Source organism: Roseateles sp. P5_E1 (genome assembly GCF_054049335.1).
In genome coordinates this window covers 53336-164913 of the sequence record NZ_JBFUMN010000004.1, presented here as the reverse complement: position 1 = coordinate 164913, position 111578 = coordinate 53336, and the positions used below count along the sequence as shown (strand labels likewise).

Sequence of the window (111578 nt, the reverse complement as noted above, 5' to 3'; positions counted from 1 at the left end):
TTCGGCGGCATCGGGGCCGCTCAACTCGATCAATCTCATGAGGGTCTCCTTGGCGCCGGGCCGGCCCTCATGACATGGATCGGTCATGGCTGAGGGGCAGGCGGCGCGCTGTGGTCAGGGGCTGTCGTCGGGGAAGCGGTCGCGCAGCAGGCGTCGCAATTCGAGGCGGGCTTGCTGGCGCTGGGCATGGGCGTCGTGCGCGCTTCGGTGGGCGCCGGCCTGGCGTTGCATGGCCGGTGCCACCAGCGGATTGCGCGGTTTGAGCGCTTTGATCTGCAGGGGACGCGGGGAGGTGAATTGGGGCATGGCGTGCTCCGGTTGGGGCCGCACGTGGGCGGCGGGCAATGCGGCGGCTCGGCCCGGGGTGGCGCCTGCGTTTGCATGGATGAGTTGGGGCCCGGGGCTTGCGCTCGAGGCAAGCGGGCCGGGCGGTCAGAGGGCTTGGTTGTGCGACCTCGCTGTGACGGGAGAACTGCAACACGCCACAACTTGCGCAAATGATAAACAAACGTTGCTCTTGCGCAAGCGGTTTTTATCCAACACCCCTAACGTGAGTAGTACCGGCCGTCCAGTGATGGATGCGCGGAAGGATCAGCGCTTCTTGGCCTTCAGCGGCGCGACGCGCGCCTGCAGCTTGCGCCACTCGTCGAGCTCGGCCTGCGGACTGGGCGCGGCCGCCTTCACCGGCACGGGTGCCGGTGTGGTCGAGGGCGTCAGCACCTCGCCGAGCAGATCCAGCAGCCGCGTGCGGGCACGCTGCGGGTGGCGGCGGTAGTAGGTCAGCACCAGCCCGATGATGAAGCGCTCGTCGTCATCTCGGGGCATGCTGGGCGAGTCGCTTGCCGCAGGCGCTGCTACAGCAGGCATGGCCGGTGCCTCGGCGGCCATTGCACCGTGCTCGATGTCCATCCAACCCGGCGCCTTGTGACAGAGCTGCTCGAACTGCCGCGCCAGGCGCTCGCCGATCTGGCGCGAGCGGCCCTTGATCTGGCTCCAGTAGCTGGGCTGAATCTGCAGCCTCTCGGCGAAACGCCTTTCCAGGCCACGCAGGGTGGCGGCATCGGCATTCTTGACGGTGGCGCTGACGAACTCTTCGAACAGCCGCATCGCGTTGTCCAATCGGATCTGCGCGACGTCGCGGGGGGCGCTGGGCATGGGCCGCAATGATAAATGGATCTTCACCTTCACTTCTGCGCGATCCCGGGTCGTAGGACGGTTCCGACCCAGCTGAGCCGGCAACTCCTACTGAATGCCCGCCAGGCTGCACCCATATTGAGGTTTTAGGCCGTCAAAGGAGATTGGCATGCATACCGCAGACAGCACTCTCATCGCGCTGGAGAAGAAGTTCTGGCAGTCGATGGTGGACGAAGACACCGACACCGCAGTGGCGCTGCTGGACGAACCGGCGCTGATGGTGAGTTCCCACGGCGCCATGCAGTTCGATCGCAAGCAGTACAAGCACATGGCGGAAGAAGGCCCGATGGTCATCAGATCGTTCGAGTTCAGCGACATGCAGGTCATGCACCCGAATGACGACACCGCCGTGCTGACCTATCGAGTCAAGCAGGCCATCGCGCCTCGCGGCAAGTCGGAGGAGACGGAGCAGGAGATGGCCGACTCGTCCGTCTGGCTGCGCAAGGATGGCGAATGGTTGTGTGTCATGCACACGGAGACCGAGGTGGACGCCAAGGCCAAGCCGGCCAGGAAGACCACCGCCAAGGCCAAGCACTGAAGCTCAGTCCCCTTCGTCGTGCGCCTTGTAAGCGCCGACGAGGGCGGCCTGCGTGTTCGGCGGCACCGGCTCGTAGTGCGACAGCAGCAGCGTGTAGCGCCCTTCGCCTGCCGTCATCGCGTTCAGCCGCGTCTGGTAGCTGGCCAGTTCGGCCAGCGGTGCCAGGCCCTGCACGATGAGGCTGCCCGGTACGGCGGAGCGCGTGCCGTTGACTTGGCCGCGGCGTGAGGCGAGGTCGCCGGTGATGTCGCCGATGCCGTGCTCGGGCGCGGTGATCTCGACCTGCACGATGGGTTCCAGGATCAGCGGCCGGGCCTCGCGCACGGCCTCGATCAGCGCGCGGCGGCCGGCAGTGACGAAGGCGATTTCCTTGCTGTCCACCGAATGGTGCTTGCCGTCGTAGACGACCACGCGCAGGTCCACCAGCGGATAGCCGGCAATGACGCCACTGGCCAACGCCGAGCGCACGCCTTTCTCGACGGCCGGCATGAACTGGCCCGGAATGGTGCCACCCTTCACCGCGTCGACGAACTCGAAGCCGGCGCCGCGCTCCAGCGGCTCGACGCGCAGATAGACCTCGCCGAACTGGCCCGCGCCGCCGCTCTGCTTTTTGTGGCGGTAGTGGCCTTCGGCCGGCGCCGAGATCGTCTCGCGGTAGGCGATGCGCGGCGGCTCGGTGAGGACTTCGCTCTTGTAGAGCTCGCGCAGTCGCTCCAGCAGAAGGCGCAGATGCAGTTCACCCAGGCCGTAGACCAGCGTCTGGTGCGTTTCACCGGCCTGTTCGATGCGCAGGCAGGGGTCTTCCTCCACCAGCCGGGCCAGCACCTCCCAGAGCTTCTGCTCATCGCCGCGGCGCGCGGGGCTGATGGCCAGGCCGTGCACCGGGGTGGGGAAATCCAGCGGCTTCAGGTAGATGTGCTCGTCCTCTTGCGCGTCATGCAGCACGGCGTCAAAGGCGAGGTCTTCCACCTTGGCAATGGCGCAGAGGTCACCCGGCAAAGCCTCGTCAATGTCGACATGCTTGGCGCCCTGCAACATGAAGAGGTGTGCGACGCGGATGGGCTTGCGCGCATGGCCGACGAAGAGCAGGCCGCCCTTGGCGACGCGGCCCTGATGCACGCGCATGACGCCCATCTTGCCGAGGTAGGGGTCGGCGACGATCTTGAAGATATGGGCCAGCACATGGCCGGCTGGATCGGGCCGGGCGGGGTAGGGCGTGGGCTCCGTGCCCTTGCCTTCCAGAAAAGGGGGCGGGTTGCCCTCGGCCGGGTTCGGCATCAAGGCTTCGATCGCCGACAGCAGCTCGCCAATGCCGGCGCCGGTCTTGGCTGAGCAGAAGCAGACCGGGATCAGATGCCCTTCGCGCAACGCCTGCTCCAGCGGCGCATGCAGCTCGCGCGGGTCGACGTCGCCATCGGTCAGATAGCGGTCGACAAAGGCCGCGTCCACCTCCACGACCTGTTCCACCAGCGCGCGGTGCGCTTCGGCCACGGACGAAAAATCGGCGTCCCCGGACGCCGCGAAGAAACAGTCGGCGACGCGCTTGGCGCCGCTGGCCGGCAAGTTCAGTGGCAGGCACTCCTTGCCAAACACCTCGCGAATCTGGGCGAGCAGCCCGGGCAGGTCGGTGTCGGGGCAGTCGATCTTGTTGACGACGATGAGGCGTGTCAGCCCGCGCTCGGCGGCGGCGGCCAGCAAGCGCTGGGCCATCAGCTCGATGCCGTTCTGGGCGTTGATGACGACGATGGCGGTGTCCGCCGCCTCCAGTGCCGGCAGGGCCTGGCCGACGAAATCCGGCGCACCAGGCGTGTCGATGGCGTGCACGCGGATGCCGCCATGGGTGAAGTGGGCGAGGCTGGATTGCAGCGAATGGCCCAGGCGCCGCTCCAAAGGATCATGGTCGCTCACCGTGCTGCCGCGCTCGATGCTGCCGGCCTGCGGGATGGCGCCGGCATGGGCCAGCAATGCGTCCAGCAACAGCGTCTTGCCGGCCGCCGCCGGCCCCACCAGCGCGACCGTTCGGATGGTGCTCACTCGCGAATCCAGGCTCGTCTCGCTCATCGGAATCTCCTCAGTGGCGTTGGCAGAGTAGAAGAACGCGGCCAACCCGGCAAGGGCAGAATCGTTTGCATGCAAGCCCGATTGACCGCCCTCATACTCTTCCCCCTGCTCGCCGCCACGGCCCAGGCCCAGTCTGCGCCGGCCGACGAGCTGAAGGCCATGCTGGCCGAAGTCAGCCCGGCCCGCATCGAGTCGCGTATCCGCCGGCTGGTGGCCTTTGGCACGCGCCATACGCTGTCCGACATCGCCTCCGACACCCGCGGCATCGGTGCCGCGCGCCGCTGGATCACGGCGGAGCTATCCAACTGCTCCAGGCTCGCCGGCGGGCGGCTGCAGGTGGAGGAGCAGAGCTTCATCGAACCGGCCGGCAACCGCGTGCCGCAGGCGACCGAGCTGGTGAATGTCGTCGCCACGCTGCCGGGCCGCGGTGCGTCGAAGAGCCGCGTCCTCGTCGTCAGCGGCCACTACGACTCGCGCAACAGCGACGTCATGGATTCCCTGGGCGAGGCGCCCGGCGCCAACGACGACGCCTCCGGCACGGCTGCGGTCATGGAGCTCGCCTGCGTGATGGCTGGGCGCCAGTTCGACGCGACCCTCGTCTTCATGGCAGTGCCGGGTGAGGAGCAGGGCCTGCTGGGCGCGGCGCAATGGGCGCGCGAGGCACGTGCTGCGGGCACCAACGTCGAGGCCATGATCACCAACGACATCGTCGGCAGCTCGCGCGGCGACGCGGGCCAGGCCGACCCCAAACGCCTGCGCCTGTTCGCCGACGGCCTCGACCCGCTGGTGCGCCTGCTGACCGCCGCCAACGCCAACCGCCCCGCCAGCGACGCCGACGCCAGGTCCGTTGCTGCCATGCAGGCCGAGCTGCTGCCGTTGCTGCAGGCCGGTGGCAACGAGGACCTGCCGACCCACCAGCTCGGCCGCCACCTCAAGGCGGCCGCCGAGGCTGCCATGCCTGGCTTCACGGTCCAGCTCATCCAACGCCGCGACCGCTATCTGCGCGGCGGTGACCACATCCCCTTCCTGGAGCGTGGCTATGCGGCGGTGCGCTTCTCCGAACCCTTTGAGAACTTCGCCCACCAGCACCAGAACCCCAGGACCGAAAACGGTGTCGTGTTCGGTGACCTGCCCGAGTTCGTTGACTTCGCCTACGTGGCCGATGTGGCGCGCGCCAACCTCGCCGGCCTGGCCACGCTGGCCTGGGCGCCGGCGCCGCCCAAGGGCGTGAAGCTGGACGCCCGCGAGCTGACCAACGATTCGACGCTGGAGTGGCAGGCCAGCGACGACCCGGAGGTGGCCGGCTACCGCATCGTCTGGCGTGACACCGACTCGGCCGCCTGGCAGCAGTTCAAGGACGTGGGCCGGGCCACGCGCTCGACGCTGCCGGTGTCCAAGGACAACGTCGTCTTCGGCGTGCAGTCAGTCTCGAAGAAAGGTTATGCCAGTCTGGCGAGCTACCCACTACCGCGGCGCTGACGAACGCTGACGCCCGGTCGCCAAAGGCAACCCTTGCTTACTGCGGCGGGCGTGGCGATGGACGAATATTCAGCCGCCACCACCGCGAGGGCTGATGCATTGAGCATGACCGCCTTGCCCGTGTCGCCCCTGGCCGTCCACTGTCGAGCCGCGGCGATGAGGCGGTGATGGCTCGGGCGCGACAGCCGGTTCACCGGCTGCCGCGCCCGTTCTTTTAGGGCCTGTTAACACTACGGCAATGGGTCGCGAAGGCCCGCCGCCAGGGCCAATCAAGGCGCGGCACGCCGCCCGCACTCATGTGCGGGCCAGTGGCGCAACGCCGAGTGGCCCCTGGCGGCGGGCCTTCCCTTCGGGTTGTGGCCAGAAATGCCGCGCGCGGCGTTGCAAATGCTCGCCGGGTGTCCAACCCGACTCCGCTTTGCGCCTTGCTCGCGCCCTTTCTGGCCACAACGCGACCCGTTGCCGTAGTGTTAACAGGCCCTGGCTCAGCAGGGCAGCCCCGAGGTCTGCGCCGAGCAGGACTGGCTGTCCAACTGCAACACCAGGCCATCAGGCATGCGGCCCATGATGCGCAGCAGTTTGTAGCTGTTGACATTGAGTGCCGTGTTGCCCACGGTTGCGCTTAGCGAGGCGCCGGTGGCGAAGGCGCCCTTGGCTGTGACGCCAAGTTCCAGGTCGGCCAGTTTGCTGTTGCAAGCCGTGTCGGTGCAGAGCAGGGCGCGGTCTGGCAGCAGGTCGCCGCGCGGCAAGGTCCACGTCGGGCCGTAGCTGATCTTGGCGTTGACGGCGCCCTTCATCCCGGTCAGGTCGGTGATCGCCTTGGCCACCAGCGCCGGCCAGGGCAGGCCGCTCTGGGTGGCGGCAGCGATGGGCAACTGGCCGGCGAGTTCAATGCCCAGGCTGTCGCCATCCAGGCCGCCGAGCGGCGTGCCGCAGGCGCCGTCCTGGAACAGCTCGATCTTCAGGTTGCGGCCCGCGCGTACGAAATTGCGCGCCACGGCGTCGCCGGCAGCGCCCGCAGGCACCGGCAGGCTGACGATGTTGTTGCCGCGCGTGGCACCGCTGAGCGGATCGAGGCTGGGTGTGCCGTCGCTGCTGCTGACGCTCCACAGGCTCAGATAGCCGCCAGCGCCGGCCTTCTTGAACAGCGCCAGTGGCACATCGGTGCCGCTCGCGTCCTTCTGGCTGACCCGGGCGCACTGCAGCACACCCCCGCCGCTGGCGCTGATGGCGGGAATGCTGATATCCAGATAGCGCGCATAGCTGTCCGGTGCCGCGCTGTCGACGCGGCGCGTCAGCACCAGGCGGGCGGCGGCCGTGGCCTGCACCTCCAGGCGGTTGCCAAGGAAGGTCCAGCCGGAGGGGCGCTTCACGGCAGCCTGCTCCAGCCCCAAGCGCCGCTGGAAGCCCGCGGCGTTCTGATAGACGAAGCCGACGCGGCACAGCGGGTCGCCGACACCGAAGTCGCAGCGGCCGAGCATGGAGCGCAGCAGCTTCCCGCCGAACATGACCTCGCCCTCGCCCAGGATGCCATTCATGCGCAGGCAGACCAGCTGCGCCGCGTCCTTGGCCCCGATGAAGGGCGCCGAGATCGCATCGACGCTGGCACGCGCATTCGCGTCGAAGATGGACTCCAGGCCGATCAACTTGCTCTGGCAGTTGCCGATGTTGGCCGTGGCCGTGATCAGCTTGGTGAACAGCGCATCCAGGCCGGTCAGGTCCACCCCCGCCGCTGCGGCGTCGAAGCCCAGGCTGCCCTGGGTCGTGTTGGTCTCCAGATAGGCGGTGCCTGCCCCAAGGCGGGACGTCAGCGTCACGAAGGCCTTGCTGTCGGCACCCAGGCCGACGGCGACGGTGTCCAGCATGCGGTCGTAGCCGGTGTGCGAACCGGCCGTCAGCGCGCCAGCCAGCAGATCGAAGTCGCTTGCCAGGCCTGCGTCGGCCAGGGCTGGCGCGAGGGCTGCGCGCAGGCGGGTCTGGGCGCCGGCCAGGGCGGTGTCGCCCAGGCCCTGCACGGCGCCGGTCATCAGCGTCTCGGGAGCCTGGTCACTGGCCAGCACGGTGATGGCACTGGTCAGTGGCGTCAGATGCAGCGTGCCGCCACTGCTGGTGGCACCCCAAAGGCAGATTGGCTTGTCGGCGACGCTGCCACAGGCCTCGACGCGGAAGGGGCCGTCGCCACTCAGTGCAATCGGGCCGTAGGCACCGGTCGCGGCGGTGACGGGTTTGCCGGTGGCGATGGCCTTGCCGGTCGCGTCCAGCACGCGCACCGTGGCGCTGTTCAGCGCCAGCCCCGCCGCGACGATGCCGGACACCGGTGGTGGTGGCGGAGGAGGCGGCGGGGGGGGCGGGGGGGGCGGCGGTGTCGGCGTCGGCGAAGGAGCGGGCGACGGGCTCGGGCTCGGGCTGGGCGCGGGGCTGGGCGCCGGTGCAGGACTTGGCGACGGGCTGGGCGTTGGCGAGGGGCTGGGCGTTGGCACCGGGACCGGCATGGGCAGCGGGCTGGGCGTGGCCGCTGGCGGCGGCGGGCCGGGCGCTTCGCTGGGCGCGGAGCCGCCGCCCCCGCCGCAGGCAGCGAGAGCCAGGGCCATGGGCCACGCATAGGCCGAAACCCGGCGGGGGGCCGGCGGCGGGGTCAGCGGGATTGGGAAGGAAAGGTCAGCAGAGTCGGGCATCCGGGCCAGCCGCACAGGCGGCACAACGGTCAGGGTTGACCCGACTTTAGGCCGCCGAGCCCGCTGGCGATGGCCGGAACTGCAGGTCCGGCGTGGCCTTTTGCGAGCTATCAGTCGCGGTGGCCGTGCCCGTGCCCGTGCCCGTGGCCGCGGTCGTGACGGCCGCGGTCATGCCAGTCGTCACGGCGCCCGTCGCGGTCACGGTAGACGACGTTCTGGCGGTACCAGCCGTCCTCGACGAAATAGACCGGTGCGCCGCAGGCGCCGTAATAGCCGCAGTGGCGGCGCCAGTTGTGGCGGTGCTCGGGCGGCACCCACAGATAGACCGGCTGGGCGCGGTAGGCCGGGCGGCCGATGATGACCGGCTGGGGTGCCAGCAGCACCGGTTGCGGATAGCGGCCGATGTCGACGCGCCCGTACACGCCCGGTTGGCTGAAGCCGATGGAGACGCCGACGTCCGCGGCCCGGGCGGCAGGCAGGGCCGCCATGGCAGCCACGCCCAGCAGAGCCGGGGCGATCCAGTGTGCGAAGGGGTTGCGACGGGTGGTCATGGGATTTCTCCTGAGGAATGCGGCGGTGCCGCTGCACCCAGTGAACGCCCCGCCGGGGCAGGTGGTTGTCAGTGCGCCGCCGCGGTGCTTGTAGGACAAGCGGTAGGCCCGCGTGGATGCGGCCCTGTCCTACAAGTCTTTGCCCGTCCTGCCGACGCGGCCCCGCTCCTGTGGGCTTGATGCTTGCCCGTCTTTGCGTCGGAGCAGCATCGATGAGCGAACCCCAGCAGACGGGTGTGCCCGCAGACGAGGCACCGCGGGATGTGCTCGCCGCTTCGGTGTCAGCCGCGCAGCTCGCGCTGGCGCAGAACGCGCGCTTCCTGGAGCGCTGCAGCCGCCTGGCTGGCGTCGGCGCCTGGGAATGGCAGGCCGGCACCGAGAAGCTGACGGTGTCCGACTCGGCCTGCGAGTTGCTTGGCCTGCCCATTGGCCAGGTACCGACGCTGGCAGCCCTGTTGCAGCGTTTCGGCCCCGATGGTGCTGCCATGTTGGACGCGGCCCTGCAGCGCGCTGCGGCAGACGGCGAGGGCTGGGATGTCGAGTTGCCGTGCGAGACCGGCCCGAACGGGCACCGCGTGCTGCGCGTGGTTGGTCGCCATGACGAAGACGAAACCGGCCGGCGTGTCGGTGTCGTCATGCAGGACGTCAGTGAACCCGCCAAGGTGCGTGCCGAGCTGGAGCGCACGCTGGAGCGTCTGGCCCTGGCCACGCACAGTGGTGGCATCGGCGTCTGGAATCTGGACCTGCGGGACTCTCGCCATGGCGAACTCACCTGGGACGACGCCATGTGGCGTTTGCACGGCGAGCCGCCGCGTGGCCAGCGCACCAGCCTCGCGAACTGGCGCAAGCGCCTGCATCCCGAGGACCGCCGCGCCGCCGTCATGGCCGTGCGGGCGGCCCTGCGCGACGGGCCCCAGCTGGACGGCGAATGGCGGGTCAGCTGGCCCGATGGCAGCGTCCATGTGCTGCGCAGCGCCGGCCGGGTGCTGCGCGATGCTGGCGGCCGGCCGCGGCGCTTGTCGGGCGTCTGTTGGGACGTCAGCGAGGCTCGCCGTTTGCAACAGCAATTGCAGGAGCAGCATGAGCTGCTGGAGGTCACGCTGCAATCCATCGCCGATGCGGTGCTGACCACCGATGCCCTGGGCCGCGTGACCTGGCTCAACCCCGTCGCCCAGCGGCTGACGGGCTGGTCTGCCGCCGAGGCGCGCGGCCAGCCGGCCAGCCATGTCTTCCTGGCCCAGCGCGAGGAAACCGGCGAGCCCTTGGCCGACCCGGTGCAGCGCTGCCTGGCCACCGGCCGGCCGACGCGTCTGTCTGCCGGTGCCATGTTGCTCAGCCGCGATGGCGAACTGCGCGCCGTGGACGACTCGGTCGCCCCCATCCGCGATGCCGACGGCCGCGTGCTTGGCGCCGTGCTGGTCTTTCGCGACGTGACCCAGCAGCGCCGCCAGTTCGACGAGATCCGCTGGCGCGCCAGCCATGACGGCTTGACTGGCCTTGTCAACCGCGTCGAGTTCGGCCAGCGCCTGGCGCGCACGCTCGAGCGAGCCAAGCGCGATGGCAGCCACCATGCGCTGCTGGCTTTCGACCTCGATCGCTTCAAGCTCGTCAACGACCACTGCGGCCATGCCGCCGGCGACGAGGTGCTGCGCGAGGTTGCCCGCCGCCTGGAGGCCGGCGTTCGCGGCCGCGACACGGTGGCCCGGCTGGGTGGCGACGAGTTCGCGGCCATCCTGGAAAACTGCTCGCTCGACGAGGCCCTGCACGTGGCGCAGAAGCTGTGCGACGCGATGGACCAGTACCGCTATGTGCACGGCGAGCAACGGTTTCGCATCGGCACCAGCATCGGCGTGGCCCCGCTGGATGGGCGCTGGCCCGATGCCGATGCCGCCATGCGCGAGGCCGATGCTTGCTGCATGATCGCCAAGGAGCAGGGCCGCAACCGCGTGCAGCTGTGGGCGCCCGATGACGCCACGCTGCGCGCCCACCAGAGCGAGCACCGCTGGGCGACGCGGCTGCAACAGGCCCTGGACGAGGACCGCTTCGAGCTCGACCTGCAGCGTGTGCTGCCGGCCCAGGGTGAGGACGATGGCCGGCTGCGCGGCGAGCTGCTGTTGCGCCTGCGCGAGCGCGACGGCAGCCGTGTGTTGCCCGGCGCCTTCATGCCGGCGGCCGAGCGCTTCCATCTCGCGCCGCGGCTGGACCGCTGGGTCTTGAGGCAGGCGGTTGACTTGCTGCAGCGCGGCGGCCCCCCGGAGGTCGCGTCGCTGTCCATCAATGTGTCGGCCCTGACGCTGCAGGATGCGGCCTACCACCAGGAAGCCCGGGCCCTGCTGACGGCGCTAGGCCCCACGCGTGCCGCGACCTTGTGCCTGGAAATCACCGAGACGGCCGTCATCACCCAGCTCGGCGAGGCGGCGAGCTTCATCCAGCAGATGCGGGCCCTGGGTGTGCGCATCGCGCTGGACGATTTCGGCGCCGGCGCCTCCTCATACAGCTATCTGAAGGCGCTGCCAGTGGATCTGCTGAAGATCGACGGCCAGTTCGTGCGCGCGTTGATGACCGACCCGCTCGATCAGGTGGCGGTGCGCAGCTTTGTCGACGTTGCCAGGACGCTCGGCCTGACGACGGTGGCGGAATGCGTGGAGACACCCGAGGTGCTGCTGGAGTTGGTGCGCCTGGGCGTCGGCGAGGTGCAGGGTTTCCTGCTCCACCGGCCCCAGCCACTGGCTGAGCTGCTGGTTGCCGCCGAAGAGACGATGCCCGCCTGAACTCAGCGGGCGGTCGCCTGCGGCTCGCGGGGCGGCTGCGGCGCCACATCGGCGCGCACTGGCTGGTCGCGGTCGTCGGCATCAACGGCCGGCGCTTCGGCCTTGGCGACGATGGTGGCGTCATCGGGTGTCGAGGCCGGCGGCGCACTGTTGTCGCGCCCGTCCGCGACCGCGCGCAGCGACACCTGCAGGCCGCGCGACAGCTGCTGCTGCCAGCCGTGCAGGGTGTCCGCCGCCTTGTGCATGACGGCACTCAGCTGCACGTCCAGCGGGCGCGGGTCGTCGACCATGTCCACGCCGGCGCTGGCCCCGAGGGCCGCGATGGCGACGAGCATGGCGGCTGCGTGGAAGCGGCGGCTGTGCAAGGGCGGTGACAGCGCGTCGGCGTCCCGCGACATGATGGACATGTCGGGTACCGGCGGTGCCGGCATCTGCGTGTGCCAGCCCTCGGCATGCGGTGATCGCGGGAATTGCATGGTGCCCTCCTGGCTGCGTCTGAGACGGTTACCGCGCGCTCTGTCGGTGCGGCGCCCGGGAGCAGTTTGGGTGCGCCCGATGCGGCGCCATGTCGGCTCGGGCAGGCTTGGCCTGTAGGACTTCAGGAAGGGCTGGGGCTGCCCAGTTCGCCGGGCGCGGTCACGGGGGCTGGCTCGGGTTCTGGATCTTCGCGCATCGGCAGGCGCGCCAGCACCAGCGTGCCGCGGCCGGGCGCGGACAGCAGCTGCAGCGTGCCGCCCAGGCTTTCGATGCGGTAGCGCATGCCCAGCAGGCCATGGTGGCCGGCCCCCACCGCTTCGGGGTTGAAACCCTGGCCATCGTCGCGGATGTGCAACTGCAGCCAGCCATCCGATTCGGCCAGCGAGACGCGCACGTGCTTGGCCTTGGCGTGGCGCAGCACATTGGTCAGCGCCTCCTGCACGAGGCGGTACATCGCCAGCCGGCTGGCCTCGTCGCTGGGGGCCTCCATCAGCTCCAGGCTGAGCTGCAGGCCGGAGCGCTGCGCGAACTCCTGGGTCAGGATCTCCAGCGCCGGGATGAGGCCGAGGTTGGACAGGGCCGATGGGCGCAGGTCCTCGATGATGCGGCGCTTCAGCGCAATGCCCTGGTCGAGCAGCTCGCTCATGTGCTTGAGGCGCTCGTCGATCTCGGGCGCCGCGGTGCGCGTCATGCGGCGGATGCGCGCCACGTCGAGCTTGGCGGCCGTCAGCAGCGCACCGAGCTCGTCGTGCAGCTCGCGGGCCAGATGGGCGCGCTCGTCCTCGCGCACCGTCTGCAGGTGGTGGGCCAGCTCGGTCAGCTCGGCGGTGCGGCGGGCCACCTCGCGGTCCAGCCGGTCGCGTTCCAGCGCCAGCTCCTGGGCGTGCTCACGGCGGGCCGCGTGCAGGGCCTCGTTACGGCGCAGAAAGATGGCCAGGCCGAACAGGCTGAGCAGCGTCAGCCCGTGCACGCCGATGCGGCCGTAGTTCAGCGAGCGCACGACGGCGTCGCGCTCGGTGGCAATCTGCGTCAGTTCGTGCTGGTCGAGCTGGCCGACGGCGTCGCGCACCGCCTGCATCTTCTCGCGGCCGATGTCGGACTCGACCAGCCCGTGCCAGGCCGTGTCCTGCCCGTCGCGGTAAAGCTTGACGACCAGCTGCAGTTCGGAGAGTTTTTCGCTGGCACGCCGGCTCGCGTCGGCCACCAGGGCCTCCCATTCGGAGCTGGCGTACTGGCCGCGCAGCCGTGACAACACATTGGGCAGCTCCTGCTCGGCCAGCTTGATTGGCGCGAGGTAATCGTCGCGCCCGGTCAGCAGATAGCCGCGCTGCGCCGTCTCGGCATCGGTCAGCAACTCGCGCAGGCGCAGGCCGTCGTTGCGCGCCTGGTGGCGGGCCTGGGATTGGTTCAGCGCCTCGTCAGCACCCCAGAAGGCGGCCTCGCTGACGCCCATGACGGCGGCTGCTGCCAGTGCCGCGAAACCGACGGCCAGACCGCGATTGCGGCTGGCGCCTTCCAGCCAGGGATCGAGATGACGCAGCACGGGCAGCCGTTCAACTGGCCGCGGCTGCAGGGCGCGCTGATGAGGCATGTTCGGCCAGTTCGGCGCAGTAGCTGATGAGGTCGTCGAGCTCGCGGCTCTTGTCAAACACCCGTTCCGCGCCCAGGCTGGCGCAGCGCCGGCGCATTTCCTCGGTGGCGTAATTGGTCAGCACGACGCGCCGCGCCCGGATGCCCAACTGCTGGGCGGCCTGCAGCACGCCCAGGCCGGTGCCGGAACGCAGGAAGACGTCGACGATGAAGAGATCGGCATTGCCGTCGGGATCGCGGCTCATCCAGCGCACCGCGCTGGCTTCATCGGCCACCGAGCCCACCACTTCGACCTGAGCCAGTTCCTCAAGCGTCGCAATCAGGTTCTCAAGGATCACCGGACTGTCTTCGACGATGAAGGCTTTGAGTGCTGGCATGGCCCGACGGCGGCGCGAGGATGATGAGGTTGAAGTATGGACCGCTTCCGCGTCGGGCCGGCAGTGCCGGCAGCGCATCGCGCTGTAGGACTTCTCCTAGGGAAACTCCCTTGGAAGTCCTTCAGCGGCGGTCTTCAGTTGGGGTGTCGCACGGCGATGTCATTGCGCACGGCGACGACACCGGAGGTCTCGCGGGCCAGCTTCTCAGCCATGGCCTTTTCCTCGTACGACTTGGCGAAGCCGGACAGTTGCACCGTGCCCTTCAGCGTCTCGACACTGATGGCCATCGCGCTGACGGTCGGGTCGGCGGCGAACTTGCCCTTGACGCGGGTGGTCAACGCGGCGTCATCAACATAGGCGCCCACGGTTTCCTGGTTGCGGGTGACGGCGCAGCCGCTGGTGCCGGCCAGGGTGGCCGTGAGAGCGGTGGCGACGGCCAGAGTGAGGATGGACTTGTTCAGCATTGCAGTTCTCCTTGGATGGCGGCTTCACGGAGCCGCTGGAGCCACTATCGCGGCACGCCACCACGGGCGGCATAGTCCCGAAGCGCGGCCCCCTGTCGGACTCGGCCGGCGTCGATGTAGGACTGAAGGTATCGCGGCGCGCCCTGCGGACTGCTACGCTGAGCCATCCCTCAACACCGCGTTCATCATGATCCGTATCGGCATCGTCGACGACCACGCCATCGTGCGCACCGGCTTGCGCCAGTTCCTGTCCGACCACGTCGACCTGCGCGTCACGGGCGAAGGCGCCAGTGGCCACGACGCCCTAGAGATGGCGCGTGGCGGCGAGGTCGACGTGCTGCTGCTGGACATCTCCATGCCCGACCAGAGCGGCGTCGATGCGCTCGCAGCCATCAAGGCGCGATTCCCCGAACTGCCGGTGCTGATCCTCAGCGGCTTTCCTGAGGCGCATTACGCGACGACGCTGCTGCGCCAGGGCGCCAGCGGCTACCTCAACAAGGAATGCGATCCCGACGAAATCGCCAATGCCATCCGCCTGGTGGCGCGTGGCCGGCGCTACATCAGCCCGGCGGTGGCGGAGCAACTGGCGGACAGCGTGGTGGGTGGCGGCAGCGCCGGCAATGCGCCCGACAAGCCCCTGCACGAGGCGCTGTCGGAGCGCGAGTTCCAGGTCTTCCTGCGCCTGGCTCAGGGCGAGACCGTGGGCCATATCGCCGAGGCGCTGTTCCTCAGCGTCAAGACCGTCAGCACCTACCGCACGCGCGTGCTCGAGAAGCTCAAGCTGGCGACCAACAGCGATCTGACCTACTACGCGCTGAAGAACGGGTTGATTCAGTAGCGGGGTTCGCCGCTGTCCCTGGGCGCGTCCTCGCCGAGGGTCCAGGGCAGCGCGCATTCATAACCCAGCTCGGCCTCGCTCGACGTGGCGGCCGGCGACCACAGGCGCGTCAGCGCTGACCAGAAGGGGCGGTGCGGGCTGGATTCGGCCAGGGAGTTGTGCTGCAGCGAGGCGTCGATGGTCATGGAAGATTCCGGCTGAGGTTGGCGCGCCCAGCATCGCCAGGGGCGGGGGTGGCGTGTATCGGCGGGTGTCGCAGTGGCCTGTCGGAGCTGGCTGACAAGCCCGCCGTCTCGATCAGAATGCGGGCGTGCTGTCGCCTCTGTCCCTGCTGCGCCTGAGCCTGACCTGCCTGGCGCTTGCCTTCCTGCCGGCGTCTGCCTGCGAGCTGCGCGTGCGATGGAACCCTGATCCGCCCTACAGCATGCGTGACGGGCAGGGCCACCTCATCGGCATGCAGACCGAACTGGTCGAGCGCACGCTGGAGCGCATGCAATGCCGGGCGGTCTGGGTCGAGCTACCCTGGGCACGCGCCCTGGTCGAGCTGCAGGCCGGCCGCCTGGACCTGCTGCCCGGCGCGCTGCGCCGCCCCGAACGCGAGGCCTATGCGCATTGGGTCGAACAGCACATTGCCGTGGCCAACCGCCTCTTCGTGCGTGCCGGTCGCGAGGCCGACTTCGCCAACGCGACGCGGCTGAAAGAGGCCTGGCGGCAGGGCCTGAAGCTGGGCGTGCAGATCGGGGTGGTCTACGGCCCCGACTACGCCGAGTTGCTCGCCGACCCGGCCTTTCGCGCCACGCTGACCCAGGCGTCGGCGCGCCGCAGCCTGTGGCAGATGCTGGAGATCGGCCGCGTCGATGGCGTGCTGGCCAGCGAGGTGACGGCGCGCTGGGAGCTGGGCGAGCTGGGCCTGACCGGCCGCATCGTGCCGACCTCCGTGGTGGTGCCCCACGAGCCGGCTCAGCTGATGTTCAGCAAGCGCTCGGTCGATCCGTCGCTGGTGCAGCGTTACCGCGAAGCCAGCGAGGCGCTGGAGCGCGATGGCACGCAGGCGAGCATCGTGCGCCGCTACCTCGGCGACTAGCCAACCAGCGCCGCGTCGAGGATCTGTGCCGCCTGCGGCACGGCCAGCGTGCCAACAAGGCGGCCATCGCCGCCGAAGCGGGTCGCGATGAAGGCGTCCGCGGCAATGGTGGACGATTGCTCACGCATCAGCAGGCCTTGGGCGCACAACACCAGGCCTTGCGCAACGCGGCGGGCCTGGGATTCAAGCGCAGTCGGGTCGCCGGTCAGCAGGCGCCGCAGGCTTTGGGCTTCGGCGCGCACCGGGGCGTCCGTGCTCCCGTCAAACGCATCGAGCAGTGCGAAGGCCACCTCGGGCTCACGGGCGACGGCACGCAGCACATCCAGGGCCATGACATTGCCCGAGCCCTCCCAGATCGAGTTCACTGGCGCCTCGCGGTACAGCCGCGCCAGCACGCCATCCTCCACGTAGCCATTGCCGCCGAGCAACTCCATGGCCTCGCCGGTGCACTCGATGGCGCGCTTGCAGACCCAGAGCTTGGCGGCCGGCGTCATCAGCCGTTGCCAGGCCGGCTCGTTGTTCTCGAAGCCGCGTGCCAGGCGCAGCATCAGGCGCATCGCGGCTTCGCTTTCCAGCGCCAGATCGGCCAGCACGGTCTGCATCAGCGGTTGTTCCGCGAGATGGCGGCCAAACGCGAAGCGCTCGCGCGCGTTGTGCAGGGCCTGGACCAGGCCGGCGCGCAGCAGGGCGGCGCTGCCGATGACGCAGTTCAGCCGCGTGTAGCCGGCCATCTCGATCAGCGTCGGGATGCCGCGGCCCTCTTCACCGAGGCGCCGCGCCCAGGCGCCGTGGAACTCGACCTCGCTGCTGGCATTGCTGCGGTTGCCGAGCTTGTCCTTCAGGCGCATCACCTGGATGGCGTTGCGCGCGCCATCGGGGGTGTAGCGGGGCAGCCAGAAGCAGGTCGGGCCGGCCTCGGTGCGGGCCAGCACGAGGTGGGCGTCGCTGCTGGGCGCCGAGAAAAACCATTTATGGCCGGTGATGGCGTAGCTGCCGTCCGTCTGCTCGACGGCTTGCGTTGTCACGCGGCGCAGGTCGGAACCGCCCTGTTTCTCGGTCATGCCCATGCCGACCCAGATCGACGGTTTCTCCGTCAGCGGCCGGTCCAGCGGGTCGTGCTCACGGCTGAAGAACCTGTCGCGCAGCGGCGCGAACAACTCGGGCTGTTTGGCCAGCACGGGAATGGCGGCCTGGGTCATGGTCGCCGGGCACAGCGAGCCGGCCTCGACCTGGCCATGCAGATAGCAGCCGGCCGCGAAGTGGGCCCAGCGGCCGGGCGTGTCGGTGGCGAAGACGTCGGCGATCAGGCCCTGGCGGCGGTACATCGCCAGCAGCGCATGCCAGCTGGGGTGGAAGTCGACCAGGTCGACGCGGCGGCCGCGGGCGTCGAATTGGCGCAGCTGCGGGCCGTGGCGGTTGGCGTCGCGTGCGAGCTGGGCGGTTTCGGCACTGCCGAGTTCAGCGCCATAGCGGGACAGCGGCTCGACGGCCTGCGGCGCGGCCTCGCGCAGCGCGGCCAGCAAAGCCGGGTCGGAGGCCAGCAGGTTGTGGCCGACCCATTCGTCGACGAGGTTGTCGCTCATCAGTCCTGGACCCCCGGCTCGGCCATCAACTGACCCTTGCCGGCGCGCCGGGCTTCGTAAAGGGCCGTCTCGGCGCGGCGTTGCAGGTCGGCCAGGCCGCGGTCTCCGGGGCGCAGCTTGGCCCAGCCGGCGCTGAAGGACAGCGCCATGCCCAGCTCGGCCGGTGCGCGTTCGGCCAGCGCCTTGCGCAGGCGCTGGTCCAGGGCCTGCGGGCCCTCGGGCAGGCAGCGCGCCATCAGCACACCGAACTGCTCGCCGCTCAGGCGGCCGGCGAGGTCGCCCAGGCGCATCTGGGCCTGAATGCAGCTGGCAAACAGGGCCAGGGCGCGATCGGAGAAATCCATGTCGCGCTCTGCCTGCAGGGTCGCGAAGTCGTCCAGGTCCAGCACCACCAGAGCCAGGGGCTCGTCGTAGCGGCGCGCCATGGAGATCAGGTCGACCGAGCGCTGGGTGAAGGCGTTGCAGTCCGCCAGGCCGGTCAGGCCGTCGGTCTGGGCCAGGCGCGCCAGCTCGGCCTCGGTCTGGCCGCGCCAAGCCAGTAGCAGCATCGGCAGGGCCAGCAGCAGGGCGAGCTGGCCGGCCAGCGCCAGCAGCAGGTCGGGCCAGGGCGCGGTGTCGCCGAGCAGGGTGGTGGCGGCGCGGCCCAGCATGGCTGCCAGCAGCGGCAGCACGGCGGCCAGCCCCAGCAGGCGCCAGCGCCGGCTGTTCAGGCCCTGCAGCACCGTGCTGCGGCCCGGCAGCATCAGCGCCACGCCCAGCCAGGCGAGTTGGGCGCCGAGCACCGCGTCAGCCAGGGTTTGGCCGACGGCATGCTCGTCCGCCAACAGGGCGTGGCCAATGCCCAGCACCAGCGGTGCAGCCGCCATGAGCCAGCGCCCCGGCCGCGGCGTCAGCCACAAGCCCAGGGCCCACCAAAGCGCGGACAGGCCGAGGCTGATGACGGCCAGGCCGACGCTGTGCAGGGTCGGCACAGCCATTCGATCGCCGTGGGTCGGGCTCGCCATGGCCAGGCCCAGGGCCAGGGCTGCCATGCCCACCTGGGCCCAGCGGCCGCCGGCATTCGCGCCGTGCCAGCCGATCAGCGTGATCAGCACCAGCGCCGCGGCCAGCGCCTGCATGGGCATCAGCGCGAACAGGGCGGCAGTGAATGTCATTTCTTGATGGGGATGGGGGTTTCGCGGGCGACCGGTACGGCGGTCACGCTGTTCTGCGGCGAACCGTCGATGAGGCGGTCGGAGTAGGTCAGGTAGACCAGGGTATTGCGCGACGCGTCCACCATGCGAACGATGCGCAGCCGCTTGAAGACCAGGGATATGCGCTCGTTGAAGACCTCTTCCTGGCGCGGCAGTGCCTGGCTGATGGTGATCGGTCCGACCTGGCGGCAGGCGATGGAGGCCTCGGCCTTGTCCTCGGCCAGGCCGATGGCGCCCTTGATGCCGCCCGTCTTGGCGCGCGACACATAGCAGGTCACGCCCTGCACCTTGGGATCGTCATGGGCATCCACGACCACCTTGTGGTCGGGGCCGATCAGCTTGAAGGCGGTGTCGACCGAGCCGATGGGTTCGGCCCCGGCCAGCGCCGTTGCGGTGAGCAGGAGAACGAGGGCGGCTTGCTTCATCGGCTCAGTCTAGAGCGAACAGGCCCCGGCGGGGCTGGGCACCGCCGTCTGGCGCCCCGTGAAGCGCGGTTGCTCGGGGCGGCCGAGGTCGAAATGGCTGAGCTGGTCGCTGCGCTGGTTGCACACGAACAGGTGGCGGCCGGCGCGGCAGGCGCTGCGCGGGTAGCTGCCATGCACCCAGTGATGGTCCAGCAGGCGCGGGCGGCGCGGCTGGGCCAGGGCGATGACGGCCAGGCTGTCGTGCAGGCGGTTCAATGCGTAGAGGTGGCGGCCACCGGGTGCGATCAGCAGGTCGGAGGCGTAGCTGGTGCCGGCAAAGCCGCCGGGCAGCACCGAGACCTCGTCCAGCAGGCGTGGGCCGTCGGATGTCAGCTCCACCGTTGACAGCGTGGACGACTCCTCCTGCAGCACATAGACCCAGCGAGCGTCCGTGGGATGGAAGGCAAAGTGCCGTGGACCCGAGCCCGGGCTGAGTGCGAGTTCGAAAGCGGCGGCCTTCGGCGCACCGGACTTGAGCGGCCAGACGAGCAACCGGTCGCGGCCCAGGTCGGTGCCGAGCAGCCAGCGGCCGTCGGGGCTGGCCTGGATCATGTGGGCGTGCGGTGCTTCGTGACCGCTGCTGGCCTGGCTGCCGGGCGGAGCCTTGGCCGCCTGTTGCGGGCCCGGCCGGCAGTCTGGGCCGGCGCAACTGGGCCAGCTCTCGGTCTCGCCGAGGCGGCCATCGGCTTGCAGTGGCAGCGCAGCAAAGCGGGCATCGCCGTAATGGGCAACCCAGGCGTGGCCGTTGCTCAGCGACAGCTGCACCGGGCCGCGGCCGCCGCTGGGCTGGCGCTGCACAAGTTCGAGCCGACCATGCGCGTCCTGGATATAGACAGCGACATGGTCTGCGCCTTCCTCTGCGGCATAGACGTGGTGGCCCTGGGCCGCCAGCCAGCTCGGGCTGTGGGCGTTGGCCGTCAGACCCAGGGTTTTCAGGCCGCCGTCGGCGGCGATGGCAAAGCTGTAGAGGCCCTGGCCCAGCGGGGCATAGGTGCCGACGTGAAGGAAGCGCGGCGGGGGCGTTGCGGCGGTGGCGGGCATCAGGGCAGCGGCGGAGAGGCTCAGCAAATGGCGGCGTTTCATGCGAACTGCGTCGTGATGGCATCGACGACGCGGTCGTCCTCGTCGACGACGGCCATCCAGGCCCATTTGTCGAAGGTCGTGCATGGGTGCGAGGGTCCCAGCGCGACGCGCTCGCCGACGGCGGGGCCGTCCCATCCGCTCGGGTCCCAGCGCAGATAGGCATGCTGGTCGTTCAGCCCGGTGACGCGCCAACCCGCGGGGGCCTTGGCTCGCTCGGCGCCGCGCAGATGCCAGACCGGCAGCGGCCAGCCGGCATCGAAGGACACATCACGCCGGCCGGCATTGAGCAAGGCCAGGCCCGGCTCGGGGCAGGACAGCACCTGGGTCCAGACCTCCAGCGCCGGCTGCAGGCTGGGCGCCGACAGCGGCGTGCCCATGCGCTCGTCCATGCTGCGCATGTAGCGGCCGTAGTGCTCGTGGTCATGACAGACGTAGCAGCCCGAGCGCAGCAGGCCCAGGCGACCAGGCTTGCCGGCCAGCACGGGGGCGACGAGATCGAAGAGGGCCGAGCCGCCGCCGCTGAGCCACAGCGGCTGCGCATCGGCGTCGATCAGGCCCTCCGCTTCGATGTCGCTCAGCAGTGCCTCGATGCGCGTCTGCCATTGCTGCATCAGCGCGCGGTCGGGTTCGCTCTCGCCTCGGACCTGCAGGCCCTCGTAGAAGCCGATGCCGCGCAGCCGCAGTGCCGGGTGGGTTTTGAGTGCACGCGCCAAGGCCAGCGCCGGGCCATGCTCGCGCACGCCGCAGCGCGAAGTGCCGAGTTCGATCAGCACATCGATCCGAGCCTCGCCTTGGCCCAGATCCGCCCAGTGCGCCGCCAGCAGATCCAGCTGTGCCTGCGAGTCGACAAAGAAGGCCAGCTCCAGGCCAGGGTGGCGGCGCCGCAGGTCCAGCCATTCGGCCAGCTCGGTCGCGCCGATGAGCTGGTTGGCGATCAGCGCCCGCCGCGCGCCAGCGGCCAGGCCCAGGCGCAACTGGTGCACGTTGGCGAACGTCAGGCCCCAGGCGCCCGCGTCGAGCTGGCGGCGGAACAGCTGCGGGCTCATCGTCGTCTTGCCATGCGGCGCCAGCTGCACGCCGCGCTGGGCCGCAAAGTTCTGCATCCAGGCGATGTTGTGGGCCAGGGCCTGCTGGCGCACGACGGCCAGGGGTGTCGGCAGCTCGTGCAGCGTCCAGCCGCGCTGGGCCACGTCGGCCAGTGGCAGGGGCGGCTGCAGTGCCGGAAAGCCTTTCAGCCAGGGACCGAGCCAGCCGGCGCGCGGGGTGTCGTCATGATCCATGGCGCCATCATCGCGCGCGGACGACGCTGAGGGCCTGCGGCAGCACGCGCACTGCGATGTCGGTGGCGGACGGCAGGGGCTCGCCGTCCACGGCCAGCGGCACGGACGCGGGGCTGGTCAGGTGCAAGGCCTTGAAGCGGCTCAAGCTCACCTTGGCATGACGCAGGTGCAGCCCGGTCAGCAGCAGCGGCATCATGGCCAACGCACCCAGCCGCCCGAAGGCGGCGACGCGCAGCAGCTGCAGCTCGCCGTCGTCCACGCGCGCGCCGGGTGCAGCCGGCATGCCGCTGCCATAGCTCGGCGTGTTCAGGCTGGAAGCGAACAGCATCGGCCCGTCGCTCAGCAGCTGGCCATCGGCCTCGACGCGCATCGGATAGACGCGCAGCCGGCCAATCTCGTTCAGCGTGGCCCACAGATAGCGCGGCTGGCCGCGCAGCCAGTGGGGTGCGGCCTGGGCGCGGATGGCGATGGCCGCGTCGAAGCCGGCGGTCAGGCTGGACATGAAGAGCTGGGCGCCGCCTTCGGCCGTCGTGATCTCGCCCAGGTCCATCGCTGCGGCCGGCGCGCGCTGTGCGTGGGCCAAGGCCTCGCGCCAACCCATGCGCGCCAGGCCGAGTGCGCGGGCCAGGTCGTTGCCGGTGCCGCCGGGCAGGATGGCCAGCTGCAGCCGGCGTGCGACCAGGGCCGGCAGCAGCTGGTGCACGGTGCCGTCGCCGCCAGCGACGATGACGCGGCTGCCTTCGGGCAGGGCCAGCAGGCGCTGGCGTGCGGCGGCGACGTTCTCGGGCAGCACCAGCGGTACCCCGGGCAGCGCCTCGCGCAGCGGGGCGGCGAGGGCGGCGCAGCGGCCGTTGGCGGCATGCGGGTTCAGCAGGCACAGCGCCGGGGTCAGGGCAGAGGCGATCACGCCGGGCATTGGATTCGGCGGCGCGCCCTCACGCCATCGGCGCAGACCCTGCGGTGCAGGGTGCCGGCTCTGTCTACACTGGGTGTTACAACTCAACACAACGAACGAGGCGCCGCTCGCGCATGTCGCTGCACATCCCCACCCTGGTGCTGATGCTCGTGCTCGGATACGGGCTGCTGACGCTGCAGCTGTGGATGGCTGGGCGCGGGGCACTCAGCCGCGGCGAGCTCAAGCGCCTGGGTTGGGCGGGGCTGGCCTTCAGCTTTGGCTTTGCCTTCTTTGCGCTGCAGCCCTGGCTGCCTGGCTGGGCTGTACTGCTGGGCGGCAACTGGCTGCTGATGGCGGGCCTCGCTGGTTTCGCGGCAGCGGTATCGCGGCATCTGCTGAACCGCGGCCTGCCGGCTTGGCACCACGGGTTGCTGCTGCTTGCGGCCTTGGCCGTGCCGGCGGTGCTGGACGTGTCGCAGCCGGTGCGCGCTGGCGCGATGTCGGCGGCCATGGGGGCGCTGCTGCTGCCGGCCACCCTCGCGTCGCTGCGGCTGGGCTGGCGCGGCGAGACGAGTTTTCGCGCCGTCTCACTGATGTTGCTGCTGGCCAGCCTGGCGCTGTGGCTGCGCGTGGGCTTTGCCGCCTGGTGGCTGCGTGCCGCGCCGGCCGACGCCGAGCCCTGGCAGGCCTGGAGCGGCGCCATCTTCATGCTGGCCTTCATGGCGATGCTGGCGGCGGGCTTCGGCTTCGTGCTGGCGAATTTCGAGCGTATGGCCAGCCAGATGCGCAAGCTCGCCAGCGTCGACGGCCTGACCGGTGCCGTGAACCACAACACGACGGTGTCGCTGCTGGCGCATGCGATGGAGCGTGGCCGCCGCGAGGGCCAGCCGGTCGGCTTCGTCATGCTGGACCTGGACCACTTCAAGCGCGTCAACGATCAGCACGGTCATGCCGTGGGCGACCAGGTGCTGAAGGCCGTCGCGGCCTGCACGCGCTCGCGGTTGCGCGGCTCCGACGTGCTCGGGCGCCTGGGCGGCGAGGAGTTCGGCCTCGTGCTGCCTGCCACCGGTGCCGCCGGCGCCAAACATCTGGCCGAGCAGGTGCGCCTGGCCGTGGAGGCGCTGGAACTGCAGGGCGACGGCGGCATGCCACTGCGCGTGACGCTGTCGGCGGGCGTTGCCGAAGCGGCCAAGAGCGACACGCCCGAAACGCTGATGCACCTGGCCGACAAGGCCCTCTACCAGGCCAAGCAGAAAGGCCGCAACCGCGTCGTCGTGGCCGACGACTGGATGCGCAATTCAACTCTTCAGTCGGTGGTGGGCTGAAACGCCTTTCGTTCCGAGGCAATTCGCAAGCACCGATGGGCTGGCCGCATTGGCATAAGCTGCACCAGCAATTCAGCCCCATGCCAAAGTTAACCCGAATCCCCATCGCCATTGCTGTTGCAGCCTTCTGTGTAGGTCTACCTTACCTGCTGGCCAACCACGAAGACGAGGCCTCGAAGGTGCCCGCGCAATGGAATCTGGACTATCGTGAATCGTCGATACGGCAGATCGTCGATCAACTGGGGCCGCCGCAGGAGAGCCTGCCGGAGAAGCAATTCATGAACTGGACCGTGCCGGCCTTGGGCGGTATCCAGGTGCTCAGGGTGTCGTGCCAGCAGGTTTGCGGCGAGAGTGAACGTCCAGCGGAAGTGCAGTACCTCTTCTATCGCAAACGCGATGAACGGCCAGCCCGCTGGAAGTCGCTGCTGCAAGTCCAGCAGGCCGGAAAAGGGACCTCGCCACCTGCGAGCCATTGAAGCGCAGACATGGCTTGCACGGCGGCATCAGAAACCGGTGAAGGTCTCTAGCAGCTCTCGTACTTCCAGTTGCGTGATTTGCCGTCAGCGATCCACTCCACCGCCTGGGCGATGCGCTTGGTGCGTGTGTCCTCGCGCTTGGCCTCCAGCACCCATTCGAGGTAGTCGCGCTGCTTGCTGGGCGCGAAGGCGTCGTAGTGCTGCTTGGCCGCCTTGACCTTGCTCAGCGCCGCGGCGAAGTCGTCGGGCATCTCGAGCTGGGGCCGCGGCTCGCGGTTGGGTTTTGCGGCGCGCGGCGCGCCGGCCCGCAGCAATGCGGCAGCGGCCTTGATCTGCTTGCGCAACTCGGTGCGGCTAGGCAGGTCGGCCAGGGTCGTGATGCGGCCGAGATCGCCCATGGCACCGGGCTGTCCGGGTGTCGCGCCCTCGCGTTCCCAGAAGCCGAAGGTGCAATGCGCCTTGAAGGCCGACATGCCGCAAAGCAGCTTGCCATCCAGCGTGAAGTGCGGCCGGCTCCACTTGATGGTCTCGACGACATCGGGGCAGGCTGCGTGCACGTCCTCGCGCAGCCGCGTCAGGATGGGCCGGGCGAACTCGGGCACGCTTGCCAGGTAGGTGTCGATGCGCGGATCGAGGGTGGGCATTTCACTCACTCCTGTTCAAGTGGTGCTCGATGCGCCGGTCCGGGATCAGCCACAGCGCCGCGGCGATGGCGTAGCCCGCCAGTGACAGGCCGACGTGCACGAAGGCCAGCGCGATGGACACCAGGTAGATGACTGCCGAGATCTTGCCCTTCCAGTCCTTGCCCAGCGCCTGGGCCAGCACGGTGTTGTTGCCGGGGATGCAGATCAGGGCCCGTTGCAGCAGTATGTAGGCCAAGGCGGCCATGACGAGCACGCCGCCATAGACAGCCACTGGCAGCGGCGCAAAATGGTTCTCGCCCATCCAGCCGGTGGCAAAGGGCAGCAGCGAGAGCCAGAACAGCAGGTGCAGATTGGGCCAGAGCACGCCGCCGCTGATTTTGTGCACGGCATGCAGCAGATGGTGGTGGTTGTTCCAGTAGATGCCGACGTAGACGAAGCTCAGCACATAGGACAGGAAGACCGGCCACAGCGGCTTGAGGGCCTCCCAGTCGGTACCGTGAGGCACCTTCAGCTCCAGCACCATGATGGTGATGATGATGGCGATGACGCCATCGCTGAAGGCTTCGAGGCGAGTCTTGTTCATGGCAGTTTTCCGTTCAGCATTCGCGGTTCTCGCCAAATGATTCGGGTATTCCGGGCCGAGCGCTGGGCCGCTCCCGAGCCGGCCCGTCTGGCGATGCTTGCGGCTTGACGCCGCAAGCATCGCCGCCCCCTCGGGGGCTGAGGCCGGACACGGCAAGTCCTGTGGACTTGGCGTGCCTGCCGAAGAGCAGCCGCTCTGGCGGCTGCGCGGTCTGCAAGACCGACCAGGCCTGCCGGCGTTCAGCCGGAGCAGGACTGGGCGAGGGGCTGACACATTCTTCCAGTCTAGACTTCCGGCCCCCGCACCTCCCCTCCGGACTGACCCTTGCGACGCCTGCTGCTGCCCCTGTTGTTCGCCGCTTCGTCGAGCTGGGCCCAGCTGCCGTCGCTGACGCTGGAGCAACTGCCGCGCCCCACGATGCCCCCGGGCGAACGCGGTCCGGTGGTGCCGGCGCAGGTCGAGCGCTGGCGCCAGGAGGCCAAGGCGCTGGAATACGGCGACGGCGTCAGGCGCGACGAGGTGGCCGCCGCCAAGCTCTACTGCCGCGCCGCCCGCTATGGCGATGCCGAGGCTCAGTTCAGCCTGGGCTGGATGCTGACGAATGCGCGCGGCATCCAGCGCAACGATGCCGAAGCCGCCCACCTGTTCGCCGCCGCGGCCGAGCAAGGCATGGAGCAGGCGCAGAACATGCTCGAGCGCATGGGCGGCACCCCCCTGGGCGACCCGCCGCCCTGCCTGCGCCCGCCCGAGACCGACCTGCCGGTGGCTGTCGCTGCCCTGCCACCCGCTGCGCGCAATGCCAAGCCGCTGTCGCTGTGGGCGACGCTGCCGCTGCCCCAGAACGCTCCGCCGGCCATCGTCAACTACGTGAAGCTGCTGGCGCCCGAATACCAGCTCGCGCCGGCGCTGGTGCTGGCGGTCATGGCCACCGAGTCCAACTTCGACCCGCTGGCCGAGTCGCCCAAGCGGGCTCAGGGCCTGATGCAGCTGCTGCCCGAGACGGCGACGCGTTTCAATGTCATCCGGCTGCGCGACCCGTCCCAGAACATCCGCGGCGGCATGGCCTATCTGCGCTGGCTGCTGGCCTATTTCGAGGGCGACGTGATGCTGGCCGTGGCGGCCTACAACGCCGGCGAGAGGGCCGTGGACCGCTACCTCGGCGTGCCGCCCTATGCCGAGACGCGGCTGTACGTACGCAAGATCATGGCGGCCACCGGCGGCCAGCGCTTGCACCCTTTCGATGCCAAGGTGACCGGCGCCTCGCCCATGCTGCTGCGCGTCAAGGCCGCCATGCAGAGCCTGCAGGCGCGCTGACTTCCGTGAGATCAATCACGGCGCGCTCGTGGCGCGCATCACGGCGGCCACGCGATGCAGGCATCGTGCCTCGTCGAGGCTGAACCAATCTCACGATGGAACCCCTGCACGCCGACACGCTGCTGCGCGTCTTCCAGCTCGTCACGACGATGCTGGCCCTGGCCACGCTTGGCGGCGCCTGGCATCTGAAGGGCGAGCGCGCGCTGTGGTTCTGGGCCGGTGCCTTTGCTGCCGCGGCGCTGACCCAGGCGGCGCGCGTGGCCCTCATCGCCATGGGCGCACCGCGCACCTTCTGGGCGGTGGGCCATCTCGGCAGCCTGCTGTCCGCGCTGATGGTGCTGCTCGGCCTGCGCGTCTACCTCGGCCTGCCGCTGTGCTGCCGCTGGCCGCTGGTGCTCACGGGCCTGTCCTGCATCGGCTCCTTCGCGCTGACGGCCTGGACGGGGCAGTTCTGGCCCTCGATCACGTTGACGATGCTGGTCTCGGCCGTGCTGACCATGCCCGCCGCCCATGCCGCCCTGCAGGCCTGGCGCGCGCAGCGCGGCTTTCCGCTGGGCCTGCTGGCGGCCGACCTGATCATCAGCGCGATCATCGAAGTGGCGCGCGGCCTGGCCGTGTCGCCCCTGATCGCCCAAACGCGGGCCGAGCTGGTGCAATACAACTCGATGGGCCTGTTCGCCGTCATCGCCCTGCTCATCGGCCAGGCCCTGGCCATGCTGCTGCTGTTGCAGGACCGTGCGCTGCGCCAGATCGAGCGCCTCATCGAGATCGACGTGCTGACCGGACTGCTGAACCGGCGTGGCTTTGACGAGCGCCTGCGCCGGCTGCTGCAGCGCGGCGTCGAGCATCCGCCGGTGCTGGCCCTGCTGGACGTGGATCACTTCAAGCGCATCAACGACACGCACGGCCACGCGGTGGGCGACGCCGTGCTCAGTGGCATTGGCGCCCGCCTGCACGACACCTTGCGGCCATTGGATCTGGCGGTGCGCCTGGGCGGCGAGGAATTCGCCGTCATCTGGCTCAAGCCTGAGGCCGGCGGCGAGCTGCGCCTGGGTGAGCGGCTGCGCGAGGCCATCGGCGGCCAGCCCTTCGAGACAGCGGCCGGCCCGCTGACCGTGACGGTCAGCGTCGGCGTGGCCCAGGCCCTCGCGCCCGACGAGGCGCCCGAGGCGCTGTTCAGCCGTGCGGACGCGGCCCTCTACGAGGCCAAGCGCGCAGGGCGGGACCGGGTCGTGCAGGCGCGCTGACCCCGCTTTCGGGGGAGTCTAGGGGGCAGCATCGAGTCTGGCGCCCTGGTTTGAAAAAGTGCTGCTGCACAATCCGCCCCGCCTAGAAAAGCAGGGGGAAGCAGTGGAGCGGGATGGCATCAATTGGCTGGGGATCGGTCTGCGAGCAGCGGCCTTGGTGGTCATCATTTCGCTGCTGACCTGGTGCAGCATGGCGCGGCGCAGCACCCAGGACGTCGCCGGCCTCGGGCCCGAACTGCGCGAGATGATGCTGATGAACGGCATGGCCGACGCCAGCGGCATGATCGACATCGACAAGACGGCCAAACGCGTGGGCGCCGTCGGGCTGAACCGCCTGCTCTACGACAACGCGGGCACTGGCAGCCTGCCGGCGCTGCGCTGGATCGCCAACCATGGGGCCGAGCCCCGTAACGTCGGCGCGCTGGACAAGGGCACGCTGCTGCAGCAGGCCGCCGCCAAGCCGACGCTGGACCGGCTGAAATTCTTCATCGAAGAGCTCAAGCTCGACCCCAGGCAGGAGACGCCCGATCATGTCGGCGTCATGCACCTGGCGGCGCGCAACGGCGCTGATGCCCAGGCGCTGGTGTTCCTGACCAGCCGGGGGCTGAACATCAACTCGCCCGACATCGGTGGTCGCCTGCCCATCCATTACGCGGCGCTCAAGTCCATCGGCCCGCTGGTGTCGGCCGGCGCTGACATCAACGCGCTGGACGGCCAGGGGCGCACGGCCCTGCACTGGGCCGTCGAGGAAGGGCGGCATGACGCGGTGGCCGAACTGATTCGCCTGCAGGCCTCGGTCTTCACGCAGGACCGCCAGGGCAACACGCCCCTGCACCTGGCCGCCGTCGGCAATTCTGACGCCATCGTCGACACCCTGCTCGCCGCGGGCGCACCCAAGGCCGCACGCAATGCCGACGGCCTGACGGCGCGTGAATACCTCGAGAAGTCCCGCTACAAGCGCCGCTACAGCAATGGCGGCGACCGGGAGCAGAAGCTGTGACCCCGGCCCGCCTGGCCTGGGCCGCGTTGGCCGTGCTGGCACTGACGGGCATGGCCAGGGCCGAAGGCGCGGGTGTCTATAAATGCCGCAAGCCCGACGGCACCACGGCCTTCAGCGACCGACCCTGCCCTGAAGCCGATTCCACGCAGATCGCGCGCCTGGGTCCCAAGGCGCCAGAAGCCAGCCAGTTCATGAGCCCGCGCTGCCTGCGCCTGCGCGAGCAGTTGAACCAGGCCGGCAGCGATGGTGGCGCCGACGAGTCCACGCGCCAGCAGCTGGACTACCGTTACCAGCGCGACTGCTATGCCGAAGAGCAGGACGCCAATGAGAAGGTCAACCAATTGATGGAGGACGTGCGCAACCGCTCGCTGCAGGAGCGCCGCGCGCTGGCTCAGGCCAAGGCGCGGCAGGAGCGCGAGTTCGCGCAATGCGTCGAACTGCGCAACAGCCTGCGCGCCCGGCGCGCCCGTGAGGCCGAGATGACGGCAGGTGAGCGCGGGGATCTTGAGCGCCTGGCCGCTGCCTTCGAGCAGCGCTGCCGCGGGCTGTAAGCCCTACATGCTGCGGCGGTACTGGCCGCCGACCTCGAACAGCGCGCCGGTGATCTGGCCCAGCGAGCACACGCGCACGGCTTCCATCAGCACGTCGAACACATTCCGGTTCTCGATGACGGCCTGCTGAAGGCGGGCCAGCATGGCCGGCGACTCGGCGGCGTGGCGGTCCTGAAATTCGGCCAGGCGCGTCAGCTGCGACTGCTTCTCTTCGTCCGTCGAGCGTGCCAGTTCGATGTGCTCCGGCACCGTCTCCCCATTGGGGTTGCGGAAGGTGTTGACGCCGATGATGGGGTACTCGCCAGTGTGCTTGAGCATCTCGTAATGCATCGACTCTTCCTGGATGCGGCCACGCTGGTAGCCCGTCTCCATGGCGCCGAGCACACCGCCGCGTTCGCTGATGCGTTCGAACTCCGTCAGCACCGCCTCTTCGACCAGCTCCGTCAGCTCGTCGATGATGAAGGCGCCCTGCGACGGGTTCTCGTTCTTGGCCAAACCCCACTCGCGGTTGATGACGAGCTGGATGGCCATCGCGCGGCGCACGCTCTCGTCCGTGGGCGTCGTGATCGCCTCGTCGTAGGCGTTGGTGTGCAGCGAGTTGCAGTTGTCGTAGACGGCGATCAGCGCCTGCAGCGTCGTGCGGATGTCGTTGAAGGCGATCTCCTGCGCGTGCAGGCTGCGGCCGGAGGTCTGCACGTGGTACTTCAGCTTCTGTGAGCGCTCGTTGGCGCCGTAGCGGTCGCGCATGGCGACGGCCCAGATGCGGCGGGCGACGCGGCCCAGCACCGTGTACTCCGGGTCCATGCCGTTGCTGAAGAAGAACGACAGATTGGGCGCGAAGTCGTCGATGTGCATGCCGCGAGCCAGATACGCCTCCACGAAGGTGAAGCCGTTCGAGAGTGTGAGCGCGAGCTGGCTGATCGGGTTCGCACCGGCTTCGGCGATGTGATAGCCGCTGATCGACACCGAGTAGAAATTGCGCACGTTGTGGTGCACGAAGTACTCGGCGATGTCGCCCATCACCTTCAGCGAGAACTCGGTCGAGAAGATGCAGGTGTTCTGGCCCTGGTCTTCCTTCAGGATGTCGGCCTGCACCGTGCCGCGCACATTGGCCAGCACCCAGTCCTTGATCTTGGCGGCTTCGTCGGCGGTGGGCTCGCGGCCGTTGTCGGCCTTGAACTTGGCCAGGTTCTGGTCGATGGCCGTGTTCATGAACATGGCCAGGATCGACGGCGCCGGGCCGTTGATGGTCATGGACACCGAGGTCGTCGGGCTGCACAGGTCGAAGCCGTCGTACAGCACCTTCATGTCGTCCAGCGTCGCGATGCTCACGCCGGAGTTGCCGACCTTGCCGTAGATGTCGGGCCGCGGTGCGGGGTCGGCGCCGTACAGCGTCACGGAGTCGAAGGCCGTGGACAGTCGCTTGGCGGGCATGCCCTCAGACACCAGCTTGAAGCGGCGGTTGGTGCGGAAGGCATCGCCTTCGCCCGCGAACATGCGCGTCGGGTCCTCGCCCTCGCGCTTGAACGCGAACACGCCGGCCGCATAGGGGAAGCTACCGGGCACGTTCTCCAGCATCAGCCACTTCAGCAGCTCGCCGTGGCACTCGTAGCCGGGCAGCACGACCTTGCGGATCTTGGTGCCGGACAGACTTTGCGTGACCAGCGCGGTGCGGATCTCCTTGTCGCGGATCTTCACGACGTACTCGTCGCCGGCGTACGCCTTGACCATGTCGGGCCACTGCTGCAGCAACTGGCGGGCGTCCCCGTCGAGCTTGGCCTTGCGCTGCTCGGCGAGGTCGCCCAGCGCGGTGCGGGCGCCATTCTTGTCGGGGTTGGCGGCCTCCAGCATGGCGCGGCTGGCTTCCAGCTGCTGGATCTCGCGGGCCAGCGTCGCCTGCTTGCGGGCGCGGGCCTTGTAGGCGCGCACGGTGTCGCTGATGTCGGCCAGGTAGCGCACGCGCGCGGCCGGGACGATGGGGGTCTGGTGCGTGCTGTGGCGGGTGTCGACGCGCGGCAGGCGGCCTTCGCTGAAGGGGATGCCGAGGTCGGCCAGGCGCAGCTTCAGGGCTTGATACAGCGCCGTCACGCCGTCGTCGTTGAAGCGGCTGGCCATGGTGCCGAACACCGGCATGGTGTCCGGCATCACCGTGAAGGCTTCGCGGTTGCGCTGCACCTGCTTGCTGACATCGCGCAGGGCATCAAGGGAGCCCTTGCGATCGAACTTGTTGATGGCGACGAACTCGGCGAAGTCCAGCATGTCGATCTTCTCGAGCTGGCTGGCGGCGCCGAACTCGGGCGTCATGACGTACATGGGCACATTGACCAGTGGCACGATGGCCGCGTCGCCCTGGCCGATGCCGCTCGTCTCGACGATGACGAGGTCGAAGCCCGCCACCTTGGCCGCGGCGATGACGTCGGGCAGGGCGGGCGAGATTTCGCTGCCGAAGTCACGCGTGGCCAGCGAGCGCATGAAGACGCGCGCACCCTGGCCCCAGGGCGAGATGGCGTTCATGCGGATGCGGTCACCCAGCAGCGCGCCACCGCTCTTGCGGCGTGACGGGTCGATGGAGATCAGCGCCACGCGCAGGGCGTCGCCCTGGTCGAGGCGCAGGCGGCGGATCAACTCGTCGGTCAGGCTGGACTTGCCGGCGCCACCGGTGCCGGTGATACCGAGCACCGGCGTCTTCATGCTCTTGGCCTGGTCTCGTAGCGCGTCGACGATGCCCGCATCGGCCTTGCCGTTCTCCAGCGCCGTCAGCAGCTGGGCCAGCGACCGCCAGGCCGCTTCCGAGTGGCCGGTGATGGCCGACAGGTTCTGCGGCGCATAGACGCTGAAGTCCTGGTCGGCCTTCATGACCATCTCGCCGATCATGCCTTGCAGGCCCATGCGCTGGCCGTCCTCCGGGCTGAAGATGCGCACGCCATGTTCGGCCAGCTCGCGGATCTCGGCCGGCACGATGACGCCGCCGCCGCCGCCGAAGACCTGGATGTGCTCGCCGCCGCGTTCCTTCAGCAACTGCACCATGTACTTGAAGTACTCGACGTGGCCGCCCTGGTAGGAGCTGATGGCGATGCCCTGAGCATCCTCCTGCAACGCCGCGGTGACGACTTCGTCCACCGAGCGGTTGTGCCCGAGGTGGATGACCTCGGTGCCCATGCCCTGCAGGATGCGCCGCATGATGTTGATGGCGGCGTCATGCCCGTCAAACAGGCTGGCGGCGGTGACGAAACGGACCTTGTGGGTCGGGCGGTACTCGGCCAGCGCTTTGTAGTCGCTAGAGAGGTCGGTCATGGCTGTCTCCTTGCTCGGGCCGGATTCTAGGTCGCCAATTGACGTTAACGTCAATTGAGCGTCCGGGTATGGTGCTTGGCCATGACGGAGTCCGCACCTGATCTCGACAAATTTGATCGGCAAATCCTCGGCCGCTTGCAGGGCGACCCGCGCCAGCCGGCCGAGCGCATCGCCACCGCCATCGGCCTGTCGGTCACGGCCGTGCAGCGGCGCATCCGCTGGCTGCGCGACGCCGGCGTCATCCGCGGCGAGCGCCTGGTGCTGGATGTGGCGGCGCTGGGTTACGGCCTGGCGGTGTGGGTGGAGGTGGAGCTGCGCGAGGCCAGCCGCAAGGCCGTCATCGACGGCTTCAAGCGCCGCATGGCCGCCGAGCCGCGCGTGCAGCAATGCTTCTATGTGGCGGGCGACAGCGATTTCCTGCTGCTGATGCGCTGCCGCGACGTGGCCGAGTTCGAGGCGCTGACGCGCGAGCTGTTCTTCGACGACGCCAACATCCGCAAATTCCGCTCGGTCTTCGTGCTGGACGAGTGCAAGGCCGACGCCGGGCTGCCGCTGGCGGACTGAAATCGCCGCGAAGCGGCATTCGCGCGCCCTGCAACGCCGCCCAGCGACGGGCCCGTCGCCGGACGATGTCGTTCTTCCAATGAAAGGACGACACGAGATGAGTTTCGAGATTCCCAGCGAACCCACCGAGTTCGAAGTGCTGGACGCGCGCTTCGAGGACTGCTTCCGCAAGAGCGCCCGGCTGGAGCGCCTGGCCAGCGGCTGCCGCTGGACCGAGGGGCCGGTCTATATCCCCGCCCAGCGCCGCCTGCTGTGGAGCGACATCCCCAACGAGCGCATGCTGAGCTGGTGCGAGGTGACCGGCCACGTCGCCGAGTTCCGCAAGCCCTCGGGCTATACCAACGGCCACACGCTGGACCGGCAAGGGCGCCTCGTCAGCTGCGAGCATGGCGGCCGGCGCGTCGTGCGCACCGAGCACGACGGCTCGCTGACGGTGCTGGCCTCGCACCATGAAGGCAAACGGCTCAACAGCCCCAATGACGTGGTCGTGAAGTCCGACGGCAGCATCTGGTTCACCGACCCGCCCTACGGCATCGTGGACGACTACGAAGGCATCCGCTCGCCGCAGGAGCAGGCGGGCTGCTATGTCTACCGGCTTCAACCGGACACCGGCGAGCTGCGCGTGGTGGTCGACACGATGACCCACCCCAACGGCCTGGCGTTCTCGCCCGACGAGCGCTGGCTCTACGTCGCCGACACCGGCCTGGACGTCGGCACGATGCGCCGCTTCGCCGTGGACGCCGACGGCGCCTTGAGCGGCGGTGAGGTCTTCATCAGCTGCGACACCGGTTTCTACGACGGCTTTCGCTGCGATACCGCAGGCCGCATCTGGACCAGTGCTGGCCGCGCCATCCACTGCCATGAGGCGGACGGCACGCTGATCGGCCGCATTCGCATGCCCGAGCGAGTGTCCAACCTCGTCTTCGGCGGCCCCAAGCGCAACCGGCTCTTCATCTGCGCGACGAGCTCGGTCTACTCGGTGCTGCTGGCGGTCAACGGCGTCAAGCCCTGCTGAACGCGGGGGAACCCGGTCCGGCCGGCCGGCGAATGGGGGCATGATCCGCCCCCATCTCAAACTCCCGCCTTCAGCCCGTGACCACCAACGCCTCACCCGCGCCGCTCGGGACCGAACTGACCGCCCGCGGCATCGTCCTGGGCATTCTCATCACCCTGGTCTTCACGGCTGCCAACGTCTACTTCGGCCTCAAGGCCGGCCTAACCTTCGCGACCTCCATCCCGGCCGCCGTCATCTCGATGGCTTTGCTGCGCCGCGCCGCGGGCAACTCCATCGGCGAGACCAACATCGTGCAAACGATCGCCTCGTCGGCGGGCACGCTGTCGTCCATCATCTTCGTGCTGCCCGGCCTCGTCATGATCGGCTGGTGGACGGGCTTCCCGTACTGGATGTCGACCACGCTGTGCGCGCTGGGCGGCGTGCTGGGCGTCATGTATTCCATCCCGCTGCGCCGGGCGCTGGTGACCAACTCGCCACTGCCCTATCCGGAGGGCGTGGCCTGCGCCGAGGTGCTCAAGTGCGGCCACGCCAGCGACAGCGGCGAGGCCAACCGCCAGGGCCTGGCCGCCATCGTGGCCGGCACCGTCGTGTCGGCCGGCTTCAGCATCGTCGTCGCCACCCAGCTCTTCGCGGCCAATCTGGCGCAGTACTTCCGGCTGCCCGGCGGCGAGAAGAGCGGCAGTGGGCCCACAACAGGCTATGACCTGAACTTCAGCTTCGCCCTGCTGGCCGTGGGCCACCTGGTCGGCCTGTGGGTGGGTGTGGCCATCCTTGTCGGCGCCTGCATCGCCTGGTTGGGTGGCGTGCCCATCCTGACGTCCGGTGTCGACGGCGCCGCAGAAGCGGTCGCACTGTTTGCCTGGAGCAAGAAGGTGCGCTTCATCGGCGCCGGCTGCATCGCCGTGGCCGCCATCTGGACGCTGGTCAAGCTGGCCAAGCCGGTCGTTGCCGGCCTGCACTCGGCCGCGATGTCGGCCCGCGTGCGCAAGGCCGGCAAGGCCGACACATTGCCGCGCAACGAGCAGGACATCCCCATCGGCACCGTCGGCCTCATCACGCTGGCCTGCATGCTGCCGATCGGCTTCATGCTGTCCAGCTTCGCCACGTCCGCAGGCCTGGGCGACCAGCTTGGCCTGCTCGTCGTTGGCGGTGTCGTCTATGTCGTGCTGATGAGCTTCTTCGTCGCCGCGGTCTGCGGTTACATGGCCGGCTTGATCGGCTCGTCGAACAGCCCTCTGTCGGGCGTCGGCATCCTCGTCGTCATCGGCGTGTCGCTGCTGCTGGCCCTGGTCGTCAAGCCCATGCTGCCGGCCTCCACGGGCCAGGCCTTGGTGGCCTTCGCACTGTTCGTCACGGCCGTCGTGTTCGCCGTGGCGACCATCTCCAACGACAACCTGCAGGACCTGAAGACCGGCCAGCTCGTTGACGCCACGCCCTGGCGCCAGCAGGTGGCGCTGATCATCGGTGTCGTGGCCGGCGCCATCGTCATCCCGCCGGTGCTGGACCTGCTGAACCAGGCTTATGGCTTCGCTGGCGCGCCGGGTGTCGACCCCAAGAAGGCCCTCGCTGCGCCCCAGGCCGCGCTGATCTCGGCGCTGGCCAAGGGGGTCATCCAAGGTGACCTGAACTGGAACCTCATCGGCATTGGCGTGCTGATCGGCGTCGCCACCATTGCCGTGGACGAGGTATTGAAGCGTGCGACCGGCGGCAAGGCGCATTGCGCGCCGCTGGCCGTCGGCCTGGGCATCTACCTGCCGATGAACAGCACGCTGATGATCGTCGTCGGCGCCGTGGCCGGCTGGTGGTTCGACCGCCGCGCTTCCTACAAGCGCGATCCAGAAGCCACAAAGCAGCTCGGCGTGCTGCTGGCCTCCGGCCTCATCGTCGGCGAGAGCCTGCTCGGCGTGGTGCTTGCGGCCGTCGTCGTGTTCTCCGGCAACGGCGCGCCGCTGGCCCTGGTGGGCGACAGCTTCGCGACGGCGGGCCAGGTGCTGGGCTTGCTGGCCTTTGCCGGCATCGGCATCGGCCTCTATCGCTGGCTGCTCAGCAAGCAGCCCTGATCGTCATGCCAGCCGCCCTGCATGGCGCCTGGCCTTCGGCAAGCGTCGGACAGCGCGCAGGCGCTGTCCTCGGTCCGGCCTCAGTCATCCGAACCTGCGAAGCCGAACAGATGCAGCAGGCTCGTGAACAGATTGAAGATGGACACGAACAGGCTGACGGTGGCGAGCACGTAGTTGGTCTCGCCGCCGTTCACGATCTGCTGGGTCTCGAACAGGATCAGGCCAGCCGACAGTAGGGCCACGACGGCCGAGACCGTCAGTGCCAGTGCGGGGATCTGGAAGAAGATCGCTGCCAGGCCTGCAAGCACGGCGACGACCATGCCGGCGAACAGAAAGCCGCCCATCCACGACAGGTCACGCTTGGTTGTCGTCGCATAGGCCGACAACGCCAGGAAGACGGCGCCCGTCGCGCCGAGGGCCAACATGATGGTCTGGGCGCCGCCGGGCAGAGACAGCGTGCGCGTCAGCAGCGGGCCGAGCGTCCAACCCATGAAACCGGTGAGCGCGAAGACGAGGCCGACGGCGGCGCCGCGGTTCTTCAGCTTGTGGATGCCGAACAGCAGGCCGAAGTAGGCTACCAGCGTCAGGATGATGCCGGGCGCTGGCAGGTTGAAGGCGACGGCCGCAGCGGCGACGGCGGCGCTGAACAGCAGCGTCATCGACAGCAGGGCATAGGTGTTGCGCAGCACCCGATGGGCGGTGCCGCGGTCGAGGGCGCCGCCGTGGGGCATGGCAATGGCGATGGGGCGGGTTTGCATGGCAGACCTCCGGTTTGAAAGAACACGGGCAGGGTACGTAGGCAAGACACCAAATAAAAGCAGAGAATCGCGAAACGTTTCTTCGTGATTACTTGCTGAATCGCCATGAGCCTGAGCTTCAGTTACCGCCACCTCTACTACTTCTGGGCCGTTGCCAAGGAGGGCGGGTTGACGCGGGCCGCTGAGAAGCTGGGGCTGTCGGTGCAGACCGTCTCGACCCAGGTGCGTGAGCTTGAGCAGGCCCTCGGTGCGGCCCTGCTCAAGCCGGCCGGCCGCGGCCTGACGCTGACCGAAGCCGGCATCGCGGCGCTGGAGCAGGCCGAGCAGATCTTCCAGATCGGCGAGACCCTGCCCGAGCGGGTGCGGGATGCCGCCACCGCGCCGACGGTGCGCCTGGCCGTGGGCATCTCCGACGGCTTGCCCAAGCTCGTCGCGCAGCGCCTGCTCGCGCCCATCCTCGATACGCCGCAACTGCGCCTGCTTTGCCACGAGGACGAGTTCGACGACCTGCTGGGCGACCTCGCCCTGCACCGGCTCGACGTGGTGCTGGCCGACCGGCCGGCGCCGGCCAACCCGAATCTGCGCGTTTACAGCCATTCACTCGGCAGCTCGCCGGTGGCCTGGTATGCCCACCCGCGCTGGGCGGCCGCGGCGGCGCGCGACTTCCCCGCCTCGCTGGCCGACGTGCCGCTGCTGCTGCCCACCTCGCACGCGGCCTTGCGCCCGCGGCTGGACCACTGGCTGACCGACCTCGGCCTGCGCCCGCGGATCACTGGCGAGTTCGAGGACAGCGCGCTGCTGGCCACCTTCGGCAGCGAGGGCCTGGGCGTGTTCCCAGCCGCCACCGCGGTGGACGACGCACTGACGGGCCGCTATGGGTTGGTGAACGTCGGCGCTGCCGAGGGCGTCGTCGAGCAGTTCTACGCGGTGGGCACGGACAAGAAGATCAGCCACCCGCTGGTGCGCCGGCTGCTGCCGCAGCCTGCCGACGCAGCGGGTTGATCCGGACGCGCTTGCTACAGTTGACGTTTACGTCAATTAACCTGCCCTGCAGGCCCGGCACGAGCGGGCACTGACAGGGCGGACCAGGAGACCCGAATGAACCTGCCCGGCCTCAACTTTCAGCTCGGCGAAGACATCGATGCGCTGCGCGACGCGGTGCGCGCCTTCGCCGACGAAGAGATCGCGCCCCGCGCGGCCGAGATCGACAAGAGCGACCAGTTCCCGATGGACCTGTGGCGCAAGATGGGCGACCTGGGCGTGCTGGGCATCACCGTGCCCGAGGAATACGGCGGCGCCAACATGGGCTATCTGGCCCACATGGTGGCCATGGAAGAGATCAGCCGCGCCAGCGCCTCGGTGGGCCTGTCCTACGGCGCGCACAGCAACCTGTGCGTGAACCAGATCAAGCGCAACGGCAACGCCGCGCAGCGCGCCAAGTACCTGCCCAAGCTGATCAGCGGCGAGCATGTCGGCGCGCTGGCGATGAGCGAACCGGGCGCGGGATCTGACGTGCTGAGCATGAAGCTCAAGGCCGAGGACAAGGGCGGCGTCTACCTGCTCAATGGCAACAAGATGTGGATCACCAACGGCCCCGACGCCGACACGCTGGTGGTCTACGCCAAGACCGAGCCGGAGCTGGGCGCACGCGGCGTGACGGCCTTTCTGATCGAGAAGGGCATGAAGGGCTTTTCCATCGCACAGAAGCTCGACAAGCTGGGCATGCGTGGCTCGCATACCGGCGAGTTGGTGTTCCAGGACGTCGAAGTGCCGGCCGAAAACGTGCTGGGTGCTGTGAACGGCGGCGCCAAGGTGCTGATGTCGGGCCTGGACTACGAGCGCGCCGTGCTGACCGGCGGGCCGCTGGGCATCATGCAGAGCGTCATGGACAACGTCGTGCCCTACATCCACGACCGCAAGCAGTTCGGCCAGAGCATCGGCGAGTTCCAGCTCATCCAGGGCAAGGTCGCTGACATGTACACCGTGCTGCAGGCCGCGCGCAGCTTTGCCTACACGGTGGCCAAGAACCTCGACATGCTGGGCGCCGAGCATGTGCGCCAGGTGCGCAAGGACTGCGCCTCCGTCATTCTGTGGACGGCCGAGAAGGCGACCTGGATGGCCGGCGAAGGCGTGCAGATCTTCGGTGGCAACGGCTACATCAACGAATACCCGCTGGGCCGGCTCTGGCGTGACGCGAAGCTCTATGAGATTGGCGCGGGCACCAGTGAAATCCGCCGCATGCTGATTGGCCGCGAGCTGTTTGCGGAGACGATGTAACTCGCCATTGCGACAATGCCAGCATGACGACGACCAACCACGAACTGCAGGATCTGCTCGACAACAACAAGCGCTGGGCCGCTGACACCGAGGCCCGCGAGCCGGGCTTCTTCTCCAGCCTGCTCAAGCAGCAGACGCCGCAATATCTTTGGATAGGCTGCGCCGACAGCCGCGTGCCGGCCAATGAGCTGGTGGACCTGCTGCCGGGCGAGCTGTTCGTGCATCGCAACGTCGCCAACGTCGTCGTGCATTCGGACCTGAATTGCCTGTCCGTCATGCAGTTCGCGGTGGACCAGCTCAAGGTGCGCCACATCATCGTCGTCGGCCACAGCAATTGCGGTGGCGTGCGCGCGGCGCTCTACGACATCCGCACGGGTCTGGCCGACAACTGGATCCGCCACGTGCAGGATGTGCGCAACGACCACTTGAGCTGGCTGGAAGGCCTGCCGCAAGCCCGGCGCGTGGATGCGCTGTGCGAGCTGAACGTGCTGGAGCAGGCGCGCAATGCCTGCCAGACGACGGTGGTGCAGGACGCCTGGCAGCGTGGCCAGGAGATCGTCGTGCATGGCTGGGTCTATGGCCTGCACAACGGCCTGCTGGAGGATCTGCAGCTCACGGCCACCAAGGCCGAGGACGTGGAGCCGTCCTACCGCCGTGCGTTGGAGCGCGTCAAGGCGCGCTACGCCACAGTGGCCTGAATAGAGTCGGGGCATGTTCCCGACCCAGCTCACGGACTCGCGCGCCTTCGACATCGCCCAGGCCCTGCTGGGCGGTTTCGATCGCCACTACAAGCTCTTCCGCGCCACCTCGGCCGAGGCCAAGGCGCGCTTCGAGCATGGCGACTGGCAGGGCCAGCAGCGTGCCCAGGCCCTGCGCATCGAGTTCTACGACGCCCGCGTTGCCGAGGCCAGCGAGCTGCTGGAGGCGCGCTTTTCGGCGTCGACGCTGGCCATGGAAGTCTGGCAACAGGTCAAGCTGCACTACATCGGCCTGCTGACCAACCACCGCCAGCCCGAACTCGCCGAGACTTTCTTCAACTCGGTGTGCACGCGCATCCTGCACCACGCCTATTTCCACAACGACTTCATCTTTGTGCGCCCGGCCATCTCGACCGAGTACATCGAGAACGACGAGCCCGGAGCGACCCCCACCTACCGCGCCTACTACCCGGCGCCCGACAAGCTGCGCGAGACCCTCCAGCGTGTCATCACCAACTTCCAGCTGAACGGCGAGTTCGCCTATCTCGACGCCGACGTCGACCACGTGCTGGCTGCCGTCACGCAACGCCTCGGTGAATTCCGCCGGCGCGCCAACTTTCAACTGCAGGTGCTGTCCAGCCTGTTCTACCGGAACAAGGGCGCCTATGTCGTTGGCAAGATCATCAACGGCTTTACAGAGACGCCGTTCGCCCTGCCCATCCTGCGTGACGACGACGGCGGGCGCTTCTTCATCGACGCGGCGCTGTTCGGCGAAGACGATCTGCTGATCCTGTTCAGCTTCGCCCGCGCTTACTTCCTCGTCGACATGGAGGTGCCGAGTGCGTATGTGCAATTCCTGCGCTCCATGATGCCCAGGAAGCCACGCTCCGAGATCTATTCGGCGCTGGGCCTGCAGAAGCAGGGCAAGAACCTTTTCTACCGCGACTTCCTGTACCACCTGCGCCATTCCTCGGACAAGTTCCGCATCGCGCCTGGCATCAAGGGCATGGTCATGCTGGTGTTCGACCTGCCGAGCTGGCCCTTCGTCTTCAAGGTCATCAAGGACTTCTACCCACCGCAGAAAGACACCACGCGCGAGCTCATCCAGAGCAAATACCTGCTCGTGAAAAGCCACGACCGGGTCGGCCGCATGGCCGACACGCTGGAGTACACGCGGGTGGCCTTCCCGCGGCATCGCTTCGAGGAAGAGCTCCTCGATGAGTTGAAGCACTTCTGCGGGAGCCTCATTGAAGAGAATGGCGACGACCTCGTCATCCGCCACGCCTACATCGAGCGCCGCATGGTGCCGCTCAATATCTACCTGCAGGACGCTACGCCCGAGCAGGTGGAGCGCGTCGTCATCGAGTACGGCAACGCCATCAAGGACCTGGTGGCCGCCAACATCTTCCCCGGCGACATGCTGTGGAAGAACTTCGGTGTGACCCGCCACGGCAAGGTGGTGTTCTACGACTACGACGAGATCGAATACCTGACCGACTGCAACTTCCGCCGCGTGCCCGAGCCGCGCAACGAGGAGGAGGAAATGTCAGGCGAGGTCTGGTACGCCGTCGGGCCCAAGGATGTCTTCCCGGAAACCTTCGGCCCCTTTCTGCTCGGCAACCCGCAGGTGCGTGAGTGCTTCATGCGCCACCACGCGGACCTGCTGGACGCGGGCTTCTGGCAGAGCCACAAGGAGCGCATCCTGGCGGGGCATGTGCATGATGTGTTCCCCTACGACCCGGCGCGGCGCTTCGCAGCGGCCTGAGCCGAAGCGGCTCCGTCCGACAGGCGCCGCCCCGCCGCCCATCAACAATGGCGCCGCCGCAACCCGTGGCCTCTGGGGACAACCGCATGATCTTCGACGCCATCCGCGAAAGCCACGACCTGCAACGCGATCTGTGCCGCAAGCTCACCGCGTCACGCGGCGACATGGCCGCGCGCCAGTTGCTGTTCCTGCAGTTGAAGGTCGAGCTGATGGCACACGCGGCGGCCGAGGAGCGCTTCCTCTACGTGCCGCTGCTGATGGAGGATGGAGGCCTTGATGCCTCGCGGCATGCGCTGCATGAGCACCACCAGGTGGACGAGCTGCTCGAAGACCTGTCGGTGCGCAACAAGCAGCAGGATGGCTGGATTGCGACCGCCAAGGAACTCAGCTTCAAGGTGCGCCACCACCTGAAAGAAGAGGAGTCCAAGTTCTTCCACGTCGCCGGCCGCCTGCTGTCAGACACGAAGAAGCAGCAGCTCGCCGGCAAGTACCAGCGCGAGATGGTGCGCATGCGCAAGCAATACGCCGCCGAGTACCAGACCGTGGCCGTGTCTGCGGCGACCGGCCTGGTCAAACCCGCCAAGCCAGCCGCCGACAAGCCGGCGACGCGCGGCAACGCCAGCGCCGGCGCTCAGCTGCGCGGCAAGAGCAAGCCGCGGCGCACGCGCTGAAGCGAGGCGGGCTCGTCAGCACTGACCTGGCGCGGCGCTTCGCCCCACGGTGCTTTGGCCAGCGCGGTCAACGCCGGCAGCGTCGGCGCCTTCACCTGGACGGATTGCTCCGCCACGGGCCGACGGTCCACGACGGGCCTGGGGTGCATGAAGAAGAACATGGAGCGGAATTGGGGGCGCCAGGCGAGGGTGCCAGATAGAACAAACCCCAGCGTCGCTGACGTGTAGGCTAGCCAGCCATGAGCGCAGGCATCAACACCTCAACTGCTGTGGACCGTCGCGCGCTGAATGCGTTGTGCATCCTGCTCCTGCCCATTCTTGCCGCGTGCGCCGCCATGCCAACACCCGCTCCCGAAGCAATCGCCCAACTGGCACCCACCAGCCGGCTGCGCGCCGTCATCAATCTGGGCAATCCCATCCTGGCGAACCGCGACCCCAGCACCGGCGAAGCCTCGGGTGTGTCGGTCGACCTGGCGCGTGAGCTGGCACGGCAGCTGGGCGTCCAGGCTGAGTTGATGGTGGTGAAGTCCGCGGGCGAAGCGGTGGATGCTCTGGCCACCGGCCGCGTGGACGTGGGCTTCTTCGCCATCGATCCCGCGCGGGCCGCGTCCACCGCCTATTCGGCTGCTTACGTGCAGATCGAGGGCGCCTACCTCGTGCGCAACGATTCGCCGCTGCAGGCCAATGAGGACGTGGATCGCGCAGGCACGCGTGTCGCCGTCGGCGCACGCAGCGCCTACGACCTCTACCTGACACGCGAACTCAAGGCGGCGACGATCGAGCGCGCACCGACCTCACCCGAGGTGGTCAGCTTTTTCCTGGCGCACCAGCTCGACGTGGCCGCCGGTGTGAAGCAGCAGTTGGAAGCCGACGCCAAGCGCTTGCCGGGCCTGAGGCTCTTGCCCGGGCGCTTCATGGTCATCAACCAGGCCATGGGCATGGCCAGGGGCAAGGCGGTCGGTGCGCATTTTCTCGCCGCCTTCGTGGAACAGGCCAAGGCCTCAGGCTTCGTCGCGAGGTCGTTGGAACGCCACCGCATCGAGGGCGCCGCCGTCGCGCCGTCTGCGGCGCGCGACTGAGGGGCTGCTCAACCCTGCGTCGGCCTGAACACCCGCACCCGGTGGCCGTCCGGGTCTGCGGTGACTGCCGTGAAGCCGAAGTCCATCGCCGTCGGCACCTGCAGCACCGGCCAGCCCGAGGCCTTCCAGGCGGCGACGGCGGCGTTCACCTCGTTGTCGGTAGCGACCGTGATGCCGATCTCGGCGCCGCCGCCGCGCTGGCCGCTGCCCGGTTGCACGTCATGCGCGGCCCAGAGGCCGAGCATGGTCTTGTCATTGAGCATGAACATCGCGAAGTTCGGGCTCTGCTCGACGGGCTCGCGGCCCAGCAACGAGCGATAGAAAAGCACGCTCTCGGCAGGGCTGTGCACGTAGAGGATGAGGCAATCGGGTTGCATGGTGGTCTCCGCTAGGTAGTAATGAAGCCATCGTCGGCGCCGCCCGTGTCACCGGTTGTCAGCAGGCCCGGCGGCTATCCCGGCGGTAGTTTTCACATCGCGCTTGTGATCCCTGGCGGGGCGCACTTGCGTCCTTGATGACAGGCCCGGCGTGTTGCCGTGCCCCACCTCTATCGGAGAACCATCATGGCCGCATTGCCCGTCACCATCGCCCTGAAGAGCATCAAATGCAAGATCGAGACCGACGAGGTCGGCTCGGACGAGCCCTATGTGCTCGTCACCGCCGTCGACCTGACCAACCCGATCCTGCCCAACGCCGAAGTCACGCTCTACGGCCCGTGGGGCGACGTCGACGAGGGCGAATCCCGCAGCACCCAGCCGCTGCAGCCGGGCATCAACCCGAGCGACATGCCCTTCATCATCTGGCGCCGCAACGCCTGGGGCCCGTCGGGCCAGGCCAAGGCCATCGCCAACCCGGCCAATGCCGTCATCCTCGTGTCGATGATGGAGCACGACGATGGCAAGCCTGGCACGGCGCGCGAACTGACCAAGGGCGCCGTCGTCAGCTCGCTGGCGGCCTCTGCCGGCATGACGCGGGCTCAGCGCGTGAGCAAGCTGAAGGCCGACATCCACGGCGCGCTCGGCATTCCCACCGGCTTCCCCAACTTCGACGACCGCGTCGGCACGACCCAGGAGTTCGTGCTCAGCACCAACCTGCTCGACGTGGCCGCCGGCCCCAAGAGCAAGACGCTGACCATCGTGGGAGATGGCGGCAAGTACGAGGTCACCCTGGTGGTGACGAAGGGCTGAAACGGGGCCCCTCGTCCACGCCCGCCGCGCCGAACGCGGGCGACGTGACCGGTCCCCCGAGGGGACGACGATGCTTGCGGCATCGAGCCGCAAGCACATCGCCAAGGGCGGGCCGGCTAGGGGGTGGCCCGGCGCTCGGCCCGCAACTCCGCGGCCACTACTTGCTGACTGGCACCTTCACCGCCGGGCAGGCGGTGTTGGCCGGGTCGGGGCACTTGGGCAGCTTGGGTTTGACCTGGGTGCCGGTATTGCTGCCATCGGTCGCGGCGCCACCACCGCTGCCACCGGCGACGGGCGCGCCGCCGGGCGGGGTGGCAGCCTTCACCGCCGGTGAGCTGGCGGCCTTGGCCGCCGGGGTGCCGGTGGCCGGTGCCACATCAGCGGCGTGCGCCGCGAGCGCGGCGCCCAGGCAGGCCGTGGCCAGCATCGAGTCGAGAAGCTTCATCGCAGTCCTCCGTCAGAAGTCCAGCAGGGCCAGGCCCGGCGGCGCCGGGCGGGATGTGGACGATAGCAATTGCGACAGCCGGATGCGCATGACCACGGCGTCAGCACGATCGGCCAGCGCATCCGCGTAGGCCTGCAGCGCGGCGCGTGCGTCGTGGCCGTCACCGAGCGCGACGAGCGCGACGAGCGCCTTCAGCCGCAGGCGGTCCGGGTGGCCCGGCGGCAGGCCGGCCTCGGCCAGCGCCAGGGCCTCGTGATAGGCGGCGCGAGCCGGTTCGATGCGGCCGGCGCTTTCATGGGCCAGCCCCAGCAGCGCCAGCGTCGGCCAGCGATCAGTGTCCTGCAGCCCCAGGCGCGTACGCTGGGCGGCCTCGGCCTGCGTCAGCATCGCGACGGCCTCGGTCGTGCGCCCCTGGCGCAGCGCCGCCTCGCCGAGCAGCGCGCGGGCGCGCTCCGCCGCCGGGTGGCCCGCCTCCTGCAGGGTGGCCAGCAGCGGGCGCATCCGCGCCTCGGCCGCGGCCGGCTCGCCACGACGCAATTGCTGGCGTGCTGCCACCAGCCCCACGACGGCGGTCGCCTGGGCTTCGCCGCCGCTGCGGGCCTGCGCCAACGCCAGCTCCGCTTCGCGCGCCGCCTCGTCGGGTCGGCCGGCGTGGAACAGCGCGGTGGCCAGCCAGGTGCGCGTCGAGACGGTGTTGAGGTCGGCCGGTCCCAGCACTTCCTGCAGCTCCTGCACGCTGGCGCGCAGCAAGGGTAGTGCCGCGACGTGGTGCCCCAGCTCGACCTCCATCGTCGCGACGGCCATCCGGGCCTGGGCGGCGATCAGCCGCCCCGCGCCTTCGCTGGCATCGACGAGGGCTTGCAGCCAGCGCCGCGCATCGTCCCAGCGCCCCTGGGCCCGGGCGAGGCTGGACATCGCATCGGCCACGCGCCGATAGCGCTCATGGTGCGTGCCGAAACGCTCGCGAACCCCTTGCTCGGCCCGCGCCAGCAACGACTGCGCCTCGTCGAGTCGGCCAGCCTCCATCGCCATCTCGCCGAGATGGGCGAGGGCGGACAAGGCCACCGCGTCGTCCTGGGCCGGCAGCGCGGGCACCAACCCCGTCAGCAGCGCGCGCGCATCGTCGGTCTGGCCCAGGCGGCTGCGGGCATTGGCGAGCTCGAAGGCGACATCGCGACCCATCTCGCCGCGGCCCCGCAACTGGGCGTGCGCGAGCGACAGCGCTTCGGCCGCCAGGGGCATGTCGCCGGATTGGTTCAGCAGCAGCCCCAGTGGCCGGGCCACTTCGGCCAGCATGGCCGGGTCATCGCCCAGCCGTCGCTTGGCTTCGGCCCAGCTGCGCCTGAGCAGCTCGATCATCGGCACCGTCGCGCTGCCGGAGGCGTCGGGGCTGAGGCCGGCGAGCAGCTCGGTCAACACGCTTTGCACGCGGCGAGTGCGTTCGGCTTCTCGCGCGGCCTCGCGCCATTGCCAGGCGGTGGTGGCCATGCCGGCCAGCAGGCTGGCCAGCACCAGGCTCAGCGCGACCAGCTGCAGCCGGTAGCGGCGCGCGAACTTGGCGCTTCTGTAGGCCAGCGAGTCGGGCCGCGCGAGGATGGGGCGGTGCTCGAGATGGCGGCGCACGTCGTCGGCCAGTGCGCTGGCGCCGGCATAGCGCTCGTCGGGGCGCTCCTTCAGCGCGCGGCCGAGGATCAAGGCGAGGTCGCCGCGCAGTGTGGCCGCAGGCTCACGCTGGCCGGTCAGCAGCAGGCACAGCAGGCGGCCCAGCGCAAACACATCGGTGGCGGTGCTGACGGGCTCGCCGCGCAGCTGCTCAGGCGCGGCGTACTCAGGCGTCAGGCCCGCAGGCAGTTGCGCAGTCAGCTCCGCGCCGGTGTCATCAACAAGCAGCTTGGCGACACCGAAGTCCAGCAGCTTCACCTGGCCGTCCGCGGTGACAAGGATGTTGCCCGGCTTGAGATCGCGGTGCACGACCAGGCGCGCATGCGCATGAGCCACCGCGTCGCACACCTGCAGAAAGAGCCGCAGCCGCTCGTTCACATGAAGGTTCTGCAGCTCGCACCAGCGATCGATGCGCTCGCCCTCCACCAGCTCCAGCACCAGATAGCGCGTGCGCGTCGCGCCGACCAGGGCTTCGCCGATGTCCAGCAGGCGGGCAATGTGTGGATGGGTCAACCGCGACAGCAGCTCGCCCTCGCGGCGAAAGCGCGCCTGGTTCCCCTCGCCGCGCCAGGGGCTGTGCAGCAGCTTGATGGCCGCCTCGCCGCTGTGGGCGCCATCGCTGCGCCGAGCGCGCCAGACCTCGCCCATGCCGCCGCTGCCCAGCGGCGCGACGAGGGTCCACGCGCCCAGCACCTGGCCGGCCAGTTCGGGAGCGCCCGGTACTTGCGCCGGTTTGGCCAGAAAGCCGCGCTCTTCGGCCACGCGGTCAGCGTTGATGAGGGCCTCCAGCCGCTCCCGTTGCGCCGGCGGCAACTCGGCCAGCAGGGCTTCACGTTCGGCCGGCGTCGCGTCCTGCCATTCATCGAAGGCGGCGAGCGCGCCGGCCTGATAGGTCGTGTTCACGCCTGCAACGCGTCGAACAAGAAGGCCCGCGCTTTACGCCAGTCGCGCTTGATCGTCGGTACCGAAACGCCCAGCAGCTCGGCGATCTCCTCCAGCTCCAGGCCGCCGAAGAAGCGCATCTCCACGACCTGGTGGGCGCGGCCGTCGGCGCGCTCCAGCATCTGCAGCACGTCGTCGAGCTTGAGCACATCGGGCGGTGCGATCTGCTCCAGCGCGGCCGTCGACAGCGTCACCTCGGCCTGCCCGCCGCCGCGCTTGTCGGCGTGGCGCTCGCGAACGTGGTCGATGATGACGCTGCGCATGACCTTGCTGGCATGGGCGAAGAATTGCGCGCGGTGCTGCGCGGCTTCCTTCGGGATCGGCCCCGCACTCTTCAGCCAGACCTCATGGATCAGTGCCGCCGGCTCCAGCGTCATCGGGGCGTGGCCGGCGAGATGACTTCTTGCCAGGCGCTTGAGCTCGGGGTAGAGCAGGGTGTAGAGGCGGTCTCGCGCCTCGGTCTCGCCGGACGCCAGGGCCGTCAGCAGCTGGGTGATCTCTGTCATGGGCGCGATGCTGGCGCCAAGTGCGCCCGTGCGGAACCCCCACCTTGCGCGCGAGAATGCCGGTTTGCTTCTCCGCCCGCCCTATTCCATGCCTGACACCCCCAGCCGCCCCGAACTGCCCGACCACCTCAGCGTCGACCCGCGCAGCCCTCACCACGTCGCCGCCGTCTTCGAGCACGACATCGGCATCCGCTTCAACGGCAAGGAGCGCCAGGACGTCGAGGAGTACTGCATCAGCGAGGGCTGGATCAAGGTGCCCGCCGGCAAGACGCTGGACCGCAAGGGCCGGCCGCTGTGCATCAAGCTCAAGGGTGCTGTCGAGGCTTTCTACCGCTGAGACATCAGCACCAATGCGGCAGCCGCAAGCAGCGCGATCCAGGCCGGGTGACGGCCGCGGTTGCTGAGCAGCACCAGGCCGCCGCTGACCGCCAACGCCGTGGCGGCGGCCGCTTCGATGATGCCGCCGGACATCGCCTGCACCGCCGGTTGGGCCAGCCACGCCAGCACCACCGCCAGTGCCCAGGCCAGGGCGGTCACGACATGCCAGCTTGCCCACAGGATGCGGGTCTGGAATTCGCGCAGCGCCGGCTGGCCGCCGACGGGCACCAGGCCGCCAGCGCGCAGATGGCGAAACAGCATGCGTTCGCCCAGCCATGAGTGCGCCAGGCCGATGACGAAGACCAGCGCCGCCGCGCCAACGAGCCAGGGGTTCATGCCGCTCTCCGTGAAGTGAGCCTCAGTGTGAGGCCGGACTCGGGCCGCAGCGTGACGGCCATGCGCGGCTTGGGCGCCTCGTTGCCGACCGGGCTCAGCTCGAAGCGCTGCAGCAGCAGCGCCGCGATCAGCGTCATCTCCAACACCGCGAAATGCTGGCCCAGGCAGACGCGCGGGCCCAGGCCGAAGGGGATGTAGGCGCCGCGCGGGATCTCATGCGCGGCCCCTGGCATGAAGCGCTCGGGCTTGAAGGCCAGCGGCGCATCCGGCCACCAGCGCGGGTCGCGGTGCAGCAGCCAGGGCGTCACGCGCACCAGCGTGCGGGCCGGCAGGCGCACGCCGCCCAGCGTGATCTCGCGCGTCAGGCGGCGCGTCATGACGGCCGCCACCGGCGGGTACAGGCGCATCGCCTCCTTCAGCGTGGCGGACAGAAAAGGCAGGGCGCCCGCGTCATCGGCCGTTGGCACGCTGCCGGCCAGCACGGCATCAACTTCGGCCCGGGCGCGCGCCTGGGCTTCAGGGTGTGCCGCCAGCAGCCAGCTCCACCACAGCAGGGCCGTCGCGCTCGTCTCATGGCCGGCCTGGAAGCTGACCATGCACTGGTCGTAGACCTCCTGTGGCGACAGCGCCTCGCCGGTCGCCTCGTCGCGCAATGCCATCAGCATGCCGAGCAGGTCGGGCTTGCCGTCGCCGGACGCGCGCCGGGCGTTGACATGGCCGCCCAGCAGTCCGTGCATCAGCTTGTGTGCGCGCCGCTTGGCGGCCTTGCCCGGCAGCGGCAGCCAGTCGGGCAGCGTGAATGGCCAGAACATCTCGGCCAGCGCCGTCTCGCTGAGCACCTGCACGGCGTGCGCAGCGGCCGCGGTGTCGGCGCCGATCGGCGTGCTGAACAGCGTGCGCGAGATGACGTCCATCGTCAGGTGGCTGAACAGCGTGTCCATCGCCACCTCGCCGTCCTGTACGCCGGCCAGCCCGGCGACGGCCGCATCGGTCATCAGCGCCGCATAGCCGGCCACGCGCTTGGGGGTGAAGGCCTGCATCAGCATGCGGCGCTGGCGCTGCCAGGTGGGCCCTTCAGTGACGAGGACGGACTGGCCCATCAGCTGGGAAAACACCTCGGGCCCGCGCGCCCAGCGGATCAGCGCGTCGGCATGGTCCACCATGACCTCGCGCACCAGTTCCGGGTCGAAGACATCGACGCCGCGTTCGCCGAGGATGGTCTGGCGCGGCAGATCGCCCAGCGATCGCTGCGCGGAGATCACCGCGAGATAGTCGCGCCGCATGGCCATCAGCACGGGGAAGCCCCACCAGCGGGTGGGGTGCGAAGGGAGGTCGTTCCAGGTCAGCGTCGTCATGGACCGTGATGCTGCGCCCCTGGGGCGGACGGGTCTTGAACGAATGCGACACTGATCGCGATGCAAGCCCACACACGCCTCTGGCTGCCGCCGCTGGCCCTCGCCGGCTGCGTGCGTGGCGTGATGCAGCGCGACACGCGAGGCCGAAACCTCGACGCCGTGCAGCGCGAGAACTACTTTCCCGCAACACCGCTGGTCCAGCTGTTCTGGTGGGCCGAGGGCAGCAGCGAATGGCTGGACACGCCGGGTTTCTCAACGCCACCGCCTGAGCGCCGCCACGCGCCGGTGCTGTTCGGCGGGCCCTTCACGTTGCCCACGCACACGCGCAACCCCGGCGAGATGCGCGCCTTCAAGCTGCTGCTGTTGCCCGACGCCTTTGTGGCGCTGACCGGCATCGCACTGGGCCGCTACGTCAACCAGGTCGTCGATGCGCGCGACCTGCTGCCGTCTGACTGGCTGGCCTGGGCCGAGCAGATGGCCGTCGCGGCCGATGACGCGGCGCGGCTGCAGTTGCTCGAAGCCTTTCTGCTGCCGCGCTGGCAGGCCCTGGGCACGCAGCGCCCCGGCCATCGCTATGCCGACTGGACCCAGGCCCTGGCGGTGCGCGCCGCCACCAGCGCGGCCGGCCGCAGCCTGCGCCAGTTGGAGCGCCGCATCAAGGCCTGGGCCGGCCTGCCGATGCGCGAACTGCGCGCCGTGTCGCGCGCCGAGAACGCCTTCCTTGCGGTGGCCGCTGCTGAGGCCGGCGCGGGTGTGAACTGGGCCGACATCGCCGCCGACAACGACTACGCCGACCAGAGCCATCTCTGTCGCGAGACGCGCCGCTTGACCGGCTTCAGCCCCGAGGACCTGCGCCGCCGCATCCAGGCGGAGGAAGCCTTCTGGGCTTACCGGTTGTGGCGGTGACCCGAAGCCTAAACTGACGCAATGACCCGCCACCTGCTCCTGGCCCTGTTGCTGTGCTGGGTGGCTACGTCGGCTTGCGCGGCGCCCTGCCCGCAGCCGCTGCGCATCGGCTTCAGCGATGCCGCCTCGCCGCCCGGTCTGCTGGGCTCGGGCCCCGGCTTTCCCGAGCCGCCAGGTTGGGAGGTCGTCGCCGTGCGCGAGGCGCTCAAACGCCTGGGTTGCCAGGGCGAACTGCTGCGCCTGCCCAACCGCCGCCTGTCGGCCTCATTGGCCCAGGGCGGCGTCGACATCGCGCTGCTGTTCGGCACCACGCCCGAGCGTCTGCGCAGCTTGCGCTTCCCGCTCGACGCTCACGGCCGGCCCGACGTCGCCTGGGCACCCGTATTCGGCCACCTGGCGCTGTTTGGTCGCGGTGGCGAGGCTCCCGATCCCGCCTGGGACGGCAAGCTTCTGCCCAAGGGCCTGCGTGTGGGCGTGCTGGCCGGCTCGGTGCAGGACGCCATCGCGCGCGGTCACGGCTGGGCGGTCGAGCCCATCAGCGCACTCGACGCGGGGCCGACCATGCTGCAGGCGCGCCGCTTCGACCTGCTGCTGAGCACCCGCGAGGTGCTCACACCCGAGCAGCGCGCCGAGCTCGTCGAATGGGCGCCAGGCGTGGCCAAGCTGCCCTATTTCGCGCCAGCCTCGCCGCAGTTCGCCCAGCGCCACCCGGACTGGACGCGCGCTTTCTGGCGCCAGTTGTGCCAGGCCGTGCGGCGGCTGGAACCCGACATCCGCCCGGTTGAATGCGGCAGCGCGCCGGCCACGGCCTGGCGCCAGGCCCCAAGCCCAACCGATTGACCCTGGCATTGCGCGGCAATTGACGCGCACGTCAATTGATCGCGTCAGAATGGCGCATCTGAGTTACCAACGGAGTACGTGCCATGTCCGACCCGATCGTCATTGTTTCCGCCGCCCGCACCCCCATCGGCGGCCTGCTGGGTGATTTCGCCGGCCTGGCCGGCTGGGAGCTGGGCGCCATTGCCATCAAGGCGGCCGTCGAGCGCGCCGGCGTGCCGGGCGACTCGGTCGATGAAGTGCTGATGGGCAACTGCCTGATGGCCGGCCAGGGTCAGGCGCCCGCCCGCCAGGCCGTGCGCAAGGCCGGCCTGCCGGATTCGGCCGGCGCCGTCACGCTGAGCAAGATGTGCGGCTCCGGCATGCGCACCATGATGTTTGCTCACGACATGTTGGCAGCCGGCTCGGCCGAGGTCATGGTGGCCGGCGGCATGGAAAGCATGACCAATGCGCCGCACCTGATGTTCGCGCGCAAGGGCGTCAAGTACGGCGTGGCCCAGATGTACGACCACATGGCCCTGGACGGCCTGGAAGACGCCTATGAGCGCGGCAAGGCCATGGGCGTGTTCGCCGAACAGTGCGTGAGCAAATACAGCTTCAGCCGCGAGGCCATGGACCAATACGCCATCACCTCCACGCAGCGCGCCAAGGCCGCCAACGAGAGCGGCGCCTTCGATTGGGAAATGGCGCCGGTGACGATCAGCTCGCCTAAGGGCGACACCGTCATCAAGTTCGACGAGCAGCCCTTCAAGGCCAAGCTCGACAAGATCCCGTCGCTCAAGCCCGCTTTCAAGAAGGACGGTGCCATCACCGCCGCCACCTCGTCCAGCATCTCCGACGGCGCCGCCGCCCTGGTACTGATGCGCGAGAGCACGGCCAAGGCCCGCGGCCTGGCACCGATCGCCCGCATCGTCAGCCACGCGGTGCATGCGCAGGCACCTGAGTGGTTCAGCACCGCCCCCGCCGGCGCCATCCAGAAGGCCCTGGCCAAGGCCGGCTGGCAGGCGGGCCAGGTCGACCTGTGGGAAGTCAATGAAGCCTTCGCCGCCGTCACCATGGCCGCGATGGCCGAGTTCAAGCTGCCGCACGACATCGTCAACGTCAACGGCGGTGCCGTGGCCCTGGGCCACCCCATCGGCGCCAGCGGCGCACGCATCGTCGTCACACTGCTGGGCGCGCTGAAGGCCCGCGGCTTGAAGCGCGGCATGGCGGCGCTGTGCATCGGTGGCGGCGAGGCCACCGCGCTGGCAGTCGAGATGCTCTGATTGAGCGCCCGCCGCTGGTTTCGGAATGGCCTGCTGTTGCTGGCTGCCGCGGCTGGCGGCGTGGACGCTGCCTGGGCGCTGTCATGCATTCCGCCCAATCCGGACCCCAAGGCCCGGATGCAGACCCATTTCGCCGGAGCCGCCGCGGTTTTCATCGGCCAACTGGTCGAGACCGGCGCCGATATTCACGAGGATTGGAGCGTCTCGGCCGCAGGCCGGCTGAAGGTGGAGCGCTGGTTCAAAGGGACGCAGGTGCCCGAGGTGCGGGTGCTGTTGCCGAGTGGCTTTCCCCGTGGAGCTCGGCTGCTGCTTTTCGCGCGAACCAACTCGCCGGCCGATCGGCTGCGCCAGACCCAATCCCGTCGCGCCTGGCAACCTGACGGCAAGCGTGCCGATGCGGCCCCCAAAGTGCCGGACGCCGACATTCCTGACTTGACGGCGGCAGGGGCCTGCAGCGCAGCGGCATTCGCGTTGAACGCTGCTTCGGTGGCGCCGCTGCCCGGCTATTCGGACGACAAGGCCCGCGCCTGGGCCGTCGCCTTGTCGAACGACTTGCTGAAAGCCCTGGAGGCCATGCCGGCCGCAGGTGATGGTGGTCGTCTGGAACTGGCGCTGCGGGCTTTCGACATGAGCGATTTCATGCAGCGAACCGAACTGCGGGTCGAGCTCAAGGAAGCCAAGGATGCAGCGCCCGGCGGGCTGAAACTCAGCGGGCCGTCGACCGTGCAGCACCTGTCTGTGTACTGGAATGCGCCGCGCAACGGGTGGGGTGGATGGGGGCGTGATCGTTTGCCGGCCGGCGAATACCGGTTGGAAGGCCTCGAAGTGCCTGGGTACGACTTGTACTGCGGGGGCGGCTCCGGGCCCGACTGTGCGCGTGTCACCGTCGAAGACCGTGGCCGGGTGCGCCATGAGCTGTTCTACATTCCCGAGGCGCGCCTGCAAGTGAAGCTCGTCGATCAGCAGGGGGTGCCCGTGGAAGGGCAGGGTCTGCTGAAAGTGCGCAGGTTGTCCGCGGATCCTGCAGGAATTCCGTTTCGTCCGTCGCGCGAAGCGACTTTCGTGGCGCACCCGCCCGCTGACCAATCCGCCCACCACCTGGGCCTGAGCGCTGGGCGCTATGCCATCGAATGGCTGCTGCCTCGTGTTGCGCCGGGCCAGCCCGACGACTGGCCGTGGGCGCGCAAGGTGCTGGCATCAACGGCGCTGCCTCTTCATGAGGGCAGCAACGTCGCAGTCACGCGCGGCGACAACCTCGTGACCCTGACGTTGCCCGAGGAAGCCCGGCCGGCCGAGTTGCGAGCGCGTGCACCTGGCTGCAAGCCGGGTGGCGTTTTTCAGGTGTCGTTGCTGACCGAATGGCGACCCGGGCGCAGCGCCGGCATGCAGAACGTGGCGATGGAAGTTTCGGACCGCTGCGAAATCCGCTACCAGGGATTTGCCGGCCAGCATCTGCACCTGCATTACGCACGCAGCCCATCAGAAACCTGGGTTGCCTGGGTCGAGTTGCAGCCGGGCCAGAATCAAGTGGATTTGATGCCCCAGAAAGCCCAGCCCCATTGACGCGAGTCGGCGCGGCTGACGCGGCCGTAGGTGACACTAGGCAACTCGACGGCCCAGCCCTCTGAGGCATTCCATGCTCGGCACCCACGACCTCCCCCTCTTTGCCGCCACCGTCTTCGTGCTGAATGCGACGCCCGGCGTCGACATGGCCTACACGGTCGCCAGCACGCTGCGCGGCGGCTGGCGCCAGGGCGTGGCGGCGGCGGTCGGCATCATGGCGGGCTGCGTGCTGCATTCGCTGGCTGCGGCCTTTGGCCTGGCGGCGCTGCTGGCCACGTCGGCCGAGGCCTTCACGATCGTCAAGCTCGTGGGTGCGGCGTATCTGCTCTATGTGGCATGGGGCATGGCCCGGGCCGGGCTGCGTCCGGCGTCGGCTGCGGCCGAAGTCAGCGCCCCGCAGTCGCTGTGGCGCACGGTGCGCCAGGGCTTCTTCACGAACGCGCTGAATCCCAAGGTCGCGCTGTTCTTCCTTGCGCTGCTGCCGCAGTTCATCGCGGCGGACGCGTCGAACAAGACGCTGGCCTTCCTGTTCCTGGGTGGCTGGTTCATCGCTCAGGGGCTGCTGTTCCTGCTCGCCCTCATCGTGCTGGTGGCGCCGCTTCGCCGCAGCCGGCCGCGGCCCTGGCTGGGGCGCGGCCTCAACCTCGGCGGTGCTGGCCTCTTCACCGTGCTGGCCGCCAAGCTCGCATTGACCAAACCATGAACGTTCTGATCATCGGCGCCTCGCGCGGCCTGGGCCTGGAGTTCGTGCGCCAGTACCGTGCGGCCGGCGCGCGCATCACGGCCACGGCCCGCGACGAGGCGGCGCTGGACCGGCTGCACGCCCACGGCGCCCGCGCCTTGAAGCTGGACGTGGCCGACACGGCCAGCGTGTCCGGCCTGGCCTGGCTGATCGACGGCGAGGCCTTCGACGTCGTCGTCATCAACGCCGGCGTCTACGGCCCCAGCACTTCGGGCCTGGAGACGCCGACGGTGGAGGACTTCGACGCCGTCATGCACACCAATGTGCTCGGCCCGATGCGCCTGCTGCCGCAGATTGCCGAGGCGCTGGCGCCGGGTGCCCGCGTGGCCATCCTCTCCTCCAAGATGGGCTCCATCGGCTCGCGCGCCAGCACCAGCGGCTGGCTCTACCGGGCTTCCAAGGCGGCGGTGAACTCCGTCATGAAAGATGCCGCGCTGACCCTGGCAGGCAAGGCCACCGTCATCAGCTTCCACCCCGGCTGGGTGCGCACCGACATGGGCGGCTCGGGCGCCGACATCGACGCGTCGACCAGCATCGCCGGCATGCGCACTGTGCTGGCCAGCGTGAAACCGGCGGATACGGGCAGTTTCTTCAATTACGACGGGCAACGATTGGACTGGTGAGTCCCCTTTATTGGCGGCGCGGCGGCCCGGCGGATTGCGCTAAGGTCTCGACCCATGGACACAACCCTCGCAGAAGCCGAAACGACCAGCCTGATCCGTGCCGGGGAAACCTGCGAACGTCACATCCGCTTCACGCGTGAGGACATCGCCGCTTTTGCCCGCCTGACCGGCGACTCCAACCCCCTGCACCACGATGTGCAGGCGGCCCAGCGGGCACGGCACGGCGAGATCATCGCCAGCGGCCAGCAGACGACGGCGCAGATGATCGGCCTCGTCGCCAGCCACTTCTCGCGCGGCGATGACGGCGCGGATCGCGAGCTGTTGTGCCTGAACTTCAATTTCGCCTTCAAGGCGCCGGTGTTCGCCGAGCAAGAGCTGCTGTTGCACTGGCGCGTGGCCAGCGTGGAATGGAATGCGACGCTCGGTGGCTGGCTGGCCCTCGTCGATGGGCGGGCGACCGTGCGCAACGCCCACCCTTGCGTAGTCGGGCGTGGCACGCTGCTCGTCAAGGCAGCCAGGGCCTGATTTCGTCCGCGAGCGTGGTCACATCGATGGGTTTGCCGATATGGGCGGCGCAGCCGGCCGCCAGCGCTCGGGCGCGCTCCTCGGGCATGGCCTGGGCGCTCATCGCCAGCACGGGCACGTCGCGCAGCGACGGATCGGCCTTCAGTCGGCGCGTGGCCTCGTAGCCGTCGAGAACCGGCATGCGCAGGTCCATCAGGATGATGTCGGGCCGGCGCGCGGCGGCCGCTTCCAGGCCAAGTTGGCCATTGGCCGCCCAGTCGACCTCGAAGCCGGCGGCCTCCAGCACATAACGCGCGAGATAGGCGTTGGCCGCGTTGTCCTCGACCAGCAGCACTCGCGGCGTGTTGGCCATGTCAGGCGCTCCCCATGTGCCGCCGGAGCCTTGCGGGCCGAGTGCCGGGCCGCTCCCAAGCCGGCCCGCGCTGGCGATGTGCTTGCCGGTCGAACCGGCTAGCATCGCCGTCCCCTTGGGGGACCGATCGGGCGCGCCTGCGTTCAGCAGGGCGAGACCGGGCGAGGGGCCTCATAGCGCGTCCATCTCGATGATGAAGCGCGAGCCCCCACCTTCGGCAGGCTCGTGGCGGATGCGACCCTGCATGCCGGCCAGCAGCTGGGCGCTCAGATAGAGGCCCAGCCCCGTGCCCTCCTGGGCATGGGCGACGCCGCCTTCGAGCTGGCGGAAGGGCTGGAAGAGCAGGGCTCGATGCGCCTCGGGGATGCCGGGGCCGTGATCCCTGACGCTCAGGACCAGGCGCTCGCCGTCTTGCCAGGCCTGGATCTCGATGTCACCTTGCTCGGAGAACTTGATGGCATTGCCCACCAGGTTGATCAGCACCTGGGTCAGCTTGCGGCGGTCCCCACGCCAGGGCAGCGACGGGGCCATGGCCAGCTTCAACACCAGGCCCCGGGGTTCGGCCAGCGGGCGCAACTGGCCCGCCACATCGGCGGCGATCTCGGCGATGTCGATCGGTTCGATGTGGAGGTCCATGCGCCCGGCCTCGATGCGCGACAACTCCAGCAGGTCGTTGATGAGGGCCAGCAGGTGGCGGCCGGAGCTGGCGACGAAACCGAGCTGGCGTTTCTGCTCGGCGTTGACCGGGCCGCTGCGGCCACCGTGGATCAGGTCGGTGAAGCCGAGGATGGCATTCAGCGGCGTGCGCAGCTCATGACTCATGCGCGCCAGGAACTCGGACTTGAGCCGGTCAGCCTCCTGCAGCCTCAGGTGCTCGGCGGCCACGCGCTCGGCGGCCTTGCGTTCCGAGATGTCGTGCACGAAGCCGACGAACAGCGTCTCGCCGTCGAGCTCGAAGCGCGCGAAACGGATCTCCACCGGCAGATCCCGGCCATCGGCATGTCGGGCCAGGGTCTCGACGCCGCGCCAGTCCAGGCGTTTTTCTCCGGTCGCCATGTGGCGGGCCAGGCCAGCGACGTGCTGCGCCCGCAGGGCCTCGGGCTGCAAGGTCGCCAGCGGCTGGCCGTTGAGGCTGCCCGGTTCATGGCCGAGCAGCGCGTGGATGGCGGGATTGGCGAAACGGATGCTACTGCCGGCATCGATGATGACGGCGCCGTCGATGCTGGTCTCCCACAGCGAGCGGAACAGCGCCTCGCTGCGCTGCACGGCCTGGTGGGTGCCCTGGTCCTCGCGGGCGCGCCGCATCACGAGGCCAGCGGCGGTCAGGCCGAACAGCAGGGCGCAGACCATCAGCATGCCGATCAGTGCCGTCGCCGTGATGCGCGACGCCAGCCCGAGACTGGCCGAGAAGCGATGCTCCATCGGCGTCAGCCGCGCATCCAGCGCCAGCACGCGGGGCTGCAGCGCGGCACGGGCCTCGGGAGGCAGTTCGCGGGCCTGGTGGGCCAGCGCGGTCATCTCGGTGATCAGCTCGTCGGCCTCGCGCCAGATGGCGACCGACTCGGCCATATAGGGTAGGCCGCGGCAGCAGCGGTAGAGCCGGATCAGGCCGGACGTGTCGTCGGCATGGTTGCGCGATTCGATGAAGCCCTGGCGGGCCTCGTCGTCATGGGCGCCACCTCCGTCCATGGCCTCGCGTGCACGCCTGGCGTTCAGGGGCACGGCGATCTCGCGCTCGAACGCCTGGTACTGCGCCTCGTCGCCGGATTGCAGATAGAGCACCAGGGCCAGCGTCGCGCTCTTCTGCGCACGTGACCATTGGCTTTCGCCAGCGACGTAGGCCCGTGCGGCCGACAGCGCCGTGATGGCATACAGCCCCAGCACCGCGAGCAACGCCGCCATGCCGATCAGCAGCCAGGCCACGCGGCGCGCACCGTGCGGCAGCACGGCGGCTGGGGTGGAGGCGGAAGCGTGACTCACCGTGTCCGAGTATGCCCAGACGCCGCCGGCGCGGGAACCTCAGGACGTAGGACGTTGCCTTCTGTTCTGCCTCGGCAGGGGTGTCATGCGCCGAGTGGTCAGAGCAAACCGGTCGTTACTTCGCTGCGCCACCGGCCCGCCCCTCCACCTCGAAGCTGCCCACCAGCACCTGGTCACCCCGGCCCGACAGGCGAAGCACGACGCGTTCGTCCTTCTGCGCGCCGGTGCCGAAGCCGGTGGCCAGCCACAGCATCAGCGTCGTGTAGGGCGACACCAGCTGCTGGCTGTGGCCATAGAACTGGACGCGCACCTCGTAGCGGCCCGGCTTGGCGCGGCGCAGCGAGAACTCCTCGGGGCCGTAGCCGCCCGTGAAATCGCGCGACATCGCGCCGCCCTGGCGGGTCAGGCGGTGGGCGTAGTAGGCCTTCTCGCCGTCGGGGTCGGTCACCCAGAGGTCGATGTCGGTGTTGTCGGCGTCCCAGGTCAGCACAGCGCGCAGGTCCAGCGGCAGGTTTTGGCGCAGGCGCGCGTCGACACGCGACAGGTCCAGCTTGGGCGTCCGGGCGGCCAGGGCATTGAGCTCGGTCAGCGCAATCAGGTCGATGTCGGCAAAGCGCCCGTCCCAGGGCCGGCTGGCCACGTCCCACAACAGGTCCAGCGCGCGCTGGGGCTGGGTGGCGGCGAGGGCCAGGGCGAGGTCGCGCGAGGACTGCGGCTCGTCCGGTGCCAGTTCGCGCACGCGCTCCAGCAGCGGCACGGCCAGGGGGGTCTGGCCGGCCTGCAGCAGCCGGTAGGCCAGGATGCGCAGGATGTGGCGGTTCTCCAGCTCCATCTCGGCGAGGTTGGACAGCACGCGCACGGCCAGTGCCTGCTGGCCCTTGGCGAAGAAGATCTCGGCCGCGTCGATGAAGAAGGCGGTGCTGGACAGATAGCCGGGCCGCTCGTCGAGGTAGATGGCATAGCGCTCGGCGTCGCTGGCCTCGCGCAGGCGGCGTGCGTAGGCGGCATTGGGCTCCCAGGCTCTCAGCGCGATGCTGGCCGGGGCGGCCGTGGTGCCGGCGTCCTCTTCGCGGGCGCGGCGCAATCCCGTCACGGACACGGATTCGAGCGCGGGCGCAGCTGAGGGAGCCAACATCTGCGCGAGAGGCGGCGGTGCCGGCGCTGCGGCGGGTGCTGGCGGCGGCTCTCGCAGGGCGATGGGGGCCGCTGGCTGCGCGATCGATGGGCGGACCGGCGCAGGCGCTGCCGGCCGGGTCTCGGCCACGGCGATGGGCGGCGTCTCGACGGGCCCCCGCGGGAACTCCTGGGCCCACCAGGCCTGGCGCTGCTTGAAGCGCTGCACGAGGCTGTCGATATGCCTTTCGCGGTCGGCCTGGCGCGTGGCGCCGCGCTGGGCCAGGCTCTGCCGGTAGGCCGCGCGCAGGGTGGCCGTGGGGGGCGCGATCTCGTAGCGCACATAGTCGGCCAGCTCGTCGAGCACGATCAGCGAGGTCTCGGCGCTGAGCAGGCGGAACTGCTCGCCCAGACGCCGGATCTGGGCGCGGTTGCGTTGCTGCTCGGCCGACAGCTCGGCGATGCGCAGCTCGGCCCAGCGCCGCGCTGCCAGCGGCAGCGTGGCCTCGTCGGACGGAGGGCTCTCGGTCGGCGCCTTCAGCTCGATGCGGCGCTGGCTGCGCCGCCCCTGGCCATCGATGAGGGTGACGAGGAGGCGGCCGGTGACCACTGTCAGGCGAGTCGCGATGGCGAGGCGGCCGTTCTCGGGGTGCAGGCATTCGATGACGACGTCCTCGATGCCCTCGACGCCGTCGCCTTTCACGTCCAGTACCTGCAGGCCGGGCCTTGTCAGCGCGGTGAAGGCGGACGCGGTGCCCATCCGGGTCAGGTCCAGCAGGCGTGCACCGCCGGCCTCGGCGAGGCGGCGCAGTCGTGGCAGGTCGGCCCGGCTGGCGGCATTCACCGTGAACACGGGGCCGGCGGGTGGCAGGCCGCCGAGGTCGGGCCAGGTGGCCAGGCCGTCGCTGAACAGCAGGCTCATCGTGCCGCTGCCGGGGGGCGCGGCGGCCAGGCCGGCATACCAGGCGGCCGGGCTGCTGGCGCCGTCGTACGGCAACTGCTGCAGGGTGCGGCGCAGGGGCTGCCAGTCGCCACCGCGCACGTCGAAAACACGCACCGGCTCGGCGGCATCGCGTGCCACGGTCAGGTGCACGCGCACGTCGCGGGCGGCGGAGAAGAGGGCATCGAGCAGGGCGAACTCGCGCGCATGGTCGCGCTCAGCGCCGGAGCCGGAGGCATCCCAGACGAGGTTGAGTTCGCGAGGCAGGCGGGTGGCGCCACGCGTGCCCTCGGCGGCGGCGATCTCCGCGTAGGCATAGACCTGGCCAAGATGTTCCTGCACGATGACGCTGTCGCCGCCGCTGCCGGTCCAGCTCAGAGCCAGCGCCTCGCGCGGCTGCCAGTTGCGGCGCTGCAGCCGCAGCGACGTCTCGTCGCCACGGGAGAAAGTCTCGACGCCGGCCAATGCGCCGCTCACCTGCGGCTTGCCGCCACGCAGGTCGAAGCGACCCTCGAACTGGCCCATCGGCTGGCCGAAGTTCAAGGGCAGGCGGTACTGCATGCGCCCCTGCGGGTCGGGCTGCAGCGTCTCGGCCAGTTGCAGCATGACGCGCCGCTCGCCGTTGGGCGGCACCGGATAGATGCGCAGCTTGAAGTTGTTGCCGGCGGTGCGCTCGAGCAGGGCCGGGTCGACGCGACGGCGGGAGATGTCGTCGAACACCTGGCGGCCCTTGTCCTTGGGCACCGGCACGGCGCTGACCATCTCGCCGCGGATGTCCAGCGCAAAGCCGACGACGCTCTGGCCGGCATCGAGCGGGAATTCCAGCGTGGCTTCCAGCTGGCGTGGGTTGGGGTTGTGCACGACCAACTCGATGCGCGTCTGCGCCTGGCTGCCGGCCAGCGTGGCCTGCACCTGCACGCGCTGCAGCGTCAGCGGCTCGCCGGCCTCGGGCGCGATGAAGCGTGGCATGGGCGGCGCTACCGGGGGCAGGGGCTTGGGCGGCGGTGGCGGAGGGCTGAGCGCGAAGGCTGCCGAGGCCGCCAGGGTCAGCAGGGCGAACAGCGAGCGAAGCGTCGAGACAGAAGGCATAAAGGTGTCCGGGACGGGCGGGCCAGGCGGGCACCGACAACACCTTGCCCAAACCGGCATCGTCGGCGAGTGCACCGTGTTCGTCAGCGTGAAGCTGGCGAACACAGGGCCTCTGCTTCTACGGCGGCAGCGGGCAAACAGGGTGAACGCCGCTCCGAAACCCCCCGGAGGGCGACTGAGGGAATATTCCCTTCGGTCCTTTACTGCTACCGCGACCGCTGCTGCCTAAGCTGCGCCGTCTTCATGGGAGCTTGTCGATGCGCCGTGGGTTCAAGGTGTTGCTGTGGGTCGTGCTCGGTCCGATGGCGCTACTGCTGCTGCTTGGCCTGGCCTGGCTGGCCTGCAACGGCCGCTGGGCGGATGTCGACCCTCAGCCGGTACCCTCGGAGCTGCTGCCGCAGGCAGTGACGCTGGCGCCACAGGAAAACGCCTTCTTCGACGCCCAGGGGCTGCGCGCGCCGCAGGGTGAGGCGCCGAATGCCTGGGGGCAGCGCAGCTGGCGCGGTGAGGTCAGCGGCGAAGCCGGGCTGCTGGCGCTGCCATCGGGAGAGGACTGGAACTGCAACGCCGCCAAGGAGGATTGCGTGGCCCGCTGGCGTACCGCCGCGGCGGGGCTGAAGGCGCAGATGGCCAATGCCAGCATGTTCGGCGAACGTTGCAAGGCGCTGGCAGCCCGGCCCAGCTTCCAGGAGCCGGCACCGGTGCGTCGGCCCCGCCCACCCGGCAGCGCGTCCTTCGAAGCCCTGGCGCTGCCGCAGTTCGGAGGCGTGACCCATTGCATGCGCTGGTTGCAGATCGAAGCCGTGCTCGCGCCGGATGCACAGCGCGCGGAGCTGTCCTGGACAAGGGCGGATGCGCTGCTGCGCCTCTTCGCCTCCGGCTCCCAGACCTTGCTCGGCCAGGCTGTCGGTTGGGCCACGGCCATGCGGCAGCAGCAGTTGTTGGTGCAGTGGGCGGCGCGCCAGCCGGCAGGCGCGGTGCTGCCGGCTGCCTGGCGAGCCCCGCTGCCGGCACGCCTGCTGCAGCCGCGCCTGTGGATGGCAGCGGAGTCGCATTTCCAGCGCGAGACGGTTGCCGACCTGAGCGCGCATGGCGACCAGATGTTCGACATGGAACCCAATCCGCCGCAGGCCTGGGCCAGCCGGCACAGCCTGGGCTATCTGCCGCAGCTGACGATACAGGCCATGAGCGCCTACTGGTTGGCCGACATGCGGTCCTTCGGCCATCTGCAGGGCCCGGCGCTGGCGCGGCAGGTGCGCGGCAAGCCGGAGCCCGACGCCTCCTGGTGGCGCTTCCTGCGCTGGCGCAACACGGTCGGCCATGTGTTGGTGGAGGTCGGCCGACCTGCCTTCGAAAGCTATGCCTTGCGCCAGGCCGACCTGGTGCTCTCGCAGGCTGCGCTCGACCTCAGCCAGCAGCTGAACGCGCTGCCCGCCGCGGAGCGCCCGGGCTGGTGGCAGCGCCAGACGCTGGACACCGGCGTTCGCGAGCGCCTGAGCCTTGAAGGCGACGCGCTGACCGTCCGCACCTGGCGCGGCGAAGTCGAGGCGGCGCATGCGGCGCCCTTGCGCTTCCCGCTGCGCCCCGGCTGACGCAGCCTCGACAATGGCTCATCCAATCCAACAGGTTGAGCACCATGCTTCTTACCGAAGACCACCTCGCCGTGCAAGACGCCATCCGCGCCTTCGTGCAGGCCGAGATCGCCCCCCATGCCGCGGCCTGGGACAAGAACCACCATTTCCCCGCCGAGCAGTTGAAGGGCCTGGCGGCCCTGGGCTGCTATGGCGTTGCCGTGCCGACCGAATGGGACGGCGCGGGCCTGGACTATCTGGCGCTGGCCGTCATCCTCGAAGAGATCGGCGCGGGTGACGGCGGCACCAGTACCGTGGTCAGCGTCAACAACTGCCCGGTCTGCTCCATCCTGATGGGCTTTGCCAACGACGAGCAGAAGGAGCGCTTCCTCAAACCCCTGGCGCGCGGCGACATGCTGGGCGCCTTCTGCCTGACCGAGCCTCATGTCGGCTCGGAAGCCGGCGGCCTGCGCACGACGGCCGTCCGCGATGGCGATGACTATGTGCTCAACGGCGTCAAGCAGTTCATCACCAGCGGCAAGCACGGCGATGTCGCCATCGTCATGGCGGTGACCGACAAGGCCGCCGGCAAGAAGGGCATCAGCGCTTTCGTCGTCCCGACCAACACACCCGGCTACCAGGTCGCGCGCATCGAGGAGAAGATGGGCCAGCACAGCAGCGACACGGCCCAGATCCTGTTCGAGAACTGCCGCGTGCCGGCTGCCAACCGCCTGGGCGATGAAGGCCAAGGCCTGAAGATCGCCCTGTCGGGCCTGGAGGGCGGGCGCATCGGCATCGCCTCGCAATCGGTCGGCATGGCGCGCGCGGCGTTTGAAGCGGCGCTGCGCTACAGCAAGGACCGGGTCACCTTCGGCCAGCCCATCTTCAACCACCAGGCGGTGCAGTTCAAGCTGGCCGACATGGCCACGCAGATCGAGGCGGCGCGCCAGTTGATCTGGCATGCCGCCAGCCTGAAGGATGCCGGCCGACCCTGCCTCAAGGAGGCGGCCATGGCCAAGCTGTTCGCCAGCGAGATGGCCGAGAAGGTTTGTTCAGACGCCATCCAGATCCACGGCGGCTATGGCTACCTCAGTGACTTCCCGGTCGAGCGCATCTACCGCGATGTGCGAGTGACGCAGATCTATGAAGGCACGAGCGAGGTGCAGAAGATCCTGATCGGGCGGGCGCTGGCGGCGGGCTGAGAGGGCGAGAGGCAAGCCAACGCGCGGAACGCCCTCTCGGGCATGCCGGATTCCCGCTCACCGCTCTGAGCGGCGCTCATCACGCCGTCAGAGCGGCTGCTGCTCGTTCGACCCGCCCGTTCCTTCACGCTTGCCGCGGTGCTCGGCGAGGGCCAACCGCATGGGGGATGCGGTTGGCTGGCTCGAATTCGTGAGCACCGCCGGCCGCCGGTCGACGCCATGCGGCGCGCCGCGACAAGCCGCAGGGCCAGCCGCCACCCCACCACTGCCGGCTCTTTCGTGAAATCAGGCGCATGCCACGTTGTTGACTAACGTGACACACAGCTCTAACCTGACAGCAACAAATCAGGAGCAGCCGCCGTGAATGAGACTTTGACGAGTAGTGAGGCTGCGCGCATATGCGGCGTGAGCTTTCGGACGGTGATCCGATGGATCGAGCGCAACGAGCTGCAGGCCTATCGGTTGCCAGGTCGTGGCGACTATCGCGTCCTCGCGACCGAACTGCGCCGGTTCATGAGCGTGCATGGCATTCCTGATCCCGATGACATGCCCGGGCAAGCCAAACGCATCCTGGTGGTCGACGACGAAGCCGCGATGGCCAGCGCGATCAAGCGGGCGCTCAAGCGCGAAGGCTTCGAGGTGGCCACCGCGAGCGACGGCTTCCTGGCGGGGTCGATGCTGCACGTCTTCAAGCCGCACCTGATGACCCTGGACCTCCAGATGCCCGGCATCGACGGCTTCGGCGTCCTGCGCTTCCTGCGCGAGCAGCCGCCGCCGTTTCCGCTGAAGGTGCTCGTCGTTTCCGGCGAGAGCGAGCAACGTCTGCAGCAGGCGCTCGAGCTGGGCGCGCATGGCGCGCTGGCCAAACCCTTCGAGAACGAGGAACTGCGGCAGGCCGTCGGGCGGATCCTGGGCGAAGCGCCCCGGGGCGCGCGCACCGGTGATGACAAGGCGCCCTGAGGAGACCTTCGCTCGCATGGGGCGCAGCCATGAACAACCACAGGCCAGGCGACACGACCAGCCTGCTGGCGCAGCTGCGGGAGATGCAGGAGAGCCTGTCCCGCGTGGTGGCCGGCGTGCGCGAGAACTCCGCACCGCATCGGCACAGATCGCCCAGGGCAACAACGACCTGAGCCAGCGCACCGAGGAGCAGGCTTCAGCGCTCGAGGAGACCGCAGCTTCGATGGAGCAGCTCAGCGCCACCGTCAAGCAGAACGCCGACAACGCCAGCGAGGCCAACGCACTCGCGCAGGGCGCCAGCGTCATCGCCATCAAGGGCGGCGAAGTGGTCGGCCAGGTCGTCGACACGATGAAGGAGATCAACGCCGGCTCCAAGAAGATTGCCGACATCATCGGCGTCATCGACGGCATCGCTTTTCAGACCAACATCCTCGCCTTGAACGCGGCGGTGGAAGCGGCGCGCGCCGGCGAGCAGGGCCGCGGCTTCGCGGTCGTCGCCAGCGAGGTGCGCAGCCTGGCCGGTCGATCGGCGAACGCCGCCAAGGAGATCAAGAGCCTGATCGGTGCGAGCGTGCAGCGTGTCGAGCAGGGCACGGCGCTGGTCGATCAGGCCGGTGCCACGATGACGGAAGTGGTCAACTCGATCAAGCGTGTGACCGACATCATGGTCGAGATCAGCGCGGCCAGCACGGAGCAAAGTGCCGGCGTGTGCCAGGTGGGTGAAGCCGTCGGTCAGATGGACCAGGTCACGCAGCAGAACGCCGCGCTGGTGGAGGAAAGCGCGGCGGCGGCGGAGAGCCTGCGGGTGCAGGCGCTGCGGCTGGTGCAGACGGTCGAAGTGTTCAAGCTGGCTCAGGGCAGCCCGGCGCACGAGCCCGCGGCGCCTGTGGCGCCACGCGCCGCCGCGGCGCGCGTCGGCAGCGGTGTCAAGCGCCGCAGCCCGCAGCGCGCAAAGGCTGCGAGCCGGCCCGCATGGGGGCCCGCCAAGCTGGCCTAGGCGCCGGCGGCGAGCGACGCGAATGCTCGCGCCAGCACCGCGCTCGACGCCGCCAACGCCGCCCGCTCGACCGCATCCATCGCCGGCTCCACCACCTGCACCGCGCCGCCCGCGCCCACCAGCGCCGGCAGGGACAACGCCACGCCGCGGATGCCACAGGCGCCCTCCTGCACGCGGCTGACGGGCAGCAGCCGGCGCTCATCATTGACGAGGGCGCCGATCAGCTCGCTCGTGACGAGCCCGATGGCGTGGTTGGTGGCGCCCTTGCGCTGGATGACGTCGTAGGCCGCGCGGCGCACGTGGCCCGCCAGCGTGGCTTCTTCGTCCGCCGGCCAGCCGGCCCAGTCGCGCAGCGCCACGCCACCGACGCGCGCGCCGGACCACAGCACGACCGACGAGTCGCCATGCTCGCCCACGACCTGCGCATGCACCGACGTCGGCGACACCTTCAGGTGCATGGCGAGCCGCTCGCGCAGCCGCGCCGTGTCCAGCAGCGTGCCGGTGCCGATGACACGCTCCGCGGCCAAGCCGGCGGCCGCGGCGACCACGCGGGTCAGCACGTCGACCGGGTTGGTCACGACGATGACGATGCCGCCGAAGCCGGCCAGCGCCCGGCCCATGCCGGCGGCGATGCGGGCGTTGTCGCGCAGCAGGTCCAGACGGCTCTCGTCCGGCCGGCCGTTGCGCCCAGCGGCCAGCACGACGATGTCGGCCTCGCGCATCTGCGCCAGGGGCACGGCACTCACGGCGCAGCGCGGGTAGAAGGCCGCACCGTCGGCCAGGTCCATGGCCTCGCCCTCGGCCACGGCGGCGCGCTGGTCGCACAGCCACAGTTCGCGCGCATGCCCGGCGAGCAGCGTTGAAAACGCGACGCTGGTGCCGACCCAGCCCGTGCCGATGATGCCGATGCGTGCCTTCATGCCAGGCAGTATCGACCGCCCGACCCGGGTTTCACAGTTGGCGCGCCGTGCCGTTCAGCCGCGCCCGATGCTTGCCGTTCGTCGCATGGCAGGCGCGCGCCGCCCGGCCGCTGTCTAGCATCGCGCCCATTCGGAACCCAAGGAGGCGGCAATGAAGGAAGACGTGCTGGTGGCCCGCGGCCTGCGCAAGGCCTATGGCGACCGCGTGGCCGTGCATGAAGTGAGCCTTGAGCTGCGGGCTGGTGAGGTGCTGGGCCTGCTCGGCCCTAACGGCGCTGGCAAGTCGACGACGGTCGGCATGATCTGCGGCCTGACGGTGCCCGGTGCCGGCACGGTGACGCTGTCCGGCGGCGTCAGTCTCGCCAGCGACGAGGCCGGCTACAAGCGCCGCATCGGCCTGGTGCCCCAGGACATCGCGCTGTACGAGGAACTGCCGGCGCGCATGAACGTGGAGCTCTTCGGCAACCTCTATGGCATGGCGCCTGAACTGCTGAAGCGCCGCGCCGACGAGGTGCTGGCCATGGTGGGCCTGTCGGACCGCGCCAAGGACAAGCCCTCGACCTTCTCCGGCGGCATGAAGCGGCGGCTCAACATCGCCTGCGCGCTGATCCACGACCCCGAGATCATCCTGCTCGACGAACCCACGGCCGGCGTCGACCCACAAAGCCGCAACGCCATCTTCGACAACCTGGAGATGCTCAAGCGCGCCGGCAAGGCGCTGATCTACACGACCCACTACATGGAGGAGGCCGAGCGCCTGGCCGACCGCCTCGTCATCATCGACCATGGCCGCGTCGTCGCCAGCGGCACCCAGGCCCAGCTTTTCGCGTTGCTGCCGGCCGCGCAGACGCTGCACGTCGAGATCGACGGCGAGCCCAACGATGCGGCGCTGCAAGGCCTGGCCGGCTTTCCCGATGTCAGGCGGGTGGGCCAGCGGCTGGACGTCAGCGTCGCCGACATCGGCCGCGACGCCGGCGCCGTACTGGCCGCGCTGGCGCAGCGAGGTGTCAGGGTGCGCGGTCTCGCCTCGGCCCGCGCGACGCTTGAAGACGTCTTCCTCCAACTCACCGGCCGCGCCCTGCGCGACTGAAGAGGACACCCATGCAAGCCATCCTCGCCCTCGTCCGTGCAGAACTGAAGCTGCACTTCTCCAACCGCCGCGCGCTGCTCATGAGCATCGTCGCGCCCATCCTCATCGCCGCCTTCTTCGGCAGCCTGTTCGGCTCCAGCAGCAAGATGGCCGGCATCGCCGTCGGTGTCGTCGACCTGGACCACAGCCCGCTGTCGCAGCGCGTCGTGGCGGCACTGCAGGCCGAGTCCGCGTTGAAGACCACGGTCACCGATGAGGCCGACGTCGTGGCGCAGGTGCGCGCCGGCAAGCTGCGCGCCGCGGCCATCCTGCCGCAGGGCCTGGGCCAGCAGGCGGCGGGCGCCATGTTCGGCACCAGCCCGAAGCCCGTGATCGTGCTGCACTACGACCCCTCGCAGGCCAGCGCCCTGGCCGTCGTGCGCGGGCTGCTGGCGCAGACGCTGATGCAGGAGGTCAGCCGCAGCACCTTCAGCGCCGGCAGCCCCGTGCTGGCGGACATGAAGCAACAGGTCGAGACCTCGCAAGGCCTGGACACCGAACGCCGGGCCGAGCTTGTGCGCATGTTCGACAGCATCGGCGCCGTGCAAAAGCGCGAGGCCGCTCAGCCTCCGGGCGGTGCTTCCGCGGCGGCGGCGGGCGGCCTGTCCATGCCCTACACGACGCGCGAGGTCGAGGCCCTGCAATCCAGCGCCAATGCCGCCCCCGTGGCCTACAACAGCTATGCCCACTCCTTCGCCGGCATGGGCGTGCAGTTCATCCTGATGAGCGGCGTAGAGATGGGCATGGGCCTGCTGCTGATGCGCCGCCTGGGCCTGTGGAAGCGGCTGCGCGCGGCACCGCTGTCGCGCGCCCAGCTGCTGGGCAGTCGCATCGCCGCCAGCGCGCTGATCTCGCTGATCGTCTTCACCATCATCTACGTCGTGGCCATCGCCGCCTTCGGCGTGCGCGTGCTCGGCAGCCCTGCCGGCTTCGCGCTGGTGCTGGCCTGCTTTGCGTTGCTGACGGCCAGCTTCGGCCTGCTCATCGCGGCACTGGGCCGCACGCCCGAGGCCACACGCGGCCTGGCCATCCTGGCCACGCTGCTGATGGTCATGCTGGGCGGCGCCTGGGTACCGGCCTTCATCTTCCCGGAGTGGTTGCAGACGGTCTCGCTGGCCGTGCCGACACGCTGGGCCGTGGATGCGCTGGATGCGATGACGTGGCGCGGTCAGCCCTTCGCCGCGGCGCTGCTGCCCAGCGCGGTGATGCTGGGCTTCAGCGCAGCCTTCGGGCTGCTGGCGATCTGGCGGTTTCGCTGGGAGGAGTGATTTTTCAGGCCCAATGACGCTGCCCACAGGAAGACCTTGCTTCGTCGCGTCAGTCCACCTGAATGACCTTGTCCGCCGCGCGCAGATATGCCAGCGCGGCCTCGGGGTCGCGCGAGCTGGCGGCGGCGGCTTCCAGCGAGTGTGTGCGGCGCAGTGCGCGGTTCAGCTCGGAGACCGCCTCGGCCGGGGCGCCGCCCAATGCATCGGCCAGGCGCAGCGCGTCGGCCAGGTCGCGCAGCCCGCCGGTGGCCGGCGGGGTGAAGTCGGGGCACAGGCGGGCCACGAGCGAGGGATCGGTGCGCAGTGATTCGGCCAGCGCAACGAGATCGCGATCGCGCAGCGGTGCCAGGTGGCGGGTGCCGTGCAGCAGCAGCGGCGACAGCGCCTTCAACGCGCCCGAAGGCATGTTGGCGTGCAGATCTCGCAGCGTGGCCGCGGCGGCTTCGAGCTGGAAGCGGATGGCGGCCCGGGCGAATGGCAGCATCTTCGGGTCGCCCTCGCCCTGCTCCTCCACCTTGAAGCGCCACACGCTGGCCGCCGCCAGGTAGAGGTGGGAGAGCACATCGCCCAGCCGCGCGGACAGCAGCTCCATGCGCTTGAGCCGCCCGCCGAGCAGCCCCATCGCGAGGTCGGCCGTCAGCGCGTATTTGGCCGACAAGCGGGCGATGAGCCGGGCTTCCTTTTCAAGCCCTGGCGGCACACGGCCCTTCAGGCCGGCGCCGAAGAGGCTGGCGCCGAGGTTGCGCGCGACGTGGCCTGCGTGGCCGAGCAGGGCTCGGCCCAGCGCGGCTTCGTCCTTGGCCTGCACGGCAGCCATTTCGTCCATCACGTGTGGGTGGCAGCGCACGGCGCCCTGGCCGAAGATGATGAGGGCCCGCGACAGCAGGTTGGCGCCTTCTACCGTGATGGCGATGGGCGCATGCCGATAGGCCACGCCCAGCAGGTTGCTCGGGCCGCTGATGATGCCCTTGCCGCCCAGCACGTCCATGCCCGTGCTGACGGCGCGGCGGCCGGCCTCGGTGAGCTGCACCTTGAGGATGGCGCTGGCCACGCTGGGCCGCTCGCCGGCGTCGAGTGCCGCTGCCGTGTAGCGGCGCGCGGCGTCGGACGCGTACAGATCCGCCGCCGTGCGGGCTATGAGACCCGCAATGGCCTCGAAGCGCGCGATGGGCAGGCCGAACTGCTCGCGGATGCGGCCATAGCCCGTCATCACGTAGAGCGCTGTCTGCTGCATGGCCGCGCCCAACGCCGGCAACGAGATGGCGCGCCCCGCAGCGAGGCATTCCATCAGCATGCGCCAGCCCTGGCCCACCTGAGCCTCGCCGCCGATGACCCAGTCCATGGGCACGAAGACATCGTCGCCGTGGATGGGCCCGTTCATGAAGGCGGAGTTCATCGGCCGGTGGCGGCGCCCGATCTCCAGCCCCGGCGTGGGCACGGGGATCAGTGCGCAAGTGATGCCGAGATGTTGCTCCGCCGGCGGGCGCGACGGGTCCACGGCTTGGAAGGCCAGCCCCACCACGGTGGCCACCGGTGCGAGCGTGATGTAGCGCTTGTCAAAGCGCACGCTGAAGCCGCGCACGGTGTGGCCGTCGATCTCGCGCTCGGTCAGCATGCCGGTGTCTGGGATGGCCGCAGCGTCGGAACCGGCGTAGGGCGAGGTGAGGCCGAAGCAGGGCAGGTCGCGGCCGTCCGCCAGGCGGGGCAGGTAGTGGGCCTTCTGCGCGTCCGTGCCGTAGCGCAGCAGCAGTTCGGCCGGGCCCAGCGAGTTGGGCACCATGACCGTCACGGCGGTGGCCACGTTGACGGTGGCGATACGAGTCACCACGGCGGCGTGGGCGAAATGGCCGAAGCCCAGGCCACCCTGCTCGCGCGGGATGATCATGCCGAAGAAGCGCCGCTCGCGCAGAAAGCGCCACACCTCGGGCGGCAGGTCGTGCGCCTCGTCGATCGCAAAGTCGTCGAGCATGGCAATCAGCTCGCGCACGTCGCCGTCCAGGAAGGCCTGCTCGTCGGCCGTCAGGCGGTTGGGCGCCATGGCGAGCAGGCGGTCGAAGTCCGGCGCGCCGGCGAACAATGCGCCTTCGAAACCCACCGTGCCGGCCTCCAGCGCCGCGCGCTCGGTGTCGCCCATCTGGGGCAAGGCCTTGGCGAACGGTTCAAACGCCCAGCGACCCAGCAACGGGCCGAGCAAGCTTGCGATCACGGCTGTGGTCTCCTTGGGGCCCATGCTGCGCCAGGCGAGGGTGGCGCAGCGTCAGCCGTGTCTGATTCTCAAGATCGGTACGAACAACAAACGAAACAAACCCCTGCCTCGCCTGACGTCTCCTGGTGACCCGCGTCGAGCACAGTCAAGGCCCGTCCAACCAGCATTCAGGAGCCCTGCCATGTCTGTGCAACCGTCCCGCCCCTTTTCCTCACGCCGTGCGCTGGCCGCGCTCGTCGTCGCCTGCGCCTTCGTGTCGGGCGTTGCTCATGCAACCGATGCCACGCGAGGCATCGAGCAGGCGCTCACCACGGCGCTGCAGGACAAGCGCGGCATCACGCTCTACGTGGCCGGGCAGACGATCTCGGGCGCGGTGACGCGCATCGAACCGGGGCTGTGGGTTGAACTGCGCAATCAGCAGTTTGGCCGCATGATCGTGCGCCTGGACCGCATCGACGGCATCGCCGCGCCCTGAGCCCGAGCTTCGCGGCGGGCCCTTCTCACCGGGCGCTATCCGCAGCCGCCTTCACTGCGACTTCTTGAGTTCGATCTGCAGCGAGGTCGGCTCGCCGGCCTTGAGTTCCACGACGCCGCGACCGGACGCCCAGCCCAGCGCAATCACGTGGACTTCGGCCGCGCCCGGGGCGTTGAGAGTCAGCGAGGCTTCGCCGCGGTCATTGGTCACGAGGGAGATGCCGTCGCCGCCGCCGACCTTGACCTTCACGTCGGCGTGGCTGACGGGCTTGCCGTTGCCACTGACCTTGACGACCAGCCGGGTGGTCGATTTGTCCCGATCTCGATCCTTGTCTTTTGGCGGTTTGCCTTTTGGGGCCTCGTCGTCATTGCCGGTGGGCGCCGATGCTGCGGCGTATGCCAGGGCGTGCTGCGGACGCAGCGCCGCGGCCAGGACCAGGACGACGCCGCAAAGCAAGGAGCGGCGGCAGGGCAGTGGAATTGTGTTCATGGGCGTGCTGCCTCCTTCTCGCCTCGGTTGGCGCTGAACCTCAACATGTCGGTCAGCACGTCGTCATAGTCCTGGCGTTCCTTGAAGCTGGCGCTCGCAGCAGGAAAGACGACCAGGTGGAACTTGACGGCGCTGTTGGCTTCGCGGCTGTCCGCAGGGCCGTCGGGCACCAGGAACTCGGTGATGACGATGGAGCAGCGAAGCCCCTGCGGCAACTGCGTGTTGTCCAGCATGGGGAAGTCGTATTGGCTGACCCAGAAATGCCGGTCCACGTCTTGTTCCGAGTCCCCCGGGAAGTCGACGCGCAGCCTGACCTCCACCTCGCGGCGCTCCAGGTTCACATCCACGATCTCGACCTGGAAGTGAATGGATTCGCCTTTGCCGCCCGGTGCCGCTCGTGATCGCGGCATGAGGCGCTGCAGCGTGATCTTCTCGTCGATGAAGGGCTTGCCAAAGTTTTCTGCCCAACCGCCCAGCGGCTGCGGATAGCCCTTGGCGAAGCCCCGGTGCGACAGGCTGTCTACCTGCTTGGAGATCAGGTTGGCCGCGCTGAGGTCCAGTCGCTTCTTGAACTCGGCATTGCGCGGCGTGGACGAGGCGTCCTTGCCTGTCAGCTTGCGGGCCACGTCCTTGAACAGAGGCGCCAGGTCCAGCGACTGGTTGAAGTTGCTCGCGAGCAGTTCGAGTTGCAGCACCTGCGTTTCGAGGTCGCCCTTCTTGGGCTCCTTCAGAAAGTTGCTGATGACGACGTTGAACATGTCCTTGCGGATCTGCGCATCCGACTGCTCGCGCTGCGTCAGCAACTGCGCGTACAGCTTCTCGTTGCCTTCGCGCGTCTCGCGTTCCTTCTGCAGCCCGGTCAGGTAGTAGCCGCCCACCACCGTCACGATCAGCGTCACTGCCGGCATGCCGATCGCCTTGATCCACTCCAGGCGAGTGGCGCCGGTGTCCTTCTCGCCGGGCTTGCCCTTGTCTTGCGCCTTGTTGTTGACCTTGTCCGCCTCCTTGACCGTCACCGCAGCTTCTCCAGCCGCTGCCCGACGACGAAATCAAAGCGCACGGGGTTCTCGAACAGATAGACCTCGAATGGCGGGCCGATGCTGGTGCCGCGCTGCACGCGCATCTCGCACTTGCCATTCACGGGCAGGCGCAGCGCGAAGCTGCCGTTGGCATCGCTCGTCGCCTCCGTGGTGCGTGCGCCCTGCCCGAAGCGGGGGCAGGCCAGCTGAACCTGTACGGCGCCCAGCGGCCCATGGTCCGAGCGGACGGTGCCGTACAGCGCCCCTGCCATGGCGCCGAGCGGCAGCATGGCCAGGGACAGTGCGGCGAGGCGGCTGAATCGCATCGTGATCTCCTGGCGAGGCTGGCACTGTGCGCCTTCACGGCAGGCCCATCAAGCCTGCGGGAACGGCATGTCAGCTGTTTTGAGGATGTGAGGATGTCTGCGGGTCCTGGCAGGGCCTGCGCTTCGTCCCGAGGCGGCGTTGGCTCACGGTTCCTCTGATCGTGTTGGTGCTGCTGCTGATGGGGCGCCTGTAGGCCGGGTCGCTTGGCCTGGGCGGTGCGCTCACAAGCTGTATCAACCTTGAACGTCAACCGCACGGGTTGCCTGGCGTTCAAGGAGGGCCGATGGGATGACCTCGGCCCTTGATGAAAGCACCGACCATGACCACGCTGACCCTCGTCTTCAATGGCCCTTCGAATCAGGCCCGCAGGGCACTCGGGGGACTGCTGCAGCGCTACCGCTCTGCCTATTTTGTTGAGCGCAGCAGCAATGAATATGCGGTGACGGCTGACGACGTCACCGCCGCGGAACTCGCGACGCAACCGCTGTGGTCGGCGCAGTTGGCCCAGGCGCCGGTACGCGGATGAAAAGCGCGCAGGACTCTGGCGCTGATCGCGGCTGAAAAGGCAAGCCGGGAGTTCTGGACAGGGCCTGCAGGTGCAACAACCACGCTCCCCGGGCCGCCTGGATGGTGAGCAAATGGTTGCGCTATCATTTTGGCATGAGCCCATCTCCACGAGCGAGCCTCCGATTCGGCCTGCTGACTGCCATCCTGCTGCTGGCCGGGTGCGCCGGCGCGCCGCGAGACGATGCCGGCGGCACCTGGCTGGCGGCCTGGGCCAGCGCGCAGCTGGAGCAGGCGCCGCCAGCTGACGCCCCGCTCGCGTGGCGCCAGCCCCTGCGCGACGTCAGCTTGCGCCAGATCGTGCGCGTGGACGCCGCAGGGCGGGCCCTGCGGGTGCGCATCAGCAACCTCTTCGGCGCCGAGCCGCTGACCCTGGGCGCGGCCAGCGTGGCCTTGGTGGACGGCGTGGTGGTCAACGCGGCCAGCCTACGTTCGCTGAGCTTTGGGAGTCGGCGTGAAGTCGTCGTGCCGGCGCATGCCGAGATCTGGAGCGACGTGATCGAATTCGCCGTCCCACGCCAGGCCGATGTCGCCGTGCAGATGCATGTGCAGGCCGGGCCGGCGCAGGCCAGTATGCATCCAGGTTCGCGCATCCGCAGTTGGGCGGTGCCAGGCGATCGCGTCGGCACGGCGGACTGGCCCGAGGCCGTGGCCCAGGAAGGCTGGAGACATCTGGCAGCCTTGGACGTGCGGGCTGCCAGAGTGCTGCCCGTCCTCGTCGCGACGGGTGACTCCATCACCGACGGCTATGGCGTGCCGTCGGGCAGCTACCAACGCTGGACCGATGTGCTGTCGCGTCGCCTGATGGCCGAGAAGCGGGAGGTCTCGGTCATCAACACGGGGATCGGCGGTGGGCGCCTGCTGCGCGACGGGCTCGGCCCCAACCTCGTGTCGCGTTTTGACCGCGACGTGCTGGAAAGAACTGGTGCCACGCATGCCGTCGTGCTGATCGGCGTCAACGATCTCGGCGTCAGCCACCGCGGCCGGCCGACGACGCCCGAGTCTCGCGCCACGCTGCTGGCCGAGATGAAGGCTGGTTTCACTGACCTCGCCCAGCGTGCCCGCTCACGCGGCGTCTGCTTGATCGCCTCGACCGTCATGCCCTATTCGGGCAGCGGCTATTACTCACCGCAAGCCGAGAACGAGGCCGATCGCCAGGCGCTGAACGCCTGGCTGCGTGAGCCGGGACGCTTCGATGCACTGGTGGACTTCGATGCGTTGATGCGCGACCCGGCGCGTCCGGCATTCCTGCGTGCCGAGGTCGACAACGACGGCCTGCATCCTTCGCTGGCCGGCTATCGCGTGATGGCCGAAGCCTTTCCTGTCGAAGTGCTCGACAGGCGATGCCCGAAGGTCAGCGCCCCTTGAGCTGACGCCAGGCCGCGAAGTCCGCGGCCACGTCGGCATCGGTCGGTGGGTAAAGGCCCAGCACGCTGCGGCCGCCCATCACCTTGTCCTGCACATAGTCCTCAAAGACGGTCATCTCGACGGCTTCGTTCGCGATCTCGTCGGCCAGGTGGGCCGGGATGACGATGACGCCCTCGGCATCGCCGACGATCACATCACCCGGGAACACCGGTGCATCGCCGCAGCCAATCGGCTCGTTGATGGCGATGGCCTGGTGCAGCGTCAGGTTGGTCGGTGCGCTCGGGCGCGAGTGGTAGGCCGGCATGCTGTAGCGGGCGATGTCGGGGCTGTCGCGAAAGCCGCCATCGGTGACGACGCCGGCCACGCCGCGCACCATCAGCCGGGCCACCAGGATGCCGCCCGCCGAAGCGGCACGCGCATCCTTGCGGCTGTCGATGACCAGCACCGCGCCTTCCGGGCATTCCTCGACGGCCTTGCGCTGCGGATGGGCGCGGTCCTTGAACACGCTGATGTCGTTCAGGTCCTCGCGCGCCGGCATGTAGCGCAGCGTGTAAGCCGGGCCGACCATGTTCGGCAGGCCGGGGTTCAGCGGGCGCACGTCCTGGATGAACTGACCGCGCAGGCCGCGCTTGAACAGGGCCGTGCACAGCGTGGCGGTGCTGACGCCCATCAGCTTCTTGCGGGTGTCGGGGTTCATGTGGGGCTCAATTGGAAGGGCCAAGGAACACAGCCACAGAGGCACAGAGACACAGAGGCATCCGGCTCTCTCTGTGCCTCCGTGTCTCTGTGGCTGTGTTCTTCAGCATGTGGGGCAAGCAGTTCTTAGTAGATCACCGGCTCCGGCACCGGTGCGCCGAACTGGGTTTCGAGGAAGTCGAAGTCGCAGCCCTCATGGGCCTGCAGGATGTGGCGGGCGAACATCCAGCCGTAGCCGCGCTCGTAGCGCGCGGGCGGCGGTGTCCAGGCGGCGCGGCGCGCGGCAAGTTCCTCGTCGCTGACTTCGAGGTGGATGCGGCGGGCCGGCACGTCGACTGTGATGCAGTCGCCCGTCTTCACCAGCGCCAGCGGGCCGCCGATGAAGGCCTCGGGGCTGCAATGCAGCAGGCAGCCGCCGTAGCTGGTGCCGCTCATGCGTGCGTCGGACAGGCGCAGCATGTCCGTCACGCCGGCTTTCAGCAGCTTGGTCGGGATAGGCAGCATGCCCCACTCCGGCATGCCGGCACCCTTCGGGCCGGCGTTGCGCAGCACGAGGATGTCGTCGCCGGTCACGTCCAGGTCCGGGTCATCGACGGCGGCCTTCAGGCTCGGGTAGTCGTCGAACACGAGCGCCCGGCCGGTGTGCTGCAGCAGATGCGGCGCCACGGCGCTGGGCTTGATGACGACGCCGTCCGGCGCGAGGTTGCCGCGCAGCACGGCCAGCGCGCCTTCGGCGTAGATGGGGTTGTCCAGCGCGCGGATCACGTCCGCATTGAACACCTCGGCGCCGGCGACGTTCTCGCCCACCGTGCGGCCGTTGACGGTCAGCGCGCCGAGGTCGAGCTTGTCCCGCATGACGTTCATCAGCGCGGGCAGCCCGCCGGCGTAGAAGAAGTCCTCCATCAGGTAGGCATCCCCGCTGGGCCGGATGTTGGCGATGACGCCGACATGGCGGCTGGCCGCGTCGAAGTCGTCCAGCGTGACCGGCAGCCCGGCGCGGCGGCTGATGGCGACCAGATGAATGATGGCGTTGGTGCTGCAGCCCATGGCCATGGCCACTGCAATCGCGTTGGCGAAGCTGCCCTTGCTGAGCAACTTCGCTGGCGTCAGGTCCCCCCACACCATCTGCACGATACGCCGGCCGCATTCCGCCGACATGCGGATGTGGTTGGCGTCTGGCGCGGGGATGCTGCTGGCGCCCGGCAGCGTGAAGCCCAACGCCTCGGCAATGCCCATCATCGTGGCCGCCGTGCCCATCGTCATGCAGGTGCCGTGGCTGCGCGCGATGCCGGCCTCCATCTCGGCCCAGGCCTGGTCACTCAGGCGGCCGGCGCGGCGTTCGTCCCAGTACTTGAAGGCGTCCGACCCCGAGCCCAGCACCTGGCCGCGCCAGTTGCCGCGCAGCATCGGGCCGGCCGGCAGGTAGATGCAGGGCAGGCCCATGCTCAGCGCGCCCATCAAGAGGCCGGGCGTGGTCTTGTCGCAGCCGCCCATCAGCACGGCGCCGTCCACCGGGTGGCTGCGCAGCAGCTCCTCGGTCTCCATCGCGAGGAAGTTGCGATAGAGCATGGACGTCGGCTTGACCATGCTTTCGCTGAGCGAAATGGCCGGCAGTTCCAGTGGCCAGCCGCCCGCTTGCAGGACGCCGCGCTTGACGTCCTCCACCCGCTGCTTGAAGTGGCTGTGGCACTGGTTGGCATCGCTCCAGGTGTTGACGATGGCGATGACGGGTTTGCCGATGAAGTCCTCGGCGGCGTAGCCCATCTGCAGCACACGGCTGCGATGGCCGAAGCTGCGGAAATCGTCCTTGGCGAACCAGCGCGCGCTGCGCAGCTCTTCGGGTGTCTTGGTCATGGGCAGCGGCTTCATCGGGCGAGGGCGTCGAACTCCAGGCGCATCCAGCGCGCCAGCGTCTGGCCGGGGCGCAGGATGCAGCCCTGCTCGCGCCAGGCCGGGTGGTTGGGCGCGTCCGGGAAGAACTGCGGCTCCAGCGCGATGCCGGCATGGCGTGAAAAGGGCAGGCCGTCGCGGCCCTTGGCATGGTGCACGAAATTGCCGCTGCAGACCTGCAGGCCAGGGTAGTTGGTGAAGAGTCGCATGGCCAGGCGTCCGTCGGCCGAGACCAGCGCGGCGGCGGGCGCCTCGCCGCGTGCGGCGTTCTCGTCCAGCACGAAGCAGTGGTCGTAGCCGCTGCCGCGCGCCTGCTGCTCGCCCTGGCCCAGGCCATCGCCGATGAGGCGTGGCTGACGCAAATCGAAGGGCGTGCCGTTGACCGGGGCGACTTCGCCGGTCGGGACCATGTCGGGCCGCACCGGCAGCATCGCGCTCGCGGCCACCTGCAGCCGATGGCCGAGCACGGGCGCTGCCGAGCCGTCGAGATTGAAGTAGGGATGGCTGGTCAGATTGACCGGGCAGGGCGCGCTCACGCGGGCGCCGAAGTGCAGCGTGAGGACTGGGCGCTGCGGGTCCAGGCGGTACTCGACTTCGGCGCTCAGTGCACCGGGGTAGCCCTGGTCGCCATCGGGCGAATGCAGGGCCAGGCGCAGGTGGTGCGTACCGTGGTCGACGACCGTCCAGCTGCGGCGGTCGAAGCCATCCGGACCGCCGTGCAGCTGGTTCTCGCCCTCGTTGGCGACGAGCCGATGCGCGCGCCCGTCCAGCGTGATGGCGGCGCCGCCGATGCGGTTGGCATAGCGGCCGACGATGGCGCCAAAGAAGCCGGGCTCGCGCAGGTGATCGGCCGGCATCGCGTGCCCGAGCACGACCTCACGCCGGCTGCCATCCGGCATGGGCGCGAGGCAGGACAGCCAGCGCGCACCGAAATCGCTGACCTGGATCTGCAGGCCGCCAGCCGTGCCGAGCGTGAAGACCGCGGGATCGGCTGCTGAACCCTGGGTGCTCATCGAGGCAAGTAGTCGAAGCGGGTGAAGTCAGCCGTTCGGGCGCGGCCGCTGGTGTCGAAGGCCAGCATGCCGATGAAGGCGCCGGTGAAGGAGGCATGCTCGGCGCGGCCGCCTTCGTCGGAGATGACGCTGGCGTCCAGCACCGGCCCCACGGGCTGCCAGCCCTGGCCCCAGTCGGCGAGGAACTGCAGATGCGGGCCGTCGATGTCGGCAGCGAGTTGCACCGGGCCCTCGGCGGGCAAAGGCACGGGTTCGCCGAGGGGGAACTGCAACCGGTTGTCCGGCCAATCGCCGGGGCAGGACAGGATGCTCAGCACGCGGCCCAGCCCGTCCGCCCAGGTGATGAGGAGGGCGTGGAACTTGTGGCGGTTGTAGTAATGGGTCAGGCCCGCGGCCTGTTGGTAGGTGTCGGGAGAAAAAGCCGCCACCGTCGTCTCGGCGCGCAAGCCGGCATCCTCCTGGCGCCGCGCCACCAGGCTTTGCTCAAACCAGCTGCCCACCGACTCGCGCCCGGTCAGCCGCAGTGCGCCGCCGGTGAGCGTGAACAGCCGGTCAGGCTCGGGCGTGCGCAGCCACTGGAATTCCTGCGGCAGGCGTGGGCAGTTGACGAAGCTGCGTCGCACGGCTTCGCGCGGCAGCGGCTGCGCATCAGTGGGCGCAGCCACCTCGACGGCCGGCACCATGCCGCCGTCGGCGAGGTAGAGCCAGTCGTCCTCACCCCAGACGCAACGTTGGATGGCCGTCTCGCGGCCGCGCGGCGAGCGCCGCGTGCCCGGCAGCGGCCGGCCGCAGAGGTGGGCGAGGTAGACGCTGCCGTCGGCCAACTGCACGACCTGGCCGTGGCCGGCGCGCTGCAGCGGTGCGTCGGGTGCGTCCTTGCTGCTGACGACGTGCCGCTGGGGGTGGGTCTCGTAGGGGCCATGCAGCGCGCGCGAACGCGCCAGCGTCACCGCGTGGCCGTAGCCGGTGCCGCCCTCGGCCGTCATCAGGTAGTACCAGCCCTGGCGCTTGAAGAGGTGCGGCCCTTCGACCAGGCCCAGCGGCGTGCCGCGGTAGATGTTGGTGACCGACCCGACGAGCTGGCGGCGTTCGGCGTCCCATTCCTGCAGCAGGATGCCGGCGAATGCGGAGGCCTTGGGCTGGCCGCCGATGGAGCCGGTGCGGTGGTCCCAAAGCATGTTCAGGAACCACTTGCGGCCATCGTCATCGTGGAAGAGGGAGGGATCGAAGCCCGACGAGTTCACATAGACCGGGTCGCTCCAGGGGCCCTCGATGCTGGGCGCCGTGACGATGTAGTTGTGCGCATCCTTGAAGTTACCCTCGAAGCGCTTCACGTCGGTGTAGACCAGCCAGAACAGGCCGTCCGCGTAGGACAGGCAGGGCGCCCAGATGCCGCAGGAGTCCGGGTTGCCGCGCAAGTCGAGCTGGCTCTTGCGGCTCAGCGGGCGCGTCACCAGCGTCCAGTTGACGAGGTCGCGCGAGTGGTGAATCTGCACGCCGGGGTACCACTCGAAGGTGGAGGTTGCGATGTAGAAGTCATCGCCGACGCGGCAGAAGGAGGGGTCCGGATTGAAGCCGGGCAGCACGGGGTTGTGGATCATGAATCGTGGCCTGCTGGACGTGGGCAGTGCGGGCGGCTTCGAAAAGGTTACGCTACCATAAATAGGCTGAAGCGCGCCTTTATGGAATTCATCATGGCGGCGTGCATCAGGCAGAAGTGGGCTGAGATACCAGGGAAAATCCCGATCAGCCCCCGCGATCATCTTTGTGCTTTAAAACTGATTGCGTAAACATCAATGGCCAAAGAGCGTCCCGTGCCAGGACGCCGGGCGTGGAGACTAGCGGTGATTCGTCGTGTTTTGAAAATCCTCGCGGGGCTGCTGGTCGCGGCTGGTGTTTGCGTGCCCGCCCTGGCTTGCGACGCACCCGTGTCGGTCTGCGCGCATGACCCCGGCCGCGCGCTGGCACTGGTGAAGGCGGGCCAGGCGGCTGGCGTTGTTGTCGATGCTGCGGCCGATCCGGCGCTCCAGCATGCGAGCCGCAACTTCGCGGCGGACCTGGAGCGCGTGTCGGGCAAGCCGGCAGCGCTGCTGAACCGTATCGCCGACGCGCGCGGCGAAATCGTGGTCATCGGCGAGCTGGGGCGCAGCCCCATGCTGGACGATCTCGTCGCCCGCCGCAAGCTCAAGCTCGACGGGCTCAAGGGCCGCTGGGAGGCCTACCGCCAGGTGGTCGTCGAGCAGCCCTGGCCGGGCATCGCCCGTGCCCTCGTCATCGTCGGTTCGGACCGCCGCGGCGCGGTCTTCGGCACCTACGACCTGTCGGCCCGCATGGGCGTCAGTCCCTGGGCCTGGTGGGCGGACGTGCCGGTGGAAAAGAAGACCGATGTCTTCGTCACCGCGGGCGCCCGTGACGACCAGCCCCAGGTCAAGTACCGCGGCATCTTCATCAACGACGAGGCGCCGGCGCTGAGCACCTGGGCGCAGGCCAGGTTCGGCGGCGCCAACTCGGCCTTCTATGCCCATGTCTTCGAGCTGATCCTGCGCCTGCGCGGCAACTACCTGTGGCCGGCCATGTGGGCGCCGCGCGCCTTCAATGCCGACGACCCGAGGAACATGGTGCTGGCCGACGAGATGGGCGTCGTCATGGGCACCTCCCACCACGAGCCGATGTCGCGGGCTCATGACGAATGGGCGCGCTCCAAGGGCGGCGCCTGGGACTACGCGAAGAACCCCGAGCAGCTGCGCGAGTTCTGGCGCGGCGGCATCCAGCGCACGATGGGCCGGCCCGGCGGCAAGGCCTTCGACACCCTCGTCACCGTGGGCATGCGCGGCGACGGCGACGAGCCGATGAGCGAGGGCACGGCCACCGCATTGCTCGAAAGCGTCGTGCGCGACCAGCGCAAGATCATTGCCGACGTGACCGGCCAGCCGGCCGACCGGACGCCGCAGATGTGGGCCCTCTACAAGGAGGTGCAGGACTACTACGACAAGGGTATGCAGGTGCCCGACGACGTGCTGCTGCTGTTTGCCGACGACAACTGGGGCCAGATCCGCCGCCTGCCGGTGAAAGACCTCGACCGCAAGGGCGGCTACGGCGTGTACTACCACTTCGACTACGTGGGCGGGCCGCGCAACTACAAGTGGCTCAACACCAACCAGATCGAGAAGACCTGGCAGCAGATGAACCTGGCCCACGAACGCGGAGCGGACGCGCTGTGGATCGTCAATGTCGGCGACATCAAGCCGATGGAGTTCCCGATCAGCTTCTTCCTCGACATGGCCTGGTCGCCCACGCGCATGACGCCGGCGGCGTTGACGGCCTACCCGCGCGACTGGGCGGCGCGGACCTTCGGCGGCGCTCAAGCCGCGGAGATTGGAGAGCTGGTCACGCGCTACAGCCAGTATGCGGCACGGCGCAAGCCTGAGCTCGTCGATGCGGGCAGCTTCCGTCTCGGCAACGCCTCGCCCGATGCGCTGGATGGCGGCGACTTCGGCCGCCGCGTCGCCGAATGGGAGGTGCTGGAAGCGCGCGTGGCGAAGGTCAAGGCGGGGCTGAAGGCCGACCAGCTCGACGCCTACTTCCAGCTGATCGAGCACCCCGTGCTGGCGATGGCCAACCTCTACCGGCTGCACTACGCGGCGGCATGGAACCGCAAGCTGGCTGCGGCGGGTGACGCACGCGCCAATGTCTTTGCCGACCGCGCCGAGGCTGCTTTCCAGCGCGACCAGGCCATAGCCGACCAGTACCACGCCCTCGCGAACGGCAAATGGGCCGGCATGATGCTGCAGACCCATATCGGCTACACGAGCTGGCAGCAGCCGGACAAGAACATCATGCCGGCGGTGAAGCGCGTGGCGGGCAGCGCCGATCCGGCCGAAGTTCAACGCCAGCTGGAGCGCGCCACGGCAGAACCGTCGAACGCGATCACGCTGGAGGCGATTCGGTTCAGCCGCGCCATCAACGGCCAGGGCCTGACCTGGACGGTCATCCCCAACCTCGGCCACGGCCTGGGCGCTGTGACGGCCTTGCCGCAAGGCCACGCGCCGACAACGCTGGCCGATGGCGTGCGGCTGGAGTACGACGTCGACACGTCGCATGCCGGCGACACGCTGCTCAGCCTGCACATGGTGCCGACGCTGGACACGCGCAATGCGGGCGGCATCCGCCTGGCCGTGGCCGTCGACGAGTTGCCGGCGCAGGAGCTCAAGCTGAACCTGGTGCCGACTGCAGGCCCCGAGCTGAGCCGCGGCGAGAAGGACTGGGCGCAGGCCGTCAAGGACAACGGCTTTGTGCTCAGCGCACGCTTTGCCAGCCTGCAGCCCGGCCGCCATGTCATCAAGGTCTGGCGCCTCGATGACAACGCGGTGCTGCAAAAGCTGGTGCTGGCACCGCTGGCTTCGGTCACCCTCCCGCCGCGTGGCGCGGCACATACCGGCAACTACCGCAACCTGCTGCGCGAGATCCGCCCCAGCGTGACCGAGGCCGACATCGACGCCAGGCTGGCCGGCTACTGGCAGTCGCTGTTCGAGGGCGACGCCGAACACCGTGTCGTCTACCCCGCGCCCGCCACCCCCGACGGCCCGGCGGCCTATGTGCTGGACGTCAACAACGCCGATGTGCGCAGCGAGGGCATGTCCTACGGGATGATGATTGCCGTGCAGATGGGCCGCAAGGCCGAGTTCGACGCGCTGTGGAACTGGGCCGCAACCCACATGCGCTACCGCACGGGCCCGCGCGCCGGCTACTTTCGCTGGCAATGCCGGCCCAAGGGCTGCGACAAGGACACCGTGCCCGCGTCCGACGGCGAGGAGTACTTCGCCACGGCGCTGCTGATGGCGGCCGCCCGCTGGGGCAATGGCCAGGGCCTGTACGACTACAACGCCCAGGCCCAGGCCTTGCTCAGCACCATGCTGCACAAGGAGCAGATGAACGGCGGCATCGTCGACGGCGTGCGCTCGATGTTCTCGCCCGAGCGCGGCCAGGTCGTCTTCGTGCCTATCGGCAAGGCGGCCGACTTCAGCGACCCGTCCTACCACCTGCCCGCCTTCTACGAGATCTGGGCCCGCCGCGCCGCCAAACTCGAGGACCGCGAGCGCTGGGCCGAGATCGCCGGGATCAGCCGCGCCTACTTCTCCGTGGCGGCCCATCCGAAGACCGGCCTGACGCCCGACTACGCCGAATTCGACGGCCGCCCGCGCGTGCATGAAGGCCATGAGGACTTCCGCTACGACGCCTTCCGCACGGCGGTGAACTGGAGTGTCGACCAGGCCTGGTGGGACAAGAACCCGGACGCCGCGGGCTTGAGCCGCAAGCTGCTGGGCTTCTTCGCTTCACAAGGCAAGGACGGCAAGCCCTACCCTCATCTCTACGCGGTGGACGGCAAGCCCTTGAATGACGAGGCCGCCACGGGCCTGATGGCCAGCAATGCCGTCGCAGCCCTGCTCGTCGACAAGCCGCTGGGTGCGCGCTTTGTCAACGATCTCTGGGCGCTGGAGCCGCCCGCCGGCCAATGGCGTTACTACGACGGCCTGCTGCAGTTCATGGCGCTGCTGCATGTCACGGGGCGCTTCAAGGCTTGGTGAGCGCGTCGACCCCTTGCCTATGATGCCCACCGTGCGCGCTGTGGTGCGCCGGACCCAAGGGATGCCATGAAAAACAAGACGCAAAGCCGGGCGCTGTCAGCCGCCCTGCTGCTGGCTCTGGCCGTTAGCCAGGCTTTCGCCCAAACGCCCCCCGCTCCGCCGGCCTCCGGCGCCTCGGCGCCCGCTGGCGCAACGCGCCCGGCGGCGCCCGACGTGACCGAGCCCAAGCCCTTCGACAAGGTCATCACGGCCGAGGCCAAGACGCAGGAGGGCCTGTTCCGCGTCCACAACCTCAAGAACAAGCTCTATTTCGAGATCCCCAAGGCCTTGCTGGAGCAGCCGCTGCTGATGGTGGCCAACGCCACCGCCGTGCCCGCGGGCCAGGATCATGTGGGGCGCACACTCAACCAGGACGTGCTGCGCTTCGTGCTCAAGCAAAACCGCGTGATGCTGCAGCTCGTGTCGCACGATGCGGTGAGCGCGCCGGGCAGCCCGATCGCGGACGCCGTGCGCCTGTCCCAGCGGGATGCCATCCTGGCGGTGTTTCCGGTGGAGGCTTTCGGCAAGGACGGCGCGCCGGTGATTGAGGTCACGCGGCTGTTCAACTCCGAAGTGGGCGATTTCAGCGCCCGTGCCATGGTGCGCGGCGGCGTGGACAGCAGCCGCAGCTACGTGGAGCAGACCAAGGCCTTCCCCGGCAGCGTGCGGGTGGACGCGGTGCATACCTACACCGTCATGCCGACGCCCATGCCCACGATACCGGGCCTGCCCGTGCTGCCGCAGATGCAGGCGGCGCGCAGCGTGTCGCTCAACCTGGCCTACAGCATCGTGCAACTGCCCCAGCAGCCCATGATGCCGCGCCTGCTGGACGACCGCGTGGGCTTCTTCAGCGTCAGCCGCACCGACTTCGGCGCCGGCGCGCACGAGGTCCGGCGCGAGCGCCTGATCACCCGTTGGAGGCTGGAGAAGAAGGACCCCGGCGCCGCGGTGAGCGAGCCGGTCAAGCCCATCGTCTGGTACATCGACAGGGCCACGCCCACCTCGCTGGTGCCCTATGTGAAGAAGGGCGTCGAGGCCTGGAACGAGGCCTTCGAGGCCGCGGGCTTCAAGAACGCCGTGCAGGCGCGGCCATTCCCCACGCCCGAGGAAGACCCGGAGTTCGACCCCGAGGACGTGCGCTACAGCGTCATCCGCTGGGTGCCGTCGCCCACCGCCAATGCCTACGGCCCGCACCTGGCAGACCCGCGCAGCGGCGAGATCCTGAACGCCAACATCGTGATGTTCCACAACATCGTCCAGCTGCAGCGCGACTGGTACGTCACGCAGGTGGGCCCACTGGACCCGCGCGCCCGCAAGCTGCCGCTGCCGGATGACCTCATGGGCGACCTGGTGGCTTTCGTCGTCACGCACGAGGTGGGGCATTCGCTGGGCTTCCCGCACAACATGAAGGCCAGCTCCCTGTACCCGGTGGACAAGCTGCGCGACCCCCAGTGGCTCAAGACCATGGGCCATGTGCCCACGCTGATGGATTACAGCCGCTTCAACTACCTCGTCCAGCCGGAGGACAACGTCGATCCCGCGCTGCTGATTCCCAAGATCGGCCCCTACGACGTGTTCGCCACCCGCTGGGGCTACACCCCCATCCCCAGCGCCAAGACGCCCGAAGAGGAGCGCCAGCAGCTCAACCTGTGGGCGCGCGAGCAGGACGGCAAGCCCTGGCTGCGCTTCAGCGCGCCCAAGGCCGAGGGCGGCGACTTCGGCGAGAACGCCGAGGCCGTCGGCGATGCGGACGCCGTGGCCGCCACCACGCTGGGCATGCGCAACCTGGAGCGCGTGGTCAAGATGCTGCCGGGCCTCGTGCCGCAGGACGGCAAGGACGACAAGACCCTGGAGGATCTCTACCGCGCCACCTGGACGCAGTGGCTGCGCGAACTCAGCCACGTGGCGGCCATCGTGGGCGGCTACGGCGTGCAGAACAAGCACAACGACCAGCCCGGCGCCATTGCCACGCCCGTGCCTCGCGCCCAGCAGGTTCGCGCGGTGAAGTTCCTGACCGGCCAACTGCTGGCCACCCCGCCATGGCTGCTGGACCCGGCCGTGACCCAGCGCCTGCGCGCGTCCGAGCCACCCGGCATGGTCAGCACCTCCCAGCGCAGCCTGCTGCGCATGATGCTGGACCCTGCCCGCACACAGCGCCTGGCAGCCCAGGAGGCGCAGTTCGGCGCCCAGGCCTACCGCCTGGACGAGCTGTTGTCCGAGCTGCGCCGCGGCGTGTTCACCGAACTCGCCAGCGGCGCTGCCATCGCCGCGCCGCGCCGCGGCCTGCAGCGCCACTATGTCGACACCCTCGCTGCGCGCCTCAATTTCACCGGCCTCAGCATTGCCGGCCTGATGGGCCTGGACGACGGCCAAGCCGTGGTGAGGGCCGAGCTGCGCGATCTCAAGGGTGTGATCAGTGCCAAGGCCACCAGCGGGGACCGCATCCAGCGTGCCCATCTGCAAGGCCTGGTGGACACCATCGACAAGGCCCTGGACCCCAGGTTCGCCCCTGCCGCCAACCCGCTGGCTTCGCTGCTGCGCGTCATCGGCTACCAGGCCGCGGATGCCTGGGAGCCCGCGGATCAATCGCAGTGCTGGCCCTGGCCTGCGCTGCTGCCCGGGCAGGACAGCGACTGATGCGGCCTGCCGCCCTTGGCTCGGCCGGGCGCTTTGAAACGCTTACAAGATAAGGCTAGTGGAATCCAAGTGGATGGTTGCATGATGGCGCCATGCCTGCCACACCTTTGCTTTCGCCCAGAACGGCCAAGCCCGTCGATGAAAAGCTGACCCTCAACATCGGCTGCGTCGATCTGGGCCAGATCGACTTGCTGGTCCAGGAAGGCTTCTATGCCAACCGCAGCGACCTGATCCGCACGGCCATTCGCAACCAGATCGCCACCCACGCGGAAGTGGTGCGCCAGGTCGTTTCGCGCAAGAGCATCGTGCTGGGCATCCAGCAGTTCAGTGCCGCAGACCTGGCGGAGGTCCAGGCGGCGGGGCAGAAGCTGCAGATCCGCGTGCTGGGCCTCGCCGTCATCGCGCCCGATGTCACGCCGGAACTGGCGCTCGCCACCATCGAGTCGCTGACCGTGCTTGGCGGCCTCCACGCCAGTCCCGCCGTCAAAACGGCCCTGGTCGGGCGGCTGCTTTAAGCCGGGGCGCTCGACTCTTGAAAGTCCCCATGCATCCGCAATTCGGTCAATTGATGAAGAACGCCACCGCGCTCACGCGTGCCGGCGACCTGCAGGCCGCGATGGCGGCCATCACCGAGGCGCTGGAACGCAGCGCAGCGCCGGTTCGCCCCTCCCCACCGTTGGATGACGCCGTCATTGACGTCGAAGCGCGTGTCATTGAAGAAGGGATGCCGGCGGCCGCTCCTGAAGTCAGCGCGAACTCGCAGTTCGTCAGCGGCCACTACACCCATCGCGCTGGTGTACGCGACTACCGCCTGTTCATCCCGCCGGCCCAGGCTGACAAGCCGCGCGCGCTGGTCCTCATGCTGCATGGCTGTACGCAGAATCCCGACGACTTCGCCAAGGGCACGCGCATGAACGCGCTCGGTGCCGAATACAACGCGCTGGTGCTTTACCCGGCACAGGCGCGCCAGGCCAATGCGCAGGGCTGCTGGAACTGGTTCAAGCACAACCACCAGGGCCGCAACCGCGGCGAACCCGCCTTGTTGACCGCGATGGTTCAGCACATCGCTGCCAGCCATGGCGTCGACGCCAAACACATCTTTGTGGCCGGCCTGTCCGCCGGCGGCGCGATGGCGGCGATCCTGGCCGACACGCACCCAGACGTCTTCGCCGCGGCAGGCGTGCACTCCGGGCTCGCTGCCGGTGCGGCGCGCGACCTGCCGGGCGCACTGGCCGCGATGCAGGGCCGGAGCAGCCCCACGCCGTCGGACAAGGCCAAATCCGGCGTGCGCATGATCGTCTTCCACGGCGATGCCGATGCCACGGTCCATCCGAGCAATGCCGACCAGGTGGCGGCCACCCACGGCTGCACCGCCGTCAGCGTGGATGAACAGCAAGGTCTCCAGCGCGGCGGGCGTTTTTGCAGGCGGCGGCTGCACAAGGACGCGCAAGGCCAGGTCGTGACCGAGCAATGGCTGGTGCGGGGTGCCGGCCACGCCTGGTCGGGCGGCGATCCGTCGGGCTCCTACGCGGACGCTCGTGGGCCCGATGCCAGCGCGGAAATGATGCGTTTCTTTTTCGAGCGTTGAGCGCAGCGCTCAGGCTGCCGCAGCAGCCAATGGGCGCCGTGGCAGGCGCATGAACATCAGCGCCGACAGGAAGGCGCCCATGCCCAGTGCGAATGCGCCGATGAAGAGCCAGGCGTAGCTCGAGAACGAGTCGTAGATCAGCCCGCCCAGCACCGGCCCCAGCGCCATGCCGATGCTGCTGGCCATGGTGGTGCCGCCGATCACCGTGCCCATCATGCGCAGCGGGAAGTTCTCGCGTGCGATGACGGCGAACAGCGGCATCACGCCGGCGTAGGTGAAACCGAACAGGGCGGCCACGGTGTAGAAGCTCTTCAGCTCGCGTGCATAGAGATAGCCGAGCACCACCACTGCCTGGGCCAGCAACGCCAGCACCAGCGTGCGCGCGGCGCCGAAGCGGTCACCGAGCAGCCCGAACACGAGGCGGCCGCCCATGCCGGCCAGCCCCTCCAGGCTGTAGATCGACACGGCGGCCATCAGCGGGATGCCGCAGGTGACGGCATAGCTCACGGTGTGGAAGATCGGCCCGGAGTGGGTGGCGCAGGTCAGGAAGCTGGTCAGCACCAGGATCAGGAAGGGTGCCGAGCGCACCGCTTGGCCGACGGACATGCCGGGTTCCTGGGCCTGGCCCGGCGTGGTGGCGGCCGCCGTCAGCGCCGGTGGCCGGCGCACGAGCATCGCTGCCGGCAGCATGATGACGGCCACCAGCGCCGCGACGATCTGCAGCGTGCTGCGCCAGTCGTGGCCCTGCACCAGCCAGGCCACCAGCGGCGACATGGTCAGCGGCGCCATGCCCATGCCCGCCGACACCAGGGAGACGGCCAGGCTGCGCCGCGTGTCGAACCAGCCGGTGACGCAAGCCATCAGCGGCGCAAAGATCGCCGCCGCGCTGACGCCGACGATGGCGCCGAAGCAGAGCTGGAAAGCCACGAGCGAGGTGGCGAGGCTGGCCAGCACGAGGCCGGCGGTGAGGAGCAGGGCACCCGTCACCACCACGAGGCGCGGGCCGACGCGGTCGGACAGGGCTCCCCAGAACATGCTGCCGACGGCCAGCGCCACGAAGGCAACCGTCATGGCGGTGGAGATGCCCGTGGTGGACCAGCCCGTGTCCAGGGCGATGGGCCGCAGCAGCACGGGCAGGGAAAACAGCGCGCCGATCGCCACGCAGCCGAGCAGGCCGCCCGCGGCGACGATGATCCAGCGGTAGTGCTCGCGCAGGGACGTTGACCAGGAGGGCATGGCCGGTCCTTTCTTCAGGAAACTGAATGGGTGCAGCCCTCTCCGGGGCCGTCGATCTGGCGCAGTTCGCACACGAGGTCCCAGCCGGTGCCGTGCAGGCGAAGGAAACGCTGGGTCAGCTCGAATGCCTCGGCACGGGAGGGCGCCTCGAAGATGGCGTAGCCGGCGATCACCTCCTTGGTCTCGGTGAAGGGGCCGTCCACCACCGAGAGCTGGCCGTCGCGGTGCAGGCGCACGCGCACGCCTTCGGAGGAGGGCCGCAGCCCGGCGGTGCTGACCAGCTGCCCCGAGCGGGTCAGCTCGTCGATCAGCTGGCCCATGTCGGCCATCAACTGCTCGGTGGGGCCTTGGCCGGTGGTTTCGTCGGCGCGGATCATCGAAAGAAATCGCATGGTCGGGTCTCCAGGAGTCACGGCGCGGCGGAACGATTCCACCGTCTCATCCCACGACGAACAACGGCCCGCGAAATCGACAAGCGATCTGCCGCGGCCTCCCCCGCTTGCTCAATTGCAGATGTTGGTGCACGATTGCACACCGGTTGACAACGCTGTCATTTCTGTTTGATGGTTCGATGAAAAGTCACTCCCCCTCTTCCCATGCCGCCACCCTGCGCATGGTGGCCGACGCCTCCGGCGTGTCGACGACGACGGCCTCGCGCGTGATCAACAACGCGCCGCATGTGCGCCCCGAAAAGCGCGACGCCGTGCTCGCGGCCATCGCGCGGCTGGGCTTCGTGCCCAACACGATCGCGCGGGCGCTGGCCGATGGGCGCTCCCGCACCATCGGCATCGTCGTGCAGCACTTCGAGAGCCCCTGCTATGCCTGGACGCTGCGCGGCGTCGAGGAGGCGTTGTCCAAGGCTGGCTATGGCCTCGTCGTCGCCAGCGGGCATTGGGACCGGCGCGAAGAGGAGCGCTGCGTGCAGTCGCTGAAGGCACGCCGCGTGGACGGCATCATCGTGCTGACCGGCACGCTGGACGACCGCTTCCTGACCGAGCTGGCCCTGGAGCTGCCGGTCGTGGCCACGGGCCGGGAACTGCGGGCACCGGGCCTGCACAGCCTGCACTCGAACGACTTCGAGGGCGCCCGCGCCGCGACGCGGCATCTGCTGCAGCGCGGCCACCGGCGCATTGCTCACATCACCGGCGACCCGACGCACCCGGACGCGCTGGAGCGCGAGCAGGGCTACCGGGCGGCGCTGGAGGAGGCCGGCATTGCGCTGGACCGGGCGCTAGTGCAGCGGGGCAACTACCAGGAAGCCAGCGGCGAGCGCGCCGCGGAAGACCTGCTGCGCCGCGGCATCGAGTTCTCGGCCCTCTTCGCCGCCAACGACCAGATGGCCACCGGCGCCGCCCAGGCGCTGTACCGGCACGGCCTGCGCATTCCCGAGGACGTCTCTGTCGTCGGCTTCGACGACGTGCTGGCCGCGGCCCATGCCTGCCCGCCGCGCACGACAGTCAACCTGTCGCCGGCCGAACTGGGCCGCCGCGCCGCCGCGGCCATGCTGGACCTGCTGGCGCATCGCCGGCCCAGGGCCGTCGCGCCCGAACCCGAGTTGGTGGTGAGGTTGTCGACGCGCTTTGTCTGAAGCCATGGCGCCTGCATGGCCAGCGGATGTAATTGGCACAGCGTCCTACAACACTGCGAACCTCAGCGTCGCATGGTGGGATCTTTCCACTCCCGGAGACCGCCATGCCCCGAGGTGACAAATCGTCGTACACCGACAAGCAGAAACGCCAGGCCGAGCACATCGAAAGCGGCTATGAACACCGCGGCGTGCCCAAGGAAGAAGCCGAGGCCCGCGCCTGGGCGACGGTGAACAAGGAGACCGGCGGCGGCAAGAAGTCGGGCTCCGGTCGCGGCCAGCCCGAGAACCACGAGCCCTCGCGCAAGGGTGGCCGCCTGGGTGGCAAGGCCGCGGCCAGCCGCACGGCGGCCGAGCGATCGGCGTCGGCCAAGAAGGGCGCCGAGACCCGCAAGCGCAACGCCGCGGCACGCACGCATCATTGAGGCCGTCATCGACGGCGGTGCCTGGCAGGCGGTCAAATGGACCGCTGGGTATCGCACGCTCCTCGACAGGCTTCAATGACCACCTTCCCGTTCCCGCCTGGAAGTCCTGCGCCGCTGGCGCCTTCAACATCGATTCGCCGGGCGCTGCTGTTCCTGTTGATCTGCGCGCCGATTTGGGCGGTGCCGAGCCTCATCGCCGTCGGGCATCCGATCGTGCTGGTCGGGGCCGCCATTGCGCTGAGCCATCTCTTCCTGCGGTACGAGGGGCGTTCTCTCGCGGTACTTGGCCTCGATGCGTCGTGGCGCCGGCTGGGGCAGCTAGGCGCCGGGTTTGCGGGCGGGGCGCTGCTCATCGTGATGATCGCGCTCGTGACGCGGCTCGTGCTGCCCATCCCCTGGGCATGGAACCCGCACTTCAGCGCGGGCATGGCGGCGTGGTCGCTGCTCTGGCTGCTGTCCGGCAACGCCGTCGAGGAGCTCGTGTTCCGCGGCTACAGCTTCGAGCGGCTCATCGCTGGATGGGGCCACTGGCAGGCGCAGCTCTTCACCGCGCTGCTGTTCGCGGTGTTCCATGTCGTCAACGGCTGGCCCTGGCAGGTGGCGCTGCTGGGCACCACGGTGGGCTCGCTGTTGTTCGGGCTGGTGTTCGTGCGCTGGCGCAGCGTTCCCGCGGCGGCGGGCGTGCACGCCGCGGTGAACTGGACGCGGGACCTGCTGCTGACTGATCCGCCGACCGTGAAGACGCTGCTGGCACCGCTCTCGCCACGGCCATGGACGGCGGGCGAGCAGCTGAGCACGATGCTGCTGATGGACGGTGCCTTCCTGCTCGTGTGCATCGCGCTTGCGATCTCGATCAAGCGCCGACGGCTCTCCGCTGCTCAGTCGGGGTAGCGCCGGCCTTGCGTCTCCAGCGCCCAGCTGTCGCTGCGCCAAGGCGCCATCGGCAGCCCGTCGCCGCCGATCAGGTTGGCCTCGCTGGGGTTGTCGACCCAGGCGTAGCGCGCCGCCGCCGGTGCGGCCACGGCCGGGCTGCTCAACACGATGACATCGGTGCCCTCCAGCCGCGCCTGGGCCGGTTGCCAGCGCTGGTCGGCACCCGCCAGCAGGAAGCCGCGCAAGGCTTCGCCGGCCCGGGCCGTGCGCAGGCCGCCGGCGGTCTGCGCAAAACGCAGCCGCAGCTCATTGCCGCGCACCTCGGTGCCGGTCAGGCGCGGCCCCGTGGCGGGCGACGGGCGCAGGCCCAGCTCATGCATGGCCAGGGCGGCCAGGCGTTGGCCGACGCTGCGCTTGTTGCGGGGGTGGATGTCGGCCGCGTCGCCGATGTCGATGGCGACCGCCATGCCGGTGTGCGGCAGGGCCAGCGCGGCGGCCTGGGCCTCACGCAGTTCGGCCCAGCCACCGTGGCCGGGCCGGTTGTCGGCCAGCGGCAGGAAGGCGGCCAGCTGCACGAAGAGGAAGGGCAGCTCGGGGGCCTGGAACTGGGCGCGCCAGTCCTGGATCAACCGCTTGAAGCCGTCGGCGTAGGCGGCTGCGCGGCCGGTGTTGCTCTCGCCCTGGTACCAGAGCACGCCGCGCACGCTCAGGCCCTGCAGCGGTGCGATCAGGCCGTTGTGGGCCAGCGTGGGCGCGTCGTTGGCCGTGGGCCCGGTGTTGGCGCTGGCCTGCTCGACACGCGCCCGCCAGGCGCCGGCCAGCGGCAGGCTGCCGGCCGCCGTGTCCAGCCGCAAGGCCGCCGCGTCGCCGTGGAAGCCTCCGCCGCCGCCGGTGTCGGTGATGCGCACGGCGATCCAGTTGGCGCCGGCCCGCAACAGGCCCGGCGCCAGCTCGTAGCGGCGCGGCTGGTCGTAGCCGCACTGGCCGCCAACGCGCTGGCCGTTGACCCAGACCTCGTCGCAGTCATCGACCTTGGCGAGGTGCAGCTGCGCGGCGCCGGCCGCCTGCGTGGCGCTGAGCTCGATGCGCCGGCGCATCCAGACGATGCCGTCCAGGTCGGGCAGGCCTTGCGATTCCCAGACCTGCGGCGCCTGCAGCGTCGGCCAGGCGGTGTCGATGTCGGCGGCGGCCGACCAGCCGCTGGCGTCCACGCCCTGCCAGGGCAGGCCCGGCTGCCAGGCCGCGACCGCGGCCTCGATGCGCTCACGGCGCGCGCGGGCGAAGGCTTTCTCGTCGGCCGGCAGGGCCTTGACTGCCGGCGCCAGGTCCGGGTCGCGCAGGGCCGCTTCGCGGCGCACCCAGGTCTCGAGATGGGAGCCGCCCCAGGCGGTGTTGATGAGGCCGATGGGCACGCCCTGCACGGCCTGCATCTGGCGCGCAAAGTGGTAGCCGACGGCGCTGAACTCGCCCACGGCGCCGGGCTGGGCCACCTGCCAGGCGGCGGGCGCGATGTCGGCTTGCGGCTGCAGGCTGGCGCGCAACGGCACGCGCAACTGGCGCAGCTGCGGATTCTGCGGCGACGCGACCTCCTGCGGCCCGGTGTCGGTGGTCGCCAGCGGCCACTCCATGTTGGACTGGCCGGACAGCAGCCAGACATCGCCGATCAGCACGTCGCGCAGCTCCACCGTTTGGTCGCCCTGCACGCGCAGGCGGTGCGGGCCGCCGGCGGGCAGGGGAGGCAGCTGCGCGCGCCAACGGCCGTCGGCGGCGACTTGCGTGCGGGCCTGGTGCCCGGCCAACTCGACGGTCAGCGTCTGGCCGGGCGTGGCCTGGCCCCACAGGCGCAGCGGGCGCTCGCGCTGCAGCACCATGTGCTCGCCGAACACGGGGGCCAGGCGCACCTCGGCCTGAGCGGTGGCGGCCAGTACGGCCAGCAGGGCAGGCAGCAGGACAGTCTTCTTCATCGGGGTGTCTCGTTCTTATGGGGTGACCAGGGTGGTGAGGCTTTTGGCCGGCAGCGTCAGGCTCAGGCGCCCGGCCGTGGCGGACAAGGCCGCCTGCCGCTCGAAACGGGCGGTGGCGGTCGTGACATAGGGCGTCCAGCTGCTGTCCGCGCGGCCGGCCAGGGCCAGGTCCAGGGTTTGCGGCTGGCTGCCGTCGTTGATCAGCACCAGTACGGCGCGCGGGCTGGCGGCGCCGGCCGGCGAGGCGTAGGCCGACAGCCTCACGCCCGGCAGCGGCTGGGCGGTGGCCTCGACGCGCTGCAGCCCGGGGCGGATGAAGTAGGCGTAGTGCTTGAGCCCCAGGCCAAAGTGGTTGGGCCGGTTGGCGGCGTCGATGAGGCCGGTGGGCTGGGCGTCGTTGGCGTTCACCAGCCACCAGTGCACGTAGGCGTTGTACTGGCCGAGGGTGAAGCCCTCGTGCACCTCGCGCGCGATGGCCAGGGCGTCGTCGATGCCGGTGGCCCAGGCCGTGGCCGTGCCGGACTTGTTGACCGAATCCAGGAAGTGCTCGGTCATCCACACGGGACGGCCCTGTGCGCCCTCGGCCGCCTGCGGCACGCCGCCGTAGAGATGGCCGCCGAGGACGCCGATGCGCGCGGCCACGGCGGGGTCGGCCAGCAGAGCCTCGGTGGTGGCGGGGGAAAAGTTCAGCGACTCGGGCGCCATCAGCAGCGTCTTCGTGCCGGCCACGGCCGCCGCGCCGTGGTTGGCGATCCAGGCCTTGAGCTCGTCGGCATTCCACAGGCAGGACTCGTAGTCGGCCGGGTCCCAGTCGGGCTCGTTCTGCGGCGAGACCGCGTAGAGGCTGACGCCGCGGCTCGTGGCGTAGCGCAGGTAGGCGTTCAGGTACTCGGCATAGGCGGCGTAGGCGGCCGGGTCCAGCCGCCCGCTCCACAGCGGGTCGCGCCGCTCGGGATTGGCGAGCTTCATCGAGGCGGGCGGCGTCCAGGCGGATGCGAACACCAGGGCTCCGCGCGCCTGGGCAGCGACGGCATTGCCCATCTCGGCGCTCCAGGCGCCGGTGTCGGCGGTCCGGGCGGTGGCGTCCCAGGCCGCGGGGGCGATGCGCAGGCGCAGGATGCTCAGGCCGAGGGCGTCATCGCCCTGGGTGCCGAACAGCACGTCCGCGCGGGCGGCGGCCATGGGCGTGTAGTACCAGGCCGCCGAGCCGCCGAAGCCCTGGATGGTCTGGCGCGCCGCGCCGAAGTCAACGCTCGCGGTGGCTGCCGCGGGCTTGACGCTCAGCAGGGTCTGCACCCAGCCGGGCTCGTAGTGGGCCGTGTCCTGCGGCAAGAAGCGGGCGCGCAGCACAGTGCTGCCCGGTGTGGCGCTGGCCTGGCTCAGCGGCCGGCCGTCCAGCAGGCTGAACGAGGCCGGGTCGGCCGCGCCCTGCACGCCGTAGAGGGCGCGGGGTGCGCTGCCCATGGTGGCGGCCGTCACGGCGGCGCCCTGCACAACCGCCCCGGGCGCGTCCCAGCGCAGCGCCGGTCGCGCCTTGTCGACCCGCAACGGGCGGCTGAGCGTGACGCTGCGGTAGCGGGTCGCGTCCTGGGGCGTGAAGACCAGGCTCAGCGTCTGGCTGCCCACCTCGGGCCGGCTGCCGGTGGCCGGCGTGTAGGCATAGCTGCCGGCCACGCTGGCCTTGGCGTTGAGCTCGGCGGCGCTGAGCGTGGTGCCCCAGGTGATGGCGGCCGGTGCGGGCCAGGTCAGCTCGGGCGTCAGCAGGGCCGGCGTGCTGGCCGGGGGCTGTTCGGCGGCACCGCCTCCACCGCCGCCGCATCCGGCGAGCAAAGCGAGGAGCAGGGCGGCGAAGGCGGTGGTGGGGCGCATGCGCAGGACTTGGTGCTGGTGAGAGCAGATCAGTTGTCTGAGCGCTTCAGTGTCGGCGATGCATGGCGCGAAGCCGCCCGCCTGGCAGTGACGCTCAGCTGAACTCGGCCCGCAGCGCGCCATACAGGCGCTGGAAGCGCTCAAAACGCGGGCGCAGTTCGGCGGCCAGCGCGGCATCGGGCTCGGCCACGCGGGCGATCTCGGGCGTGCGGCAGACCTCGTCGACGCTGCCGCCACAGGCCAGCCAAGCCAGGCGCGCCGCACCGAGCGCGCCGCCGGCTTCGGCACCCACGCCATTGACGAGGCGGATGTTCAGCAGCGAGGCGAGCAACTTCGCCCACCACTCGCTGCGCGCGCCGCCGCCCACCAGCCACAGCGACTCGGCCTTGCCGCCGCCGGCCTGCAAGGCCTGCCAGCCGTCCAGCAGGCCAAAGCCCACGCCTTCGAGCACCGCGTAGCCGAGGGCCGCGGCATCGTGCTCATGCGCGAGGCCGAAGAACACGCCCTGCGCATTCGCGTTGTTGTGCGGTGTGCGTTCGCCGCTCAGGTACGGCAGGAAGAGGGGCGCGCGTTCACGCTGGGCCGGTGTGAGCTGGGCGACCTTGGCGATCAGTTCGGCCTCGCTCGATTCCTTGAGCAGCAGCGTCACCCAGCGCAGCGCACTCGCCGCGCTGAGCATGACGCTCATCTGGTGCCAGGTGTTCGGCAGCGCATGGCAGAAAGCATGCACTGCACGCGCCGGGTTGGGGCTGAAGGCCTCGTTGCACAGGAAGATGACGCCCGAGGTGCCGAGAGACAGAAAGCCCTGGCCTGGCTTGACGACGCCCATGCCGACGGCGCTGGCCGCGTTGTCGCCACCACCGCCCGCAATCGGGATGCCCGCGCGCAGGCCCCAGCGTTCGGCCAACTCGTGCTTCAAGCCAGCGCTCGGGTCGCTGCCTTCCACCAGCCGCGGCATGTGGCTCTCGTTCAGCCCCGTCAGCGCCAGCGCCTCGGGCGACCAGCGGCGGCGAGCGACGTCCAGCCACAGCGTGCCGGCGGCGTCACTCATCTCGCTCACAAAGGAGCCGCTCAAGCAAAGGCGCAACCAGTCCTTGGGCAGCAGCACCTTGGCCACGCGGGCGAACAGCTCGGGTTCGTGCTGGCGCATCCAGGCGAGCTTCGGCGCCGTGAAGCCCGGCATCGCCAGGTTGCCGGTGATGGCCGGCAGCTCGGGGCAGGCGGCCATCATCTCGGCGCATTGCGCGGCGCTGCGGCCGTCGTTCCACAGGATGGCCGGCCGCAGCACGCGGTCGGCGTCGTCCAGCGTGACGGCCCCATGCATCTGTCCCGACAGGCCGATGCCGCGCACCCTTGCGAGGGCGGATGCGTGGCTCTGGCCGAGTTGCGCCATGCCTTGATCGAGCGCGGCCCACCAGGCAGCGGGGTCCTGCTCGCTCCACAGCGGCTGCGGACGCTGCACGGTCAGCGCGACGCCGGTGGTCGCGACGATGTGGTGCTGCTCGTCCAGCAGCAGCAGTTTCAGCTCGGAGGTGCCGAGGTCGATGCCGAGAAACATGCTTAAACGAAAGCGTTGACGACGTTCTCCAGGCGCTCCTGGCGGCCTGAGCGAGCGACCGGCGAGATGCCTTGCGCGTGAACTACGGCAGCGAGCTCGTCAAGGCTGGCGCCCGCCTGGATCTTCTGGCCCAGCTCGCCGTTCCAGCCCGCATAGCGATCGCCCACGGCCTTCTCCAGCTGACCGCTCTCGTACAGCGCCGCCGCGCTCAGGAAGGCGCGGGCCATGGTGTCCATGCCGCCGATATGGCCTTCGAGCTGGTCAGTCGGGTCGATGGACTGGCGGCGCACCTTGGCGTCGAAGTTGGTGCCGCCGGTCGTGAAGCCGCCCGCGCGGATGATCTCCAGCATGGCCGGCACCAGAGCCGCGTGGTTGTTGGGGAACTGGTCGGTGTCCCAGCCCAGCTGCTCGTCGCCGCGGTTGGCGTCGATGGAGCCGAAGATGCCCAGGGCGCAGGCAGTGGCGACTTCATGCTCGAAGCTGTGACCGGCCAGCGTGGCGTGGTTCACCTCCAGATTGACCTTGACCTCGTTCTCCAGGCCATAGGTCTTCAGGAAGCCGTAGACCGTGGCGCTGTCGTAGTCGTACTGGTGCTTGGTGGGTTCCTGCGGCTTGGGCTCGATCAGGATGGCGCCCTTGAAGCCGATCTTGTGCTTGTGCTCGACGACGGCGCTGAGGAAGCGGCCGTACTGCGCCAGCTCGCGCTTGAGGTCGGTGTTCAGCAAGGTCTCGTAGCCTTCACGGCCGCCCCACAGCACGTAGTTCTGGCCGCCCAGGCGATTCGTCCACTCGAGCACGTGCTTCACTTGCGCTGCGGCGTAGGCGAAGACCTCGGGGTCGGGGTTGGTGGCCGCGCCGCTCATGAAGCGCGGGTTGGAAAACAGGTTGGCCGTGCCCCAGAGCAGGCCGATCTTCTGGTCCTGCATCTTCTTGGCGGCGGCTTCGAGCAGGCCGTCGAGGATGCGGTTGGACTCAGCCAGCGTCGCGCCTTCGGGGGCCACGTCGCGGTCATGGAAACACCAGTAGGGCAGGCCGAGCTTGCCGAAGAGGTCGAAGGCGGCATCCAGTTTGATCTTGGCGGCCGCGACGGCGTCAGCCTCGGCGAACCAGTTGCGTTGATGGGCGGTGGCGCCCAGGCCGAAGATGTCCTCGCCCTTCCAGCAGAAGTTGTGCCAGTAGCAGACGGCCGGTCGCAGGTGCTCGGCCAGCGTCTTGCCCATCACGACGCGCTTGGCGTCATACCAGTGGTAGGCCAGCGGGTTGGTGGACTGGGGGCCTTCGTAGGGGACGGTGGGGAGGTCGGAATAGGCGGTGCTCATGGCGGGTCCTTACTGCGGGATCAGGGAAGGGTGGTGAAAGAGGTCAGGCGGTGGCCGGTACGGCATTGGCCGGGCCGTCGTCATCAGGGCCGGCACCGGCCTTCTGGCGGCGCTGGGCCAGCTCGTCGGCCATCGTCAGCGTGGTCTGCTTGGTCAGCTTGTTGGCGAGCATGCAGACTGTGCAGGCCGCAAACAGCAGGCCGACAAAGATGCTGGACATGAAGCGGTAGCCCTCAATGGCATTGGGCGCCGAAGCTTGCTGGGTGTCGTAGCCGAAGAAGCCGGCCAGGATCCACAGCAGGGCCGCCGAACCGATGGCCAGGCCTGCCTTCAGCGAGAAGCCGATGGTGGCGAAGACCATGCCGGTGAAGCGCCGGCCGGTCTGCCACTCTGAGTAGTCCGCCGCGTCGGCATACATGGCCCACATGACGGCGCAGGTCGGCGCATAGACGACGGAGCCCAGGAAGGCCAGGCCCACCATGCCCCAGGTAGCGGTGGGCGGCAGCAGGTAGAGGGCGGAGGCAGTCAGCGTCGACAGCGCGAAGCAGGTGATGGCGACCGTGCGTTTGCCGAAGCGCGCGGACAGGCCCACCGACAGCATGATGACGACGATGGTGGTGCCTGTGCCCACCATGTTGACGATGCTGTTGAACACGTCGGCCGCGTTGGAGCTGGCCAGTTGGTCGCGCGTGCCGTGCACGATGTAGCCCAGGCTGTCGGCCAGGCTGCCGGTGCCTGCCGCGTCGGGCGTCGTCAGGCCCAGGGCTGCAACGAAGTCGAACATGGCGGCCTTGTCGGCGTAGTGGTGGTAGTAGTTGTAGTGGGCGCCGCCGCGCAGCGCCAGCAGCGCAAAGTGGAAGAGCGTGTAGGCCACCAGCGCGATCCACGGGCCGTTCTTCAGCAGGTCGCTGAAATCCTGCCTGGGCGAGGACTTGGCCTGCGCGATGGGCTTGATGCGCTCCTTGGTCGTGAAGAAGGTGACCATGAAGAGCAGCAGGCAGGCCGCGGCCCAGATCGTCATCGTGACCTGCCAGCCGTGGGCGCGGTCGGCGCCTTGCGCGAACTTGGCCACCAGCGGCAGCGTGAAGCCGCCGACGACGAACTGCGCGACGTTGACCGACACGAAGCGGTAGGAGTTGAGCTTGGTGCGCTCGTTCAGGTCCGCCGTCATGACGCCGCCCAGGGCCGAGTAGGGCATGTTGTTCATCGAGTACAGCGTCATCAGCAGCGTGTTGGTGATGCCCGCATAGGCCACCACCATGCCGGTGCTCCAGCCCCAGGCCGGGTCCGGCGACGTGTAGGCCAGCACCATGACGACGGCCCAGGGCACCGAGGTCCACAGCACCCAGGGGCGGAACTTGCCCCAGCGGGTCTCGGTGCGGTCGGCCAGCACGCCCATGACGGGGTCGAAGATGGCATCCCACAGCCGCGGCCACAGCAGGATGGCGGCGGCCGTGCTCGCGCTCAACCCGAACACGTCGGTGTAGAAGTTGAGCTGGAACAGGATCATGGACATGAAGACCAGGTTCGCAGCCGCGTCGCCGCAGCTGTAACCGGCCTTCTCCATGAAGGACAAGGGCTGGTGGGTGGTGGCCATGGGGTGTCTCGTGTCGTTTTAAGAGAGGCGCGGTCTCAGGGCCGTGCTTCGTAAGAAAGGTAGTCGAAGTCCGCGGCAAGGCGCTGGCCCGACAGGTCCTGACAGGCAATGCCGATGAAGTTGCCGGTGAAGCCGAAGCTGCGCGCGTAGCCGTCGACGAAGCGCGTCACGGCTTCGTCGCTGAGCATGGCGGTGTCCAGCGCCGGGCCAACGTCCTGCCAGGCGCCGCCCGCTTGATTGGCTTGAGCGAACTGGAACTGGTAGCGGTCGTGGCGGAACTCTACGGCCAGGTCGACCGGGCCGTCGGCCAGCACGACCGGCGTGGCCGGCTCGCTCAACGCCGAGTCGCGGTTGACGGTCAGGCGCAGCACGCGCCGGCCGGAGTCGACATCGCGGCTGACGTGCAGATAGGCGTGGTTGCCAGTGTTGTAGTAGGCCACCAGGCCGGCCATCTGCTGGAATAGCTCGGGTGCGAATTCCAGGCGCGTCTCGATGCGGCAGTTGAAATGCTGCTGGCGGCGCGCGACCAGGCTCTGGTCGAACAGGCTCATCAGCGACTCGCGGCCCTTCAGGCGCAACCAGCCGGGGCGCTCGGTCAGCGAGATCCAGCTTTCGTCAAAGGGCACGCGCAGCGAGTTCAGGTGGTGGTTGAGCGTGACGCCGTCGAAATCGTCGCGCGCCGGCTCGGCCGGGAAGACATGCTCGGGAAGGCCCGGCCCGGCGACCTGCAAGTGCGGCGCATTGCCGCCGCCTTCGATCTCCGGCCAGTCGTCATCGCGCCAGTGGATGCGCTGGATGCCGGTCTCGCGGCCCAGCGGGCAGTGCAGGCCGACGTACTCGCCGTTCTGCCTGTCCGCGTTGGGACCGCTCCATTCCAGCGGGCGACCACAGAGGTGGGCGAGGTACCAATCGCCATGGGCCGTCTGCACGAGGCTGGCGTGGCCGCTGCGCTGCAGGCCGTCGGTGCGCTGCTGCCAGGCCGTCAGCAGCGGGTTGCCAGGCAGCGTCTCGTAGGGGCCGTCGATGTTGCGTGAGCGGGCCAGCGTGACGGCATGCTCGTAGAAGGTGCCGCCCTCGGCCGTCAGCAGGTAGTACCAGCCGTTGCGGCGGTAGAGGTGGGGCCCTTCGACCACGCCCAGCGGCGTGCCGGCATAGATGTTCTTCACCGGGCCGATCAGGCGCCTGGCTTCGTGGTCGTACTCCTGCAGCAGGATGCCGTTGAAGTGGTGCTTGCCGGGCTGGTGGATCCATTGCTGGTTCAGCAGCCACTGGCGGCCATCGTCGTCATGGAAGAGGCTGGGGTCGAAGCCGGAGCTGTTCAGGTAGATGGGCTCGCTCCACGGGCCGTCGATGCTGGGCGCGGTGATCAGGTAGTTGTGGGTGTCCTTGAATGCGCCGAAGGTGGAGCGCACGTCGGTGTAGATGAGCCAGAACTGGCCACCCGAGTAACTCAGGCAGGGCGCCCAGACGCCGGCCGAGTCGGGGTGGCCGAGCAGGTCGAGCTGGCTCTTGCGCGTGACGGCGTAGCTGTGGTGGCGCCAGTTTTGCAGGTCGCGCGAATGGTGGATGCGCACCCCGGGCCACCACTCGAAGGTGGAGGTGGCGATGTAGTAGTCGTCACCGCCATCACTTGGAACGCGGCAGATCGAGGGGTCGGCGTGAAAGCCTGGCAGGATGGGGTTGGTGATCATGTGTCGGTGCAGAGAGAGTCAGGCGGCCGCAGCCAGGCGGCTGGCGGCGATCAGGGGGCGGGTGAGACGGTAGCGGGCCAGGGCCGCGGCACCGACGGCGACGGCATCGACGCCGAAGCGCGACAGGGTGACCAGGGGCGGCGCCACGCCGGCGGCGCTGGCATAGGCTTCCAGCGTGCGGAAGGCGTGCTCGAGAAAGGGGGCGCCGATCTCGACGGCGGGGCCGCCGAGCACGATGCGGCCGGGGTCGTAGGCGGCGCAGAGATTACCCAGCAGCATGCCCAGATAGCTGCCGGCGCGGGCGACGGCTTCGATGCTGTCGGGCTGCCTGGCGCTCAGCCGGCGCTGGATCCCGGCCAGGCCACCGCCTTCTTCGCCGGCGGGCAGCATGGTCCGAAAGCCGATCATGGCTTCGGCGCAGCCGCGGCGGCCGCAGCTGCAGCGCGGGCCGTCGATCTCCAGCGTCGTGTGGCCGACCTCCCCAGCCAGGCCGTGAGCGCCGGTCAGCAGCCGGTCCTCGACGACGATGCCGGCGCCCACGCCCAGGCCCAGGCTCAGGTAGATCAGCGGGTCGCGACCGTCTGCGCCGAACTCCAGCTCGCCCAGGGCCGCAGCATCGGCGTCGTTCTGCACGAACAGCGGCACGCCTTGCAGCGGCGTGTTGCGCAGATGCTCGACCAGCAGCCGGCCGACGGGCAGGTCGCGCCAGCCGAGGTTGTGGGCGAAATGCAGATGGCCGCGTTGCTCGTCCACGCCGCCGGGCAGCCCGATGCCGATGCCGATGACCCGCTGAGCCGGCGTGTCCAGGCGCGCGTACACCTGCGTCAGCAGCCGGGCGGCGCGCATCAGCGCGAGAGGGGCGTCCCGTCCGGCGTCCAGCGGCGCGCGCGCACGGGCCAGCACGTCGCCGGTCAGCGAGGTGGCGACGACCTGCACGCCCTCCACGCCCAGCTCGGCGCCCAGCAGCACCAGCCGTCCGGGGTCGACGAAGAGGGGCGTCGGCCGGCGGCCCAGCTCGCCGGTCGCGACGACCTCGCGCTCCAGCAGCCAGCCCTCGTGGATCAGCTCCTTCACCAGCCCGCTGACGGTGGATTTGGTCAGCTGCAGCGACTCGGCCAGCGCCGCACGCGACTGCCCGGGCCACGCGCTCAGCTGCCGCACGACGGCCATGCGGTTGAGGTCTTTGAGCAGGTGCTGATCGGCGGTGAACTGCATGCGGGCCCTAGATGGTTTACAGCCCGTCGGCCGCGAAGGGCCGCTGCAGGGTGGGGACGTAGTTGACGGTGGGCGCTACAAAAGGCCGCGCGCGCATAGCCCAGCGCTGCCGGCCCGGCGGCGTGGCGACAGCCCCGACCATCACGCGGCTTTCGGCGCATCTCCCCGAAGCGCGAGGGCGTCGGGGCAGGTGGCGGGAGCCGGTAGGGCGGGATGAGAATTCAATGCGGTCTCCGTCTTGAGCGGCGTCCTTCCGACACCGCTTGCTATGGACTCAAATGTAGCGCTACCATTTTGCATTGCGCAAGCGAGAAATCTCTAACATTCCCGCGATTCCGGGGTTGCGACCCCGGTCGGCCCATACAGGAGACCTGATGAAGACATGGGCCCGAGGCCTGGCCGGCTTGCTGCTGGCGGCCGCGCTGCAACCCGCATGGAGTGCGGTGGAGGATGGCTACGAACTGTGGCAGCGCTACCGCGCATTGCCAGCCGTGACTCAAAGCGAGGTGCTGACGCGGGCCCGCAGCATCCTCCCTGCCGAGCCGATGTCACCAACGCTGCAGGCCGCCGTTGCCGAATTGAAGCGCGGCGTGGCGGGCCTGACGGGGCGGGAGCCGGCCGTGTCGGCCCAGCTGGCGGACGGTGCTCTGCTGCTGGTCACGCCGGCCAGCGCGCCGGCCGGGCTGAACTTGCCCTGGGCCGAGCTGGGCCGCGAGGGCTATCTGCTGCGCAGCCTGAAGCTCCAAGGCCGGGCCGTGACCTTGATCGCGGCCAACGCCGACATCGGCCTGCTCTACGGCAGCTTTGCCTGGCTACGCGCGGCGCAGACGGGCGCCGACCTGGGCAAGCTGGACCTGCGTTCCGCGCCCAAGCTCGGCTTGCGCCTGCTCAACCACTGGGACAACCTGGACCGCACGGTCGAGCGCGGCTATGCGGGCGCGTCGATCTGGGACTGGTGGAAGCTGCCCGACATCCGCGATGCGCGCTACGTCGACTACGCCCGCGCGAATGCGTCGCTGGGCATCAATGGCACGGTGCTGAACAACGTCAATGCCAAGGCCGATTCCTTGACCGCGCCTTTCCTGGCCAAGGCGGCGGCGCTGGCCGACGTGTTCAGACCGTATGGCATCCGCGTCTACCTGTCGGCACGCTTCTCGGCGCCCGTCGAACTGGGCGGGCTGAAGACTGCAGACCCGCTGGACCCGGCCGTGCGCGCCTGGTGGCAGGCCAAGGCCGACGAGATCTACCGGCGCATCCCCGACTTCGGTGGTTTTCTCGTCAAGGCCAATTCCGAGGGTCAGCCGGGTCCGCAGGACTATGGCCGCCACCATGCCGACGGCGCCAACATGCTGGCCGAGGCATTGGCGCCGCACGGCGGCATCGTCATGTGGCGGGCTTTCGTCTACGCGCCGGACGCGGGTGACCGCGCGAAGCAGGGCTATGCGGAGTTTCAGCCGCTGGACGGCCGCTTTGCGCCCAACGTCATCGTGCAGGTCAAGAACGGCGCCATCGACTTCCAGCCGCGCGAGCCCTTCCATCCGCTGTTCGGCGCCATGCCGAAGACGCCGCTGGCGCTGGAGCTACAGATCACCAAGGAATACCTCGGCTTCTCCACCCACCTCGTCTACCTCGGGCCCCTGTTCGAAGAGGTTCTGCGCGCCGATACCCGCGCGAAGCCACAAGGAGCGACCGTGGCCCGCCAGATCACGGCGATGGCCGGCGTGGCCAACATCGGCAGCGACCGCAACTGGTGCGGCTCGCATTTCGATTGCGCCAATTGGTACGCGTTTGGCCGCCTGGCCTGGGACCAGGATCTCGCCTCGGCCGACATCGCCCGCGAATGGGTGCAGCAGACCTTCACGAGGACACCGCGTGCGGTGGACACCCTCGTCTCAATGATGCTGGCCTCGCGTGAAGCTGTCGTCGACTACATGACGCCCCTCGGCCTGCACCACCTGATGGGCACGGGCCACCACCATGGCCCGGCGCCCTGGGTTGACAACCTGGAGCGGGCCGATTGGAACCCGGTCTACTTCCACCGCGCCGGCCGCGACGGCATCGGTTTCGACCGCTCGCCGCGCGGCAGCAACGCGACGGCCCAGTACGCGCCCGGCTGGGCCGCCCGCCTGGCGCGGCCCGAGACGACGCCCGAAGCGTGGCTGCTCTGGTTCCACCACCTGCCCTGGGATTACCGGCTGGCTTCTGGCCGCACGCTGTGGGCCGAATTGGTAGCGCGCTACGACCGTGGCGTCGCGAGCGTCGTCGACATGCGCGCGCGCTGGGCCACGCTGCAAGCCGACATCGACCCCGTCCGCCATGCCGACGTCACCGCCTACCTGGCAGTGCAGGAGACCGAGGCTCGCTGGTGGCGGGATGCCTGCCTCGCCTATTTCCAGTCCGCCTCGGGGTTGCCGCTGCCGGCTGGCGTGCGCCCCCCCGAGCGCTCGCTGGACGACTACAAAGCGCTGCGCTTCAACTTCGCGCCAGGTCGCGGCGGCTGAGAATCCTCAAGCCAAATATGATTGCGCAAACAAACCCACCACCATCCGAGGGACCCTTTTGAAGCCAACCGCTCGCTCCGGGCGCAGCCCCAAGGTCGCGACCATCGCCGATGTCGCCGCGCTGGCCGGGGTGTCGCCGATGACGGTGTCGCGGGTCATCAACGGGGAGCAGAACGTGCGCCCGGGCACGCGCGAGAAGGTGCAGGCCGCCGTCGCCGAGCTGAATTACCTGCCCAACCAGGCCGCGCGCCACCTGGCCGGCTCCGAGCCCATCCGCATCGGCATGCTCTACATCGATCCGACGGCCGGCTATCTCAATGAATTCCTCATCGGCCTGCTGAACAAGGCCAGCCTGCGCCATGTGCAGCTCGTCGTGCAGCGCTGCGAGGCCGCGCGCGAGGGTGAGGAGAAGCCGGTGGCCGAGATGATCGCCAACGGCATCGACGGCCTCATCCTGCCGCCGCCCTTCTGCGATTCCCAGCCCTTGCTGAAGCTCGTGGCCGAGACCGACACGCCGGCCGTGGTCGTGTCCAGCGGCGTGCCGCCCGAAGCCGTCTGCGCCGTCGGCATCGACGACTACCAGGCCGCCTACGAGATGACGCGGCACCTGCTGAACCTGGGCCACCACCGCATGGGCTTCATCATCGGCGACCCCTACCAGAGCAGCAGCGCCCGCCGCCTGGCCGGCTTCCATGCAGCGATGGCCGACGCCGGCCTCAACATCGAGGAGGAGGAGGTCGTCGCCCAGGGCATGTTCACCTACCGCTCGGGCCTGGACGCGGCCGAGTTCCTGCTTTCGCAGGAGCGCCGGCCGACGGCCATCTTCGCCAGCAACGACGACATGGCCGCAGCCACGGTCGCCATCGCCCATCGCATGGGCCTGGACGTGCCCAGCGACCTGACGGTCGTCGGCTTCGACGATGCGCCGCTGGCCACGACCATCTGGCCCGAACTGACCACCGTGCGCCAGCCCATCATGGAGATGGCCGGTGCCGCGGTGGACCTGCTGGTGCGTCACATCCGCGCGCGCCGCACCGGAGTGCCTCTGCCCTGCGAGCATGAGCTCATGGATTTCGCGCTGGTCCGACGCCAGTCCGACGCGGCGCCGCGGCTGCGCCCGCCCTTGCGCATCGGCGCATGAGTGAGCCGCTCGTCTAAGCCCAAAGCGGGCCGGCTTGGGAGAGGCCCGCGCTCTGCCCGCAATCCACACGCATCGCCCTGAAATGAACCCTCTCTCCGCCCCGCGCTTCAAGCGCCTGCTGCTGACCGGCGCCGCCGGCAACCTCGGCCGCGTGCTGCGGCCGCGCATGAAGCATTACTGCGACGTGCTGCGGCTGTCGGACCTCGCACCCATGGACCCCGCCGGCGAGGGCGAGGAAGTCGTGCAGGCGCCGCTCGAGGATCTGGCTGCCATGCAGTCACTGCTGAAGGATGTCGACGCCGTGCTGCACTTCGGCGGCGTGTCCATCGAGAAACCCTTCGACGTGGTGCTGCCGGCCAATATCGTCGGCGCCTACAACGTCTACGAGTCGGCCCGCCAGCGCGGCGTGAAGCGCATCATCTTCGCCAGCTCCAACCACGTGACCGGCTTCTACAGCCAGGGCGAGACGTTGACGCCAAGGGCCGCGCCGCGGCCGGACAGCTACTACGGGCTGTCCAAGGCCTTTGGCGAGGACCTGGCCCAGTTCTATTTCGACCGCCACGGCCTGGAGACGGTGTCGGTGCGCATCGGTTCCAGCTGGCCCGTGCCGACGGACCGCCGCATGCTGTCGAGCTGGCTGAGCTTTGACGACCTGGAGCGCCTCCTCGTCGCCGCACTGAGCGCGCCGGTCGTCGGCCACAGCATCATTTACGGCATGAGCGACAACCGCTCGACCTGGTGGGACAACAGCGCGTCCAACCACATCGGTTTCAAGCCCCAGGACAGCTCCGAGCCCTGGCGCGCCGAGGTCGAGGCGGCCCAGCCCTATGTCGACCCCAGCCGGCCCGAGGTGCGCTGCCAGGGCGGCCAGTTCGTCATCCTCGGCCCCTTCGAGAAGGCGCCGGAAGATAAATGAAGATCCCCTTCACGCCCAACGCCCGCCGGCCTGACCCGGCCATCGAGGTGCTGGACGACGCCTTCCTGCCGCTGCGCCTCTTCCCTGCGGGCATTGAGCAACTGGCCACCGGCCTGGCCTGGGCCGAGGGGCCGGTCTGGTTTGGCGACGGGCGCTACCTGCTCGTCTCCGACATCCCCAACAACCGCATCCTGCGCTGGGACGAGACCACCGGCGCCATCAGCGAGTTCCGCAACCCCAGCAACAACGCCAACGGTCACGTGCGCGACCGCCAGGGGCGCCTCGTCAGCTGCGAACACCTGACGCGCCGCATCACGCGCACCGAGTACGACGGCCGCATCACGGTGCTGGCGGATCGCCATCAAGGCAAGCGGCTGAATTCGCCCAACGACATCACCTGCCATCCGGGCGACGGCAGCCTGTGGTTCAGCGACCCGCTGTTCGGCATCGCCAGCGACTTCGAGGGCGAGAAGGCCGAATCCGAATTGACGCCGGCCGTCTACCGCATCGACGGCGTGACCGGCGAGCTGACACTGCAGATCGACGATCTCAAGGGCCCGAATGGGCTGGCCTTCAGTCCTGACGGCAAGACCCTCTACGTCATTGAAAGCCGCGCCCAGCCGCATCGGTTGATCTGGGCCTATGACGTGGATGGCGTGTCCTTGAGCAACAAGCGGCTGCTGATCGACCCGGGGTGCCCAGGTGCCTTCGACGGCATGGCCGTCGATGTGCAAGGCAATCTCTGGTGTGGCTTTGGCAGTGACGGCAGCGCGGATGCGGATGCGGCGGTGCTGGACGGTGTGCGCGTCTACGGCCCCATGGGCAAGCCGCTGGCCCATATCCACCTGCCCGAGCGCTGCGCCAATCTCTGCTTTGGCGGCGCCAAGGGCAACCGCCTCTTCATGGCGAGCACGCATTCGCTGTATGCGCTGTACGTGAACACGCGCGGCGCAGTCGCTTGACGGCACGGCCGCCCCACGAAAAAAGCCCTGGCGCTTGAGGCCAGGGCTTTGGGGAACTTCGGCGGATCACTGCGGAAGTGACCCAGAAATCAAATCAATTACAGATCGCGACGACGGCG

General features: G+C 69.2%; 97 protein-coding genes and 2 pseudogenes (2 of these 99 running past the window's edge). 49 read left to right on the top strand and 50 right to left on the bottom strand.

Annotation, left to right across the window (positions count from 1 at the left end; genetic code table 11):
* From ACXJKJ_RS06615 to ACXJKJ_RS06605, 3 genes are all read right to left on the bottom strand, one after another.
* Positions 1–39, bottom strand: the 5' end (the start) of a protein-coding gene (locus ACXJKJ_RS06615; RefSeq protein ID WP_157282183.1) for a hypothetical protein. Its footprint begins 198 nt before the window's first position; only the first 39 of its 237 coding nucleotides appear in the window; its start codon is at positions 37–39; the stop codon falls past the left edge of the window.
* 75 nt (positions 40–114) lie between these two features.
* Positions 115–306, bottom strand: a complete 192-nt coding sequence (locus tag ACXJKJ_RS06610; protein WP_157256283.1) for a hypothetical protein — start codon at positions 304–306, stop codon at positions 115–117.
* 285 nt (positions 307–591) lie between these two features.
* Positions 592–1155 carry a hypothetical protein gene (locus tag ACXJKJ_RS06605; protein ID WP_457389537.1) on the bottom strand — a complete coding sequence of 188 codons (564 nt, stop codon included), beginning with the start codon at positions 1153–1155 and terminating at the stop codon, positions 592–594.
* Positions 1156–1303: 148 nt separating this feature from the next.
* Between ACXJKJ_RS06605 and ACXJKJ_RS06600 the strand changes: the two genes are divergently transcribed.
* A complete protein-coding gene (locus ACXJKJ_RS06600; RefSeq protein ID WP_457389536.1) occupies positions 1304–1732 on the top strand; it encodes a nuclear transport factor 2 family protein in 429 nt (142 codons plus the stop codon).
* Between the two features lie 3 nt (positions 1733–1735).
* On the opposite strand, the gene fusA is transcribed toward ACXJKJ_RS06600, so the two are convergent.
* Positions 1736–3799 carry an elongation factor G gene (gene fusA, locus ACXJKJ_RS06595; RefSeq protein WP_457321675.1) on the bottom strand — a complete coding sequence of 688 codons (2064 nt, stop codon included), beginning with the start codon at positions 3797–3799 and terminating at the stop codon, positions 1736–1738.
* A 63-nt stretch (positions 3800–3862) separates the two neighbouring features.
* On the opposite strand from fusA, the gene ACXJKJ_RS06590 reads away from it, so the two are divergent.
* Positions 3863–5272 (top strand): M28 family metallopeptidase, encoded by a 1410-nt coding sequence (locus tag ACXJKJ_RS06590; protein WP_457389535.1) that lies wholly within the window; start codon positions 3863–3865, stop codon positions 5270–5272.
* A 485-nt stretch (positions 5273–5757) separates the two neighbouring features.
* Here the strand turns inward: ACXJKJ_RS06590 and ACXJKJ_RS06585 are convergent, their stop codons facing one another.
* Positions 5758–7587 carry a hypothetical protein gene (locus ACXJKJ_RS06585; protein WP_457389534.1) on the bottom strand — a complete coding sequence of 610 codons (1830 nt, stop codon included), beginning with the start codon at positions 7585–7587 and terminating at the stop codon, positions 5758–5760.
* A 470-nt stretch (positions 7588–8057) separates the two neighbouring features.
* Positions 8058–8498 carry a hypothetical protein gene (locus tag ACXJKJ_RS06580; protein WP_457389533.1) on the bottom strand — a complete coding sequence of 147 codons (441 nt, stop codon included), beginning with the start codon at positions 8496–8498 and terminating at the stop codon, positions 8058–8060.
* Between the two features lie 212 nt (positions 8499–8710).
* Here ACXJKJ_RS06580 and ACXJKJ_RS06575 point away from each other — a divergent pair, with 212 nt between their 5' ends.
* Positions 8711–11269 (top strand): EAL domain-containing protein, encoded by a 2559-nt coding sequence (locus ACXJKJ_RS06575; RefSeq protein WP_457321666.1) that lies wholly within the window; start codon positions 8711–8713, stop codon positions 11267–11269.
* Positions 11270–11271: 2 nt separating this feature from the next.
* Here ACXJKJ_RS06575 and ACXJKJ_RS06570 read toward each other — a convergent pair whose 3' ends face one another.
* The 4 genes from ACXJKJ_RS06570 to ACXJKJ_RS06555 all read right to left on the bottom strand — a co-directional run bounded on the left by ACXJKJ_RS06570 (position 11272) and on the right by ACXJKJ_RS06555 (position 14177).
* Positions 11272–11745 (bottom strand): hypothetical protein, encoded by a 474-nt coding sequence (locus ACXJKJ_RS06570; RefSeq protein ID WP_457389532.1) that lies wholly within the window; start codon positions 11743–11745, stop codon positions 11272–11274.
* Positions 11746–11867: 122 nt separating this feature from the next.
* Positions 11868–13337 carry a CHASE3 domain-containing protein gene (locus tag ACXJKJ_RS06565; protein ID WP_457352488.1) on the bottom strand — a complete coding sequence of 490 codons (1470 nt, stop codon included), beginning with the start codon at positions 13335–13337 and terminating at the stop codon, positions 11868–11870.
* Positions 13300–13713 (bottom strand): response regulator transcription factor, encoded by a 414-nt coding sequence (locus ACXJKJ_RS06560; protein ID WP_056204985.1) that lies wholly within the window; start codon positions 13711–13713, stop codon positions 13300–13302. The genes ACXJKJ_RS06565 and ACXJKJ_RS06560 overlap by 38 nt, the downstream gene beginning before the upstream one ends.
* Positions 13714–13847: 134 nt before the next feature.
* A complete protein-coding gene (locus tag ACXJKJ_RS06555) occupies positions 13848–14177 on the bottom strand; it encodes a BON domain-containing protein (RefSeq protein ID WP_056204983.1) in 330 nt (109 codons plus the stop codon).
* A gap of 187 nt (positions 14178–14364) precedes the next feature.
* Between ACXJKJ_RS06555 and ACXJKJ_RS06550 the strand changes: the two genes are divergently transcribed.
* Complete coding sequence (locus tag ACXJKJ_RS06550; RefSeq protein WP_056204980.1) at positions 14365–15015, top strand: response regulator; 651 nt, start codon at positions 14365–14367, stop codon at positions 15013–15015.
* Here ACXJKJ_RS06550 and ACXJKJ_RS06545 read toward each other — a convergent pair.
* Complete coding sequence (locus tag ACXJKJ_RS06545; RefSeq protein ID WP_457389531.1) at positions 15009–15200, bottom strand: hypothetical protein; 192 nt, start codon at positions 15198–15200, stop codon at positions 15009–15011. The two genes, ACXJKJ_RS06550 and ACXJKJ_RS06545, sit on opposite strands and share 7 nt — an antisense overlap.
* Before the next feature lie 125 nt (positions 15201–15325).
* Between ACXJKJ_RS06545 and ACXJKJ_RS06540 the strand changes: the two genes are divergently transcribed.
* Positions 15326–16099: a substrate-binding periplasmic protein gene (locus ACXJKJ_RS06540; protein WP_457389530.1), complete on the top strand. Its 774-nt coding sequence runs from the start codon at positions 15326–15328 to the stop codon at positions 16097–16099.
* On the opposite strand, the gene ACXJKJ_RS06535 is transcribed toward ACXJKJ_RS06540, so the two are convergent.
* Genes ACXJKJ_RS06535 through ACXJKJ_RS06510 form a run of 6 tightly spaced genes read right to left on the bottom strand, consistent with a single transcriptional unit; the run spans position 16096 to position 22609 of the window.
* Entirely contained in the window at positions 16096–17682 is a 1587-nt protein-coding gene (locus tag ACXJKJ_RS06535) for an acyl-CoA dehydrogenase family protein (RefSeq protein WP_457389529.1), read from the bottom strand. The two genes, ACXJKJ_RS06540 and ACXJKJ_RS06535, sit on opposite strands and share 4 nt — an antisense overlap.
* Positions 17682–18836 (bottom strand): GGDEF domain-containing protein, encoded by a 1155-nt coding sequence (locus tag ACXJKJ_RS06530; protein WP_457389528.1) that lies wholly within the window; start codon positions 18834–18836, stop codon positions 17682–17684. Before ACXJKJ_RS06530 ends, ACXJKJ_RS06535 begins: the two co-directional genes overlap by 1 nt.
* A complete protein-coding gene (locus ACXJKJ_RS06525) occupies positions 18833–19300 on the bottom strand; it encodes a CreA family protein (protein ID WP_457322824.1) in 468 nt (155 codons plus the stop codon). Before ACXJKJ_RS06525 ends, ACXJKJ_RS06530 begins: the two co-directional genes overlap by 4 nt.
* A gap of 9 nt (positions 19301–19309) precedes the next feature.
* Positions 19310–20422 (bottom strand): lactonase family protein, encoded by a 1113-nt coding sequence (locus ACXJKJ_RS06520; protein WP_457389527.1) that lies wholly within the window; start codon positions 20420–20422, stop codon positions 19310–19312.
* Positions 20419–21702 carry an alanine racemase gene (locus ACXJKJ_RS06515; RefSeq protein WP_457389526.1) on the bottom strand — a complete coding sequence of 428 codons (1284 nt, stop codon included), beginning with the start codon at positions 21700–21702 and terminating at the stop codon, positions 20419–20421. The genes ACXJKJ_RS06520 and ACXJKJ_RS06515 overlap by 4 nt, the downstream gene beginning before the upstream one ends.
* A 7-nt stretch (positions 21703–21709) precedes the next feature.
* Entirely contained in the window at positions 21710–22609 is a 900-nt protein-coding gene (locus ACXJKJ_RS06510; protein ID WP_162247876.1) for a diacylglycerol/lipid kinase family protein, read from the bottom strand.
* A gap of 122 nt (positions 22610–22731) precedes the next feature.
* On the opposite strand from ACXJKJ_RS06510, the gene ACXJKJ_RS06505 reads away from it, so the two are divergent.
* Together ACXJKJ_RS06505 and ACXJKJ_RS06500 are read left to right on the top strand one after the other, a co-directional pair.
* Positions 22732–23922, top strand: a complete 1191-nt coding sequence (locus tag ACXJKJ_RS06505) for a GGDEF domain-containing protein (protein ID WP_457389525.1) — start codon at positions 22732–22734, stop codon at positions 23920–23922.
* Positions 23923–24002: 80 nt separating this feature from the next.
* Positions 24003–24398 carry a hypothetical protein gene (locus ACXJKJ_RS06500; protein ID WP_457389524.1) on the top strand — a complete coding sequence of 132 codons (396 nt, stop codon included), beginning with the start codon at positions 24003–24005 and terminating at the stop codon, positions 24396–24398.
* A gap of 47 nt (positions 24399–24445) precedes the next feature.
* Here the strand turns inward: ACXJKJ_RS06500 and ACXJKJ_RS06495 are convergent, their stop codons facing one another.
* A complete protein-coding gene (locus ACXJKJ_RS06495; RefSeq protein ID WP_457389523.1) occupies positions 24446–25042 on the bottom strand; it encodes a YdeI/OmpD-associated family protein in 597 nt (198 codons plus the stop codon).
* A 1-nt stretch (position 25043) separates the two neighbouring features.
* Positions 25044–25625 (bottom strand): TMEM175 family protein, encoded by a 582-nt coding sequence (locus ACXJKJ_RS06490; protein ID WP_457352473.1) that lies wholly within the window; start codon positions 25623–25625, stop codon positions 25044–25046.
* Between the two features lie 324 nt (positions 25626–25949).
* Between ACXJKJ_RS06490 and ACXJKJ_RS06485 the strand changes: the two genes are divergently transcribed.
* The 4 genes from ACXJKJ_RS06485 (at position 25950) to ACXJKJ_RS06470 (ending at position 29737) form a co-directional block, all read left to right on the top strand.
* The gene (locus tag ACXJKJ_RS06485; RefSeq protein ID WP_457322831.1) at positions 25950–26939 is read left to right on the top strand and encodes a transglycosylase SLT domain-containing protein; all 990 of its coding nucleotides are present in this window, start codon (positions 25950–25952) and stop codon (positions 26937–26939) included.
* A gap of 95 nt (positions 26940–27034) precedes the next feature.
* On the top strand, positions 27035–28186 hold the full coding sequence (locus ACXJKJ_RS06480) for a GGDEF domain-containing protein (RefSeq protein WP_457389522.1): 1152 nt from the start codon (positions 27035–27037) through the stop codon (positions 28184–28186).
* Positions 28187–28343: 157 nt separating this feature from the next.
* Positions 28344–29186 carry an ankyrin repeat domain-containing protein gene (locus tag ACXJKJ_RS06475; RefSeq protein WP_235532126.1) on the top strand — a complete coding sequence of 281 codons (843 nt, stop codon included), beginning with the start codon at positions 28344–28346 and terminating at the stop codon, positions 29184–29186.
* Positions 29183–29737 (top strand): DUF4124 domain-containing protein, encoded by a 555-nt coding sequence (locus tag ACXJKJ_RS06470; RefSeq protein WP_457322833.1) that lies wholly within the window; start codon positions 29183–29185, stop codon positions 29735–29737. Before ACXJKJ_RS06475 ends, ACXJKJ_RS06470 begins: the two co-directional genes overlap by 4 nt.
* A 3-nt stretch (positions 29738–29740) precedes the next feature.
* On the opposite strand, the gene icmF is transcribed toward ACXJKJ_RS06470, so the two are convergent.
* Positions 29741–33031 carry a fused isobutyryl-CoA mutase/GTPase IcmF gene (icmF, locus tag ACXJKJ_RS06465; protein ID WP_457389520.1) on the bottom strand — a complete coding sequence of 1097 codons (3291 nt, stop codon included), beginning with the start codon at positions 33029–33031 and terminating at the stop codon, positions 29741–29743.
* A gap of 81 nt (positions 33032–33112) precedes the next feature.
* On the opposite strand from icmF, the gene ACXJKJ_RS06460 reads away from it, so the two are divergent.
* From ACXJKJ_RS06460 to ACXJKJ_RS06450, 3 genes are all read left to right on the top strand, one after another.
* Positions 33113–33595, top strand: coding sequence for an Lrp/AsnC family transcriptional regulator (locus ACXJKJ_RS06460; RefSeq protein ID WP_457389519.1), 483 nt, complete (start codon positions 33113–33115; stop codon positions 33593–33595).
* A gap of 97 nt (positions 33596–33692) precedes the next feature.
* Positions 33693–34610 (top strand): SMP-30/gluconolactonase/LRE family protein, encoded by a 918-nt coding sequence (locus ACXJKJ_RS06455; RefSeq protein WP_457389518.1) that lies wholly within the window; start codon positions 33693–33695, stop codon positions 34608–34610.
* 77 nt (positions 34611–34687) lie between these two features.
* Positions 34688–36670 carry an OPT family oligopeptide transporter gene (locus ACXJKJ_RS06450; protein WP_457389517.1) on the top strand — a complete coding sequence of 661 codons (1983 nt, stop codon included), beginning with the start codon at positions 34688–34690 and terminating at the stop codon, positions 36668–36670.
* A gap of 80 nt (positions 36671–36750) precedes the next feature.
* Here ACXJKJ_RS06450 and ACXJKJ_RS06445 read toward each other — a convergent pair whose 3' ends face one another.
* Positions 36751–37428 (bottom strand): Bax inhibitor-1/YccA family protein, encoded by a 678-nt coding sequence (locus tag ACXJKJ_RS06445; protein WP_056204929.1) that lies wholly within the window; start codon positions 37426–37428, stop codon positions 36751–36753.
* Between the two features lie 105 nt (positions 37429–37533).
* Between ACXJKJ_RS06445 and ACXJKJ_RS06440 the strand changes: the two genes are divergently transcribed.
* The 5 genes from ACXJKJ_RS06440 to ACXJKJ_RS06420 all read left to right on the top strand — a co-directional run bounded on the left by ACXJKJ_RS06440 (position 37534) and on the right by ACXJKJ_RS06420 (position 42839).
* On the top strand, positions 37534–38430 hold the full coding sequence (locus tag ACXJKJ_RS06440) for a LysR family transcriptional regulator (protein WP_056204927.1): 897 nt from the start codon (positions 37534–37536) through the stop codon (positions 38428–38430).
* Between the two features lie 96 nt (positions 38431–38526).
* On the top strand, positions 38527–39705 hold the full coding sequence (locus ACXJKJ_RS06435) for an isovaleryl-CoA dehydrogenase (RefSeq protein ID WP_457389516.1): 1179 nt from the start codon (positions 38527–38529) through the stop codon (positions 39703–39705).
* 23 nt (positions 39706–39728) lie between these two features.
* Entirely contained in the window at positions 39729–40403 is a 675-nt protein-coding gene (gene can, locus ACXJKJ_RS06430) for a carbonate dehydratase (protein ID WP_457352457.1), read from the top strand.
* A 13-nt stretch (positions 40404–40416) separates the two neighbouring features.
* Positions 40417–42168, top strand: coding sequence for a bifunctional isocitrate dehydrogenase kinase/phosphatase (gene aceK / locus ACXJKJ_RS06425; RefSeq protein ID WP_457389515.1), 1752 nt, complete (start codon positions 40417–40419; stop codon positions 42166–42168).
* An 86-nt stretch (positions 42169–42254) separates the two neighbouring features.
* Complete coding sequence (locus ACXJKJ_RS06420) at positions 42255–42839, top strand: hemerythrin domain-containing protein (RefSeq protein WP_082533072.1); 585 nt, start codon at positions 42255–42257, stop codon at positions 42837–42839.
* Here ACXJKJ_RS06420 and ACXJKJ_RS06415 read toward each other — a convergent pair.
* On the bottom strand, positions 42800–43000 hold the full coding sequence (locus tag ACXJKJ_RS06415) for a hypothetical protein (protein WP_457324566.1): 201 nt from the start codon (positions 42998–43000) through the stop codon (positions 42800–42802). The genes ACXJKJ_RS06420 and ACXJKJ_RS06415 overlap by 40 nt on opposite strands.
* A gap of 174 nt (positions 43001–43174) precedes the next feature.
* Here ACXJKJ_RS06415 and ACXJKJ_RS06410 point away from each other — a divergent pair, with 174 nt between their 5' ends.
* Entirely contained in the window at positions 43175–43918 is a 744-nt protein-coding gene (locus tag ACXJKJ_RS06410) for a transporter substrate-binding domain-containing protein (RefSeq protein WP_457324567.1), read from the top strand.
* Between the two features lie 8 nt (positions 43919–43926).
* Here the strand turns inward: ACXJKJ_RS06410 and ACXJKJ_RS06405 are convergent, their stop codons facing one another.
* On the bottom strand, positions 43927–44295 hold the full coding sequence (locus ACXJKJ_RS06405) for a VOC family protein (RefSeq protein ID WP_457389514.1): 369 nt from the start codon (positions 44293–44295) through the stop codon (positions 43927–43929).
* A 186-nt stretch (positions 44296–44481) separates the two neighbouring features.
* Between ACXJKJ_RS06405 and ACXJKJ_RS06400 the strand changes: the two genes are divergently transcribed.
* On the top strand, positions 44482–45105 hold the full coding sequence (locus tag ACXJKJ_RS06400; RefSeq protein ID WP_056204918.1) for a hypothetical protein: 624 nt from the start codon (positions 44482–44484) through the stop codon (positions 45103–45105).
* 157 nt (positions 45106–45262) lie between these two features.
* Here ACXJKJ_RS06400 and ACXJKJ_RS06395 read toward each other — a convergent pair whose 3' ends face one another.
* The 3 genes from ACXJKJ_RS06395 to ACXJKJ_RS06385 are packed head-to-tail and all read right to left on the bottom strand — an operon-like array spanning position 45263 to position 48660.
* The gene (locus tag ACXJKJ_RS06395) at positions 45263–45550 is read right to left on the bottom strand and encodes a hypothetical protein (RefSeq protein ID WP_457389513.1); all 288 of its coding nucleotides are present in this window, start codon (positions 45548–45550) and stop codon (positions 45263–45265) included.
* Between the two features lie 12 nt (positions 45551–45562).
* Positions 45563–48115, bottom strand: coding sequence for a protein kinase domain-containing protein (locus ACXJKJ_RS06390; protein WP_457389512.1), 2553 nt, complete (start codon positions 48113–48115; stop codon positions 45563–45565).
* Positions 48112–48660 (bottom strand): ECF-type sigma factor, encoded by a 549-nt coding sequence (locus ACXJKJ_RS06385; protein ID WP_457389511.1) that lies wholly within the window; start codon positions 48658–48660, stop codon positions 48112–48114. Before ACXJKJ_RS06385 ends, ACXJKJ_RS06390 begins: the two co-directional genes overlap by 4 nt.
* 88 nt (positions 48661–48748) lie before the next feature.
* Here ACXJKJ_RS06385 and ACXJKJ_RS06380 point away from each other — a divergent pair, with 88 nt between their 5' ends.
* Complete coding sequence (locus ACXJKJ_RS06380) at positions 48749–48997, top strand: DUF3297 family protein (protein ID WP_056204906.1); 249 nt, start codon at positions 48749–48751, stop codon at positions 48995–48997.
* Here the strand turns inward: ACXJKJ_RS06380 and ACXJKJ_RS06375 are convergent.
* The gene (locus tag ACXJKJ_RS06375; protein ID WP_457352441.1) at positions 48988–49374 is read right to left on the bottom strand and encodes a hypothetical protein; all 387 of its coding nucleotides are present in this window, start codon (positions 49372–49374) and stop codon (positions 48988–48990) included. The two genes, ACXJKJ_RS06380 and ACXJKJ_RS06375, sit on opposite strands and share 10 nt — an antisense overlap.
* On the bottom strand, positions 49371–50729 hold the full coding sequence (locus ACXJKJ_RS06370; RefSeq protein WP_457389510.1) for a cytochrome P450: 1359 nt from the start codon (positions 50727–50729) through the stop codon (positions 49371–49373). The genes ACXJKJ_RS06375 and ACXJKJ_RS06370 overlap by 4 nt, the downstream gene beginning before the upstream one ends.
* Positions 50730–50789: 60 nt before the next feature.
* On the opposite strand from ACXJKJ_RS06370, the gene ACXJKJ_RS06365 reads away from it, so the two are divergent.
* The 7 genes from ACXJKJ_RS06365 to ACXJKJ_RS06335 all read left to right on the top strand — a co-directional run bounded on the left by ACXJKJ_RS06365 (position 50790) and on the right by ACXJKJ_RS06335 (position 57190).
* The gene (locus ACXJKJ_RS06365; RefSeq protein WP_457389509.1) at positions 50790–51635 is read left to right on the top strand and encodes a helix-turn-helix domain-containing protein; all 846 of its coding nucleotides are present in this window, start codon (positions 50790–50792) and stop codon (positions 51633–51635) included.
* A 21-nt stretch (positions 51636–51656) separates the two neighbouring features.
* Positions 51657–52475, top strand: a complete 819-nt coding sequence (locus ACXJKJ_RS06360) for a hypothetical protein (protein WP_457389508.1) — start codon at positions 51657–51659, stop codon at positions 52473–52475.
* A gap of 83 nt (positions 52476–52558) precedes the next feature.
* A complete protein-coding gene (locus tag ACXJKJ_RS06355) occupies positions 52559–53737 on the top strand; it encodes an acetyl-CoA C-acyltransferase (protein WP_457389507.1) in 1179 nt (392 codons plus the stop codon).
* Entirely contained in the window at positions 53738–55300 is a 1563-nt protein-coding gene (locus ACXJKJ_RS06350) for a hypothetical protein (RefSeq protein WP_457389506.1), read from the top strand. It begins immediately after the preceding gene.
* Positions 55301–55373: 73 nt separating this feature from the next.
* Positions 55374–56003, top strand: coding sequence for a LysE family translocator (locus tag ACXJKJ_RS06345; RefSeq protein ID WP_457389505.1), 630 nt, complete (start codon positions 55374–55376; stop codon positions 56001–56003).
* On the top strand, positions 56000–56665 hold the full coding sequence (locus tag ACXJKJ_RS06340; protein WP_457389504.1) for an SDR family oxidoreductase: 666 nt from the start codon (positions 56000–56002) through the stop codon (positions 56663–56665). Before ACXJKJ_RS06345 ends, ACXJKJ_RS06340 begins: the two co-directional genes overlap by 4 nt.
* Positions 56666–56719: 54 nt before the next feature.
* Positions 56720–57190, top strand: a complete 471-nt coding sequence (locus tag ACXJKJ_RS06335) for a MaoC family dehydratase (protein WP_056204884.1) — start codon at positions 56720–56722, stop codon at positions 57188–57190.
* On the opposite strand, the gene ACXJKJ_RS06330 is transcribed toward ACXJKJ_RS06335, so the two are convergent.
* The 3 genes from ACXJKJ_RS06330 to ACXJKJ_RS06320 form a co-directional block, all read right to left on the bottom strand.
* Positions 57171–57542 (bottom strand): response regulator, encoded by a 372-nt coding sequence (locus ACXJKJ_RS06330; RefSeq protein WP_457323756.1) that lies wholly within the window; start codon positions 57540–57542, stop codon positions 57171–57173. The genes ACXJKJ_RS06335 and ACXJKJ_RS06330 overlap by 20 nt on opposite strands.
* Before the next feature lie 171 nt (positions 57543–57713).
* Positions 57714–59522: a PAS domain-containing sensor histidine kinase gene (locus tag ACXJKJ_RS06325; RefSeq protein ID WP_457389503.1), complete on the bottom strand. Its 1809-nt coding sequence runs from the start codon at positions 59520–59522 to the stop codon at positions 57714–57716.
* 115 nt (positions 59523–59637) lie between these two features.
* Positions 59638–62664, bottom strand: coding sequence for a VIT domain-containing protein (locus ACXJKJ_RS06320; RefSeq protein WP_457389502.1), 3027 nt, complete (start codon positions 62662–62664; stop codon positions 59638–59640).
* 257 nt (positions 62665–62921) lie between these two features.
* On the opposite strand from ACXJKJ_RS06320, the gene ACXJKJ_RS06315 reads away from it, so the two are divergent.
* From ACXJKJ_RS06315 to ACXJKJ_RS06300, 4 genes and pseudogenes are all read left to right on the top strand, one after another.
* Positions 62922–64256 (top strand): hypothetical protein, encoded by a 1335-nt coding sequence (locus ACXJKJ_RS06315; protein WP_457389501.1) that lies wholly within the window; start codon positions 62922–62924, stop codon positions 64254–64256.
* Positions 64257–64300: 44 nt separating this feature from the next.
* Complete coding sequence (locus ACXJKJ_RS06310) at positions 64301–65437, top strand: acyl-CoA dehydrogenase family protein (RefSeq protein ID WP_457389500.1); 1137 nt, start codon at positions 64301–64303, stop codon at positions 65435–65437.
* Between the two features lie 360 nt (positions 65438–65797).
* Positions 65798–66397 (top strand): response regulator, encoded by a 600-nt coding sequence (locus ACXJKJ_RS06305; RefSeq protein WP_056204871.1) that lies wholly within the window; start codon positions 65798–65800, stop codon positions 66395–66397.
* A 62-nt stretch (positions 66398–66459) separates the two neighbouring features.
* A pseudogene (locus ACXJKJ_RS06300) lies at positions 66460–67394 on the top strand (methyl-accepting chemotaxis protein); the annotation flags it as partial.
* Here the strand turns inward: ACXJKJ_RS06300 and ACXJKJ_RS06295 are convergent.
* The gene (locus tag ACXJKJ_RS06295) at positions 67391–68314 is read right to left on the bottom strand and encodes a lactate/malate family dehydrogenase (protein WP_457389499.1); all 924 of its coding nucleotides are present in this window, start codon (positions 68312–68314) and stop codon (positions 67391–67393) included. The pseudogene ACXJKJ_RS06300 and the gene ACXJKJ_RS06295 overlap by 4 nt on opposite strands.
* A gap of 151 nt (positions 68315–68465) precedes the next feature.
* On the opposite strand from ACXJKJ_RS06295, the gene ACXJKJ_RS06290 reads away from it, so the two are divergent.
* Positions 68466–69404 (top strand): ATP-binding cassette domain-containing protein, encoded by a 939-nt coding sequence (locus ACXJKJ_RS06290; RefSeq protein ID WP_457322654.1) that lies wholly within the window; start codon positions 68466–68468, stop codon positions 69402–69404.
* A gap of 11 nt (positions 69405–69415) precedes the next feature.
* The gene (locus ACXJKJ_RS06285; RefSeq protein WP_457389498.1) at positions 69416–70711 is read left to right on the top strand and encodes an ABC transporter permease; all 1296 of its coding nucleotides are present in this window, start codon (positions 69416–69418) and stop codon (positions 70709–70711) included.
* 49 nt (positions 70712–70760) lie between these two features.
* Here the strand turns inward: ACXJKJ_RS06285 and ACXJKJ_RS06280 are convergent, their stop codons facing one another.
* Positions 70761–72917 carry an acyl-CoA dehydrogenase gene (locus ACXJKJ_RS06280; RefSeq protein WP_457389497.1) on the bottom strand — a complete coding sequence of 719 codons (2157 nt, stop codon included), beginning with the start codon at positions 72915–72917 and terminating at the stop codon, positions 70761–70763.
* Between the two features lie 181 nt (positions 72918–73098).
* Here ACXJKJ_RS06280 and ACXJKJ_RS06275 point away from each other — a divergent pair, with 181 nt between their 5' ends.
* The gene (locus ACXJKJ_RS06275) at positions 73099–73392 is read left to right on the top strand and encodes a hypothetical protein (protein ID WP_056204845.1); all 294 of its coding nucleotides are present in this window, start codon (positions 73099–73101) and stop codon (positions 73390–73392) included.
* A gap of 51 nt (positions 73393–73443) precedes the next feature.
* On the opposite strand, the gene ACXJKJ_RS06270 is transcribed toward ACXJKJ_RS06275, so the two are convergent.
* From ACXJKJ_RS06270 to ACXJKJ_RS06260, 3 genes are read right to left on the bottom strand one after another with little or no spacing between them, the layout of a single operon-like run.
* Positions 73444–73848, bottom strand: a complete 405-nt coding sequence (locus ACXJKJ_RS06270; RefSeq protein ID WP_056204841.1) for a carboxypeptidase-like regulatory domain-containing protein — start codon at positions 73846–73848, stop codon at positions 73444–73446.
* A 29-nt stretch (positions 73849–73877) separates the two neighbouring features.
* Entirely contained in the window at positions 73878–74897 is a 1020-nt protein-coding gene (locus ACXJKJ_RS06265) for a hypothetical protein (protein WP_457352410.1), read from the bottom strand.
* Positions 74894–75226, bottom strand: a complete 333-nt coding sequence (locus ACXJKJ_RS06260) for a hypothetical protein (RefSeq protein ID WP_457322660.1) — start codon at positions 75224–75226, stop codon at positions 74894–74896. The genes ACXJKJ_RS06265 and ACXJKJ_RS06260 overlap by 4 nt, the downstream gene beginning before the upstream one ends.
* Before the next feature lie 320 nt (positions 75227–75546).
* Here ACXJKJ_RS06260 and ACXJKJ_RS06255 point away from each other — a divergent pair, with 320 nt between their 5' ends.
* Positions 75547–75753: a hypothetical protein gene (locus tag ACXJKJ_RS06255; protein ID WP_157282173.1), complete on the top strand. Its 207-nt coding sequence runs from the start codon at positions 75547–75549 to the stop codon at positions 75751–75753.
* A gap of 134 nt (positions 75754–75887) precedes the next feature.
* Complete coding sequence (locus ACXJKJ_RS06250) at positions 75888–77159, top strand: SGNH/GDSL hydrolase family protein (protein WP_457389496.1); 1272 nt, start codon at positions 75888–75890, stop codon at positions 77157–77159.
* Here the strand turns inward: ACXJKJ_RS06250 and ACXJKJ_RS06245 are convergent.
* From ACXJKJ_RS06245 to ACXJKJ_RS06230, 4 genes are all read right to left on the bottom strand, one after another.
* Complete coding sequence (locus ACXJKJ_RS06245) at positions 77146–77856, bottom strand: ribonuclease activity regulator RraA (protein ID WP_457322662.1); 711 nt, start codon at positions 77854–77856, stop codon at positions 77146–77148. The two genes, ACXJKJ_RS06250 and ACXJKJ_RS06245, sit on opposite strands and share 14 nt — an antisense overlap.
* Before the next feature lie 125 nt (positions 77857–77981).
* Positions 77982–79709 carry an L-arabinonate dehydratase gene (gene araD / locus ACXJKJ_RS06240; protein ID WP_457389604.1) on the bottom strand — a complete coding sequence of 576 codons (1728 nt, stop codon included), beginning with the start codon at positions 79707–79709 and terminating at the stop codon, positions 77982–77984.
* A gap of 11 nt (positions 79710–79720) precedes the next feature.
* Positions 79721–80758, bottom strand: a complete 1038-nt coding sequence (locus tag ACXJKJ_RS06235) for an aldose epimerase family protein (RefSeq protein WP_457389495.1) — start codon at positions 80756–80758, stop codon at positions 79721–79723.
* A complete protein-coding gene (locus ACXJKJ_RS06230) occupies positions 80755–82359 on the bottom strand; it encodes a glycoside hydrolase family 43 protein (protein ID WP_457389494.1) in 1605 nt (534 codons plus the stop codon). Before ACXJKJ_RS06230 ends, ACXJKJ_RS06235 begins: the two co-directional genes overlap by 4 nt.
* A 243-nt stretch (positions 82360–82602) precedes the next feature.
* Between ACXJKJ_RS06230 and ACXJKJ_RS06225 the strand changes: the two genes are divergently transcribed.
* From ACXJKJ_RS06225 to ACXJKJ_RS06210, 4 genes are all read left to right on the top strand, one after another.
* Entirely contained in the window at positions 82603–86343 is a 3741-nt protein-coding gene (locus tag ACXJKJ_RS06225; protein ID WP_457389493.1) for a glycosyl hydrolase family 8, read from the top strand.
* A gap of 66 nt (positions 86344–86409) precedes the next feature.
* Positions 86410–89019, top strand: coding sequence for a zinc-dependent metalloprotease (locus ACXJKJ_RS06220; RefSeq protein WP_457352399.1), 2610 nt, complete (start codon positions 86410–86412; stop codon positions 89017–89019).
* Positions 89020–89111: 92 nt separating this feature from the next.
* Complete coding sequence (locus ACXJKJ_RS06215) at positions 89112–89534, top strand: CopG family transcriptional regulator (protein ID WP_457389492.1); 423 nt, start codon at positions 89112–89114, stop codon at positions 89532–89534.
* Between the two features lie 53 nt (positions 89535–89587).
* Positions 89588–90607 (top strand): extracellular catalytic domain type 1 short-chain-length polyhydroxyalkanoate depolymerase, encoded by a 1020-nt coding sequence (locus ACXJKJ_RS06210; protein ID WP_457389491.1) that lies wholly within the window; start codon positions 89588–89590, stop codon positions 90605–90607.
* A 9-nt stretch (positions 90608–90616) separates the two neighbouring features.
* On the opposite strand, the gene ACXJKJ_RS06205 is transcribed toward ACXJKJ_RS06210, so the two are convergent.
* Complete coding sequence (locus ACXJKJ_RS06205) at positions 90617–91843, bottom strand: MFS transporter (RefSeq protein ID WP_457389490.1); 1227 nt, start codon at positions 91841–91843, stop codon at positions 90617–90619.
* A gap of 14 nt (positions 91844–91857) precedes the next feature.
* A complete protein-coding gene (locus ACXJKJ_RS06200) occupies positions 91858–92235 on the bottom strand; it encodes a YciI family protein (protein ID WP_457324161.1) in 378 nt (125 codons plus the stop codon).
* 179 nt (positions 92236–92414) lie between these two features.
* Here ACXJKJ_RS06200 and ACXJKJ_RS06195 point away from each other — a divergent pair, with 179 nt between their 5' ends.
* The 3 genes from ACXJKJ_RS06195 to ACXJKJ_RS06185 all read left to right on the top strand — a co-directional run bounded on the left by ACXJKJ_RS06195 (position 92415) and on the right by ACXJKJ_RS06185 (position 94744).
* Positions 92415–93431 (top strand): LacI family DNA-binding transcriptional regulator, encoded by a 1017-nt coding sequence (locus ACXJKJ_RS06195; RefSeq protein WP_056204811.1) that lies wholly within the window; start codon positions 92415–92417, stop codon positions 93429–93431.
* Positions 93432–93535: 104 nt separating this feature from the next.
* Positions 93536–93853, top strand: coding sequence for a hypothetical protein (locus tag ACXJKJ_RS06190; protein ID WP_056204809.1), 318 nt, complete (start codon positions 93536–93538; stop codon positions 93851–93853).
* A 75-nt stretch (positions 93854–93928) separates the two neighbouring features.
* The gene (locus ACXJKJ_RS06185; protein ID WP_457389489.1) at positions 93929–94744 is read left to right on the top strand and encodes a CPBP family intramembrane glutamic endopeptidase; all 816 of its coding nucleotides are present in this window, start codon (positions 93929–93931) and stop codon (positions 94742–94744) included.
* On the opposite strand, the gene ACXJKJ_RS06180 is transcribed toward ACXJKJ_RS06185, so the two are convergent.
* The 7 genes from ACXJKJ_RS06180 to ACXJKJ_RS06150 form a co-directional block, all read right to left on the bottom strand.
* Positions 94732–96690 carry a sialate O-acetylesterase gene (locus ACXJKJ_RS06180; protein ID WP_056204803.1) on the bottom strand — a complete coding sequence of 653 codons (1959 nt, stop codon included), beginning with the start codon at positions 96688–96690 and terminating at the stop codon, positions 94732–94734. The genes ACXJKJ_RS06185 and ACXJKJ_RS06180 overlap by 13 nt on opposite strands.
* A gap of 15 nt (positions 96691–96705) precedes the next feature.
* Positions 96706–98559, bottom strand: a complete 1854-nt coding sequence (locus ACXJKJ_RS06175) for a glycoside hydrolase (protein ID WP_056204801.1) — start codon at positions 98557–98559, stop codon at positions 96706–96708.
* A 94-nt stretch (positions 98560–98653) separates the two neighbouring features.
* A complete protein-coding gene (gene xylB / locus ACXJKJ_RS06170) occupies positions 98654–100117 on the bottom strand; it encodes a xylulokinase (protein WP_457389488.1) in 1464 nt (487 codons plus the stop codon).
* 2 nt (positions 100118–100119) lie between these two features.
* The gene (gene xylA, locus ACXJKJ_RS06165) at positions 100120–101436 is read right to left on the bottom strand and encodes a xylose isomerase (RefSeq protein WP_457389487.1); all 1317 of its coding nucleotides are present in this window, start codon (positions 101434–101436) and stop codon (positions 100120–100122) included.
* A 43-nt stretch (positions 101437–101479) separates the two neighbouring features.
* Positions 101480–103033, bottom strand: coding sequence for an MFS transporter (locus ACXJKJ_RS06160; RefSeq protein ID WP_457389486.1), 1554 nt, complete (start codon positions 103031–103033; stop codon positions 101480–101482).
* 35 nt (positions 103034–103068) lie between these two features.
* Positions 103069–104724, bottom strand: a complete 1656-nt coding sequence (locus ACXJKJ_RS06155) for a glycoside hydrolase family 43 protein (protein WP_457389485.1) — start codon at positions 104722–104724, stop codon at positions 103069–103071.
* 18 nt (positions 104725–104742) lie between these two features.
* On the bottom strand, positions 104743–105939 hold the full coding sequence (locus tag ACXJKJ_RS06150) for an ROK family transcriptional regulator (protein WP_056204789.1): 1197 nt from the start codon (positions 105937–105939) through the stop codon (positions 104743–104745).
* Between the two features lie 374 nt (positions 105940–106313).
* Here ACXJKJ_RS06150 and ACXJKJ_RS06145 point away from each other — a divergent pair, with 374 nt between their 5' ends.
* From ACXJKJ_RS06145 to ACXJKJ_RS06130, 4 genes are all read left to right on the top strand, one after another.
* A complete protein-coding gene (locus ACXJKJ_RS06145; protein ID WP_457389484.1) occupies positions 106314–108440 on the top strand; it encodes an alpha-glucuronidase family glycosyl hydrolase in 2127 nt (708 codons plus the stop codon).
* A gap of 58 nt (positions 108441–108498) precedes the next feature.
* Positions 108499–109581 carry a LacI family DNA-binding transcriptional regulator gene (locus tag ACXJKJ_RS06140; protein WP_056204784.1) on the top strand — a complete coding sequence of 361 codons (1083 nt, stop codon included), beginning with the start codon at positions 108499–108501 and terminating at the stop codon, positions 109579–109581.
* Positions 109582–109663: 82 nt separating this feature from the next.
* Positions 109664–110497 carry an NAD-dependent epimerase/dehydratase family protein gene (locus ACXJKJ_RS06135; protein ID WP_457323885.1) on the top strand — a complete coding sequence of 278 codons (834 nt, stop codon included), beginning with the start codon at positions 109664–109666 and terminating at the stop codon, positions 110495–110497.
* On the top strand, positions 110494–111459 hold the full coding sequence (locus tag ACXJKJ_RS06130) for an SMP-30/gluconolactonase/LRE family protein (protein ID WP_457389483.1): 966 nt from the start codon (positions 110494–110496) through the stop codon (positions 111457–111459). Before ACXJKJ_RS06135 ends, ACXJKJ_RS06130 begins: the two co-directional genes overlap by 4 nt.
* Positions 111460–111557: 98 nt before the next feature.
* Here the strand turns inward: ACXJKJ_RS06130 and ACXJKJ_RS06125 are convergent.
* Positions 111558–111578, bottom strand: a pseudogene (locus ACXJKJ_RS06125) (FxDxF family PEP-CTERM protein) (its annotated part continues 468 nt past the right edge of the window); the annotation flags it as partial.

Excerpts from the sequence above, each read along its gene's own strand:
- ACXJKJ_RS06610 (WP_157256283.1), bottom strand. The coding sequence starts at position 306 with ATGCCCCAATTCACCTCCCCGCGTCCCCTGCAGATCAAAGCGCTCAAA.
- ACXJKJ_RS06605 (WP_457389537.1), bottom strand. The coding sequence starts at position 1,155 with ATGCCCAGCGCCCCCCGCGACGTCGCGCAGATCCGATTGGACAACGCG.
- ACXJKJ_RS06600 (WP_457389536.1), top strand. The coding sequence starts at position 1,304 with ATGCATACCGCAGACAGCACTCTCATCGCGCTGGAGAAGAAGTTCTGG.
- ACXJKJ_RS06590 (WP_457389535.1), top strand. The coding sequence starts at position 3,863 with ATGCAAGCCCGATTGACCGCCCTCATACTCTTCCCCCTGCTCGCCGCC.
- ACXJKJ_RS06580 (WP_457389533.1), bottom strand. The coding sequence starts at position 8,498 with ATGACCACCCGTCGCAACCCCTTCGCACACTGGATCGCCCCGGCTCTG.
- ACXJKJ_RS06575 (WP_457321666.1), top strand. The coding sequence starts at position 8,711 with ATGAGCGAACCCCAGCAGACGGGTGTGCCCGCAGACGAGGCACCGCGG.
- ACXJKJ_RS06570 (WP_457389532.1), bottom strand. The coding sequence starts at position 11,745 with ATGCAATTCCCGCGATCACCGCATGCCGAGGGCTGGCACACGCAGATG.
- ACXJKJ_RS06565 (WP_457352488.1), bottom strand. The coding sequence starts at position 13,337 with ATGCCTCATCAGCGCGCCCTGCAGCCGCGGCCAGTTGAACGGCTGCCC.
- ACXJKJ_RS06560 (WP_056204985.1), bottom strand. The coding sequence starts at position 13,713 with ATGCCAGCACTCAAAGCCTTCATCGTCGAAGACAGTCCGGTGATCCTT.
- ACXJKJ_RS06555 (WP_056204983.1), bottom strand. The coding sequence starts at position 14,177 with ATGCTGAACAAGTCCATCCTCACTCTGGCCGTCGCCACCGCTCTCACG.
- ACXJKJ_RS06550 (WP_056204980.1), top strand. The coding sequence starts at position 14,365 with ATGATCCGTATCGGCATCGTCGACGACCACGCCATCGTGCGCACCGGC.
- ACXJKJ_RS06545 (WP_457389531.1), bottom strand. The coding sequence starts at position 15,200 with ATGACCATCGACGCCTCGCTGCAGCACAACTCCCTGGCCGAATCCAGC.
- ACXJKJ_RS06535 (WP_457389529.1), bottom strand. The coding sequence starts at position 17,682 with ATGAGCGACAACCTCGTCGACGAATGGGTCGGCCACAACCTGCTGGCC.
- ACXJKJ_RS06530 (WP_457389528.1), bottom strand. The coding sequence starts at position 18,836 with ATGACATTCACTGCCGCCCTGTTCGCGCTGATGCCCATGCAGGCGCTG.
- ACXJKJ_RS06525 (WP_457322824.1), bottom strand. The coding sequence starts at position 19,300 with ATGAAGCAAGCCGCCCTCGTTCTCCTGCTCACCGCAACGGCGCTGGCC.
- ACXJKJ_RS06520 (WP_457389527.1), bottom strand. The coding sequence starts at position 20,422 with ATGAAACGCCGCCATTTGCTGAGCCTCTCCGCCGCTGCCCTGATGCCC.
- ACXJKJ_RS06515 (WP_457389526.1), bottom strand. The coding sequence starts at position 21,702 with ATGGATCATGACGACACCCCGCGCGCCGGCTGGCTCGGTCCCTGGCTG.
- ACXJKJ_RS06505 (WP_457389525.1), top strand. The coding sequence starts at position 22,732 with ATGTCGCTGCACATCCCCACCCTGGTGCTGATGCTCGTGCTCGGATAC.
- ACXJKJ_RS06500 (WP_457389524.1), top strand. The coding sequence starts at position 24,003 with ATGCCAAAGTTAACCCGAATCCCCATCGCCATTGCTGTTGCAGCCTTC.
- ACXJKJ_RS06495 (WP_457389523.1), bottom strand. The coding sequence starts at position 25,042 with ATGCCCACCCTCGATCCGCGCATCGACACCTACCTGGCAAGCGTGCCC.
- ACXJKJ_RS06490 (WP_457352473.1), bottom strand. The coding sequence starts at position 25,625 with ATGAACAAGACTCGCCTCGAAGCCTTCAGCGATGGCGTCATCGCCATC.
- ACXJKJ_RS06480 (WP_457389522.1), top strand. The coding sequence starts at position 27,035 with ATGGAACCCCTGCACGCCGACACGCTGCTGCGCGTCTTCCAGCTCGTC.
- icmF (WP_457389520.1), bottom strand. The coding sequence starts at position 33,031 with ATGACCGACCTCTCTAGCGACTACAAAGCGCTGGCCGAGTACCGCCCG.
- ACXJKJ_RS06460 (WP_457389519.1), top strand. The coding sequence starts at position 33,113 with ATGACGGAGTCCGCACCTGATCTCGACAAATTTGATCGGCAAATCCTC.
- ACXJKJ_RS06455 (WP_457389518.1), top strand. The coding sequence starts at position 33,693 with ATGAGTTTCGAGATTCCCAGCGAACCCACCGAGTTCGAAGTGCTGGAC.
- ACXJKJ_RS06445 (WP_056204929.1), bottom strand. The coding sequence starts at position 37,428 with ATGCAAACCCGCCCCATCGCCATTGCCATGCCCCACGGCGGCGCCCTC.
- ACXJKJ_RS06440 (WP_056204927.1), top strand. The coding sequence starts at position 37,534 with ATGAGCCTGAGCTTCAGTTACCGCCACCTCTACTACTTCTGGGCCGTT.
- ACXJKJ_RS06435 (WP_457389516.1), top strand. The coding sequence starts at position 38,527 with ATGAACCTGCCCGGCCTCAACTTTCAGCTCGGCGAAGACATCGATGCG.
- can (WP_457352457.1), top strand. The coding sequence starts at position 39,729 with ATGACGACGACCAACCACGAACTGCAGGATCTGCTCGACAACAACAAG.
- aceK (WP_457389515.1), top strand. The coding sequence starts at position 40,417 with ATGTTCCCGACCCAGCTCACGGACTCGCGCGCCTTCGACATCGCCCAG.
- ACXJKJ_RS06420 (WP_082533072.1), top strand. The coding sequence starts at position 42,255 with ATGATCTTCGACGCCATCCGCGAAAGCCACGACCTGCAACGCGATCTG.
- ACXJKJ_RS06415 (WP_457324566.1), bottom strand. The coding sequence starts at position 43,000 with ATGTTCTTCTTCATGCACCCCAGGCCCGTCGTGGACCGTCGGCCCGTG.
- ACXJKJ_RS06410 (WP_457324567.1), top strand. The coding sequence starts at position 43,175 with ATGCCAACACCCGCTCCCGAAGCAATCGCCCAACTGGCACCCACCAGC.
- ACXJKJ_RS06405 (WP_457389514.1), bottom strand. The coding sequence starts at position 44,295 with ATGCAACCCGATTGCCTCATCCTCTACGTGCACAGCCCTGCCGAGAGC.
- ACXJKJ_RS06400 (WP_056204918.1), top strand. The coding sequence starts at position 44,482 with ATGGCCGCATTGCCCGTCACCATCGCCCTGAAGAGCATCAAATGCAAG.
- ACXJKJ_RS06395 (WP_457389513.1), bottom strand. The coding sequence starts at position 45,550 with ATGAAGCTTCTCGACTCGATGCTGGCCACGGCCTGCCTGGGCGCCGCG.
- ACXJKJ_RS06385 (WP_457389511.1), bottom strand. The coding sequence starts at position 48,660 with ATGACAGAGATCACCCAGCTGCTGACGGCCCTGGCGTCCGGCGAGACC.
- ACXJKJ_RS06380 (WP_056204906.1), top strand. The coding sequence starts at position 48,749 with ATGCCTGACACCCCCAGCCGCCCCGAACTGCCCGACCACCTCAGCGTC.
- ACXJKJ_RS06375 (WP_457352441.1), bottom strand. The coding sequence starts at position 49,374 with ATGAACCCCTGGCTCGTTGGCGCGGCGGCGCTGGTCTTCGTCATCGGC.
- ACXJKJ_RS06370 (WP_457389510.1), bottom strand. The coding sequence starts at position 50,729 with ATGACGACGCTGACCTGGAACGACCTCCCTTCGCACCCCACCCGCTGG.
- ACXJKJ_RS06365 (WP_457389509.1), top strand. The coding sequence starts at position 50,790 with ATGCAAGCCCACACACGCCTCTGGCTGCCGCCGCTGGCCCTCGCCGGC.
- ACXJKJ_RS06360 (WP_457389508.1), top strand. The coding sequence starts at position 51,657 with ATGACCCGCCACCTGCTCCTGGCCCTGTTGCTGTGCTGGGTGGCTACG.
- ACXJKJ_RS06355 (WP_457389507.1), top strand. The coding sequence starts at position 52,559 with ATGTCCGACCCGATCGTCATTGTTTCCGCCGCCCGCACCCCCATCGGC.
- ACXJKJ_RS06345 (WP_457389505.1), top strand. The coding sequence starts at position 55,374 with ATGCTCGGCACCCACGACCTCCCCCTCTTTGCCGCCACCGTCTTCGTG.
- ACXJKJ_RS06340 (WP_457389504.1), top strand. The coding sequence starts at position 56,000 with ATGAACGTTCTGATCATCGGCGCCTCGCGCGGCCTGGGCCTGGAGTTC.
- ACXJKJ_RS06335 (WP_056204884.1), top strand. The coding sequence starts at position 56,720 with ATGGACACAACCCTCGCAGAAGCCGAAACGACCAGCCTGATCCGTGCC.
- ACXJKJ_RS06330 (WP_457323756.1), bottom strand. The coding sequence starts at position 57,542 with ATGGCCAACACGCCGCGAGTGCTGCTGGTCGAGGACAACGCGGCCAAC.
- ACXJKJ_RS06320 (WP_457389502.1), bottom strand. The coding sequence starts at position 62,664 with ATGCCTTCTGTCTCGACGCTTCGCTCGCTGTTCGCCCTGCTGACCCTG.
- ACXJKJ_RS06315 (WP_457389501.1), top strand. The coding sequence starts at position 62,922 with ATGCGCCGTGGGTTCAAGGTGTTGCTGTGGGTCGTGCTCGGTCCGATG.
- ACXJKJ_RS06310 (WP_457389500.1), top strand. The coding sequence starts at position 64,301 with ATGCTTCTTACCGAAGACCACCTCGCCGTGCAAGACGCCATCCGCGCC.
- ACXJKJ_RS06295 (WP_457389499.1), bottom strand. The coding sequence starts at position 68,314 with ATGAAGGCACGCATCGGCATCATCGGCACGGGCTGGGTCGGCACCAGC.
- ACXJKJ_RS06290 (WP_457322654.1), top strand. The coding sequence starts at position 68,466 with ATGAAGGAAGACGTGCTGGTGGCCCGCGGCCTGCGCAAGGCCTATGGC.
- ACXJKJ_RS06285 (WP_457389498.1), top strand. The coding sequence starts at position 69,416 with ATGCAAGCCATCCTCGCCCTCGTCCGTGCAGAACTGAAGCTGCACTTC.
- ACXJKJ_RS06275 (WP_056204845.1), top strand. The coding sequence starts at position 73,099 with ATGTCTGTGCAACCGTCCCGCCCCTTTTCCTCACGCCGTGCGCTGGCC.
- ACXJKJ_RS06260 (WP_457322660.1), bottom strand. The coding sequence starts at position 75,226 with ATGCGATTCAGCCGCCTCGCCGCACTGTCCCTGGCCATGCTGCCGCTC.
- ACXJKJ_RS06255 (WP_157282173.1), top strand. The coding sequence starts at position 75,547 with ATGACCACGCTGACCCTCGTCTTCAATGGCCCTTCGAATCAGGCCCGC.
- ACXJKJ_RS06250 (WP_457389496.1), top strand. The coding sequence starts at position 75,888 with ATGAGCCCATCTCCACGAGCGAGCCTCCGATTCGGCCTGCTGACTGCC.
- ACXJKJ_RS06245 (WP_457322662.1), bottom strand. The coding sequence starts at position 77,856 with ATGAACCCCGACACCCGCAAGAAGCTGATGGGCGTCAGCACCGCCACG.
- araD (WP_457389604.1), bottom strand. The coding sequence starts at position 79,709 with ATGACCAAGACACCCGAAGAGCTGCGCAGCGCGCGCTGGTTCGCCAAG.
- ACXJKJ_RS06235 (WP_457389495.1), bottom strand. The coding sequence starts at position 80,758 with ATGAGCACCCAGGGTTCAGCAGCCGATCCCGCGGTCTTCACGCTCGGC.
- ACXJKJ_RS06230 (WP_457389494.1), bottom strand. The coding sequence starts at position 82,359 with ATGATCCACAACCCCGTGCTGCCCGGCTTCAATCCGGACCCCTCCTTC.
- ACXJKJ_RS06220 (WP_457352399.1), top strand. The coding sequence starts at position 86,410 with ATGAAAAACAAGACGCAAAGCCGGGCGCTGTCAGCCGCCCTGCTGCTG.
- ACXJKJ_RS06215 (WP_457389492.1), top strand. The coding sequence starts at position 89,112 with ATGCCTGCCACACCTTTGCTTTCGCCCAGAACGGCCAAGCCCGTCGAT.
- ACXJKJ_RS06210 (WP_457389491.1), top strand. The coding sequence starts at position 89,588 with ATGAAGAACGCCACCGCGCTCACGCGTGCCGGCGACCTGCAGGCCGCG.
- ACXJKJ_RS06205 (WP_457389490.1), bottom strand. The coding sequence starts at position 91,843 with ATGCCCTCCTGGTCAACGTCCCTGCGCGAGCACTACCGCTGGATCATC.
- ACXJKJ_RS06200 (WP_457324161.1), bottom strand. The coding sequence starts at position 92,235 with ATGCGATTTCTTTCGATGATCCGCGCCGACGAAACCACCGGCCAAGGC.
- ACXJKJ_RS06195 (WP_056204811.1), top strand. The coding sequence starts at position 92,415 with ATGAAAAGTCACTCCCCCTCTTCCCATGCCGCCACCCTGCGCATGGTG.
- ACXJKJ_RS06190 (WP_056204809.1), top strand. The coding sequence starts at position 93,536 with ATGCCCCGAGGTGACAAATCGTCGTACACCGACAAGCAGAAACGCCAG.
- ACXJKJ_RS06185 (WP_457389489.1), top strand. The coding sequence starts at position 93,929 with ATGACCACCTTCCCGTTCCCGCCTGGAAGTCCTGCGCCGCTGGCGCCT.
- ACXJKJ_RS06180 (WP_056204803.1), bottom strand. The coding sequence starts at position 96,690 with ATGAAGAAGACTGTCCTGCTGCCTGCCCTGCTGGCCGTACTGGCCGCC.
- ACXJKJ_RS06175 (WP_056204801.1), bottom strand. The coding sequence starts at position 98,559 with ATGCGCCCCACCACCGCCTTCGCCGCCCTGCTCCTCGCTTTGCTCGCC.
- xylB (WP_457389488.1), bottom strand. The coding sequence starts at position 100,117 with ATGTTTCTCGGCATCGACCTCGGCACCTCCGAGCTGAAACTGCTGCTG.
- xylA (WP_457389487.1), bottom strand. The coding sequence starts at position 101,436 with ATGAGCACCGCCTATTCCGACCTCCCCACCGTCCCCTACGAAGGCCCC.
- ACXJKJ_RS06160 (WP_457389486.1), bottom strand. The coding sequence starts at position 103,033 with ATGGCCACCACCCACCAGCCCTTGTCCTTCATGGAGAAGGCCGGTTAC.
- ACXJKJ_RS06155 (WP_457389485.1), bottom strand. The coding sequence starts at position 104,724 with ATGATCACCAACCCCATCCTGCCAGGCTTTCACGCCGACCCCTCGATC.
- ACXJKJ_RS06150 (WP_056204789.1), bottom strand. The coding sequence starts at position 105,939 with ATGCAGTTCACCGCCGATCAGCACCTGCTCAAAGACCTCAACCGCATG.
- ACXJKJ_RS06145 (WP_457389484.1), top strand. The coding sequence starts at position 106,314 with ATGAAGACATGGGCCCGAGGCCTGGCCGGCTTGCTGCTGGCGGCCGCG.
- ACXJKJ_RS06135 (WP_457323885.1), top strand. The coding sequence starts at position 109,664 with ATGAACCCTCTCTCCGCCCCGCGCTTCAAGCGCCTGCTGCTGACCGGC.
- ACXJKJ_RS06130 (WP_457389483.1), top strand. The coding sequence starts at position 110,494 with ATGAAGATCCCCTTCACGCCCAACGCCCGCCGGCCTGACCCGGCCATC.